General features: G+C 59.5%; 91 protein-coding genes and 1 pseudogene (2 of these 92 running past the window's edge). 41 read left to right on the top strand and 51 right to left on the bottom strand.

Annotated elements, in window-relative coordinates:
- Both V476_RS23900 and V476_RS23895 read left to right on the top strand, forming a co-directional pair.
- A protein-coding gene (locus V476_RS23900; protein WP_003420659.1) for a RimK family alpha-L-glutamate ligase crosses the window boundary here: on the top strand, nucleotides 1–776 show its end. Its footprint begins 811 nt before the window's first position; only the last 776 of its 1,587 coding nucleotides appear in the window; the start codon falls outside the window, past its left edge; its stop codon occupies nucleotides 774–776.
- A 4-nt stretch (nucleotides 777–780) separates the two neighbouring features.
- Nucleotides 781–1,710: a magnesium transporter CorA family protein gene (locus V476_RS23895; RefSeq protein WP_003317664.1), complete on the top strand. Its 930-nt coding sequence runs from the start codon at nucleotides 781–783 to the stop codon at nucleotides 1,708–1,710.
- Nucleotides 1,711–1,714: 4 nt separating this feature from the next.
- Here the strand turns inward: V476_RS23895 and V476_RS23890 are convergent, their stop codons facing one another.
- From V476_RS23890 to lexA, 5 genes are read right to left on the bottom strand one after another with little or no spacing between them, the layout of a single operon-like run.
- A complete protein-coding gene (locus V476_RS23890) occupies nucleotides 1,715–2,566 on the bottom strand; it encodes an urea carboxylase-associated family protein (RefSeq protein WP_003346705.1) in 852 nt (283 codons plus the stop codon).
- Nucleotides 2,567–2,621: 55 nt separating this feature from the next.
- Nucleotides 2,622–5,717, bottom strand: a complete 3,096-nt coding sequence (locus V476_RS23885; protein WP_024960878.1) for an error-prone DNA polymerase — start codon at nucleotides 5,715–5,717, stop codon at nucleotides 2,622–2,624.
- Entirely contained in the window at nucleotides 5,714–7,144 is a 1,431-nt protein-coding gene (locus V476_RS23880; RefSeq protein WP_024960877.1) for a Y-family DNA polymerase, read from the bottom strand. The genes V476_RS23885 and V476_RS23880 overlap by 4 nt, the downstream gene beginning before the upstream one ends.
- Nucleotides 7,145–7,151: 7 nt before the next feature.
- A complete protein-coding gene (gene imuA, locus V476_RS23875; RefSeq protein ID WP_003420666.1) occupies nucleotides 7,152–7,772 on the bottom strand; it encodes a translesion DNA synthesis-associated protein ImuA in 621 nt (206 codons plus the stop codon).
- Nucleotides 7,772–8,389, bottom strand: a complete 618-nt coding sequence (gene lexA, locus V476_RS23870; protein WP_016568107.1) for a transcriptional repressor LexA — start codon at nucleotides 8,387–8,389, stop codon at nucleotides 7,772–7,774. Before lexA ends, imuA begins: the two co-directional genes overlap by 1 nt.
- Nucleotides 8,390–8,593: 204 nt before the next feature.
- Between lexA and V476_RS23865 the strand changes: the two genes are divergently transcribed.
- A complete protein-coding gene (locus tag V476_RS23865) occupies nucleotides 8,594–9,589 on the top strand; it encodes an aldo/keto reductase (protein ID WP_024960876.1) in 996 nt (331 codons plus the stop codon).
- 19 nt (nucleotides 9,590–9,608) lie between these two features.
- On the opposite strand, the gene V476_RS23860 is transcribed toward V476_RS23865, so the two are convergent.
- The gene (locus V476_RS23860; RefSeq protein WP_024960875.1) at nucleotides 9,609–10,295 is read right to left on the bottom strand and encodes a hypothetical protein; all 687 of its coding nucleotides are present in this window, start codon (nucleotides 10,293–10,295) and stop codon (nucleotides 9,609–9,611) included.
- 476 nt (nucleotides 10,296–10,771) lie between these two features.
- Between V476_RS23860 and V476_RS23855 the strand changes: the two genes are divergently transcribed.
- The 3 genes from V476_RS23855 to V476_RS23845 are packed head-to-tail and all read left to right on the top strand — an operon-like array spanning nucleotide 10,772 to nucleotide 13,344.
- Nucleotides 10,772–11,782, top strand: a complete 1,011-nt coding sequence (locus V476_RS23855) for an aliphatic sulfonate ABC transporter substrate-binding protein (RefSeq protein WP_024960874.1) — start codon at nucleotides 10,772–10,774, stop codon at nucleotides 11,780–11,782.
- On the top strand, nucleotides 11,779–12,627 hold the full coding sequence (locus V476_RS23850) for an ABC transporter permease (protein ID WP_016568103.1): 849 nt from the start codon (nucleotides 11,779–11,781) through the stop codon (nucleotides 12,625–12,627). The genes V476_RS23855 and V476_RS23850 overlap by 4 nt, the downstream gene beginning before the upstream one ends.
- Before the next feature lie 3 nt (nucleotides 12,628–12,630).
- Nucleotides 12,631–13,344, top strand: coding sequence for an ABC transporter ATP-binding protein (locus V476_RS23845; RefSeq protein ID WP_024960873.1), 714 nt, complete (start codon nucleotides 12,631–12,633; stop codon nucleotides 13,342–13,344).
- A gap of 6 nt (nucleotides 13,345–13,350) precedes the next feature.
- On the opposite strand, the gene V476_RS23840 is transcribed toward V476_RS23845, so the two are convergent.
- Entirely contained in the window at nucleotides 13,351–14,430 is a 1,080-nt protein-coding gene (locus tag V476_RS23840; RefSeq protein ID WP_024960872.1) for a polyamine ABC transporter substrate-binding protein, read from the bottom strand.
- A gap of 390 nt (nucleotides 14,431–14,820) precedes the next feature.
- On the opposite strand from V476_RS23840, the gene V476_RS23835 reads away from it, so the two are divergent.
- A complete protein-coding gene (locus tag V476_RS23835) occupies nucleotides 14,821–15,087 on the top strand; it encodes a DUF1652 domain-containing protein (protein ID WP_003420677.1) in 267 nt (88 codons plus the stop codon).
- Nucleotides 15,088–15,097: 10 nt separating this feature from the next.
- On the opposite strand, the gene V476_RS23830 is transcribed toward V476_RS23835, so the two are convergent.
- The 15 genes from V476_RS23830 to V476_RS23760 form a co-directional block, all read right to left on the bottom strand.
- Nucleotides 15,098–17,590 carry a UvrD-helicase domain-containing protein gene (locus V476_RS23830; protein ID WP_024960871.1) on the bottom strand — a complete coding sequence of 831 codons (2,493 nt, stop codon included), beginning with the start codon at nucleotides 17,588–17,590 and terminating at the stop codon, nucleotides 15,098–15,100.
- Nucleotides 17,591–17,719: 129 nt separating this feature from the next.
- Entirely contained in the window at nucleotides 17,720–18,643 is a 924-nt protein-coding gene (gene kdgK, locus V476_RS23825; protein WP_024960870.1) for a 2-dehydro-3-deoxygluconokinase, read from the bottom strand.
- A 26-nt stretch (nucleotides 18,644–18,669) separates the two neighbouring features.
- Entirely contained in the window at nucleotides 18,670–19,872 is a 1,203-nt protein-coding gene (locus V476_RS23820; protein WP_024960869.1) for an amino acid deaminase, read from the bottom strand.
- A gap of 16 nt (nucleotides 19,873–19,888) precedes the next feature.
- Nucleotides 19,889–20,653 carry an IclR family transcriptional regulator gene (locus V476_RS23815; protein ID WP_024960868.1) on the bottom strand — a complete coding sequence of 255 codons (765 nt, stop codon included), beginning with the start codon at nucleotides 20,651–20,653 and terminating at the stop codon, nucleotides 19,889–19,891.
- Nucleotides 20,654–20,735: 82 nt separating this feature from the next.
- The gene (locus tag V476_RS23810; protein WP_003317642.1) at nucleotides 20,736–21,122 is read right to left on the bottom strand and encodes a RidA family protein; all 387 of its coding nucleotides are present in this window, start codon (nucleotides 21,120–21,122) and stop codon (nucleotides 20,736–20,738) included.
- Between the two features lie 40 nt (nucleotides 21,123–21,162).
- Nucleotides 21,163–21,948, bottom strand: a complete 786-nt coding sequence (locus V476_RS23805; RefSeq protein WP_003345505.1) for an amino acid ABC transporter ATP-binding protein — start codon at nucleotides 21,946–21,948, stop codon at nucleotides 21,163–21,165.
- On the bottom strand, nucleotides 21,945–22,607 hold the full coding sequence (locus V476_RS23800; protein ID WP_003304383.1) for an amino acid ABC transporter permease: 663 nt from the start codon (nucleotides 22,605–22,607) through the stop codon (nucleotides 21,945–21,947). Before V476_RS23800 ends, V476_RS23805 begins: the two co-directional genes overlap by 4 nt.
- 9 nt (nucleotides 22,608–22,616) lie before the next feature.
- A complete protein-coding gene (locus V476_RS23795) occupies nucleotides 22,617–23,279 on the bottom strand; it encodes an amino acid ABC transporter permease (RefSeq protein ID WP_003345502.1) in 663 nt (220 codons plus the stop codon).
- Nucleotides 23,280–23,342: 63 nt separating this feature from the next.
- Nucleotides 23,343–24,194, bottom strand: coding sequence for a transporter substrate-binding protein (locus V476_RS23790; RefSeq protein WP_003416527.1), 852 nt, complete (start codon nucleotides 24,192–24,194; stop codon nucleotides 23,343–23,345).
- A gap of 353 nt (nucleotides 24,195–24,547) precedes the next feature.
- The gene (locus V476_RS28990) at nucleotides 24,548–24,907 is read right to left on the bottom strand and encodes a hypothetical protein (protein WP_003395591.1); all 360 of its coding nucleotides are present in this window, start codon (nucleotides 24,905–24,907) and stop codon (nucleotides 24,548–24,550) included.
- Nucleotides 24,908–24,955: 48 nt separating this feature from the next.
- The gene (locus tag V476_RS23780) at nucleotides 24,956–25,399 is read right to left on the bottom strand and encodes a hemerythrin domain-containing protein (RefSeq protein WP_003369485.1); all 444 of its coding nucleotides are present in this window, start codon (nucleotides 25,397–25,399) and stop codon (nucleotides 24,956–24,958) included.
- 115 nt (nucleotides 25,400–25,514) lie between these two features.
- Nucleotides 25,515–25,940, bottom strand: coding sequence for a DUF3830 family protein (locus V476_RS23775; RefSeq protein WP_003420688.1), 426 nt, complete (start codon nucleotides 25,938–25,940; stop codon nucleotides 25,515–25,517).
- Between the two features lie 70 nt (nucleotides 25,941–26,010).
- Nucleotides 26,011–26,634, bottom strand: coding sequence for a glutathione S-transferase family protein (locus tag V476_RS23770; RefSeq protein ID WP_024662076.1), 624 nt, complete (start codon nucleotides 26,632–26,634; stop codon nucleotides 26,011–26,013).
- 30 nt (nucleotides 26,635–26,664) lie between these two features.
- Entirely contained in the window at nucleotides 26,665–27,210 is a 546-nt protein-coding gene (locus tag V476_RS23765; protein WP_024960867.1) for a GNAT family N-acetyltransferase, read from the bottom strand.
- Nucleotides 27,211–27,319: 109 nt separating this feature from the next.
- Entirely contained in the window at nucleotides 27,320–28,021 is a 702-nt protein-coding gene (locus tag V476_RS23760; RefSeq protein ID WP_024960866.1) for a DUF3053 domain-containing protein, read from the bottom strand.
- 333 nt (nucleotides 28,022–28,354) lie between these two features.
- Between V476_RS23760 and V476_RS28670 the strand changes: the two genes are divergently transcribed.
- The 3 genes from V476_RS28670 to V476_RS23740 all read left to right on the top strand — a co-directional run bounded on the left by V476_RS28670 (nucleotide 28,355) and on the right by V476_RS23740 (nucleotide 31,673).
- Nucleotides 28,355–28,492, top strand: coding sequence for a hypothetical protein (locus V476_RS28670; protein WP_003317629.1), 138 nt, complete (start codon nucleotides 28,355–28,357; stop codon nucleotides 28,490–28,492).
- Nucleotides 28,493–28,873: 381 nt separating this feature from the next.
- Nucleotides 28,874–29,710: an LPS biosynthesis protein gene (locus tag V476_RS23745; RefSeq protein ID WP_024960864.1), complete on the top strand. Its 837-nt coding sequence runs from the start codon at nucleotides 28,874–28,876 to the stop codon at nucleotides 29,708–29,710.
- Between the two features lie 373 nt (nucleotides 29,711–30,083).
- Nucleotides 30,084–31,673 carry an ABC-F family ATPase gene (locus tag V476_RS23740; protein ID WP_003395611.1) on the top strand — a complete coding sequence of 530 codons (1,590 nt, stop codon included), beginning with the start codon at nucleotides 30,084–30,086 and terminating at the stop codon, nucleotides 31,671–31,673.
- A gap of 63 nt (nucleotides 31,674–31,736) precedes the next feature.
- On the opposite strand, the gene V476_RS23735 is transcribed toward V476_RS23740, so the two are convergent.
- Complete coding sequence (locus V476_RS23735) at nucleotides 31,737–32,870, bottom strand: lactonase family protein (protein WP_024960863.1); 1,134 nt, start codon at nucleotides 32,868–32,870, stop codon at nucleotides 31,737–31,739.
- Between the two features lie 163 nt (nucleotides 32,871–33,033).
- Here V476_RS23735 and V476_RS23730 point away from each other — a divergent pair, with 163 nt between their 5' ends.
- Nucleotides 33,034–34,218, top strand: coding sequence for an MFS transporter (locus V476_RS23730; RefSeq protein WP_024960862.1), 1,185 nt, complete (start codon nucleotides 33,034–33,036; stop codon nucleotides 34,216–34,218).
- Between the two features lie 260 nt (nucleotides 34,219–34,478).
- Nucleotides 34,479–37,193 (top strand): autotransporter family protein, encoded by a 2,715-nt coding sequence (locus V476_RS23725; RefSeq protein WP_080360727.1) that lies wholly within the window; start codon nucleotides 34,479–34,481, stop codon nucleotides 37,191–37,193.
- 30 nt (nucleotides 37,194–37,223) lie between these two features.
- Here V476_RS23725 and glgB read toward each other — a convergent pair whose 3' ends face one another.
- The 3 genes from glgB to V476_RS23710 are packed head-to-tail and all read right to left on the bottom strand — an operon-like array spanning nucleotide 37,224 to nucleotide 44,810.
- Nucleotides 37,224–39,449: a 1,4-alpha-glucan branching protein GlgB gene (glgB, locus tag V476_RS23720; protein WP_024961082.1), complete on the bottom strand. Its 2,226-nt coding sequence runs from the start codon at nucleotides 39,447–39,449 to the stop codon at nucleotides 37,224–37,226.
- Nucleotides 39,446–42,772: a maltose alpha-D-glucosyltransferase gene (treS, locus tag V476_RS23715; protein ID WP_024961081.1), complete on the bottom strand. Its 3,327-nt coding sequence runs from the start codon at nucleotides 42,770–42,772 to the stop codon at nucleotides 39,446–39,448. The genes glgB and treS overlap by 4 nt, the downstream gene beginning before the upstream one ends.
- A 19-nt stretch (nucleotides 42,773–42,791) precedes the next feature.
- Nucleotides 42,792–44,810, bottom strand: coding sequence for an alpha-1,4-glucan--maltose-1-phosphate maltosyltransferase (locus V476_RS23710; protein WP_024961080.1), 2,019 nt, complete (start codon nucleotides 44,808–44,810; stop codon nucleotides 42,792–42,794).
- Between the two features lie 294 nt (nucleotides 44,811–45,104).
- Between V476_RS23710 and V476_RS28665 the strand changes: the two genes are divergently transcribed.
- Nucleotides 45,105–45,263 carry a hypothetical protein gene (locus tag V476_RS28665; RefSeq protein ID WP_003402756.1) on the top strand — a complete coding sequence of 53 codons (159 nt, stop codon included), beginning with the start codon at nucleotides 45,105–45,107 and terminating at the stop codon, nucleotides 45,261–45,263.
- Between the two features lie 44 nt (nucleotides 45,264–45,307).
- Here V476_RS28665 and V476_RS23705 read toward each other — a convergent pair whose 3' ends face one another.
- The 11 genes from V476_RS23705 to V476_RS23655 form a co-directional block, all read right to left on the bottom strand.
- Entirely contained in the window at nucleotides 45,308–46,054 is a 747-nt protein-coding gene (locus tag V476_RS23705; RefSeq protein ID WP_024961079.1) for an SDR family oxidoreductase, read from the bottom strand.
- A gap of 110 nt (nucleotides 46,055–46,164) precedes the next feature.
- Nucleotides 46,165–48,276: a putative bifunctional diguanylate cyclase/phosphodiesterase gene (locus tag V476_RS23700; protein WP_024961078.1), complete on the bottom strand. Its 2,112-nt coding sequence runs from the start codon at nucleotides 48,274–48,276 to the stop codon at nucleotides 46,165–46,167.
- Between the two features lie 168 nt (nucleotides 48,277–48,444).
- The gene (locus V476_RS23695; protein ID WP_024961077.1) at nucleotides 48,445–49,908 is read right to left on the bottom strand and encodes an efflux transporter outer membrane subunit; all 1,464 of its coding nucleotides are present in this window, start codon (nucleotides 49,906–49,908) and stop codon (nucleotides 48,445–48,447) included.
- A complete protein-coding gene (locus V476_RS23690) occupies nucleotides 49,905–53,012 on the bottom strand; it encodes an efflux RND transporter permease subunit (RefSeq protein ID WP_004417843.1) in 3,108 nt (1,035 codons plus the stop codon). Before V476_RS23690 ends, V476_RS23695 begins: the two co-directional genes overlap by 4 nt.
- Nucleotides 53,009–56,119 carry an MdtB/MuxB family multidrug efflux RND transporter permease subunit gene (locus V476_RS23685; protein ID WP_004417844.1) on the bottom strand — a complete coding sequence of 1,037 codons (3,111 nt, stop codon included), beginning with the start codon at nucleotides 56,117–56,119 and terminating at the stop codon, nucleotides 53,009–53,011. Before V476_RS23685 ends, V476_RS23690 begins: the two co-directional genes overlap by 4 nt.
- Nucleotides 56,116–57,420: an MdtA/MuxA family multidrug efflux RND transporter periplasmic adaptor subunit gene (locus tag V476_RS23680; protein ID WP_024961076.1), complete on the bottom strand. Its 1,305-nt coding sequence runs from the start codon at nucleotides 57,418–57,420 to the stop codon at nucleotides 56,116–56,118. The genes V476_RS23685 and V476_RS23680 overlap by 4 nt, the downstream gene beginning before the upstream one ends.
- A gap of 152 nt (nucleotides 57,421–57,572) precedes the next feature.
- Nucleotides 57,573–58,073 (bottom strand): thiol peroxidase, encoded by a 501-nt coding sequence (gene tpx / locus V476_RS23675; RefSeq protein ID WP_024961075.1) that lies wholly within the window; start codon nucleotides 58,071–58,073, stop codon nucleotides 57,573–57,575.
- Between the two features lie 90 nt (nucleotides 58,074–58,163).
- Nucleotides 58,164–59,081 carry a LysR family transcriptional regulator gene (locus V476_RS23670; protein WP_024961074.1) on the bottom strand — a complete coding sequence of 306 codons (918 nt, stop codon included), beginning with the start codon at nucleotides 59,079–59,081 and terminating at the stop codon, nucleotides 58,164–58,166.
- Nucleotides 59,082–59,200: 119 nt separating this feature from the next.
- Entirely contained in the window at nucleotides 59,201–62,890 is a 3,690-nt protein-coding gene (locus tag V476_RS23665) for a translocation/assembly module TamB domain-containing protein (RefSeq protein WP_024961073.1), read from the bottom strand.
- Nucleotides 62,887–64,611 (bottom strand): autotransporter assembly complex protein TamA, encoded by a 1,725-nt coding sequence (locus tag V476_RS23660; RefSeq protein WP_024961072.1) that lies wholly within the window; start codon nucleotides 64,609–64,611, stop codon nucleotides 62,887–62,889. The genes V476_RS23665 and V476_RS23660 overlap by 4 nt, the downstream gene beginning before the upstream one ends.
- A gap of 59 nt (nucleotides 64,612–64,670) precedes the next feature.
- Nucleotides 64,671–65,342: a GNAT family N-acetyltransferase gene (locus V476_RS23655; protein WP_003345438.1), complete on the bottom strand. Its 672-nt coding sequence runs from the start codon at nucleotides 65,340–65,342 to the stop codon at nucleotides 64,671–64,673.
- 192 nt (nucleotides 65,343–65,534) lie between these two features.
- Between V476_RS23655 and xthA the strand changes: the two genes are divergently transcribed.
- Nucleotides 65,535–66,347 (top strand): exodeoxyribonuclease III, encoded by an 813-nt coding sequence (gene xthA / locus V476_RS23650; RefSeq protein WP_024961071.1) that lies wholly within the window; start codon nucleotides 65,535–65,537, stop codon nucleotides 66,345–66,347.
- 146 nt (nucleotides 66,348–66,493) lie between these two features.
- Complete coding sequence (locus tag V476_RS23645) at nucleotides 66,494–67,837, top strand: substrate-binding domain-containing protein (protein ID WP_024961070.1); 1,344 nt, start codon at nucleotides 66,494–66,496, stop codon at nucleotides 67,835–67,837.
- 11 nt (nucleotides 67,838–67,848) lie between these two features.
- On the opposite strand, the gene V476_RS23640 is transcribed toward V476_RS23645, so the two are convergent.
- A complete protein-coding gene (locus V476_RS23640; protein ID WP_003410294.1) occupies nucleotides 67,849–69,078 on the bottom strand; it encodes an acyl-CoA dehydrogenase in 1,230 nt (409 codons plus the stop codon).
- 185 nt (nucleotides 69,079–69,263) lie between these two features.
- On the opposite strand from V476_RS23640, the gene V476_RS23635 reads away from it, so the two are divergent.
- The 3 genes from V476_RS23635 (at nucleotide 69,264) to V476_RS23625 (ending at nucleotide 71,681) form a co-directional block, all read left to right on the top strand.
- Nucleotides 69,264–70,193: a LysR family transcriptional regulator gene (locus V476_RS23635; RefSeq protein WP_003318520.1), complete on the top strand. Its 930-nt coding sequence runs from the start codon at nucleotides 69,264–69,266 to the stop codon at nucleotides 70,191–70,193.
- A gap of 165 nt (nucleotides 70,194–70,358) precedes the next feature.
- Nucleotides 70,359–70,751 (top strand): MerR family transcriptional regulator, encoded by a 393-nt coding sequence (locus tag V476_RS23630; RefSeq protein WP_024961069.1) that lies wholly within the window; start codon nucleotides 70,359–70,361, stop codon nucleotides 70,749–70,751.
- Nucleotides 70,752–70,781: 30 nt separating this feature from the next.
- Complete coding sequence (locus V476_RS23625) at nucleotides 70,782–71,681, top strand: hydroxymethylglutaryl-CoA lyase (RefSeq protein ID WP_024961068.1); 900 nt, start codon at nucleotides 70,782–70,784, stop codon at nucleotides 71,679–71,681.
- A gap of 283 nt (nucleotides 71,682–71,964) precedes the next feature.
- Here V476_RS23625 and V476_RS28660 read toward each other — a convergent pair whose 3' ends face one another.
- Nucleotides 71,965–72,222 (bottom strand): hypothetical protein, encoded by a 258-nt coding sequence (locus V476_RS28660; RefSeq protein WP_024961067.1) that lies wholly within the window; start codon nucleotides 72,220–72,222, stop codon nucleotides 71,965–71,967.
- A 243-nt stretch (nucleotides 72,223–72,465) separates the two neighbouring features.
- Here V476_RS28660 and V476_RS23615 point away from each other — a divergent pair, with 243 nt between their 5' ends.
- From V476_RS23615 to V476_RS23600, 4 genes are read left to right on the top strand one after another with little or no spacing between them, the layout of a single operon-like run.
- Entirely contained in the window at nucleotides 72,466–73,629 is a 1,164-nt protein-coding gene (locus V476_RS23615) for an isovaleryl-CoA dehydrogenase (protein WP_024961066.1), read from the top strand.
- A 13-nt stretch (nucleotides 73,630–73,642) separates the two neighbouring features.
- Nucleotides 73,643–75,250 carry a carboxyl transferase domain-containing protein gene (locus V476_RS23610; protein ID WP_024961065.1) on the top strand — a complete coding sequence of 536 codons (1,608 nt, stop codon included), beginning with the start codon at nucleotides 73,643–73,645 and terminating at the stop codon, nucleotides 75,248–75,250.
- A 14-nt stretch (nucleotides 75,251–75,264) separates the two neighbouring features.
- Nucleotides 75,265–76,140 (top strand): gamma-carboxygeranoyl-CoA hydratase, encoded by an 876-nt coding sequence (locus tag V476_RS23605; protein ID WP_024961064.1) that lies wholly within the window; start codon nucleotides 75,265–75,267, stop codon nucleotides 76,138–76,140.
- Nucleotides 76,137–78,086, top strand: coding sequence for an acetyl/propionyl/methylcrotonyl-CoA carboxylase subunit alpha (locus tag V476_RS23600; protein ID WP_024961063.1), 1,950 nt, complete (start codon nucleotides 76,137–76,139; stop codon nucleotides 78,084–78,086). The genes V476_RS23605 and V476_RS23600 overlap by 4 nt, the downstream gene beginning before the upstream one ends.
- An 82-nt stretch (nucleotides 78,087–78,168) precedes the next feature.
- Here the strand turns inward: V476_RS23600 and nfuA are convergent, their stop codons facing one another.
- The 3 genes and pseudogenes from nfuA to V476_RS28375 form a co-directional block, all read right to left on the bottom strand.
- Entirely contained in the window at nucleotides 78,169–78,762 is a 594-nt protein-coding gene (gene nfuA / locus V476_RS23595; RefSeq protein WP_024961062.1) for a Fe-S biogenesis protein NfuA, read from the bottom strand.
- A 70-nt stretch (nucleotides 78,763–78,832) separates the two neighbouring features.
- Nucleotides 78,833–79,855 (bottom strand): acyltransferase family protein, encoded by a 1,023-nt coding sequence (locus tag V476_RS23590; protein WP_027902983.1) that lies wholly within the window; start codon nucleotides 79,853–79,855, stop codon nucleotides 78,833–78,835.
- A gap of 180 nt (nucleotides 79,856–80,035) precedes the next feature.
- A pseudogene (locus V476_RS28375) lies at nucleotides 80,036–80,161 on the bottom strand (fatty acid cis/trans isomerase); the annotation flags it as partial.
- 261 nt (nucleotides 80,162–80,422) lie between these two features.
- On the opposite strand from V476_RS28375, the gene metH reads away from it, so the two are divergent.
- The 3 genes from metH (at nucleotide 80,423) to V476_RS23575 (ending at nucleotide 86,846) form a co-directional block, all read left to right on the top strand.
- Nucleotides 80,423–84,142 carry a methionine synthase gene (gene metH / locus V476_RS23585; RefSeq protein WP_024961061.1) on the top strand — a complete coding sequence of 1,240 codons (3,720 nt, stop codon included), beginning with the start codon at nucleotides 80,423–80,425 and terminating at the stop codon, nucleotides 84,140–84,142.
- A 567-nt stretch (nucleotides 84,143–84,709) separates the two neighbouring features.
- A complete protein-coding gene (locus tag V476_RS23580; protein WP_003410272.1) occupies nucleotides 84,710–86,368 on the top strand; it encodes a nitrite/sulfite reductase in 1,659 nt (552 codons plus the stop codon).
- Nucleotides 86,352–86,846, top strand: a complete 495-nt coding sequence (locus V476_RS23575) for a DUF934 domain-containing protein (protein WP_003306050.1) — start codon at nucleotides 86,352–86,354, stop codon at nucleotides 86,844–86,846. The genes V476_RS23580 and V476_RS23575 overlap by 17 nt, the downstream gene beginning before the upstream one ends.
- A 537-nt stretch (nucleotides 86,847–87,383) precedes the next feature.
- On the opposite strand, the gene sohB is transcribed toward V476_RS23575, so the two are convergent.
- Entirely contained in the window at nucleotides 87,384–88,406 is a 1,023-nt protein-coding gene (gene sohB / locus V476_RS23570) for a protease SohB (RefSeq protein WP_004404729.1), read from the bottom strand.
- 205 nt (nucleotides 88,407–88,611) lie between these two features.
- Here sohB and V476_RS23565 point away from each other — a divergent pair, with 205 nt between their 5' ends.
- The 6 genes from V476_RS23565 (at nucleotide 88,612) to V476_RS23540 (ending at nucleotide 93,891) form a co-directional block, all read left to right on the top strand.
- Nucleotides 88,612–89,322, top strand: coding sequence for a histidine phosphatase family protein (locus V476_RS23565; RefSeq protein WP_024959849.1), 711 nt, complete (start codon nucleotides 88,612–88,614; stop codon nucleotides 89,320–89,322).
- Between the two features lie 55 nt (nucleotides 89,323–89,377).
- Nucleotides 89,378–89,695, top strand: coding sequence for an SCP2 sterol-binding domain-containing protein (locus tag V476_RS23560; RefSeq protein ID WP_003348992.1), 318 nt, complete (start codon nucleotides 89,378–89,380; stop codon nucleotides 89,693–89,695).
- A gap of 212 nt (nucleotides 89,696–89,907) precedes the next feature.
- A complete protein-coding gene (locus tag V476_RS23555; RefSeq protein WP_024959848.1) occupies nucleotides 89,908–90,975 on the top strand; it encodes a phosphotransferase family protein in 1,068 nt (355 codons plus the stop codon).
- A gap of 27 nt (nucleotides 90,976–91,002) precedes the next feature.
- A complete protein-coding gene (locus V476_RS23550; RefSeq protein ID WP_003348996.1) occupies nucleotides 91,003–91,770 on the top strand; it encodes an SDR family oxidoreductase in 768 nt (255 codons plus the stop codon).
- Between the two features lie 100 nt (nucleotides 91,771–91,870).
- Nucleotides 91,871–93,019: a Gfo/Idh/MocA family protein gene (locus V476_RS23545; RefSeq protein WP_017278200.1), complete on the top strand. Its 1,149-nt coding sequence runs from the start codon at nucleotides 91,871–91,873 to the stop codon at nucleotides 93,017–93,019.
- A 92-nt stretch (nucleotides 93,020–93,111) separates the two neighbouring features.
- Nucleotides 93,112–93,891, top strand: a complete 780-nt coding sequence (locus V476_RS23540; RefSeq protein WP_003318068.1) for a TSUP family transporter — start codon at nucleotides 93,112–93,114, stop codon at nucleotides 93,889–93,891.
- On the opposite strand, the gene nudC is transcribed toward V476_RS23540, so the two are convergent.
- Both nudC and V476_RS23530 read right to left on the bottom strand, forming a co-directional pair.
- Nucleotides 93,859–94,695, bottom strand: a complete 837-nt coding sequence (gene nudC / locus V476_RS23535) for an NAD(+) diphosphatase (RefSeq protein WP_024959847.1) — start codon at nucleotides 94,693–94,695, stop codon at nucleotides 93,859–93,861. The genes V476_RS23540 and nudC overlap by 33 nt on opposite strands.
- Before the next feature lie 39 nt (nucleotides 94,696–94,734).
- The gene (locus V476_RS23530) at nucleotides 94,735–95,547 is read right to left on the bottom strand and encodes a crotonase/enoyl-CoA hydratase family protein (protein WP_024959846.1); all 813 of its coding nucleotides are present in this window, start codon (nucleotides 95,545–95,547) and stop codon (nucleotides 94,735–94,737) included.
- A 220-nt stretch (nucleotides 95,548–95,767) separates the two neighbouring features.
- On the opposite strand from V476_RS23530, the gene V476_RS23525 reads away from it, so the two are divergent.
- Both V476_RS23525 and V476_RS23520 read left to right on the top strand, forming a co-directional pair.
- On the top strand, nucleotides 95,768–97,252 hold the full coding sequence (locus V476_RS23525) for an ATPase domain-containing protein (RefSeq protein ID WP_004417880.1): 1,485 nt from the start codon (nucleotides 95,768–95,770) through the stop codon (nucleotides 97,250–97,252).
- Nucleotides 97,249–99,279, top strand: coding sequence for a response regulator (locus V476_RS23520; protein WP_024959845.1), 2,031 nt, complete (start codon nucleotides 97,249–97,251; stop codon nucleotides 99,277–99,279). Before V476_RS23525 ends, V476_RS23520 begins: the two co-directional genes overlap by 4 nt.
- Nucleotides 99,280–99,334: 55 nt before the next feature.
- Here V476_RS23520 and V476_RS23515 read toward each other — a convergent pair whose 3' ends face one another.
- The 5 genes from V476_RS23515 to V476_RS23495 form a co-directional block, all read right to left on the bottom strand.
- Nucleotides 99,335–99,712: a response regulator gene (locus V476_RS23515; RefSeq protein ID WP_003318062.1), complete on the bottom strand. Its 378-nt coding sequence runs from the start codon at nucleotides 99,710–99,712 to the stop codon at nucleotides 99,335–99,337.
- 101 nt (nucleotides 99,713–99,813) lie between these two features.
- Nucleotides 99,814–100,995, bottom strand: a complete 1,182-nt coding sequence (locus V476_RS23510) for a hybrid sensor histidine kinase/response regulator (protein WP_003420766.1) — start codon at nucleotides 100,993–100,995, stop codon at nucleotides 99,814–99,816.
- Nucleotides 100,989–101,603, bottom strand: a complete 615-nt coding sequence (locus V476_RS23505) for a chemotaxis protein CheB (protein WP_024959844.1) — start codon at nucleotides 101,601–101,603, stop codon at nucleotides 100,989–100,991. Before V476_RS23505 ends, V476_RS23510 begins: the two co-directional genes overlap by 7 nt.
- Nucleotides 101,600–102,421: a CheR family methyltransferase gene (locus tag V476_RS23500; protein ID WP_003347171.1), complete on the bottom strand. Its 822-nt coding sequence runs from the start codon at nucleotides 102,419–102,421 to the stop codon at nucleotides 101,600–101,602. The genes V476_RS23505 and V476_RS23500 overlap by 4 nt, the downstream gene beginning before the upstream one ends.
- Before the next feature lie 49 nt (nucleotides 102,422–102,470).
- Nucleotides 102,471–105,989 carry a response regulator gene (locus V476_RS23495; RefSeq protein WP_024959843.1) on the bottom strand — a complete coding sequence of 1,173 codons (3,519 nt, stop codon included), beginning with the start codon at nucleotides 105,987–105,989 and terminating at the stop codon, nucleotides 102,471–102,473.
- A gap of 332 nt (nucleotides 105,990–106,321) precedes the next feature.
- On the opposite strand from V476_RS23495, the gene V476_RS23490 reads away from it, so the two are divergent.
- On the top strand, nucleotides 106,322–106,693 hold the full coding sequence (locus V476_RS23490) for a response regulator (protein ID WP_024959842.1): 372 nt from the start codon (nucleotides 106,322–106,324) through the stop codon (nucleotides 106,691–106,693).
- A complete protein-coding gene (locus V476_RS23485; RefSeq protein WP_024959841.1) occupies nucleotides 106,686–108,020 on the top strand; it encodes a glycosyltransferase in 1,335 nt (444 codons plus the stop codon). The genes V476_RS23490 and V476_RS23485 overlap by 8 nt, the downstream gene beginning before the upstream one ends.
- Nucleotides 108,021–108,189: 169 nt before the next feature.
- Here V476_RS23485 and cobF read toward each other — a convergent pair whose 3' ends face one another.
- Nucleotides 108,190–108,948 carry a precorrin-6A synthase (deacetylating) gene (cobF, locus tag V476_RS23480; protein WP_024959840.1) on the bottom strand — a complete coding sequence of 253 codons (759 nt, stop codon included), beginning with the start codon at nucleotides 108,946–108,948 and terminating at the stop codon, nucleotides 108,190–108,192.
- Between the two features lie 118 nt (nucleotides 108,949–109,066).
- Here cobF and V476_RS23475 point away from each other — a divergent pair, with 118 nt between their 5' ends.
- The 6 genes from V476_RS23475 to V476_RS23450 all read left to right on the top strand — a co-directional run.
- The gene (locus V476_RS23475) at nucleotides 109,067–109,972 is read left to right on the top strand and encodes an AraC family transcriptional regulator (RefSeq protein WP_003420778.1); all 906 of its coding nucleotides are present in this window, start codon (nucleotides 109,067–109,069) and stop codon (nucleotides 109,970–109,972) included.
- Nucleotides 109,973–110,212: 240 nt separating this feature from the next.
- Nucleotides 110,213–111,535 carry an ABC transporter substrate-binding protein gene (locus V476_RS23470; RefSeq protein WP_016568059.1) on the top strand — a complete coding sequence of 441 codons (1,323 nt, stop codon included), beginning with the start codon at nucleotides 110,213–110,215 and terminating at the stop codon, nucleotides 111,533–111,535.
- Nucleotides 111,536–111,622: 87 nt separating this feature from the next.
- Nucleotides 111,623–112,555, top strand: coding sequence for a carbohydrate ABC transporter permease (locus V476_RS23465; RefSeq protein ID WP_003318051.1), 933 nt, complete (start codon nucleotides 111,623–111,625; stop codon nucleotides 112,553–112,555).
- A gap of 10 nt (nucleotides 112,556–112,565) precedes the next feature.
- Nucleotides 112,566–113,399 carry a carbohydrate ABC transporter permease gene (locus tag V476_RS23460; RefSeq protein WP_003347187.1) on the top strand — a complete coding sequence of 278 codons (834 nt, stop codon included), beginning with the start codon at nucleotides 112,566–112,568 and terminating at the stop codon, nucleotides 113,397–113,399.
- Between the two features lie 30 nt (nucleotides 113,400–113,429).
- Nucleotides 113,430–114,536: an ABC transporter ATP-binding protein gene (locus V476_RS23455; RefSeq protein WP_003420782.1), complete on the top strand. Its 1,107-nt coding sequence runs from the start codon at nucleotides 113,430–113,432 to the stop codon at nucleotides 114,534–114,536.
- Nucleotides 114,537–114,553: 17 nt separating this feature from the next.
- Nucleotides 114,554–115,343 carry the 5' portion of a mannitol dehydrogenase family protein gene (locus tag V476_RS23450; RefSeq protein WP_024959839.1) on the top strand. It continues 692 nt past the right edge of the window, so only the first 790 of its 1,482 coding nucleotides appear in the window; its start codon is at nucleotides 114,554–114,556; the stop codon falls past the right edge of the window.

The following is a 115,343-nucleotide window of genomic DNA, read 5'->3' as shown; positions in this document are numbered from 1 at the left end:
ACGCCCGGCTGGCCGAGTACGACGCGCTGCTGATTCGCGAAACCACCAGCGTCGACAACCACACCTATCGCTTTGCCAAGAAGGCCGAAAGCGAGGGGCTGGTGGTCATGGACGACTCTACCTCGATCCTGCGCTGCACCAACAAGGTGTACCTGACCGACCTGCTCAAAAGCCATGATCTGGGCATGCCGCGAACGGAAATCCTTTACAAGGACCGCCCGGAAGAACTGCAGCACGTGGCCACACGCCTGGGCTTCCCGCTGGTATTGAAGATTCCCGATGGCTGCTTTTCCAGAGGTGTTATCAAGGTCAGCACGCCCGAGGAAATGCACACAGCGACGACCCAGTTGTTCGAGCACTCGGTATTGCTGCTGGCTCAGGAGTTTTTCTACACCGAGTACGACTGGCGCATTGGCATTCTCAATCGCAAACCGATATTCGCCTGCCAATACTTCATGTCCAAGGGGCATTGGCAGATCTACAACCACAAGGCGATCGGTGCCGAGGTGATTGGCGAATGCCGCACGCTGGCGGTGCACGAAGCGCCGCGCGCCGTGGTCGAACTGGCGCTCAAGACCGCCAACCTGATTGGTGACGGCTTGTATGGCGTGGACTTGAAACAGTCAGGCGATCAAGTGGTGGTGATCGAGGTCAACGACAACCCGAACCTGGATGCCGGCATCGAAGACGCTTATCTGCAGGATGATCTGTACAGCCTGGTGCTGGAAGAGTTCGTCCGCCGTCTGGAGCTCAAGCGCCTCGGTCAGGCATGGTAAAACGATGATTCAGGGCCTGAAACTCGACAACAACCAGTTGCTGGCATGTGATCCGCAAAAGGCCCAGGTGCTGTGGTTCAGCAAACCTGATGCCGGGGAACGCAGATTATTGCTGGAGCGATTCCACCTTGATGAGCACGCCGTTGCCTCGGCACTCGACCCGGACGAAATTTCGCGCATCGAGTTTCACCCTGATGCGTTGTTCGTCATCTGGAAACGTCCCGAGAACTATTCGGGCAAGGACAGCTTCTCGTTCGACGTTTCGTCCTTTGGCGTGCTGCTGAGCCGGGACCAACTGGTGCTGATCTGTGATGACGAGCAACCCTTGAGCGCGCTGGGGGCTCACCGCCCGTTGAACCAGCCGCTGGATATCCTTCTGGAACTGCTGTTCAACAACATTCATCACTATCTGGGTCACTTGAAAGTCATCAAGATGGTCGCCCGGGAATTGCAGCAGAAATTCAACTCTTCCCTGGAAAACCGCCATCTGCTGCAGATGTTCAACCTCAGCGAAAGTCTGGTGTATTACATCAACGCCATCCACAGCAACGGTGCGGTCCTGACGCGTCTGCGCAATCATGCGCAAGGTAGGCAATACGCCGCCGACAGCCTGGCGCTGATCGACGACATGATCATCGAGAACGACCAGTGCTACAAACAGGCGGAGATCTATTCCACGGTGTTCGCCGGTCTGATGGATGCGCGCGGCAATCTGGTCAATAACAGCACCAACACCCTGCTGCGCAAACTGACCTTGATCAATGTGGTGTTTCTGCCGTTGAACCTGATTGCCGGGATCGGCGGCATGTCGGAATTCAGCATGATGACCGCCCCGCTGCACTGGTGGGTGTCTTACCCGGCACTGCTACTGGCCATGCTCGGAATGGGGGCGGTGATGGTCTGGGGGCTGCGCAGAATGGCGCGCGCGGCCTGAGCCGTTATCGCTCCCAATCGGCCTTGGCGATCTGCAGACCATGCAGGCCGTTGTAAGCCGCGCGCTCGGGAGACTGCCAGCCGTCCAGCAGCGACGCGTCGAGGTCATAGATCTCGACGCCCAGCGGTCGGCAGACGCTCAGCGGGTCCTGCGCATCAGGCCCCCACATCGGCAGTGACAGGTCGCCACCCGGACAGGTCGACAAAGCACACAGCAGGTCGATTTCCGCGAAGAACTCCAGATAGTCGCCCTTCTGCGCCGGGCAGGCTTTCATGAAATACAGGTCGTCATGGTTCAGGCCGGTGCACTGGAAGATGTTCAGCACATCGTGCACATCGAACTCGGTCAGCCCGTGCGGCAGCACTGCGCGGGTCAGGTTGGAATGGCAGTGATGGTGAAAATCTTCGCCGGTCAGCATCTTGTTGACGTAGGGATCGCAACGCGTGCCGAGCAGGTCATGCAGGCGGCCGCCGTGCTCGTCGGTTCCGTAACTGGCCAGACTGTCATCGGTGATGGTTACCATTGGCCGCAAAAACGGCAGGTTCGACCACAACCGGTCATGGGTGCTGACATGCGCACCCTGCAACTGCCGCGTGCGCGCAGCCCACAGTCGCTCGCGGGGGTCGTTGGCGTTCCAGACATTGAAATCGCCGACTTGCGGGCCCACCGGTGTGGTGACCCGAAACACCTGACCGGCCTTGACCTTCCAGGCCCGCCCGGTACGAATCGGTACTTCAAACTGTTCGACGAGGGTGCGTTGCTGCGCATTCGTGCGGATGCGCTCATAAAAGGCAGTGTCCACTTGCAGTGCCGCGCCTTTGCTGACCTGGTAAGCGGCTGGATAGTCTTTGTACATACTGGGCTTCTCGGTGGCAGGATGTGCCGATTGATACTGCAAATTACAGGCCCGATTACTGGAAATCCCGGCTGCGCACATCCAGCCCGGTGAGCAACGGCGTCAGGTCGTACAGGCGCTGGGCAATCAGGTGCCGCACCCCGCTTTTCGATTCCAGTCGCCCGAACACCTGCAGCAATTGCGAGCCCACCAATACCTTGCGCTGACGCTCGGCCAGGTCGCGCCAGACCACCACGTTGACCATGCCGAACTCATCTTCAAGGGTGACGAACGTCACGCCACTCGCAGTGCCCGGTCGTTGACGACCAATGACCAGCCCCGCCACGCTGAGGGTCCGGTCGTTTTCCAGGTGTAACAAGTCTTGTGAGCTGCGAAAGCGCTTGGCAGCCAGTTGCCGGCGCAGCAAGGCCAGCGGGTGTGGGCCCAGGGTGGTGCCCAGCGTTGTGTAGTCGGCCACCAGGTCTTCGGCCACGGTCGGCAGCGGCAAGATCACCTGGGTTTCTTCGCTGGGCAGGTCGTAGAACAGCGGACGCTGGGCCTCAACCCCGGCCACTTCCCAGCGCGCCCGGTGCCGATGGCCGATCAGGCCGCGCAAGGCACCGGAATCCGCCAGCGCTTCGGCGGCACGCGAGTCCAGCTCGGCGCGCAACGTCAGGTCCGTGGCATCGACAAACGGCCGTTTCGCGCGCGCGGCTTCGATGCGCAAGGCATCTTCTTCACGAAAGCTACGGACCATGCGCAGCCCGAGACGAATCGCCAGATTACGCGTGCGGTCAGGATGATCGAGCGGCTCCAGCGAGCAATCCCAGTCGCTGTAACGCACATCCACCGGGCGAATTTCAATGTGGTGGCGGCGTGCGTCCTGCAACAGCTGATCCGGGCTATAGAACCCCATCGGCCAGCTGTTGATCAGTGCGCAGGTGAACGCTGCCGGTTCATGGCACTTGAGCCAGCAACTGGCGTAGGTCAGCAAGGCGAAACTGGCGGCATGGGATTCGGGAAAACCATAACTGCCAAAGCCCTTGATCTGTTCGAAGATCCGGTCGGCAAAGTTCGCTTCGTAGCCGTTTTTCAGCATGCCCGTGCGCAGCCGTTCGCGATGCGGCTCGAGGCCGCCGTGACGTTTCCACGCGGCCATCGCGCGACGCAACTCGTCCGCTTCGCCCGGCGTGTAGTCGGCGGCCAGAATAGCCACTTCCATGACCTGCTCCTGGAACAGCGGCACACCCAGGGTGCGCTTGAACACCGATTCAAGCTTGGGCGGATAGGTGACCGCCTCTTCGCCATTGCGCCGCCTCAGGTACGGGTGAACCATGTCGCCCTGGATCGGCCCTGGCCGGACGATGGCGACTTCGATGACCAGGTCGTAGAATTTTTCCGGTCTGAGGCGCGGCAGCATGGCCATCTGCGCACGGGACTCGATCTGGAACACGCCAACGGTGTCGGCCCGGCTGATCATTTCGTAGGTTTTCCGGTCGTCGCCCGGAAGACTTGCCAGGGTCCATCGTTGGCCACGGTGCAAATGCACCAGATCGAATGTGCGGCGCAAGGCACTGAGCATGCCCAGTGCAAGAATGTCGACTTTCAGCAGGCCGACCAGGTCCAGGTCGTCCTTGTCCCACTGGATGATGGTACGGTCGGCCATTGCGGCGTTCTCGACCGGCACTAGCGTTTCAAGCGGGTGTTCGGAAATCACGAATCCCCCCGGGTGTTGCGACAGGTGCCGGGGAAAACCGATCAGTTCGCCGGTCAGCGCCAGCACGCGCTTGAGGATCGGCGTGTCGGCATCGAAGCCGTATTCGCGCAAGCGTTCAGGCGACGGCAATGAATCGCTCCAGCGGCTGAAGGCTTCGGCCAGGGCATTGATCTGGTCTGGCGGCAAGCCCAGCACCTTGGCCACGTCACGCATCGCGCCGGAACCGTGATAAGTGCTGGCTACGGCCGTCAGCGCTGCCCTGCCCCGGCCATAGCGCCGAAAGATGTACTGAATGACTTCTTCGCGGCGGTCATGCTCGAAATCCACGTCGATGTCCGGTGGCTCGTTGCGCTCTCTGGAGATGAAGCGCTCGAACAGCAGGTTGCTCTGTTCCGGGTTCAGTTCGGTGATCCCCAGCGCATAACACACTGCCGAGTTGGCCGCCGAGCCGCGTCCCTGGCAAAGTATGTGCTGGCTGCGGGCAAACTCGACGATGTCATGCACGGTCAGAAAGTAGCTGTCGAACTTCTTTTCCGCGATCAGCGCCAGTTCCTTCTCGACCTGCGCACGGGTGGCCGGTGTCAGGCCACCCGGCCAGCGCCTGCGAACACCGCGTTCGGTCAGTTCACGTAGCCAGGACGTGGAGGTTTGGTCCTTGGGGACCAGCTCATGCGGGTATTCGTATTTCAAATCGCCCAGGTCGAAGGTGCAGCGCCGGGCAATACGCACCGACTCAGCAAGCAGCCAGTCCGGGTAATGCTCGCTGAGCGCATCCAGTGGCCGCAAATGGCGCTCACCATTGGCAAACAGCAGATGACCTGCCTCGGCCACTGTGGTGTGGTGGCGGATGGCAGTCATGGTGTCCTGCAAGGCGCGCCGACCACGCGCGTGCATATGTACATCGCCACTGGCCACTGCCGGAATACCCAGCGATTGCGCCAGCGCCAGCAGGTCGGCCAGCCGCTGCTCGTCATCCGGGCCACGGTGCAGCCCGACACCCAGCCACAGGCGCTCGGCAAATCTCTCACGCAACCAGCGTCCGCCGGCCAGACAGGCTTGAGCATCCCCGTCGAGGTCCGGCAGCCAGAGGGCCAGCAACCCGGCCGGCGCAGGCTCGAAGTCTTCGCGCAACACGCGGTATTCGCCTTTTTTGGCCCTGCGGCGTGCGACCGTGATCAATTTGCACAGCGCCTCATAGCCTGTCTGGTTTTCCACCAGCAAGACGACTTTCGGGCCGTTTTCGATGTGCATTTCGCTGCCGACGATCAACGGCAGACCGGTGCTTTTGGACGCCTGCCAGGCGCGTACGATGCCGGCCAGGGTGCACTCGTCGGTGATTGCCAGCGCCTTGTAGCCATGGCGCACCGCCCGTTCAAACAGTTCGCGTGCGCTCGAGGCGCCCCGCTGAAAGCTGAAGTTGGACAGGCAATGCAGCTCGGCGTATTCGCTGGTCATGCGAACCAGCCATGCAGCAGCAACTCACCCGGCTCGCCAACCGCGCGATACGCCCAGGCGCGTTGGCCACTGGCGGTTTCGACCAGGTAATAGTCGCGGCGCACATCGCCGCCGTCCCACCACCCGGATTCGATTCGCTCGGGCCCGGCCACGATGCGGGTCGCCTGTACCGGCAGTGGCTGAGGCTCGCGCAGCAGCCAGCCCGGACGCGTGAAGCCTCTGGCCGGCAGGACCGGTTTGCTGCTGCTGTGCGCTTGCCAGGCACATTCGGGACGATAATCGGCCTGGGCGCGCAAGCCATTGACCGACTCGTCACCCAGACGCGCCCGCAGGCGCTCGCGCAGTTGCTCCCAGGGCAAGGTCTGCTGCACGCGCTCATCGAACAACTGACGGTGCGCCGGGACGAAATCCGGCAAGTCTCGCGCCAGCAGGCGCACGGCACGTACCGGCGACGCTACCAGCACCTGCTCCAGCCTGCCGCGGGCCAGTTCGAAGAGCATCGACGCATCGCGCTCGGCGCTCAGCAGCCCGACTGGTACGACAGTCTCCGGCACGACGGTCTCCGGCCCTGGCACATGCTCGAGGTGCAGGGAAAATCGCTGCACACCGCTGTCGCGTCCGGCCAGGAACAAGACCAGATCGGCGATCAGCCGCTTGAGCGGAAACAACAGGGCCTGATGGGACTCGACATCGAAATTCAGCTCGATGCGTACATCGAAAAAGTCCGGCGGAGTGTAGCACTCCAGCGCCACGGGGCGCTCGCCGAGCAAGGTGTCGAGGTGCTGCAGCACGCTGGCCGGAAACCGCCGTGCCAGCGTATCGCGGGGCAGCGCCAGCACCTGCCGCACACTACGCAGCCCCATGCGTGTCAGGGCGGTAGCGGTTTCGCGGCTCAGCCCGATGCGTTCCAGTGGCATCTGCTCCAGACGGCGACGTAATTCATGCGGACAGTCGATGCTCAGCCCGTCATGCATGTTGGCCAGCATTCGCGCGGCTATCGGGTTGGGCGCGACCACGATGCGATGGCGAAAACCCTGCGTGGTCAGCTCTTCACGCAAACGCGCCTCGAACACCGGCCAGGGGCCGAACAGCTTGAGGCTGGATTCGATTTCCATCAGCAGCACCCTCGGGTACTTGAGGCTGACATTGGAACTGAAACCGTAGGCCCAGGCCGCGAGCAGTTGCTGCAAACGCTCGATATCGGCCGGGTCATGCTCGATCGTGGTGAAGTTCGGCACCAGCGCCTGTGCTGCGGTCAGCGACTGCCCGGCTTTCAGGCCCAACGCACGCGCAGCCGGATTGACGCTCTGCAACACGCGACGTTGAGCGCTGCCGCTGATCAGCGCCAGCGGTTCATCGGGGTTGCCGTGACGACGCATGACGCCGTCCAGCGCCAGTTGCGGCAGCAAGACACAGGCCCAGAGCATAAGAACCTCAAGCGTCGGTCGGGAACGGAATGGGGAAAGGCGGCGCAAGTCCGCCTCGGCATTTGAGCACCCGTAACTGTGCGGGACGGGTATCGAGCGCTATGCGCAGGGCAGCAGGTGAAGGGTTGGCGGCGGCCTGCTGCGGGCGACAGGCAAAGGCCAGGGTCTGCCCGGTTTCGGCAGCCACCTGCAAGCGTCGCAGTGCACGGTCATCGACCATGCCGGGCCAGCACACGACCGCGCCACAGCTGCCGGAACGCAGGCATTGCTCGGCGGCCCACAACGCATCGCGGGGACTCGCCTCGATCACCACCAACTGACGCAGATCGACTCCGGCGGCCAGCCAGGCCTGTGGGTACGGAATATAAGGCGGTGCGACCAGCACAATGCGCTCGGCGATCGCGGAGAGCCGGGCCAGGCTCGGCCACAGCAGGCGCAGTTCGCCGCTGCCATTGGCCGGAATGAGGATTTCAGTCAGGGCCGCAGCAGGCCAGCCGCCGGTGGGCAACGCAGCGTCCAGCAACACGTGGCCACTGGGCTGCGGGCTGACCTGTGGCGCGCTCTGCTGACGCCCTTTCCAGACCCTGCGCTCATCCAGCAAGGCATCCAGGCTGACCACCGCGCCCATCATTCGCGACGCACCAGCCCGCAGAATACGCCTTCGATGGCGAAGTCCTGATCGGGCGTGACGATGATCGGTTCGTAGGCCGGGTTGCGTGGCAACAGGCGCACCTGATCGGCGCGGCGTTGCAGGCGTTTGATGGTCACCTCGCCGTCCAGACGGGCAACCACGATCTGCCCGTCACTGGCCTGCGGGTTACGGTGCACGCCCACCAGATCGCCATCGAGAATACCGTCCTCGATCATCGAGTCGCCCTGCACACGCAGCAGGTAATCCGGCACACGGGTAAAGGTGCTGCGGTCCAGGTGCAGCGTGGTGTGTATATCGAGATCAGGTCCGATCGGTACGCCCGCCGCCACGCGCCCCAGTACCGGAATTTCCAGCAATTCGGGCCGTGGCTCAGTGTTCAGCAGGCGAATACCCCGTGCCTGATGAGGGACGACTTCGATCAGCCCGGCTTCAGTGAGGGCCACAATGTGTTTGCGCGCCACGCTGCGCGAAGCAAAACCGAAAGCCGCGGAAATTTCCGCCAGGCTCGGTGATTGCCCCTGCTGCGCGATGCGATCGCGGATGAAGGTAAGGATAGCGCTGCGTCGAGGAGATAATGTGCTCATGGAGTACATTTGTACTCCATTCGGCATTGTGTGACTAGCGCGCTTTGTCGGATTCAAGAGGCGCGGTGTTGCATGCCCCACGACAGGCAATGAACACCGCTATAGGCGACATTGTTTGGATTTCAACAACAGTGAAATAAGAAACACCCGGTTTATTGAGCCCGGCAAAGAGGCGAAACTCGACCGTTCTTTCAACGATCAGGAGCACTCATTGTGATCACGCGCCAATTGGGTCAACTCGGTCCGCAGGTTTCGGCCCTCGGGCTGGGCTGCATGGGAATGTCGGACTTCTACACCACCGGCATCGACGAAAAGGAATCCATCGCCACCTTGCACCGCGCGCTGGAGCTGGGTGTCACTTTTTTCGATACGGCGGACATGTACGGCCCGTACACCAACGAAGCCTTGCTTGGCCGTGCCCTCGAGGGCAAGCGTGAAGGTATCTACCTGGCCAGCAAGTTCGGCATCGTGCGTGGCGACGACCCGCATGCACGTGGCGTCAATGGCAGCCCGGCGTACATTCGCCAGTCCATCGACGCCAGTCTGAAGCGGCTGAACACCGATTACCTTGATCTCTATTATCAGCACCGCGTCGACCCCAACGTGCCCATCGAGGACACCATTGGCGCCATGGCCGAACTGGTCAAGGCTGGCAAGGTACGCCACATAGGTATTTGCGAAGCCAGTGCAGCGACCATCGAAAAGGCACACGCGGTGCACCCGCTGGCGGCTGTGCAGAGCGAGTACTCACTCTGGTCACGCGATCCTGAACAGGATGGCGTGCTTGCCACCTGCCGTCGTCTGGGCATTGCCTTCGTGGCGTATAGCCCGCTCGGTCGGGGGTTTCTGACCGGTGAATTGCGTACCCCGGACGATTTCGCGGCCGATGACTATCGTCGCTTCACCCCACGGTTTCAGGGCGAAAACTTCAATCGCAATCTGCAATTGGTCGAGAAGGTAAAAACACTGGCTACGGCCAGGGGCATCAGCGCATCACAACTGGCGCTGGCCTGGGTGCTTGCCCAGAGCGAGGACATCATTCCGATCCCCGGCACCAAGCAGCGCAAGTACCTGGAAAGCAATGTGGCCGCAGCTTCATTGACGCTGAGTGCCGATGACCTTGTCCAGCTGGAAGCGATTTTCCCGGCCCAGGGGTCGGCATCCGGGGAGCGTTATAACGCGGCGTCGATGAAGTCGCTCAACGGCTGAAAACCGTTGCGGTTCGACATCAGGTCGCTTCAGGGCAGGTCTGGGTGCCGTTGTTGAGGCCCTGCTTTTGATTCTTGTAATCGAGCGTGGCTTTACCATCGACCCATTTCAGGGTGACGACAACCACTGAGTCGAAATCGTCGTTTGTCCAGTCATCCAGCAGATTGATGCTCTTGCCGGACGCCTCTTCAGCAACCTTGTTGATCAGCTCCGGCAGGTAGCCGTGCGACCAGGCGGTGTAGATGACTGCGTTGTGGTACTTGTCCTGCATCAGTTCATCGGCCAGGTCTGCGGTGTCATTGGCACCGAAGTCGAGGTTGACGGGCAGACCCAGTTTGATTGCGCTGGGGCCTACCGTCATCAACGGACGAACATAGCTGTAGGACTGGTCGCCCTCACCCTCTTCCACATGTCGGCTCGGATTGGCAGCAAAAATGAAATCAGCCTTGCCGAATTCCCTGGGCAGGACTTCCGACAGTTCTATCGCCCGGTTGAGCCCCTGGCAGTTTAGTTGCCCCAGCCCCATGGCCGGTTTTTCGGCGTGACGAAGAAACACCAGTGTCTGGGTACCATTCTTGGGCTCTGCATGGACGCCTTTGCCCAAGGTGAAAAAGGCCAAGGCAGAAGCCACCAGCACGGAGGGGAAGAAGCACCACGCAAGACGGCGCTGAAGTCGGGTGATGGAAGGCATTTTCGGCATTTTCATTATTTTCTGAGTCCGGTGCGCATTTGAAAGGGGACAGCCATCTGGCTGGTGCGAATACGCAGGCTTGTGCAGCTCGCCCTGGAAATTTCTGCGGATCAGTCAAAAAGGGTCACGCGCGAATCTTAGTGCGCACATGTTTCGAAATTAAGAATGTGGACGATTAAGAGTGTCAAAAAACGATTCTGTTGCAATGCCGGCAAAAAAATCGTCTGACAAACAGAGAAAATGTCAAAAAATCGTCGAAAGAGGAGTCATCAGACCTGACTGTTTGCCTGGCAACAGCCATTCAACAGACCGCTGTCAGATCAACATCACGGACATCGGAAAGCCGCGTAAAACCCTTGAATTCAAGCACTCTGGTGTTTGGCATAGAGCGTGCAATATTCCTTTTCTGAATTTCACGCCCTGCGAACTGCCTGTTTTGGAATATACCAACCGGTCGCTGCGGCTCTAGTTTTCCTGACCTGGATGCCACTATGCCACAACCCCCCGTTTCTTTTCGGTTGCTGTCTCCCCGCGCGCTGATTCGCTGGATGGCGAGCACCTGTGTATTGGCGTTGAGCCTCAACGGTGCAGTTGAGGCCGCCGAGACCGCGCCTGCCGAAATCCGTCTGGACTACGCCTACTATTCGCCGGTCAGCCTGGCGCTCAAGCATTTTGGCTGGCTGGAGAAAGCCCTGCCGGAGGCGAAAGTCACCTGGGTGTTGAGCCAGGGCAGCAACCGCTCGCTGGAGTACCTGAACAGTGGCAGCGTCGACTTCGCTTCATCGGCCAGCCTGTCTGCCGTGCTGGCCCGGGCCAACGGCAGCCCGATCAAGTCGGTGTATGTCTACAGCCGTGCAGAATGGACGGCGCTGGTGGTGCGCAAGGATTCTCCCCTGCAATCAGTTGCCGAGCTCAAAGGCAAGAAAATAGCCGCCACCAAAGGCACCGACCCTTATCTGTTCACCTTGCGCGCGCTGCAGAAGGCCGGGCTGAAAAAGGATGATGTCGAGCTGCTGCACTTGCAGCATCCCGATGGGCGCACAGCCCTTGAAAAAGGTGACGTAGATGCCTGGGCAGGGCTTGACCCGCACATGGCGGCCAGTGAAATACAGTCCGGCTCGCGCCTGCTTTACCGCAACAAGGACTTCAACAGCTATGGCGTACTGAGCGTCACGGAAACCTACGCCAAGGAACATCCACAGGCGATCAGGACAGTATTGAGCGCTTATGAACAGGCTCGAGAATGGGCAGTGAAAAACCCTGATGAGCTGGTCAGGCTGCTGGCGACCGAGTCGGGCCTGCCGCTGGAAGTCGCCAGGCTGCAATTGACCCGCACAGACCTGAGCAACCCGCAACTGAGCGCGCAAGACGTCGAGGCGTCCAAGGCCGCAGCGCCGATTCTGGTCGCGGAGGACCTGGTGCGCAAGGGCGTCAATGTCGAGCAGGTCATCGATCAACTGATCACGCCTGAATTCTCCAAAGCCGTGATCGCCACTCCATGACCAGCCGGGACGAAACGTTGCCTGCATCAGCGCAGGCAGCAGTGCCGGACAAGGCGCAACCAACGCTTTGGCAGCGCTACCGAACGCCACTCAAGGGCCTGGTGGTGCCGGCGGTGATCATCGCCCTGCTGGAAATTATCGTCCGCATCGGCTGGCTGCCTGCCTACCAGATGCCAGCGCCCAGCGAGATCGTGCTGACCCTGCGCGACCTGGCGGACGGTGCGTTGTGGAAACACATCAGTGCCAGTCTGTTGCGTGTGCTCAGCGGGTTTGCGATCGGCGCGAGCCTGGCTCTGGTGTTTGCCGCGTGGGTGGGGCTCAGTCGTGAGGCAGAGGCGTATCTGGAGCCGACATTCGCCGGCCTTCGCTCCATTCCGAGTCTGGCGTGGGTGCCGCTTCTGCTGCTATGGCTGGGCATTGGCGAGACATCGAAAATCGTGCTGATTGCCATTGGTGCGTTCTTTCCGGTCTATCTAAACGGCGTGGCCGCGATTCGAGGCATTGACCGAAAGCTGGTGGAAGTCGGCCAGATGTATGGTTTGAGCCGCTATCGCCTGACCCGGCGCATTCTTCTGCCCGCCGCCCTGCCCGGCCTGTTTACCGGTTTGCGCAGCGGCATGAGCCTGTCGTGGATGTTTCTGGTGGCCGCCGAGCTGATCGCGGCCACCAAAGGCCTGGGCTACCTGCTCAGTGACGGGCGCGAAACCTCGCGCCCGGACATCGTGCTGGCGGCCATCATCGTTCTGGCGACCCTGGGCAAACTCAGCGACGGCCTGCTGGCAAGCCTGGAAAAACGCTTCCTGGCCTGGCGCGATACATTCAACGGGCAAAGCCGTGAGGGTTGATACATGCCGGAATCACTGATGGATATACGCGTCGAGCACAAGGCGTTCGCGGGCAATACCGTGCTGCACGGCATCGATCTGTCGCTGCAGTCAGGTGAAATCGTCAGCCTGCTGGGCCCCAGCGGCTGCGGCAAAAGCACGCTGTTGAGGATTGTCGCCGGACTGGAGCAGGATTTTCGTGGTTCGGTGCCGCGCATTCAGGGCGAAGTGGCGTTCGTGTTTCAAGAGCCGCGCCTGATGCCCTGGCTGACCGTCGCACAGAATATCGGTTTCAGTGACGATGACCGCTACGACCGCCACTGGGTCGGCCAATTGATCGAAGAAGTGGGCCTTTCCGGTTTTGCCGACGCCTTGCCCAAAGCGCTGTCAGGGGGCATGGCGCAGCGCGTGGCTATCGTGCGCGGCCTGTACTCGCACCCGGCGGTGTTGCTGCTGGATGAGCCTTTCAGCGCAGTCGATGCGTTTACCCGGATGAAGCTTCAGGACCTGCTGCTGCAACTGGCCGCGCGCCACGCCATCACCCTGTTGCTGGTGACCCATGATGTCGACGAGGCGTTGTACCTGAGCGACCGCGTGCTGGTGATGGGCAGCCGTCCCGGCACAATCACCCACCAATTGCCGATCGGGCTGCAGACGCCCAGGGATCGTCGCGATCCGCTGCTGGCCCGCTTGAAAGCTCAGGCGCTGACCGAACTGCAGCAGGCCCATGTCATCTGAACAGCGTTACTTGTCGGCCCTGAATGTGTCCCAGAGCTTCTCGCGCAACGTATCGATAGTTTCGGGGACCTGAGACATCACGAACAGGCGGCTCAGCATGTCGGCGTCCGGGTACACCGTGGTATCGGTCCACAGGCCTGGGCCGATAAGCGCGTCTGCCTTTTCATTGCCATTGGCGTAATGCACGGTATTGGTGATATTGGCGATCACTTCGGGGCGCAGCAGGTAATTCAGGAACGCGTAGGCCCCCTTGGTATCGGTGACGTCAGCCGGGATGGCGGCCATATCGAACCACATGGGCGCGCCCTCCTTCGGAACGACATAATCGATGGTGAAGCCATTGCCTTCTTTCTGCGCCTGCTCCTGAGCCTGGGAAATATCCCCGGAATAGCCCACCGCGACACAAATCCTGCCCTTCGCGAGGTCGGCGATGTAATCGGCAGAACTGAAATTGCGTATGTACGGCCGCACGCTGTCCAGTACCGCCTTTGCCTGGCGGTAGTCGTCAGGCACTTCGCTGTGTGGCGGCAAGCCAAGGTAATTCAAGGTGATCGGCAGCAGAGCCGGCGCGCTGTCGAGAAATACCACACCGCATTGGGCGAGCTTTTTCATGTTTTCCGGCTTGAGCACCAGATCCCAGGAATCGAGCGGTGCATCCTTGCCGAGGATGGCCTTGACCTTGGTTGAGTCATAGCCGATGCCGGTACTGCCCCACAGATAAGGGAAGCCATGCTGGTTACCGGGGTCACTGCCCTCCAGCGCCTTGAGCAGGACCGGGTTGAGGTTTTTCCAGTTGGGCAACTGCCGTTTGTCGAGGGTCTTGAGCAGTCCGCTCTGGATTTGTCGTCCCATGAAATGAATGGACGGAAAAACCACATCATGGCCCGAGTGGCCCGCCAGCAGTTTTGCGTTCAGCGCCTCATTGGTTTCAAAGGTTTCGTAAGTGGTCTTGAAGCCGGTGGCGACTTCGAAATTCTTCAGGGTGTCCGGCGCTATATAGTCCGTCCAGTTGTAGATATTGACCGTCTCCGCCGCGTGACTGGTCGAGGCCAGCAACATCAGTGCGGCAAGGGAGTTTCTCAGCATGTGCGGTTCCTCGGGTCAATAGCGACAGCTTGCCCCAGACCCGGCACGAAAACCATCTTCGTCACGGCAAATTCATTCCATTGAAAGGACTTGCGGCAGCGGCTCGGCAAATGCATGGAGCGTGCCCATTAATACCTTCTAATGACACCGGTCATATAATTGATTTTTTTGTGCTGCGTCATAAAAAATTTTTCCAGAACGGTGCTGGCAAATGCTATTTTCAGTGTTCGTCAGACCGCTCAGCGATCCTGCTGGAAAGCAACTTGACCGACCGATGATGCGCACCGCTGGTCATCGTCTCGTCATCACGGCTTTACCGGACGCATTCTGGCTGTCTGCCTACCCATTGGAGCAAAGGAAGTGCTCGATTGATTCAGGTGGGCCATCGTCATGACTAAAGTCACATTCCCCAATGCCTGCCAACTGATGCGCTGGCACTTCCACCCCGTGGGCTTTGAAGCCTCGATGGATGCGCCAGGGAGCATGATTGCGCGACTTTTCGACCGTGCCAGCGGTGAAACCGTGGTCGCCATTGCCGGCCTGCCCTGTTCAACGGTGATGAATGCCGCAGACGTGGAGCGCATCATCGAAGCCATAGAGGACGAGCTGGAATTATTCGGTACTCAGACGCAACGACAGATCGCCGGTTTTATCTGACATGAACGCATCAGCCAGCACGAACCCTGTTACGCAGGTCTTCGAAGAAAGGCTTGTCGCGGGCAATCCGGTCTGACGCTTTGGGCATCTGAACTGCGTCTCCCGAACTGGCGCTTTCATCGATATACCAATAACAGTGCCGTGCCGAGCGAGTAATGGCGACATAGGCCAGACGCAAGACTTCATCCTTCTGTGCGGTATCGAATGGCTGAAGATCACTCGCATCACCCAGCCCTGCCAACCGGTAAACCTGATTCTTGTAGGGCGAGACGGTCAGATGCTGACAATCGCCCAGCAAAAATACGGCATCCGCCTGCAAGCCCTTGGAACTGTGGTAGGTCAGCGTTCTGATACGGCGATTCTGCGCGCCATTTGCCGAATCGGCGTCAATCAATGCCTGCAGACGCGCCGAGAAGCGCGCCTTCTCGCTGCTCTTGCGGTACAGCAGCAGGATCGAGTCGCCATCGTGGTAATGCTCGGCGACCCGCTCGGCAAGCTCGTCCTCATCGCGATCCAGTACCTTGACCGGCAGCAGTTCCTGAAGCGGGCCACTGGCCCGGGCCTTCTTGCCCGGGATAGCCGGGGCCGCACGGACGATGTGCTCGGCGGCGTCGATGATGTGCTGGTGACTGCGGAAGTTGTCACTGAGCATGACCCTGGTGGTCGCCGGGGAGGAAAACTCCTTTGCGAACTCCATGAAGTACTTCGGCGAACTGCCGCGCCAGCCGTAGATCGATTGCCAATCGTCACCAACACACAGCAGCGACGAGTGCTGAGCGATGCGGCCTGTGTGCAATGCCGGACCACGACGCCTGATTTCGCGCAGGCTGGCGCGTAGCCATGAAACGATCTGCGGCGAGACATCCTGGAACTCGTCGATCATCAAATGCGCGAGAGGTCTGAGCATCGGGTCACTGACGTGCTTGAGGTTCTCGGGAGACGTTTCGCCGAACAAGGCAAACATGCGGTTGTAGGTCATGATCGGCGGCGATTGAGCCAGCAGGTGCGTTTCGAAGGCTTTCCAGAACAGGCTGAGCGCTTCGAAGAAGAAACGGTCCGGGTCATCGCTGGCAAAACTCATCTCGGACACGGCGCTCGGCACATCCAGCTCGAGGTTCTCGATAAAGCTGGCAGCCGTGACAAAACAGTCCAGCAAGGGTGCCGCACCGAGCTCGCCCTTGACCCGGTAGTCGAATCCGGGCCCCGCGGCGGCTTCCCCTGCCAGCGATTGCAAAACCTCGCTAGCCGACTGGTAGTTATCCATCCATATCAATGGCTTACTGCAGAAAGCTTGAAACAGTGTGCGCTTTATGACGCCTTCTGCCCACACCGGCAATTTGGCGCCCGGCCGCTTGAGTTGCTGGTCCTCACTGGCGTCCAGACCCAGCACGACCCAGGCATCCAGCTCGGCGATATAGCCGTGAAACGAAAACGGAAAACCATTTATTTCAACAGCTTGGCGCATGGGCTCAATGCCCTTTATAGGCCAGGCCCCAGCGCGGATCCACAAGTCTTCAACGGTATCGCACCACTCTTCATCGCGTTTCGAGGACAGCTCGGTCACCGCGACCCGTTTCTGCACATCAGGGTGATCGCGGTCCAGTTCCTTGAGCTGCAGGGCATGGCGATATAACGGCGCCATGACTTCGCGAAAACGCTCGTTACCGGCGTACAGATCGCGATAGCAGAGATTGAGTTGCTGGCGCTGCGCATCGTTGATACGCAAGTCGAAGGGGTTGCTGTCCACCTCTTCCAGCCCGGACGACTGGCTGCTCAGGTTCTCGAACGCGCGCAGCTGCTCAAACCCCGGCAGGCTGCGCACCAGCGGCAGAATGCGCGAATGGAAGGTGCGTACCAGCTCGCGCGCCTGCTTTTGCTCCAGCACATGCCCCCACAGGGCCATGACGTCGATCAGTTTGCTGATGAAGTCCTTGCGCGACTCACGGGTGAAGGTCACCACCGTCATGGCGTTCAGTTCGAAGCCCAGGTAGTGATGCAGCAGCAGAATCCGCAGGACCAGCGACGTGGACTTGCCCGCGCCTGCCCCGGCAATCACGTAGGTAGACGGCGTATCGCTGAAAATCATCTTCCACTGGGCCGCGCTGGGCTGGGCATGTGCGGGGAGTTTTTCGGCGACGTCGGCCTTGATGCGCTTTTTCAGCTCAGGCGTAAGCGCCAGCCGCCAGTCGTCGAACAAATGATCGTCGACCTTGGGGCCACGATGCCGGGCTGGCCGGGTATCGTTGATGACCAGCACCTGGCGGCCCGACTCCTGGCCATCCAGGTAACCCTCTTCATAGCCTTCACGCACGCCTTCGATGTGGCCGTTCAGATAACCGTCGGCATGCCCCTGCGACCATGAGGGCGCGTGCTGCGAGCGCAGTCCGGTAAGACTGCGCCCCATCAGCCGCGCCAACAGGCGTCGAAAAAACGGCAATTGCCGGGGCGGTACAAGGTCGACATCCAGGTCATGAGGAAGCGCAGAAGGCAGGTCGTCAGGCACGCAGACTCCGGTGGTGGGCTCGCAGGCGAAAAGGTCGCCTATGGTGGCCGGATTTTCGCGCAGGTTCCAGCGAAATGCTTGTCTGTCAGTGTGTTAGCCGATCAACTGCATGTTCCTTGGCAAGTGCTATCAGACTGGCATGACCGACTTGGGTACCAGCGCGCCTGGATGCTGGATCACGATACTGGCCAGGCGATGCCCTGCTTCCGCCGCCTGCAGCGGGTGTTGACCCGTGAGCCGGGCCGCGAGATAACCAGCACTGAAGGAGTCACCCGCAGCCGTGGTATCGACCACACGCTCGACCTTCTGCGCTGCGATTTCGAAACGTTCGCCGCCGGCTTCAACGAGACAGCTCTGCGCGCCACGTTTGACGACGATTTCACCGATGCCGCGCCCACGATAGGCGGCCAGCAGTTGTTCGCTGTCGGCATAGCCATACAGTGCCTGCTCGTCGTCTTCGGTCAGCAAGGCCAGATCCACATGCTGCAGACACGCACGGTAGGCTTCGCGGGCCTGCTCGGCACTGGCCCACAGCCGCGGACGATAGTTGTTGTCGAAGGCGACCCTGACACCGCGCCGACGCGCGCACGCCAATGCCTCCAGCAGTTTGGCACGCCCCTGCTCGCCAAGCACTGCCAAGGTAATGCCGCTGAAATACAGCACGTCATAGCTGGCCAGCGCTGCCAGGATCGGCTCGGCCGCCGGGGTCATGAAGCAGTCCCGCACGGCAGCTTCGTTGCGCCAGTAGAGAAAGCGCCGCTCACCATTGGCGTCGGTCTGGATGCAGTAGAGTCCCGGCAAGCGTCCGGGCAGGCGCTGCACCTTGCCCAGACCGATGCCCTCGTCCGTCCAGATGCGGCACATCGCATCGCTGAAGCTGTCCTCACCCAGTGCCGTGACGTAGTCGACCTTGGCCCGCTCACCCAGCAATCGGGAAAGGTAGACCGCCGTATTGAGCGTGTCGCCGCCGAAGCTCTGGCGCAGGCTGCCATCAGCATGCTGTTGCAGTTCGATCATGCATTCGCCGATCAGGGCGACCCGTGGAAGGCTCATGTGAAGATACTCCTGCAAATACTTATCTAGAAATACGTACTGAAAGGTTCTATCACCCGCAGATCATTATCCACCAGGCAACCTGAACGCCACTTGTCGAACGTCAGACACGGGTGCGAGGTGCCGAAGGAAATGATATCGCCGACCTTCAACTCACATCCGGGTGCGACAGTCATGAATGCGTGCTGGTCCATGACGGCCGTCACCTTGCAGGTGCTCACATCGTCGCCAGCCGATTGCACGCCTGGCTTGTAACGCAGCAGCGGGTTGGGCAACCCGGCGTCGTAGGCAACATCGCGCTTTCCCATGGCAATCACTGCAAAGCCCGGTTCCGGCATGGATTGCACATGCGCCCAGACTTCCAGGGCAGGCCGCAGCGCTTCGCTCAATTCGGCGCGCCGATCCAGCACGCAGCACTGCGCGTCCTTGTAGATGCCGTGGTCATGCACCACATAGCTGCCAGGTCGCAGCACGCTGAGGAAGCGCTCGCGAACAGCCTGGGCGTCGAATGCTTCGGCGATCAGGTCATACCAGGCCGAGCCGGACGCAGTGACGATCGGGCGATCCAGAGCGAAGGCGCCCTTGTCCTGCAGGTCGACAGCCAAGCGCACCAGCGATGCGGCAAAGGCCTTGATGCCTTGGATGGCGTGATCGCCATGGATCACGCCCTCGTACCCCTCGATGCCTGTCAATGCCAGCGCCGATTGAGCCAGAACAGCGTCGGCCAGCGCCAGCACCTGCTCTTCGCTACGGCAGCCGCAGCGCCCGCCGGGTACGCCGTATTCGATCATCACGTTCAAACGCAGGCCACGCGCAGCGAAAAACTCGCCCAGCGCGGCGACATTGTCCGGATGGTCGACCATGCAGTGAAACTCGAACATGGGGTCAGCCAGCATGTCGGCAACGATTGCCATGTTCGGCGCACCGACCAACTGGTTGGCCATCAGCACCCGGCGCACGCCATGCGCATAAGCGGCCTGCGTCTGGACTGCCGTGGCGAGGGTCATGCCCCATGCGCCCGCGTCCAGTTGCCGGCGAAACAGCGCGGGCACCATGCTGGTCTTGCCGTGCGGTGCCAGCTCTGCGCCGCTGTCGCTGACAAACTGCTGCATCCAGCGAATATTGTGTTGCAGCGCGTGATTATGAATCACCAGTGCGGGCAGGCTGACATCACTGACCAGGCTGTCACCCGGCTGCGCAGTACCCTTGTCCATTACGGCGGTGCTCATCGGTAATCTCCTGCGTTTATTCATTGATACGCCGAGCCAGGCCATTGGCGCTGTCGATCAGCACCCGCCGGTAGTCGTCGTAGTGGGTCTTGGCGTCGGCACGCGGCGCGACGATGCACAGCGTGGCGATACACTGACCGTGTTCGTTATTCACGGGGGCGGCGAAGCAATGGGTGAAGGTGTCAGCCACGCTATTGAAGGAAAAGAATCCCTCCTCGCCGGCTTTGCGGATTTCCCGAAGAAAGGTCTCCAGCGGCAGACGTTCGCCACCCGGCAGAATGAAATCGTCGGGGTCGATCAGGTCGATGATTTGCTGATCGCTCAAGTGGTTGAGCAAAAGACGCCCGGACGCCGTCCATGGGATGGGCGCGTTTTCGCCGATGTCCGAAGAAATCCTGAAATGACGCTCACCCTCCTTCATCAGCGCCACGGTGTATTTCCGGCCATTGAGCAGGCACATCTGCGCAGTTTCCCGCGTCTGGCTGACGATCTCGCACAAGCAGGCTTCGGCCTCGCGAGTGAAATCGAAGTGCCGCAAGTGTGCCTGCCCCAGGAAATACAACTGACGGCCAAGATAGACATGCCCGTCCTTGCCCACTGTCTCCAGAATCCGCCGTTCCAGCAGCGATGCCACCAGCTCGTAAACCGTCGATTTGGGGCTGCCGATCCCGCTGGCAATCTCATTGGGGCGCATGGGCCTGGCCTTTTCCTTGAGAAAATCCAGGATATCGAACGCCCGGTCCAGTCCACGTGCCCGGCGCTTGATAGTGTCTTCGGTCATGAGGCTCATTCCTTGGGAAAGCGGCAAGCCAAAAGCCTCAGGTGATCGGGCTCGCGGCTTGCAACATGTAGCTGCAGCTCTGCTACTTGCGTTTGTAGGCAATACAGTCGATTTCGACCTTGCAGTCGACCATCATGCTTGCCTGAACGCAAGCGCGTGCCGGTGCATGCTCGGGGGTGAAGTACTCACCGAACACCTTGTTGAAACTCCAGAAGTCCCGTGGGTCCTCCAGCCATACGCCGACCCGGATCACATCCTTGAGCGCATAACCGGCCTCCTCAAGAATTGCGATCAGGTTGCGCATGGTCTGATGCGTCTGCTCAACGATGCCGCCGACGATGATCTCGCCATCCTGCGCAGGTACCTGGCCGGAAACGTGCAACCAGCCGTCAGCCTCGACTGCGCGAGCGAATGGGCGTGGCTGGCCGCCTCCTGCTGTGCTGCCAGCGCCATAACGGGTAATAGTCATGAGTTTTTCCTTGTCTTGAAGCATTAAACGTAATGAAGGTTTAAAAACGGATGTTCTTGAGAAACTCGCTCAAGCGCGCCGACTTCGGCTGTTCGAACAAGGCCTTGGGTGGCCCCTGCTCTTCGATGCGGCCCTGATTCATGAACACGATTTGGTCCGACACTTCGTAGGCGAAACGCATTTCGTGCGTCACCAGCAGCATGGTCATGCCCTCCTCGGCCAGGTCCTTGATGACGCTCAGCACTTCGCCCACCAGTTCCGGATCGAGTGCCGAAGTGACTTCGTCAAACAACATCAGGCTGGGGTTCATGGCAATGGCACGGGCAATCGCCACACGCTGCTGCTGGCCGCCGGACAACTGACCGGGGAAATGATTGCGCCGCTCCAGCAGGCCGACCCGGTCCAGCCACTTTTCGGCCAGCGCAACGGCCTGATCCTTGGGCATCTTCTTGACCTTGAGCAAACCCAAGGTGACGTTCTGCAAGGCGCTGAGGTGCGGAAACAGGTTGAATTGCTGGAAGGCCATGCCGGTCATTGCCCGGTGTTGCGCGATCAGACGCTCCGGATGGCGGGTGCGCTTGCCGTCTACGTTGCTGTAACCGATGTCCTGCCCTTCAAGACGGATATGCCCGCCCTGAAACTCTTCCAGCAGGTTGACGCAGCGCAGCAAGGTGGTCTTGCCCGAACCGCTGGAACCGATCAGGGTCACGACATTGCCTTTCTGCATGCGCAGATCGACACCCTTGAGCACCTCCACTGCGCCGTAGGATTTATGCAGGCCCTCGATGCTGAGCAGCGCCGGGCCGGGGTTATGAGTCTGTGTCATGGCAATGCCACCCGTTTTTCGATTTGCCGCCCAAGAAGCTCGATGGCGTAGTTGATGAGAAAGAACAGGAAACCTGCAAACAGGTAAAACTCCAGGGTCATGAACGTGCGCGCAATCACCTGTTGGGTGCTGAGCAGCAGTTCAGCCACACCGATCACCGAAAGCAGCGTTGACGCCTTGACGATCTCGGTCGAGGAGTTGACCCAGGTCGGCAGGATCTGGCGCATGGCCTGAGGCAGCAACACGTAGCGCAGCGACTGATTGAAGCGCAGACCGATGGCCTTGCCGGCTTCCAGTTGGCCACGGGGAATGGCCTGCAGGGCGCCACGCACGATTTCCGAAACGTGAGAGCCGCAAAACAGCGTCAAGCCAATTGCGCCGGCCTGAAACGCGCTGATCTGCCAACCCAGCGCCGGCACCATGTAAAAGACCGCCAGCACCAGCACGAACACCGGAGTCCCGCGAATCAGATCCACATAGAGCCGAATCGGCAAGCGGGCGAAAAAACCGCCGTAGGTCAGCACCAGACCGGCCAGCATGCCGATCAGCGTACCTGCGGCAATCGCCAGCGCCGAGCACTGGATACTGGTCAGAAAGCCTGACCAGAGTACTTCCCGCGCATTCCACAATTCCTGCAGCCAGCCAGGGGGTTGATACATGACAGCCTCCTAGCGGCGAATCGCCAGACGTTGTTCGAGAGTGCGCAAAAGCAGAGCGATCACGTAGCAGGCCACCACATAGAGTGCAGTGGTCACCAGCCAGGTTTCGATCACCCGGTAGCTTTCGACGTTGATCTTGCGCGCGTAATAGGTCAGCTCCGGCACGGCAATGGCGGCCGCCAGCGAGGTGTCCTTGAACAGCGAAATGAAGTTGTTGGAGAGTGCCGGCAATACATTGCGCAGCATGACCGGCACGATGATGTAGGCCCGCACCTGCCATTCGCCCAGACCGATCGCCAGCCCCGCTTCGCGCTGTCCCTTGTGGATGCTCAGCAGCCCGGCACGGAACACTTCGGTCAGATAGGCACCGGCGTACAGCGACAGGGTGACGATGAATGACGCCAGCTTGTCGAGTCGAATACCCAGCCCGGGCAACGCGAAATAGATCAGCAGGATCAACACCAGAATCGGAGTGTTGCGCACCACGGTCACGTAGATCGACGCGACGATACGCAACGCCTTGTAACGTGACAGCAGCGCAAATGCGTTAGCCAGCCCGATCACACAGCCAATCGCGATCGAGATCAGGGCCAGTTCCAGGCCAAGGCCCAACCCCGCCAGAAGACTGGGGAAGTCGCGCCATACAGCATCAAAATTCAATTGGTAATTCATGCTTGCCCGTACCTGGCAGGGAAAGCCCGAGGGCCCGCCCTGCCGCTGAAGGTCAGAGTGGACTTATTTGTATTCCATCGGAAAACCGATTGCAGGCACCGGCAGATCGACACCGAACCATTGCTTGAAAGACGCCGCGTAAGCCGGGAACTCGACACCCGTCATGGCTTCATGCAACGCGGTGTTGACGAAGTTCAGCCAGTCCTGGTCGCCACGCTTGACCGCGCAGGCATAGGTTTGCGGGCTCCAGGCAAAGGCAGGCGAACGGTAGCGGCCAGGGTTCTGCACCATCAGGTACTTAACCGAAGACTGATCGGTGGCCGCTGTATCGGCACGCCCGGAGTTGATCGCCTGGTACATCAGGTCGACGCTGTCGTATTGATCGACCTTGGCCTTGGGCAGTGCCTGATGCACCAGTTCCTCGGCATACACGTTTTGCAGTACGGCCACGGTCACATCGTCACCTGCTGCCTTCAGGTCATCGATTTCCTTGTACTTGCTATTGGCAGGCAACAGCAGCGCCACACCCTCGCGGTAGTACGGCAGGGTGAATGCCACCTGCTGCGCGCGGCTGGCAGTAACGGTGATGAACTGGCAGCTGATGTCGACCTTGTCGGTCAGCAGGTTGGGGATACGTGCATCCGAGGACTGCACGACAAACTCCACCTTGCTCGGGTCATTGAACAGGCCCTTGGCAATGATTCTGCCAATGTCGATATCGAAGCCCTGCAACTTGCCGTCTGCGCCCTGGAAGTGCCACGGAGCATTGGTACTGCCCGTCCCTACCACCAGATTGCCACGTTTCAATACTGCATCCAGCTTGCTGCCTTCGGCTGCCTGCACCGTATTGGCCAGCATGAATGAGGCTGAAAGAACAAAGGCACAAGCTTTCACAAAGGAAGGTCCGCGATGCATGACTTAAACTCCGCCGAAGTATTCATTATTCCGCTATAGCGGATACAGGTATGTAACAACGGAATAGACAGCAGAAAGTGTGCCATAGAGGACGTACGGAGGACACCCCATAAAAAAGTCGAAACAAATCAACAGACTGGAATTTGGGCTTGAAGCGGGACAGCGGGGACGAAGCCCGCAGGTAACGCTACCGATTGTCACATTTGAGTGGTACGGCCCCACTCTTGTGCGCATGCGCTGTTATCGGGCGTGGAGTATCAACGTAAATCAGCCAGAAGCACGGGCACAAAGAGCGTCCAGAACGGCGCTCCCACGCTGGCGTGGGAACGAGAGGTGTCGAATGGGGAAGAGACTCAAAGACAGGTAGCAATGGCCGCAGAGCGCAACGCGGCCTGAGCATCGCCTTGCGGGGCATAGAATTCAACGGCTGTGGTCGGGCCTTTGCCGCGCACGTCGGCGAAGTAGGTCGATTCAGTGGTAAACACGGTGAAGCCCCCACCGGACAGGTCATGCAGGAACACGTCAGTAGACGTGCCGAACATGGCTTCGTTCTGCCAGGTCACCTGAATGCACTGGGCAACGGCAGCATCCTGCTTGGCGCTCGACAGGACCTTGTAGGGTCCTGCGGCACGTGCAGAACTGGAAGGCGCTGCACACCCAGTCAATACGGTTGCCGCAATCACCGCCGCGCTTGTCAGAAACAGAAACTTCATGTCATGCCTTCGCTGATAAAAAGTCGATTCTAGCACTGCACCGCGCTATCAACCTTCAGCCAATTGCTCTTCGTATTCCTTCACGTATTCGCCGGCCAGACTCTGTTTCTGCTTTTCGTCGAGCAATTTGCCCGCCATCTGGAAGAACTTCTGCTCTTCTTCCTTCAGGTGGTGATGCACTTTTTCCGACAGCTTTTTCGCAGTGGCCAGCCAGGCTGGACTGGACATTTCGGTTTCATCGAGCTCTTCCATCATCTCGTCCATCTCGTGATGCTCGGAAATGGCGTGACGGCTCAGGTCCACGCCATTGTCGTGGGCCATCAGAGGGATGTAGAAAAACCGTTCTTCGGCCGTTTCGTGGGCCTGCAGTTCTTCCTTGAGCTGTTTGTAGGCCTTCTCGCGTTCGGCGCTGTCGCCGCTAGTCTGGATCAGGGCATCAGCGTAGCTGCGTTGACGATCATGGCTTTCGCGCAGGGCTTCGAAAATATTCAAGGTCATGTCTCCAGGTCGGCTTCCGGGAGCTGGAAGCATCGTGGACTAGACCCCTGGCGAAGATCAGCAGTTCCAACAAATACTGGCAAATGCCTATCGCGCAATAGCGGCAGACTCAAGCCAGTTCGAAAACCACCTCCTGAGCGCCTTCCCACAGTGTCTTCACGCCCAGTTTGCGCAGGTTTTCCTTGCCCTGGGTAATGGTCAGGAAATGGTTGCCCGCCAACTGCCCCATCTTGCTGGCGAAACAGCACGAGCCGTAGGCAAGGATAATCTCGGTTTCGCTGTAACCGCCCGGGTAGAAAAGAATGTCGCCCACCGAAGGATGGCTGGTTGCGTTCTCGAAGCCGATCAATGTGTCATCCAGCTTCAGTTGATAATCATCCAGCGGCACCCAGCAACCCTCGCCGCTCCAGCGCACATGGATGAATTTCTGCCGATAAGGCAGCAGCTTGAGAAACGCTTCCACCGTTTGCGGCGCATCCGGATGGGCTTCGGCGAGAAACTCATATCCGCCCGCGGTAATTTTGATGGTGGTCACTTCGACGACTCCTTAACAGGCAACAAGACTCACAATGGTGCCCAAGGATAAACGCGAGCCCGACAAACCGTCACGGAGTTCCGTTGCGCCCGTACAGAAGGTAGCCGGAACGGTGGCTCAGGCGTTCGTAATACGCATTGACGGCGGGCAGGTCGGGATGCTCGAGAGGCGTCTCGAACCAGCGATTGACTGAAAGACCGATGGGGATGTCCGCCAGGGTAAAACGCTCGCCGCAGACATAGGTGCCGGTCTTTTCCAGTTGCCTGTCGAGTATCTGCATGTGCCTGGTCCATTGAGCACAGGACACGGCTATGGCTGCAGGGTCCTGGTGCTCGGTCGAACGTCGTACCAGTGACATGAAGGCATAACTCCATGATCGGTTCAGATCCGAGCCTTGCCAGTCGATCCACTGATCGGTGTGCGCCCTGGCGCGTGGATCCAGCGGGTAAACAGGGTCGCCAGCATAACGGTTGGCCAGATAGCGAACGATGCTGTTGGACTCCCAAAGCACGAAGTCATCATCCACGATAACCGGCACCATGGCATTCGGGTTGAGCGCGACGAACGCCTCGGTGTCGGCAGGCTTGAAGTCTGACCCCCAGTCTTCCTGAGTGAAGGGTATCTTCAGCTCCTCACACGTCCAGAGTACTTTTCGTACGTTGATCGAGGAGGTCTTGCCCAGTATGCGCAGCATTCAGCGTCCTTGTTGCACAGCAACGTCGTGTCAGTCAGTAGTCATCAGCGGTTTGGCAAACAGGTGATTCTCATGTGTTTCGCCCTGAAACACATAGTGCGGCGTACCTTTCCATGCATAGCCTTGACGAGGGTAGAACGCCAAAGCGCGAGGATTGCCAACCCAGACCGTTGCCCATAATAGCGAGGCGTGACGGGTTGTTGCACGCTGCTCGGCAGCATCAAGTAACAGCCGCCCCGCTCCACGCCCCGTGAAACGCTCCTGCACATAGAGACGTTGCAACTCGGCGGCGTTCGACACACCGAGCATTGCGTGGTCGGTGCGCAACGCGACTTGAGCAAAGCCGATCAAATGCCCTTGCAACTCGGCAACGACGATGAACGTTGTCGGCTCGATGAGCTGTTGTGCGAAGTTCGCAGGCGAGAAAGCTTCCAGCGCCTCGCGGGCGATGGACTGTCGAATGCCCTGCGTTGCGTAGGTGTCGAGAAAAACCTGCATACCGAGCACCGCAAGGCACAACGCATCCGCAGAGGAAGCATCACGCAGGGTAATGGTCATTGAAGAGGGGTTAGTCATCAGGCGGTTGATTCCCGGCATCAGGCAGACAGATGGCCGAATCATACCTGACACAAGGACCGGCCCGGCAGCAGGGCCGGGCCGTCACCTCAGACGCAGCAGCTCGATATCAGCGGCCGGTCATCAGCGATTGCAGCTTGGACTGGGCTTGTTGAGCGTTCTTGCCCTGCTCGTTCAGCTCTTGCAGCAGTTTGTTGAGCTCGGTCTGGACCACAGGATCCTTGACGGTGATCGTCGAACCCGAGATATCGATCTGCGATTTGTGCGCGTCCACATAATCGGCAACCTTCAGGCCACTGGAAAAGGTGCCCTTTATCTGCGGCAGCACTTCGCGGAAGGTGTTGGCGGGTACGCTGACAGTTCGGTCGTAGGCCTTGTCGTAAACCACCTTGAGGTCTTCAGGCTGCTTGAGTTTCGCGCGTGCGGCGTCTGCCTTGCCCTGCTCGACGGTCAGCTTTTCGCCCACTTCATCAAGGCCCGTCTGCACAGCAGCCAGGTCAGCGCGTCGTTGAATGACATCGCTGACCGAATGAAAAGAGCCTTTCTGCATCAAGCCGGCGAGCGGCTGTACAGCAGAGTCCATGCCTGCGCCGAAGTCGGAGATGACCGCATAGTGCGAGGTGTAGTCACCAAAGGTTTTCTTCTCCTCATCCGTCAGCTTGGGCACATGTACGCCCGGCTTGTCGACAATTCGGATTTGCAGGAACTGAGTGAACGCAGTGCGCTGCTCGGGCTCCTTGTCTCCGCAGCCAGCCAGGAACAGGGGTAAAGCGACAGCCAGCAGCAAAGCTGGACGGAAAAGGGACTTCATGTCAGTAACCTCCGGGATCATAAGAATGCACGCTCACAGGCCACGCCTGCTGAACACGAGCGTGCTTATAGTCTCGTCATCGCCTCATCTAGTTCCGCGACGGCACTGAAGATACTTGTCGCAATGCCATATATTGGCAAAGCCAGCACTAAAACCCACTGGTTTGGCGCAGCAAAACCGGGCGTCTGCGCCAAACCGTGCATGGGTCCGACCGGAACAAGGCCCTGCCTGAAAACCGCTCCAAGAAAGTTCCTTAACATTTCTTCATGAGATGAAACGTTTCAGCCGCTACTCTTCAACGGACCGACAAAGTGACAACAGGAGTCAATCACTATGTTTGCACACGAAGGGCTGGGTCTGATCCTTATCTCCATCGTCTTTCTGCTTGGAGCGATTGCGATGTTCATTCACCCTTTCCACGCGCTGGGAAGCTGGTTCAGGAGGAAGAAGCAGGAAAGGAAATCCGACTAACCGTCAACACGCACCAGAAATGGCAGGCCTGGTCATCACCGGGCCTTGCAGAAAAACCTCATATGACCGCCTTCGTCCAGCTTGGCCCCGCGCAAATCTATCATCCTGACAGCTATTTGGAGCTCGTCTTTCCTCTCGCACATTGAATTGCCATCAAGTAGTGGCCAATAAGTATTAAAACAATATCACCCCTCCAACCTTACATCCGAAAACCCTCCAGTGAATAGCGCATTTCGGTAATCAGCGCCCTTGCTATGTAGCCAGTTGTTTCCAGTGTGATACTCTTTTTAGACACTTTGATATTGAATTAATGGCCACCAGCCGATAATGTCGCGCGCATAACGCCCTAACTAATTTGCCACTAGTGCTTACAAGGTTGTCATGACTAGTCAATCAATTAATTCGACGCGCTACGTACGCAATGCTGTTGACGAGCGCACGCCTGCACCGACGCGTGTGCTTGATTTCAGCCAATGCAAGGGCACTAAAAAAGGGCCGGTTTTCCTGATTGGCTCTGGGAAATCAGCAAAGGACTTCCCTATCGAAGAGTTCTCGCATATCCCCATGATTACCATGAACGGCGCGTTCTCGATGTTCGCAGGCACGAACATAAAGCCGTTGTTCTACGTCTGCTCCGACAGGGATTTTCCCAACCAGCAGCCTGAGCTGTTCGCCGCCGCCATGCGCTCCAGCGAAAATGTCGGCCTCTGGGAAGATCAGTTTCGCGGCGATATTCCCAGACCTTCCGGACGCGCTTATGCACTGAAGAAATCGCCCAGAGTGTCGAGGGTGGCGGCACTGTGCTCGCGGGAGGATGCACTGGTCAGAAAACTCTCGTTATGGAGTAGCAGAAACCGGGATATCGGTTTCAGCAAGGATCTGGAATTTGGTTTTTTCGACGCCCGAACTGTCATGTATCTGGCGCTGCAACTGTCTTATCACCTTGGTTTCGACAATGTCTTTCTGGTCGGTTTCGATATGAATCAGTCCGTGGGCCGATTCTATGAATCCTCCAGCGACAATTGCTCACCTTGCGGTCTGGACCAGCATTACGAGTCCAGAATTCTTCCATCACTTGAGCTGATGTCGAAACAGGTCGTCGGGAGCGACTTCCAGGTATTCAATGTCTCCGACAGCTCGCGTGTGCCGCACGAAGTCATTCCCAAGTTGAGCCTTGATGAAGTTCGCCATAAAGTCAGTTGCGCACTTCAACGATAGTATTCAGCCGTCACAGAGTGCTGACAGCAACGCAGCCTGCTTGTCTTGGGCGTCCGCAGTTGCACGCAGCGAAGGGCGCTGAAGCAGGCGCCAACCCTGCCCCGACCCGTTAAACTCGGCAATCCCCTGCCGCCCACCATGTCACTGCCGCCCGACCTATGCGACAATGCGCGCCAATGTCTGGCGTGAACCCCCACATTCATATCCCGGCAACGCAGTCGTGGCAGGCTGCCGTTGCTGTAGACGTATGCCCGTTGGGTCAGCTCATGCTCGGACGGAGCGGACTGAACAGCTTCGGTGGGGTCCTGAGCACCACACCCGCTGACGCCAGCGCTCCCCCGGTTATTGCCCACGTTATTGATAGGTAAAGTAATTGATCTCCACAGCTAACATCACGATGCAGTTCGGCCCCAAACCCTTGTTCGAGAATGTCTCGGTCAAGTTTGGCGCTGGTAACCGTTATGGCCTGATTGGCGCGAACGGCTGCGGCAAGTCCACGTTCATGAAAATCCTCGGTGGCGACCTCGAGCCTTCGGGTGGGCAGGTGATGCTGGAGCCGAACGTGCGTCTGGGTAAACTGCGCCAGGATCAGTTCGCCTATGAAGAGTTCACGGTGCTCGACACCGTGATCATGGGTCACGAAGAGCTGTGGAAGGTCAAGGCCGAGCGCGACCGCATCTATTCGCTGCCGGAAATGAGTGAAGACGACGGCATGGCCGTTGCCGAGCTGGAAACCGAGTTTGCCGAAATGGACGGCTACACCGCCGAATCCCGCGCCGGTGAACTGCTGTTGGGTCTGGGTATCGGCATCGAACAGCACAACGGTCCGATGAGCGAAGTTTCGCCGGGCTGGAAGCTGCGCGTTCTGCTGGCACAGGCACTGTTCTCCGATCCGGAAGTGCTGCTGCTCGACGAACCGACCAACCACCTGGACATCAACACCATTCGCTGGCTGGAAAACATCCTGACCCAGCGTAACAGCCTGATGATCATCATCTCCCACGACCGTCACTTCCTGAACAGCGTGTGCACACACATGGCCGACCTGGATTACGGCGAGTTGCGTCTGTTCCCGGGCAACTATGACGAGTACATGACCGTGGCGACCCAGTCCCGCGAGCAGTTGCTGTCCGACAACGCCAAGAAGAAAGCGCAGATTTCCGAACTGCAATCGTTCGTCAGCCGCTTCTCGGCCAACGCCTCGAAAGCCAAGCAGGCCACGTCCCGAGCCAAGGCGATCGACAAGATCCAGCTGGCCGAGGTCAAGCCCTCCAGCCGTGTCAGCCCTTTCATTCGTTTCGAGCAGACCAAGAAGCTGCACCGCCAGGCGGTCATCGTCGATCGCATGGCCAAAGGCTTCGACGGCAAGACCCTGTTCAAGGACTTCAGCTTCCAGGTCGAAGCCGGCGAGCGTGTGGCCATCATCGGCCCGAACGGCATCGGCAAGACCACTCTGCTGCGCACCCTGGTCAACGAGTTGCAACCAGACGCAGGCACGGTCAAGTGGACCGACGCAGCGGAAATCGGCTATTACGCTCAGGACCATGCTCACGATTTCGAGGATGACTCCACCCTGTTCGACTGGATGGGTCAGTGGACTCAAGGCGGCGAGCAACTGGTACGTGGCACCCTGGGCCGCATGCTGTTCTCCAACGACGAGATCCTCAAGTCGGTGAAGGTGATTTCCGGTGGTGAACAGGGCCGCATGCTGTTCGGCAAGCTGATCCTGCAAAAGCCCAACGTGCTGGTGATGGACGAACCGACCAACCACCTGGACATGGAATCCATCGAGTCGCTGAACCTGGCGCTGGAAAACTATCCAGGCACACTGATTTTCGTCAGTCACGACCGCGAGTTCGTGTCCTCGCTGGCAACCCGCATCATCGAACTCAGCCCAAGTGGCGTGGTCGATTTCAGCGGCACCTATGACGACTACCTGCGTAGCCAGGGCGTTACGTTCTAAGCCTGTCAGCCCGCAATAGTAAAAAGCCCTGTCATATGACAGGGCTTTTTAGTTTCAGAGCACTTACTCGCTTGGCTGGCTGAGCATTTCAATCCACAGCGCACCCTTGCCCGAGGGCGCTTCGCCGACCCGTTGCAAGGCACCCTTCTCGCCTATGGCGTAACTGCCCACCTTGTCGCTTTTCTCGCCACTCACCAGCAACCAGCGCCCATTGGGTGAAACAGCGATGTTGCGCGGCTGCTTTTCCTGAACGGGGTAATTGTCAACGAACGCCACCTTGCCATTGGTGGGCTCAACCTTGAACACCGACACGCTGCTGCTGGTGCGCTCACTGATGAACAGCCATTTGCCGTTCGGCGCGAGGCGAATATCCGCGGCCCAGATGCGCGGCGTCGGATCATCCTTGAGGTCGTTGTTGCGCGCATCGCGAGCCTGTCCCGGCGCCAGATTCAAGCGTTTGGGAATACCGTCTGCCTGACTGGTCTGCTTCAACGCACCGGTTTTCTGATTGATCGCGAAGGCCGTGACGGTGCCACTCATTTCACCGACGACATACAGAAACTTGCCGTCGGACGAAAAGGTCAGGTGGCGCGGGCCGGTATTCTCGGGAACGGCGACATAGCCCTCGCCGATGGGGACAAGCTTGCCGTCCTTGGGCTCCAGGCGGTATTGCAGCACACGATCGACGCCCAGGTTACCGGCGTACACAAACCGGTTGCTCGGATCGGTGCGCACCGAATGTGCGTGCATGCCGGTCTTGTAAGTCTGAATGCTGTCGCTCGGGCGGTGCTGCGCATCGATGGGCTGGACGCTGAGCAAGTCGGCGCCATATGACGCACCAAACAGAAAGCGTCCGCTACGATCGGTAGACAGGTACGCCAGACTCTCGGCCAGCGGCGCCTGGCTCAGCGGTTTGAGGTGTCCGGTGCCAGGCTCGATGCTGAAACTCAGCACTTGATACGGCTTGGCGCGCAACGCCGCAAATAACGCTTTGCCATCCGGCGTGATGGCCATCGGATTGACCTGGTCACCCGCCCTGGTTTGCTCGACCAGGCTGAGCGCCCCGCTCTTTTCATCCAGACGGTATTGAGAAATCAGCCCATCGGTGGGGCTGGAAATGTAAGCGAAGGTGGTCGCCTGGGCACTCAGGCCTAATGAACAACCGACTGCAGCGGCCAGCAACAGAATATTTTTCATGACGAGCCTTTTTATTATTGTGATGTGATCAGTCATCCTATGACCATATCCTCACAACGGCAACTGTCTGATAAGCAGCCGCATAATACCGTTAGCCTGCTTTCATTTATCCAAGACGCACGCCATGATGAGGCACTCCCACCGCCCGCCAGCGAAGAGCCCAATGCCTGCCGCACACCCCGGATCCATGACGATCACCCTGCAGATCGTCTCCATCGTTTTCTACACGTTCATCGCCTTCCTGTGCATCGGCCTGCCTATCGCGGTATTACCCGGCTATGTTCATGACCAGTTGGGTTTCAGCCCGCTGATTGCCGGTCTGGCCATCGCCTCGCAGTACCTCGCCACCCTGCTCAGCCGACCTTTCGCCGGCCGTGCCACAGATACCCTGGGCAGCAAGCGCTCTATCGTGTTCGGGCTCTGGGGCATCGTCATCAGTGGCAGCATGACCTTGCTGGCCACACTGCTGCACGACTTTGCCACGCTGAGCCTGTCGATTCTCATCGTCGCGCGGCTGTTCCTCGGTGTCTCTCAGGGGCTTATCGGGGTCGGCACCATCAGTTGGTGCATCGGCAAAATCGGCCCGGAGCATACTGCACGCTCAATCTCGTGGAATGGCATCGCCTCCTATGGGGCGATCGCCATTGGTGCACCGCTGGGCGTAGTGGTCATCGATGGCATTGGCTTCAACAGCCTGGGTATTGCCATGATGGTAATGGCCGGGCTGGCACTGAGGCTGATTCGCGACAAGCCGTCGGTGCCCATCATTGTCGGTGAGCGCCTGCCCTACTGGTCGGTGTTTGGCCGGATCGCACCCTACGGTCTGGGGCTGACCCTATCGTCGATCGGCTATGGCACGCTGACCACCTTCATCACCCTGTTCTACCTGGATCGTGGCTGGGAAGGCGCGGCCTATTGCCTGAGCATGTTCGGTGTGTGCTTTATCCTCGCCCGCCTGCTGTTCATCGGCGCGATCAATCGGCTGGGCGGCTATAACGCGGCCATCCTGTGCATGGCGGTAGAAATCTGTGGACTGCTGATGCTCTGGCTTTCTCCGAGCAGCGGCGTTGCCCTTGCAGGGGCCGGACTGACCGGCGTGGGGCTGTCGCTGGTCTACCCGGCGCTCGGCGTAGAGGCTATCAAGAGCGTGCCCACCCCTAGCCGCGGCGCCGGCCTGAGCGCCTACGCGGTATTCTTCGACCTGGCACTGGCAATCGCAGGGCCGGCAATGGGCGCAATTGCCTTGGGCCAGGGCTATGACTGGATATTTTTCTATGCAGCCCTGCTATCGGTGTGCGCGCTGGCCCTGACAATCTGGTTGTCGCGGCACGCCGCTCAAGCGCAATGATCGGCCGCAACAGTACCTTTGCGGCATAAGCTTTTCGCTTGTAGTTCCAATAGTTAGTAGATAAAGCTTAAATCCCGCCGTCGGTCGGTCAACTTCTTGACGCATTCAGCAACGACTTCTTGACTTGATAGTGCGAGCCTCGAAACAGGCTTGCAAAGTGTTCGTCGCCCACCTGGGTGAGACGCCGCTTTGCGTAGCAGTCTGGCGCCTCGATCCCTCTCGATTGCCTCCCTGCTGCCAGCCTGGACGGGAGTGCTGTCATGAAAATCCGTTGTGTCCATTTTTATCAGACCTGCAACGTGCTGCCGGTGGTGATACTGGCAATTATCCCTTCCTGGGCCGAAGGCGCCTGCAGCCTTTCCTCCTTTCCATCGGCGGGTACTCAGGTCTGTGACGGCGGTGGCAGCGGGCCGTTTAGCGCGCTCAACGGCGACCACGTGCTGATCTTCCCGCTGGGCGGAACGGGCACCGTGTCCGGCAATGTCCTGTTCGGTCCGGGAATGGATCGCGTGGACATGCAGTCGGGGCGCATTCTGGGCAACGTAATCCAAGGGGCGGGGATTGACCGCTTCACCCTCTCTGCGGGTGAGGTCAGCGGCGATCTGAACCAAGGCGATGATCCCGACGACTTTGTCATGAGCGGCGGCACGCTGGGCGCTCTGGCCCAAGGTGATGGGCGGGATACCTTCCTCATGACCGGCGGCACCCTCACCCGCGCGTTCGAGGATGGCGACGTTGCAGTGATGACCGGGGGCAGCATCGGTCGCGTGGACATGAAGCTGGACAACAATGTATTCGAGATGTCCGGTAGCACCATCATCAACAATCTGGTCACCGGCTTTGGCCGGGACACGATTACCTTGTCGGGCGGCATTGTTGGCGGCAATGTCAGCGTCAGTGGCGGTGACGACCTGGTCACCCTCAGTGGCGGCGAGATTCGTGGCGAAGTTCGCACCAGCGTTGGCAATGACAATTTCAACTGGCTGAACGGCGGTTACGCACGCAGCAACGTGTTGATGGCCGATGGCAATGATACGGCGCGCCTCTACAACCTGAGCGAATACTACCTGAGCGCCAACCCGCTGCTCGACGGCGGCCCGGGCAACGACCTGTTGACCTTCGATAACACCGTATCATCACAGCCGGGTCGCTATGCCAACTGGGAAACGGTCAACGTGAGCAACGGCTCGCAGCTGAATCTGGCCGGCACGCTGGTACTCGGCGATAGCGTGAGTGACACCGGCGTTCTGAACATCGATTCCGCCAGTACGCTGACCTCGACCTCGGGCAGCATTGCGCCGTTCAGCGCCGGTTCCCTTGCCTCACTGGAGAATGCCGGAACGCTGGACGTCAGCGATGCAGGCCGTTCGCTCACTGGCACATTGACGGTGACCGGCAATTACACCGGCCAGAACGGGCGACTGCTGTTGCTATCGGCACTGGGCGATGATGCATCCGACAGCGACCGACTGGTCGTGGCACAGGGTCGAATCAGCGGTTCTACACGCATGATCGTCAGCAACTCGGGTGGGCTGGGCGCCCTGACCCGCGGCAATGGCATCGAAGTGGTACAAGCCATCAACGGAGCAACCAGCGAAAGCAGTGCCTTTTCGTTGCAAAATCCGCTGTCTGCAGGTGCTTATCAGTATTACCTGTTCAAGGGCGGCGCGACTGCCGGCTCTGAGAACAGCTGGTTCCTGCGCTCCGCGGTGATTGCCCCGCCAACGCCAGCTCCTGCTCCTGCCGAGCCCACCCCAGAACCTGCGCAGCCAACCCCACTGCCAACACCTGTTCCTGTTCCCGAGCCTACACCTACACCTACACCTACACCTACACCGCAGCCTGAGCCTGCTCCCGAACCTGCACCCACACCACTACCTGTACCTGACCCTCCCCCAAACCCTGCACCCGAGCCCGAGCCGAACAGCCCACCCCCTGTCACGCCAGCAGTCACGCTGCCAGTCCCCGCGATAGGAACCCCGCCACTGCCTGAACCCGTTCGCGGAGCCGCGCCCATCGCGCTGTACCGGCCCGAGGTCGCCAACTACTCCGTGGTGGCTCCTGCCGCTGCGGTCCTGGCCCTGAGCTCACTGGGCACCTTTCATGAACGTCAGGGGGATCAAGCCCTGCTGACGCAAAACGGCACGACGCCAGCGGGTTGGGCGCGCGTGTTCGGCAGCGACTTCAGGCAACGCTGGTCGGGAGACGTGAGCCCTGGCCTGGACGCTTCATTCAAGGGTTATCAGATAGGCCATGCCCTGTATGTTTGGCAACAGGACAGCGGGCAGACTCAGCACGCCGGCCTGTTCGTCGCGCATAACCGTCTGGACGGCAAGGTGAAGGGTTTTGCAGAAGGTTTCAGCGACTACCGGACAGGGCATCTGAAACTGCAGGGCGAGAGCCTGGGCGCCTACTGGACGCTGACCACACCGAATGGCGGATACGTCGACGCAGTGGCGATGGGCACACGCCTGGATGGCCGCAGCCGCTCTGTCAGGGGCATCGGTGTCGACACTGAAGGCCACGTCATGAGCCTGTCTGTCGAGACAGGTTATCCGCTGCCGCTCTCACAGCGCTGGGTTGCAGAGCCCCAGTTACAGATCATCTACCAAAGCGTAGACCTGCAGGATCAGGATGACGGCATTGCCCATCTCGGGTTCGACAGTCAGGCGTACACCACAGGGCGCATCGGCGTGCGTTTCAAGGGACACTATCAAGTGAGCAGCGTACCGATAGAGCCTTATCTGCGCGCCAACCTCTGGCACACCAAAGACGGCCATGACACGCTGACCTTCGATCACGCAGAGCAGATAAGAACCGCGCATCGGTCAACGACGGGCAGTATTGGCGCAGGGATGGTAGCGATATTGAGCAGCAACGCCAGTCTGCACTTGAGCGCTGATTATCTGGGCGATCTGGGCGAGCATGGAGCGGAGGGAGTGAACACCAGCCTGGGGTTCAGGCTGGTGTGGTAGCACGACCGTCAGCGCGGGGACGCGACTTGGTCAGTCTTTCTTCGGTTTGAGGATGAGCACCGCGAGTGGTGGCAGATTCAGCACCAGCGAATCCTCCATCCCATGCGCCGGCTCGGCTTCAGTCATGACCTCGCCACCATTGCCAAAGTTGGAGCCTGCATAGGTTTCCGCGTCACTGTTCAGCAACTCCGTCCATGCACCTCGCATCGGTGCGCCAAGGCGGTAGTCCATGCGCGGCACCGGGGTCATGTTGGCGACCACCAGCAGCGGTTCACCCTCGTTGCTCCAGCGCAGGTACGCAAACACGCTGTTGGCACTGTCATCGCCGACCAGCCACTGGAAGCCGGCAGGGTCTGCATCGCGCTCGTGCAGCGCCTTTTCGTCTCGATAGAGGCGGTTCAGATCGCCGACCAGGTTCTTCACGCCCACGTGCTCGGCATATTGCATCAAGTACCAGTCCAGCTCCCTGTCGTGATTCCACTCGCGCCATTGGCCGAATTCGCAGCCCATGAACAGCAGCTTCTTGCCGGGGTGCGTCCACATGAAGGACAGATAAGCGCGCAGGTTGGCGAATTTCTGCCAGCGGTCACCCGGCATCTTGTCGATCAGCGAATGTTTGCCGTGTACCACTTCGTCGTGGGAAATAGGCAGTACAAAACGCTCGGACCACGCATACACCAGGCTGAAGGTCAGCATGCCATGGTGATGCCCACGGTTGATCGGGTCCTCTTCCATGTAATGCAGCGAGTCATGCATCCAGCCCATGTTCCACTTGTAATTGAAGCCAAGCCCACCCTGCTGGGTCGGCTCGCTGACACCCGGCCAGGCGGTCGACTCTTCTGCAATCACCATGGTCCCAGGGGCTTCCAGTGCAACCACGTCGTTCAAATGACGCAGGAAGTCGATGGCCTCGAGGTTTTCGCGGCCGCCGAAGCGATTCGTAACCCATTCGCCTGCATTACGCGAATAGTCGCGGTACAGCATCGACGCCACCGCATCCACGCGCAGACCGTCGATGTGGTAATGCTTGAGCCAGTGCAGTGCCGAGGCAAGCATGAAGCCATGAACCTCGGTGCGTCCCAGATTGTAGATCAGGGTGTTCCAGTCCTGATGGAAGCCCTCCTTGGGGTCGGCGTACTCGTACAGGCAAGTACCGTCGAACTGCGCCAGACCATGAGTATCGGTCGGGAAATGCGCCGGAACCCAGTCAAGAATGACGCCGATTTCAGCGCGGTGACAGGCGTCGACGAAGAAGGCGAAATCTTCCGGCGAACCGTAACGGGCAGTGGGCGCGAACTGGGCCAGCAGTTGATAGCCCCATGAACCACCGAACGGGTGCTCCATGATCGGCATCAGCTCGATGTGCGTGAAGCCAAGTTCCTTGACGTAAGGAATCAGTCGATCAGCCAGTTCACGCCAGTTGTACTGCCGCCATTGATTGTCGTCGACCTGCTCCATTTGCCAGGAGCCGGCGTGCAACTCGTAGATTGATAACGGTGCAGTGACTTCGTGACGGTCTGCCCTTGATTGCAGCCACTCCTGGTCACTCCACTCGAACTGCAACGGCGCAGAGATCTTCGACGCGGTATCGGGCGGTAGTGTGGTGGCCAGGGCCATCGGGTCGCTTTTCAGCGGCAGAATCCCGTGAGCACCGAGAATCTCGTACTTGTAGACCTCACCGGGCTGCAGACGCGGGACGAAAATCTCCCATACCCCGGTCGGGTGGCGCATGCGCATCGGATGGCGACGGCCATCCCAACTGTTGAAGCTGCCAACCACCGAAACACGACGCGCATTGGGCGCCCAGACCGCAAAACGCACACCGTCCACGCCATCGACGCTGGTGACCTGCGCGCCCAGACAGCTGCTCAGGTCGCGATGATTACCCTCGGCAAACAGGTAGAGGTCCATCTCGCCCAGCAGCGGGCCAAAGCTGTAGGGGTCCTCGGTGATCTGTTCACCACCGGCCCAGTTGATTTTCAGCAGGTAAGGCTGCGGATGCTCGAGGTGGCCGACGAAAAACCCCGGCACTTCGCTCATTTCCATCTCGCCCAGTTCGCGACCGTCATCCCTGGCCAGCAGGCGGACACTCAAGGCTGCGGGCAGATAGGCGCGGACGTACTGCCCGCTGCCGCCATCGCCATGCGGGCCGAGGATAGAGAACGGGTCACGGTGTTCAGCACGGATCAGCGCGTCGAGGTCCACAGCAGCGGGAATCGCGCGGTGGCGCGTGCCGGCTTTATCAGGCGCATTCATATTGACTCTCCATCAGACGATTGCAGCAGTCCACGCAAGCCTTGCAAGGGAACGGCCAGCCAGGCTGGACGGTTCTCGGCTTCGTAGATCACTTCATAAGCAGCTTTTTCAAGGGTGAACAGCTCGAGTGCAGCGTCCTCCCCTTTCGCATCTTTCCAGGCATGGGCAATGCCGGTGGTCGCCGAGCGATAACCCTCGATAAAGGTTTCCCGCGCTTGCGCCAGGTAGGTATCGGCCACACGTTTGCGCGCCTCGGCCGCCTCGGGCGACGTGTCGACGCTTTGCGCACTGCGTACAGCCATCGCCGCAGCGTAGTCGAAGGAGCGCAGGACACCGCTGACATCCTTGAACGGGCTGTGCTTGGCACGGCGCTCTTCAAGTGCGCGGGCCGGCTCACCCTCGAAATCGATCAGGTAGGCATCGCCTTTGACCACCAGCACTTGCCCCAGATGCAGATCGCCATGCACACGAATGCGCAGGCCACCGGCGGAGCGCTTGGCCAGGCCTTCGACGCGCTGACGGATCTGCTTGCGCTGCGCGAGCAAGTCCCTGACCAGTTGCTGATCGTCCTTCTCCAGCTCGCCCATGCGCTGTTCCAGCAATTGCAAGGCGCGCTCGAGCTGAGCGTTGACGCTGGCCCCGGAGGCCTTACTGTCCTGGCTGCTGGTGACCTCAACGGCAAAATCCGCATTGTCAGTGGGCGACGCGAGGATCTGATGCATCTCACCCAGGCGCTGACCAAGACTGCGCGAGAAGTCCGCGAGTTCGAGCAATGCGTTGTAATGCTGTTCCTGGCCGGAAACACCATGTGCCAGCTCGTCGCGTACCGCACGCTCGAGATTGTTCTGGGTCCACTCCCACGCATCGCCCTGATTGCTCAAATACCCTTGGGCGATCATCAGTAGATTGGGCTGACCGTCATTGCCGACGCGTACCAGAGAGCCCAGCAGCGGTGAAATGTTCTTGAAGCCGGCCTGGGTCAGGAACGCGCCCATTTCCAGCTCGGGATGTGTCCCGGCGCTGACTTTGCGAATCAGCTTGAGCACCAGGCTGCTGCCCACCACTACCGAACTGTTCGATTGCTCGGCAGACAGGTAGCGCACTTCCGACTCGGCGTTCAGGCCGAGGGGCGCCAGCTGTGAGCTTTGCTCGAAACGCAACTCGCCGTCGGCACAGGGTATGACCGTATCCGACTGCATGCCCTGAATCACGGCACGGATGAAGGTTTCCAGGGTGAATGCATCCGTGATCAACCCGACATCGCGGTTGCGACGTACTCGGGCCAGTGCCAGCTGCTGCGGCAATGCACTGCTGATATCGTCTTCGGCCAGCAAGCCGAACGGCAGTTGATAGCGATCGGTCTGCCCGCCGGCAGTGACTTCAATCTCGCTGAGCAGTACCGGATGCGCTTCATCGCCGAAGCGCACGGCGTAGGCAATGCTGACCTTCTCGATTGCCTTGTCCTTGCCCGCGAACCAGCGCCGTTTAGGCAGGTAAACCGCCAGCGAGGTGTTTTCCATGGTGCTGCGCAGTGGCTCTTCGAGCAACTCTTCCAGACGCTTCTTGAGCACCAGAGTCGGGAAGTCCGGCATGCTCTGCGCGGGTTCAACGTGCCAACTGGGCATTTGATTCTCCGAAGCCAGTAAAAACCAGTAAAAGCCGTACGGCGGCAGCGTCAGCAGGTAGCTTAACTGGCCGATAGGCGGGAATGCGCTGCCGCCGAGCATTTCCACCGGCACAGTGCCTGCATAGGCAGACAACTCAAGCTCTGCAGCCTGGGCGGCGCTGGAAACGTTGGCGACACACAACACCACTTCACTGTGTCCGTCAGGTGCTGTGTATTCGCGGGTATAAGCAAGAATGCGGCGGTTCGACGGCGAGAGCATTTTCAGCGTGCCACGCCCGAAGGCCTTCTGCTGTTTGCGCACGGCGAGCATGCGCCGGTTCCAGTTCAGCAGCGAATGCGGGTCACGTTCCTGGATTTCGACGTTGACCGACTGAAAGCCATACATCGGGTCCATGATCGGTGGCAACACCAGACTGGCCGGATCGGCACGCGAAAAACCGCCGTTGCGGTCGATGGACCACTGCATGGGCGTGCGCACACCGTCCCGGTCACCCAGGTAGATGTTATCGCCCATGCCGATCTCGTCGCCGTAATACAGCGTCGGTGTGCCGGGCATCGACAACAGCATGCTGTTGAGCAACTCGACCCTGCGACGATCGCGATCCACCAATGGCGCCAGCCGCCGACGGATGCCCAGGTTGATCCGTGCGCGGCGGTCGGCCGCATAGTAATTCCACAGATAGTCACGCTCACGATCGGTGACCATTTCCAGGGTCAGCTCATCGTGGTTGCGCAGGAAAATCGCCCATTGGCAGTTTTCCGGGATTTCCGGCGTCTGCCGCAAAATATCGGTGATCGGAAAACGATCTTCCTGGGCCAGGGCCATGTACATGCGTGGCATCAATGGAAAGTGAAAAGCCATATGACATTCATCGCCATCCGGGCCTTTGCTGTCGCCAAAATACAGCTGGGTGTCTTCCGGCCATTGATTGGCCTCGGCCAGCAGCATCCGGTCCGGGTAGTTCGCGTCGATCTCGGCACGAATGCGCTTGAGCACCTGATGGGTTTCCGGCAGGTTCTCGTTGTTGGTACCGTCCCGCTCGATGAGGTACGGGATGGCATCCAGACGCAAACCGTCGATGCCCAGATCCAGCCAGAAGCGCATGACTTCCAGAACCGCATCCAGCACGTGCGGATTGTCGAAATTCAGGTCCGGCTGGTGGGAGTAGAAACGGTGCCAGAAGTACTGGCCGGCAACCGGGTCCCAGGTCCAGTTGGACGTTTCGGTATCGAGAAAGATGATCCGCGTACCGTCGTACTTCTGATCAGTGTCCGACCACACATAGAAATCCCGCGCCTTGGAACCGGGCTTGGCATTGCGGGCTTTCTGGAACCATGGATGCTGGTCGGACGTGTGGTTGATGACCAGCTCGCTGATCACTCGCAGGCCGCGCTTGTGTGCCTGGGCGATGAAACGCTTGGCATCGGCCATGGTGCCGTAGTCGCTGTGCACGTCGCGGTATTCGGAAATGTCGTAGCCATCGTCCCGGCGCGGCGACGGATAGAACGGCAACAACCAGATGGTGTTGACGCCCAGCGCAGCAATGTAGTCGAGCTTTTCGATCAAGCCTGCGAAATCGCCGATTCCGTCGTTATTGGAATCAAAGAACGATTTCACGTGAACCTGATAAATCACCGCATCCTTGTACCAGAGCGGATCTTTGATAAATGTCGCGTCACCGGGCTTTTTGGCCATTATTGACTCCTCGGGAGTGTTATTGCGCGGCCTGGATACGCCAGATTCCAAACGGTTGAGCTGGATCGAGACGCGTGTGCTGGTACTTGCCGTACCAGGTCCAGCGGTGACCGGTCATCAGGTCTTCACCCGACGTAGCGGCGTCATCCGGCAGGCCCATTTCCCACAGCGGCAACTCGAAATCCGCTTCCTGTGCGTTGTATGGGTCAAGGTTGATGGCAACCAGAATGAAGTTGCTGCCGTCCGCCGAGCGCTTGCCGAAATACAGGATGTTGTCGTTCCACGCGTTGTACAGCTTCAGACCCAGGTGCGTTTGCAGCGCAGGGTTCTGCCGACGAATGCGGTTGAGTTGAGCGATTTCGGCAATGATGTTGCCCGGTGCCGCGTAATCGCGAACCCGAATCTCGTACTTCTCCGAGTCCAGATACTCTTCCTTGCCGGGAATCGGTGCCGCTTCGCAGAGTTCGAACCCCGAATACATACCCCACAGCCCGGACCCCATAGTGGCCAGTGCCGCCCGGATCAGAAAGCCGGGACGCCCGGACTCGTGCAGGAAGCGCGGGTTGATGTCAGGCGTGTTGACAAAGAAATTCGGACGATAACAGTCGCGCCAAGGGACTTCATTGAGCTGGGTGAAATACTCGGACAGTTCCGCCTTGGTGTTGCGCCAGGTGAAATAGGTGTAACTCTGGCTGTAACCGACCTTGCCCAGCCGCGCCATCATTGCCGGCTTGGTAAAGGCTTCGGCCAGGAACATTACCTCAGGGTGCTGACTGCGCACTTCGCCGATCATCCACTGCCAGAACGGCAGCGGTTTGGTGTGCGGGTTGTCGACGCGGAAGATTTTCACGCCTTCGTTGACCCAGCCCAGAACGATGTCGCGCAACTCCGTCCACAGGCCGGGGATGGCGTCTGGTGCGTAGAAGTCGACGTTGACGATGTCCTGATACTTTTTCGGCGGGTTTTCCGCATAACGGATCGTGCCGTCCGGACGCCACGAGAACCAGCCCGGATGCTGCTTGAGCCACGGGTGATCCTGGGAACACTGGATGGCGAAATCCAGCGCGATTTCCAGGCCATGGTCGGCTGCAGCTTTCACGAGGTTACGGAAATCTTCACGACTGCCCAGCTGTGGGTGAATGGCTTCATGGCCCCCCTCCTCACTGCCGATTGCATAAGGGCTGCCCGGATCATCAGGGCCTGCGGTCAGGGAGTTGTTCGGGCCCTTGCGGTGGGCGCGGCCGATAGGATGAATCGGCGGAAAATACAGCACGTCAAAGCCCATGTCGCGAATGGTCGGCAGACGCGAATGGACGTCGTTGAACGTACCGTGGCGCGCCGGATCGTCGGTCATCGAACGGGGAAACAGCTCGTACCAGCTGGCAAACTGTGCAAGCTCACGCTCGACGTCCAGCGGGAACTCGACGCTGCGGCTGAGGAAGGCCTGATTGTCGGCCAGCTTCATCAGGCTGGCGGTTTCGCTGTGCAACAGCAGCGCGACTTTCTCGTCTTTATCGCCCTGTTCAAGCTGGCCCAGCAGACTTTCGATCTGCTGGCGCTGCTCGTTCTGGCTGCGCTCGGCGGCGTGCACCAGATGAATGCGGCCCTCTTCCAGTTCCAGATCGACAGGAACGCCGGCGCCGAACTTCTTCTCCAGCTCATAACGATAGCTACCGAACTGATCGATCCAGGCTTCCAGGCGAAACACATGGCGGCTGACCGAGGTCGGGGTGAATTCACCAACCCAGCTGTCATTGCCCAGCTCGCGCATTGGCGCGCTGTGCCAGTGTTCTTCATCAGCAGCACGCCAGCGGATATTGACCGCCATCTTGTCGTGCCCATCGGCATAGACCTTGCTGGTCACGGTAACCGGTTGCCCGATGATCGCCTTGGCCGCGAACAAGCCACCGTCAATCACCGGCAACGTGTCTTCAATCACGATGCGGGGTAGTTGCAGCGCCTGGGTCAGTGATAGCGGAAGGGTTGCTTGCGGGACATCGGTGGCCAGGGAATCCGGACCGTATGGCTGTTCATTCATCGAGCATCACTCCTCACGCCCCAGGGACGCTCCTGTGCATTCCATGCAATGGAAAAATTGACGGTATGGCAGCGTACGATCGCACTGTGCTGGCGACTCGTCTATTTCCGCTGCCTAGGTTCCGAGCGGTCAACGAGGGTAAAGTTCAAAGGTTTTGAGGATGTTTGCTGGTCGTGCGAAGAGATGAAGCAGTCATCGAGTGGATCAACGGGACGACTGTGGCGGGAAGTAAATCAATTGAATCATCGGCCATGCCAGGCAGTCGTAAACAGGGTCGACAAGGAGGCTGCAACCATGACCTTACCCAACCCTGTAGAAGTACCCGATCCGAACATCGATGACCCCGCCCTGCCCGAGCCAGTGCCCGAGCAGGAGCCGCCGCCATCCACGCCGCCGCCCAATGAAACGCCAGTTGGCGATCCGCCAGCCAATGCGCCGCCCGTCACGGTGTGACGAGTAAGCAGGGTCTGAAGGGGTCTGCCCGAGTATGGACGCCTTCAGCGCCCTCCCGCCACATCGATGAACGTTCCCGTGGCATAAGACGCATTGTCCGACAGCAACCAGAGAATCGCTTCGGCCACTTCCTCGGCCTTACCGCCACGGCCCATGGGCAAAGCACCCTCAAGCTTGCTGACGCGAAACGGATCGCCGCTCAAGGCGTGAAAGTCGGTGAAGATGAAACCCGGACGTACGGCGTTGACGCGCACGTTTTCCGCCGCGACTTCCTTGGACAGCCCGATGGTAAAGGTGTCCAGCGCACCTTTCGATGCCGCATAGTCGACGTATTCGCCTGCCGAGCCCAGACGTGCGGCGAGCGACGATACGTTGACGATGCTGCCGCCTTGCCCTCCGTGCGTCGGCAACATGCGTAACAACGCGTGTTTGCTGCACAGCATCGGGCCAACGACGTTGTTCATCATCATCTTCAACAGGCGAAATTCCGACATGTCCTCGACTCTCGAAGCCTGCGCCAGGGTGCCCGCGTTATTGACCAAATGGGTGACACGACCGAGTTCGGAGTCGACCCTGGCAAACAGCCGCATGATCTCGTCTTCATTGCTGACGTCGGCCTGCACGGTGATCGCCTTGGCGCCCATCGCTCTCACCTGGCCTGCGGTCTTTTCGGCAGAGGTATGATCCGACAGGTAGTTGATGCAGATCCGATAACCCTGTGAGGCAGCCAGACGCGCTGTGGCAGCGCCGATCCCGCGTGAACCACCGGTGATAATGAGGACTTTTTCCATGGAGTGTCTCGTTTTTTCAAAGGCCGACATCAGGACCCAGTCAACCTTCGCAGGTTAACCAGCCGGTTCGGATCGTGACAGCCTTTACCGTCAAGCGCCATCTGCGCGCTTCAGAAAGCCGCTTGCCCGGTATCGGACGCATCCACTGCAGCTTTCGCTTCGGCGGCGCGGATTTCTTCGAGAAACTGCTGGGCCGGCAACGGATAACCCAGCAGGAAGCCTTGCAGCGAGTGACACCCCAAATGAGTCAGGAAGCGCTGCTGAACAGCGGTTTCAACGCCTTCGGCGACTATTCGCAGATTCAACGCCTGACCTACCGCGACGATGGCCGAAACGATGGCGGCGTCGTCGGTGTCATGCTCCAGGTCGCGGACAAAGCCTCGATCAATCTTGATTTCATTGGCGGGTAGTCGTTTCAGGTACATCAGACTGGAGTAACCGGTGCCAAAATCATCGATCGACAGGTCCACGCCCATCTCCGAAAGCCTTCTCAACACCGCCAGGCTGGCATCCGCATCGTGCATGGCAGTGGTCTCGGTGATTTCCAGAGTCAGACAGTTAGCCGGCAACTGATGCCGGGCCAGTGTGTCCGCCACTGCCGTGACCAGCCCGGAATGACAGAACTGCAAGGCTGAAAGGTTGACTGCAATACGCCAGTGCGAGTAACCCTGGGTGTACCACTCACGCATTTGCCGACAGGCTTCATCCAGTACCCACTCGCCGATCTGAATGATCAGGCCGGTTTTCTCCGCCATGGAAATGAACAGGTCCGGCCCCAGAACACCCTGTTCCGGGTGGTTCCAGCGCAGCAACGCTTCTGCGCCTAAGGGCAGCCCGGTCACGGCGTCGAACTTGGGCTGGTAATAGATACAGAACTGCCGATGTTTGATCGCCTTGTGCAAATCCTGCGACATCTGCAGCTGATTGCGGGCGTTGCTGTTCATCGACGCATCGAAAAAACTGTAGCCGTTCTTGCCGGCAGCCTTGGTGTGGTACATGGCCGCGTCTGCATTGATCAGAAGCTCATGCTGGGTGCTGCCGTTGCCCGGGTACATGCAGATGCCGATGCTCAGAGATATCTGCAACTGATGTTCGCCAATGTTGAACGGCGTGCCGACTTCGCTGACCTGTCGTCTTGCTACGGCCAATGCATCTTCAGCATGTTGAAGCTCCACCAGCAGGACAAACTCGTCGCCGCCGACCCGGGCCAGCGTATCGCGTCGATGCAGACTGTTGCGAAGACGCAAAGCGACCTGCCGCAACAGCAAGTCGCCGATATGGTGGCCGAACGCATCATTGACCGGCTTGAAGCCATCGAGGTCCATGAACATCAGCGCAAAGCAACCACCCGTCTCAACTGCCCTTTTCATGGCCCGATCGATGCGTTCCGTCAACAGCGCCCGGTTTGGCAAGCCAGTCAGGTTGTCGTGCAGGGCCAGGTGGGTCAGTTCCAGATTGGCCTCCGTCAGGGAATCGGCCAGCACGGCGGTACGTGTTTCCAGATGGGAGTCGAGAATACAGCTGAACAGTGCAATTCCCAGAATCGACAGGCTGGCGACCAGTACGATTCGGTCCAGCCCGTTACTGCTCAGCCCTTGCGGCAGCGCATCGCAAAAGCTGCCATCGGCAAAATTCGCAGCGGCCATGCCGGTGTAATGCATGCCGATGACAGCCAGCCCCAGCAACAGCGCCGCCGAGGCGCGTAGCAGGTAGACCCTGGGGCGCTGCTGGCGAAGATGGAAGGCTATGCGCAATGCTGCCGCAGACGCAGCGATAGCAATGACCACAGAAAGCACGAACAGCCACGGCGTATATTGAATGCCAGGCTGCATGCGCATTGCAGCCATGCCGGTGTAGTGCATGGCACTGATGCCAAGCCCCAGCAACACCGCACCCAGGCTCAGTTGCAGCGCGGGCAATCTTGGCTGGGTGGCGAGCCACAGGGCGAACCCTGAAAAGCCGATGGCGATCAACAGCGAAAGCAGCACCAGTGGCACGTCGTAGCCCAGGTCGATGGGCAATACGAACGCCAGCATACCGATGAAATGTGTCGACCAGGTGCCAACGCCCATCGCGATAGCGCCGCCCGCAGTCCATAGGTTTACAGCACGGCCCCTGGCCGAAACGATGCGGCCCACCAGATCGAGGGCCGTATACGCGGCAAGAATAGCGACGAGAATCGAGATAACGACGAGTGAAGGGATGTAGCTGCCAATCAACATAAACGCACCTGGAAACCAATGAGCGCGTCCATGCCGATCTTGTGCGGGTGATTGTACGCATTAGCGGCCAAATGTCGCGGCAGCCGGTCGAAAAGATGGCGAGTAGCTATTATTTTTTCGATTAATGCGAACAGTTCACTGGAAAACTGCTTTTTGAACCCGAAATACTCATTCCTGGAGCGTCAAACCTGACTCGGCATTCCAGCCTCCGCCCAGTGCGGCGATCAATTGAACGCTGGCAATCAACCTGCTTTGCAGCACGCTGAGCACACTGCGCTCGTTGCTCAATGCGGTGGCCTGAACATTGACGACGTCCAGGTAACCAATCAGCCCGGCCTTGTATTGATTGTTGGTCAGGCGCAGCGAATCACGAGCCGAGACCAGCGCTTCCTGGCGTACCGCAGCTTCCTGCTCGTATACCTTGAGCTGAACCAGATAGTTCTCGACCTCCTGAAAACCGTTCAGCACGGTCTGCCGGTACTGGGCGACAGTCTGGTCATACACGGCTTCGGTACGATCGACTTCGGCCGAGCGCCTGCCACCGTCGAACAGGGTCAGCGCCAGTTGCGGGCCCACCGACCAGAAGCGGTTAGGCAGGCTGATCCAGTTGGCAAAGGTACTGCTGCTGTAACCGCCGCTCATGCTCAACGTGAAATCCGGATAGTAAGCGGCCTTGGCCACGCCAATGTTGGCATTGGCACCCATCACCGAGCGCTCGGCGGCGGCAATGTCAGGGCGGCGTTCAAGCAACTGCGAAGGCAGGCCTGGCGGAATCTGCGGCAACTGCGGAATCGAGGTGCTGGCGGGCAGATTGAAGTCTGCCGGCGCCATCCCCATCAGTACGGCGATGGCATTCTCATACTGCGCACGCTGCCAGGCCAGATCGATCAGGTCGGCCTGGGTGCTTTTCAACTGCGTCTGCGCCTGCGCGACAGCGTCACTTCCGGAAATACCGGCGCGGTACTGGTTCTGCGTCAGGGTCAGGGAGCGCTGGTAGGCATCCACCGTGGATTCCAGCAGGCGTTTCTGTTCATCGATCACGCGCAATTGCAGGTAATTCTGTACCAGCTCCGATTGCAGACTCAGGCGCATCGCGGCCAGGTCGGCAAGACTTGCCTGAGCATTGGCGGTGTCCGCCTCCAGCCCGCGACGCAGCTTGCCCCAGACATCGGCCTCCCAACTGACGCCCAGTTGCGCGTTGTAACTGTTGCGAATCCCGGAGGCACTCGTGCCGCTATTCGACGTGCCTGTGCCCTGCCCCGAGCGGGTTTTGCCGGTTGTCAGGTCAAGCGTAGGCAGGAAGGCAGCCCTGGAGCTGCGCACCAGTGTCTGTGCCTGTCGATACTGCGCATCGTACTGGGCGACGGTCTGGTTGGACGTGTTGAGGCGCTCGACCAGCGCGTTCAGTTGCGGGTCCTTGTACACCTCCCACCACGCACCTTTGGCCATCCCGTCACTCGGCGTCGCCGTACGCCAGCCCTGCGCAGCCTTGAACTGCGCGGGTGCTGCCATGGACGGCTTCTGGTAATCCGGACCCACAGCGCAGGCGCTGAGCAGCACCACACAAAGCCCCAGCGCGAATGGACGAATCAGCCCTGTCGGGCGGGAGGTGAATACCAGGCGTTCGGTCATAGCGGAGTTTCCAGAGCAGCATCGGTACGCACGCCACGCCATTTGTTGTAACGATGGCGCAGACGGTCGAGATAAAGGTAAACCACCGGGGTGGTATAGAGGGTCAGGACCTGGCTGAAGATCAGGCCGCCGATGATGGTCAAGCCCAGCGGCTTGCGCATTTCCGCGCCTTCGGCGGTGCTCAGCAGCAATGGCAAGGCGCCCAGGATGGCCGCCATCGTAGTCATCAGAATGGGCCGCAGGCGCTGCAGACAGGCGCTACGGATTGACTCTTGCGGCGTCATTCCCTGTTCGCGCTCCAGGTGCAGGGCAAGGTCGATCATCATGATCGCGTTTTTCTTGACCACGCCAATCAGCAGGAACAGGCCCAACAGGGAGATCAGACTGAACTCGCTGCCCAGCACGTAGATCGTCAGCAATGCGCCAACCCCTGCGGACGGAAGCGTCGAGAGGATCGTCAGCGGATGAATGTAGCTTTCATAGAGGATTCCCAGCACCAGATACACCGCCAGCAACGCACCGAGGATCATCCACGGCTGACTCTTTTGCGTGGAGGCGAAGGCGTTGGCGGTCCCGGCCATCTTGGAAATGATGTCGGACGGCAGCCCGATGGCGGCAATCGCCCGCTCTATCGCCACAGTGGCTTTGTCGAGGCTGGCGCCTTCGGCCAGATCGAAGGAAATGTTTTCGGCCGCGAACTGACCGTCATGCGATACCCGGTCGTTGGCCAGACTGCGCTCGTAATGGGCGATGCTCGACAGCGGTACACGCTGCCCGTCTGCGGTAATGACCTGGACCTGCTCAAGCGTCACCGGGTCCTGGGCGTATTTTGGATTGACCTCCATCACCACCTTGTACTGGTTGAGGCTGTCATAGATGGTCGATACCTGGCGCTGGCTGTAAGCGTTGTTGAGCACTGCCGTGACCATGTTCATATCGATACCCAGCCGCTTGGCCGTGTCACGGTTGACCACCAGGGTCACCTGCTGTGCTCCGCGCCCTTCCCGTGCGTCGATGGCGGTCAGCTCGGGTACCGACTTGAGCGCTGCGACGATTTTCGGGTACCACAGACGCAGGCTGCCCAGGTCAGCGCTCTGCACGATGTATTGATACTGCGAACTGGTCTGCTCGCGACCGCCGCCCAGTTGCAGGTCCTGATCCGGGGCCAGGAACAGCCTGCCGCCCGGCACATGCGGCATGTTCTTGCGCAGGCGCTCGACCACTTTCTCGGCAGACAGCTTGCGCTCGGAAATCGGCTTGAGGCGCACGATCATGAAGGCGTTATTGGTGCCACCGCTGCCACCGATAAAACCGGCAACGCTTTCCACCGCAGGGTCAGCGAGAATGGACAGGCGGAAAGTCTCCATTTTCGGCTGCATGACCGAAAACGAAAGGCCGTCGTCACCGCGTACGAAACCCATCAGTTGCCCGGTGTCCTGTTGCGGCAGAAAGGTCTTGGGCACCACCACATACAGCGCGATATTGACCACCACCGTGACCAGCAGACTGAGCAGCGTCAGCCGTCGATGCCGCATCACCCAGCCCAGCGAGCGGTCGTAGCCTGCCACCATTCGATCGTTGACCCGCTCGCTCCAGCGCTGAAAGGCGTTTTCCCCATGGGCTTCGCGCGGCTTCAACCAGCGCGCGCACAACATCGGCGTCAGGGTCAGGGACACGATCAGCGAGACGATGATCGCCACCGACAAGGTAATGGAAAACTCGCGAAACAGACTTTCGACCAGACCGCCCATGAACAGGATGGAAATGAACACCGCGACCAGCGAGACGTTCATCGACAGCAAGGTGAACCCCACCTCCTTGGCACCCAGAAAAGCCGCTTTCATGGGGTCTAGGCCGTTGTGAATATGCCGGGATATGTTTTCCAACACGACGATGGCGTCGTCTACCACCAGACCGGTGGCGAGGATCAACGCCATCAGTGACAGGTTGTTCAGCGAGAAGCCGAACAGGTGCATGATCGCAAAGGTGCCGACCAGCGATACCGGAACCGCCAGGGTGGGGATCAGCGAGGCGCGAAAACTGCCGAGAAAGAGGAACACCACCATCACCACCAGCACGACGGCAATCAGCAGGGTCATTTCGGCTTCGTGCAGCGTCGCCTTGATCACCGGCGAACGGTCCATCGCGATATTGAGGCTGACACTGGCCGGCAGCACCGCTCGCAGCGCGGGCAACTGCGCCTTGATCTGCGCCACGGTTTCAATGATGTTGGCCCCCGCCTGGCGGTTGACGACCAGCAGCACCGCACGGTCATTGTTGTAGAACCCGCTGTTGTAACGGTCTTCCACGGCGTCGCTGACTTTCGCCACGTCCTTCAGGCGCAACGTCGCTCCATCCTTGTAGCGAATGATCAGCGGCGCATAATCCTCGGCGGTTTCCAGCTGGTCGTTGGCCTGCACTTGCCAGTTATGCTGGTCATCCTCTACAAACCCCTTCGGCCGCCTTACGTTGGTGCTGGTGATCGCCGTGCGCACGTCGTCGAGCGATACACCGTACTGGGAGAGCATCTGCGGCTCCAGTTCGATACGCACAGCAGGCAGCGAGCTGCCGCCGATCTGCACTTCGCCGACCCCGGAAACCTGCGACAGGCTCTGCGACAGGATGGTGGACGCCAGGTCGTAAAGCTGGCCCTTTTCCAGCACTGTCGAGGTCATCGACAAGACCATGATCGGCGCCTGGGACGGGTTGACCTTCTTGTAGGTCGGCATGCTGCGCATCCCGCTGGGCAGCAGGTTGCGTGAGGCATTGATCGCCGCCTGCACTTCCCGGGCAGCGCCGTTGATGTCGCGATCAAGGTCGAACTGCAGAATGATCCGTGTCGTACCCTGGCTTGAATTGCTGGTCATGGTGTTGATGCCGGCAATGCTGCCCAGCGACCGCTCCAGCGGCGTTGCCACCGTGGACGCCATCACCTCAGGGCTGGCACCGGCGAGACTGGCCGAGACCACGATCACCGGGAAATCCATGTTTGGCAACGGTGCCACCGGCAACAAGCGAAAGCTCACCGCGCCGAGCAGCATGATCGCCAGGCTCAGCAGAACGGTCGCGACGGGACGGCTGATGAATGGCGCTGAGAGATTCATGCGTCAGCCCGTTCCAGTCGGTCCGGATCGGCAGGCTTGCGACTCCAGCGACGGCCAAGGCGGTCGAAATACAGGTAGATGACCGGCGTGGTGAACAGTGTCAGGACTTGGCTGAGCAACAGCCCGCCGACCATCACCAGCCCAAGTGGTTGCCGCAATTCGGCGCCGGAACCACTGGCGAGCATCAGCGGGATGGCGCCGAACAACGCTGCCAGGGTGGTCATGAGAATCGGCCGGAAGCGCAACAGCGCCGCGTCGTAGATCGCCTGCTCGGGCGCAACACCGCGGTTGCGCTCAGCGTCGAGCGCGAAGTCGATCATCATGATCGCGTTCTTCTTGACGATACCGATCAATAGAATGATGCCGATGATCGCAATCATCCCCAGATCGTTGCCGCTGATCAGCAGAGCCAGCAAGGCCCCCACCGCTGCCGACGGCAGGGTCGAGAGGATGGTGATCGGGTGAATGTAGCTCTCATAGAGCACGCCCAGCACGATATACATGGTGACCACCGCCGCCAGAATCAGCAGCAGCGTGCTGGACAATGACGCCTGAAACGCTTCGGCTGCGCCCTGAAACTGGGTCTGCACGCCAATCGGCATGCCGATCTCCTGCTCGACCTCCTCGATCACCTTCACCGCCTTGCCCAGGGCGATGTCGGGCGCCAGGTTGAACGACATCATCACCGCCGGAAACTGCCCAAGGTGCGCGATGGCCAACTGAGCCTGGCGCTGCTCGACACGCGCCAGGCTGGACAGCTTCACCTGTGCACCATCGGTGGTCTTGACGTGGATCTGCTCCAGCGCCGCCGGACCGAGCTCGCTGCCCGATGCAGCCTGCAGCACCACGCGGTACTGGCTGGCCTGCGTATAGATGGTGGATATCTGGCGCTGACCGAAGGCGTCGTACAGCGCATCGGTGATGTTCGCAACCGTGACCCCGACCCGGCTGGCCGCATCACGATCGATGTTCAGGTACACCTGCAAACCTTTGTCCTGCAGGTCGCTGGCCACATCCCTCAGTTCGGGCCGCTTGCCGAGCGCGTCTACCAGCTTTTCGCTCCACAGCGTCAGCAGTTCGGCGTCGGGCGACGACATGCTGAATTGATACTGGGTGCGACTGACCCGGTCTTCGATGGTCAGGTCCTGCACCGGCTGCATGAACAGACGGATATCCGACAGTTTGTCGACCTCGGGCTGCAGGCGCTGGATCACCTCGGACGCGGTCAGGTCCCGTGCTCCGTGGGGCTTGAGGTTGATCAGCAGACGCCCGCTGTTCAGCGTGGCGTTGTCACCGTCGACACCGATGTAGGACGACAGACTGACCACCGCCGGGTCCTTGAGAATGATGTCGGCAAGTGCCTGCTGACGCTGGCTCATCGCTGCGAACGAGACCGACTGTGGCGCTTCCGAAATGCCCTGGATCACGCCGGTGTCCTGCACCGGGAAGAAGCCTTTGGGTACGACGATGTAAAGCAGCACCGTCAGTGCCAGGGTGGCCAAGGCAACCAGCAGGGTCAGTGGCTGATGCTTGAGCACCCAGCGCAGCCTGCCCGCGTAGATGTCGATCAGCCAGTCGATCCAGGCACCGCTGGCCCGGTAAAAGCGGCTCTGCTCTTCTTCCTTGGGCTCGCGCTTTAGCAAGCGCGCGCACATCATCGGCGTCAGGGTCAGCGAGACCACCAGCGATATCAATATCGCGACCGCCAGGGTTATCGCGAACTCGCGGAACAGCCGCCCTACCACGTCGGCCATGAACAACAGCGGGATCAATACCGCAATCAGTGACAGTGTCAGGGAAATGAGGGTGAAACCGATCTGCTTCGCGCCCTTGAGGGCGGCCTGCAAGGGCGTTTCGCCCTCTTCGATATGCCGGGAGATGTTTTCCAGCATGACGATGGCGTCATCGACAACGAAACCGGTCGCGATGGTCATGGCCATCAGCGTCAGGTTGTTGACCGAAAAGCCTGCCAGGTACATCACGCCGAACGTGCCTACCAGTGACAGTGGAACGGCAATCGAGGGAATGATCGTCGCGCTGAAACGACGCAGGAACAGGAACGTGACCAGCACCACCAGGATGATCGCGATCAGCAATTCATGCTGAACATCGGTCACCGACGCGCGGATCGTCTGCGTGCGGTCCGTCAGGACCACGACGTCGAGGCCGGCCGGAAGGTTTTCGGTGATCGACGGCAACAACGCCTTGATCCGGTCGACCACCTCGATGACGTTGGCACCCGGCTGACGCTGAATGTTCAGTAGTACTGCCTGACTCCGATTGGCCCAGGCCGCGAGCCGCTCGTTTTCGGCACCATCGACGATTTCGGCGACATCCTTCAGGCGCAAAGGTGCGCCATCCTTGTAGGCCAGAATCAGGTTGGCGTACTCCTCCGGAGACTTCAGCTGATCGTTGGCATCCAGCATCGACACCCGGGTCGGCCCGTCGAAGTTGCCCTTCGGCTGGTTGACGTTGGAGGCGCTGATCAGGGTACGCACATCGGACAGGTTGAGGCTGTTGGCGGCCAGCGCCTCCGGGTTGACCTTGATCCGGACCGCCTGCCGCTGCCCGCCGGCAATGCTGACCATGCCCACGCCGCTGATCTGCGAGATCTTCTGCGCCATGCGCGTATCGACCAGATCGTTGAGCTTGGGCAACAACATGGTTTTCGAGGTGATCGCCAAGGTCAGAACCGGTGTGTCGGCCGGGTTGACCTTGTTGTAGACCGGAGGCGCTGGCAGGTCGGTTGGCAGCAGGTTGGTGGCCGCGTTGATCGCCGCCTGCACCTGCTGCTCGGCCACATCCATATTGATTTCAAGGCTGAAGCGCAACGTAATGACTGACGCACCGCCCGAACTGGTCGAGGCCATCTGGGTCAGGCCGGGCATCTGTCCGAATTGACGTTCCAGAGGCGCAGTCACGGAGCTGGTCATCACCTGCGGGCTGGCGCCTGGGTACAGGGTCATCACCCGAATGGTCGGATAGTCGACCTGGGGCAACGCCGAAACCGGTAGCAAGGTATAGGCGATCAGACCCGCCAGGACGATTGCCAACATACTCAGTGTGGTGGCAACCGGACGCAGGATGAACAGGCGCGACATGTTCATACGTTTGGTTTTTCCACCTTGCCGAGCGCCGCCGACTTGTCGGTCTTGCTGTCAGGCTTGCCTTGCAGCTTCTGAGCCGGGCCAGCCGGCACTTCCTTGCTGTCGTTGACGACTTCGACTTCGGCACCGTCGCGCAGACGGTCGGTGCCTTCAAGCACCACCCGCTCGCCGGCCGCCAGGCCTTCGGTGATCACCGTGGAAGTCTCGTCGCTCGGGCCGGTCTTGAGCAGCTTGAGCTTGACCTTCTTGTCACCGTCCAGCACATAGACAAAGGTCCCGTCGGTGCCGAACTGCACGGCCGCGGTCGGCACGAGCGTGACTTTTTTCAGCGTGTCGGCGCGCAGCCGCACGTTGACAAACTGATTGGGAAACAGGACCTCGTCGCTGTTATCGAAACGCGCCTTGAACTTCAGTGTGCCGGTGGCCACGTCGATCTGGTTGTCGAGACTGGCCAGTACGCCGGTAGCCTGCATCTTCGTATCGCCACGGTCCCAGGCTTCAACGGGTAGCTTGTCGCCGGTGCGGTAGCGGGAAATGACTTTCGACAGGTCTTTTTCAGGCAGCGTGAACGCCACGGAAACAGGCTGAGTCTGGGTAATCACCACCAGTGCTGTCGTGTCATTTGCGGCAACCAGATTGCCCACGTCGAGCTGTTTGAGGCCGACACGCCCGGCAATCGGGGCACGGATACGACTGAAGTCCAGGCTGAGTTTTGCGTCAGCCACGGCAGCCTGATTGGTCTTGATGGTGCCCTTGTATTGATTGACCAGCGACTCGGCAGTGTCGAGGGTCTGCTTGGCGATGCTGTCCTCGGCAAACAAGCCTCGGTAACGCTGCACGTCGAGCTTAGCGTTCTTGAGCAGCGCCTGGTTGGTGGCCAGCGTACCTTCGGCCTGCTGCAACGCCACCTGATAGCTGCGCGGATCGATTTCAGCCAGCAGATCACCCGCCTTGACCATCTGCCCTTCCTGGAAATAAATCTTCACCAGCTCCCCTGCCACGCGGCTGCGCACATTGATGGTGTTCATCGCCGTCACGGTGCCAAGCGCTTTGTAGTAGATCGGAAAATCACCTTCGGTAGCCGGGGCCACACGCACCGGAACCGCGACAGCCGATCCGCCAAAGCCAGGACGTGCCATCCCGCTCGTTGCAGGCTTCTTGTTGCTATCGGCCCCCTTGCCGGAAGTGGACGCAGGCCAGAACCACCAGCACAAGGCGACAATGACCAACAGGACCAACAAACTGATCAACCAGCGACGGGATTTACGGGAGCCAGACGATTGCATGAATAAATCAACCATTACAGGTGGGGGTTTGTTCAGAAGGCTGAACAATAAGCACAGTTACGTTACAAGCAAAGCGCCTTTACCAAGCGCTTACTTTGGATAAACGTATGAAGCACAAACAAAAAAACGGCCTGAGCGGATTCAGGCCGTCGACAGGTTGCGGAAAGTTACTTCAGCACAGCCAATGCAGCGTCATAGTTGGGCTCGCTACCGATCTCGGCAACCAGTTCGCTGTGCAGCACTTTGTCGTTCTCGTCCAGCACTACCACGGCGCGCGCAGTCAGACCCGCGAGCGGGCCGTCTGCAACGGCAACACCATAATTCCGAGCAAAATCAGCACTGCGGAACGAGGACAGGTTCTGGACATTCTCCAGCCCTTCGGAGCCGCAGAACCGGGCCTGGGCGAACGGCAGGTCAGCCGAGATGCACAGAACCACGGCGTTGCTCAGGTCATTGGCCTGGGTGTTGAATTTACGTACCGAAGTGGCACAGGTCGGCGTATCGACGCTAGGGAAGATGTTCAATACCTTGCGCTTGCCGGCGAAGGAAGCCAGGGTTTTACCCGCAAGACCTGCGCCAACCAGCGTGAAATCGTGTGCCTTGCTACCGACTTCAGGCAGGTTGCCACTGACCTGAACGGGGCTGCCTTTGAGGGTCACTTGAGCCATGAAACACGTTCCTTTTCAAAATGGATGAAAGAGCCGGAAGTTAAACACGAAAGTGTGCCGCGGCCTATATGGGATAATTCTGAATTTTTTTCAGGAAACCAGTCTGTCCCTAATATCTGTGTGGGCACACAATTCCACCAGCCAATCAACGAATACCCTGACCCGTCGTGATAACTGTCGATGCGGGGGGTAAAGCGCCGTCAGTGGCAGCGGCGGCGGACGATGCAATCGCAATACTTCCACCAGTACACCGCTGCGCAATTGCGCGGCGACATGGTAGCGCGGCACCTGAATCAGGCCGAACCCGGCTTCGCACGCCGCGACATAGCCATCGGCACTGTTGACAGCGATCGAGCAGGCCGATGCATGTTCAACGCCCATGCCATCGGCCATGAACTCCAGCCCATAACGCTTGCCAGTGCTGGTCGAAAAATATTCGATTACTTGATGTTGCACGAGCTCCTGCAAGTTCAGTGGCGTGCCGTGCTGCTCCAGATACTCACGACTGGCGCAGGTAATCTGGGTCAGACTGCCCAGTGGCCTGGCCACCAGTGTTTCATCCAGTGCCGCGCCGGCACGCAACACGCAGTCCACACCTTCGCGGATCAGATCGACCGGCCTGTCACTCATGCCGATTTCCAGGCGGATCTGCGGGTAGCGCCGGCTGAACTCAGGCAACGCCGGGATGATCATCATGCGCCCCAGATTGACCGGCAGATCGACACGCAGCAACCCCTTGGGCTCGGCCCCCGTCGCCGAAAACGATGCTTCAGCATCATCCAAATCGGCCAGCAGGCTGACGCAGCGCTGGTAATAGGCCTTGCCGTCCGGGGTGGCGCTGACCTGACGTGTCGTCCGTTGCAAAAGCTGTACGCCCAGGTGCGCTTCCAACTGCTTGATCAGTACCGTCACCGAGGCACGCGGCATGTGCAGACTCTCGGCCGCTCTGGCGAAACCGCCCAGCTCGACGATACGGGTGAATACGCGCATGGCGTTGAATCGATCCATGATGACCGGCAACCTGAAGGTAGATGAGGTGTGAAGGGACTTGCAGGTGCAAGAGGGACGTCCGGGAAAGACCAGGCGGCTGGACGCCAGACCATGCCATTAGCGCCGCCGGCCCTCGCCTAGAAGTCCCTTTTATAGAAAATATCCAGGGAGCTGGCAACACCGCTCGCGGCCTCAAGGTACACGCGCTTGCTGAGCAGATAGCGCAAGGCGATGGTGTTGGCCGGTTCAAACACGCCTACGCCATAGCGCAGGCTGAGCTTGTCGGTGATCTTGCCGCTGGCAACCACGTTGGTCTTGTCGCCGGTTCCCGAGGTGTCCAGCTCGAAGTCCTTGATACCCAGATTATCCGCGAGCTTGCCGGTGGTCGACGAGCTGCCTGCTACACCCAGCGCCAGCGCGGCCTGAGCAACCATGTTGTTGTCTTCGCCGGAAGTACTGAGCGGTCTGCCCATGACCAGATAGGAGAGCGCCTGCTCCTGGCTCATCGCAGGTTCGGAGAACACCTCGGTGGTAGGCTGCTCGGCACTGCCGGTCAGACGGATACCGGCAATCACGTCGTCGGTCTGCCGAATCGCCTCGATGTCCAGATAAGGCTGGTCGACCGGGCCGGCAAACAGCAAGCGCGCCTTGCGAATGGTCAGCCGCTGCCCGTAGGCACGATAACGACCATCGTTCAGGTTCAGTTCGCCACGGGTGTCCAGGTTGTCACCGATGTGCACATGCCCGACCAGATTGGCGGTGAGCCCGAACCCGCTGAAGCTGAGCTTTTCCTGGCCGACGTCCACATCGATGTCCATCGCCACAGCCAGCGGCGGAGCGCCCTGCTCGGTCTGCTGTCCAACGATCACCGTGTCGCCGGAGAGCTTCACAGTAGAAGGCGGCAACTCGCGTATCGTAATCGCGCCCTTGGGCACCAGCACCTTGCCGGAGATGGCCAGTCGCTCTCCCTGCATGGAGATTTTCAGGTCAGGCGCAGCCTCTACCGCCGCATAGGGTTCGACATTGATCGGCAGGCGCGAGCCCTTGAGGCTCACATCGACGTTCAGGCTCTGCCCCCAAGCCACCTGACCGCCCAGGCTGCCCTGCCCGGTGCTGCCACTTTTCCAACCGCCGTTGAGCTGTACGCTTTCTCCGGCAATCAACGCCTGGACCTTGAGGTCGTGCAGCTCCATGGGCAGCTCTGCGCCCGCCACTTCACCGCCTTCCAGCGTCACGTTGCCGTTGACCAGTGGCGCCAGCAACGTGCCTGACAACCGGCCATTGCCATTCAGACGTCCTTTGAGTTTCTGCACCATCGGCGCGAAAGGACGTGCCACCGAGATATCCAGCCCCGAGAGGTTGAAGTCACCTGCCAGGGTTTTGTCCTTCGCCAGTGGGTCGATCTGCGCGTTGAGCAGCAGCCTTCCCAGCTTGCCGCCGTCGAAGTCCAGACGCGTGTCGATGCGCTTGGGCGCCAGCGTGGTGGCCAGTTTCAGCGTCTGATAAGGGAAGTCCAGCCACTGATTGTTGTTGCGGACCCGCAGCGTCCCACCTCCGGCGTCGATCGTGACCTTGCCGCTGGGGCCGGCTGCCGGGATGTCGAGCTGCACATCTGCATTCAGCGCGCCCTTCCAGGCAAAATCCTTGGGCATCCATTGCGCCAGGCTGTCCAGCGGGAAATTCTTGAGCTGATAACGCAGATGGGGTTCCGGCATCAGGCGCTGATCACCGCCACACAGGCTGGCGGCCCCGGACAACCAACAATGCGCACCGAAGTTGAGGCGGCCATCGGCCAGACGCTCGATCTTCGCCGGCTGCTGCAAACGCCAGTTCTGCCCGCCGCTTTGCAACGTACCGCTGGCCAGTCGGCCTCGCCAATCACCCTTGTCCAGACCACCGTCAAGGCCGATGGCCAGCTTGAGCAATGGTCCTTGCAGGTCCAGTTTCAGTTGCTGGTTTTTGAGCGTACCCTGACCGTCCACCAGCAAGGTGCCCAACTGGGTATCGCCAGCCTGAATACCGGCACCTTTGAGGCTGATGTCCGCGCGCTGCGCCTGATCCAGTCTGGCGTTGAGCGTCAGGGTTTGCAGACGATTGTCTTGCAAGGCGAGCTGGCTGCCCTGCAAGGCCAATTGCCCCTGAGGCGCCTGCAGCGTTCCGGCCAGATCCAGCCGGCCTTTGACTTGCCCCTGCAAGCGTGGCCATAGCTGGGCCAGACGCGGCAGATCCAGGTCCAACTGACCCTTGAGACGCTCCTGCAGACTACCCGTACCTTGAATACGGTTGTCCCCGAGGCGGATGCTCAGGCTGCTGACATTCCATTGCTGATCACGGCCGTCAGCCTTGGCTTGCAGCAGCGCCGGCTGACCACGCAGACGCCCTTTCAAATCGAGGTCGGCGCTGAGGTCAAGCTGCTCATTGCGCATCTGACCTTTACTGCGCAACGGGCCTGCCAGTGTGCCGGGCAGTTCGGCAACCCAGAATGAAGGGTCCAGCGCACTCAGGTCCAGAGCCGTATCCCAGCCGATGCCGTCAGCGAATTGCAGGTTCAGGAAACCGCTGGCCTTGCCCTGCCCGGCGACCAGTTCCAGTTGCGGCAGATGGATCTCCTGCAGGTTGCCGCTGAACGGGCTGACCAGGGTGAATGCACCGGCAGGCCCTTTGAGGCTGGCGTTGAAATTGCCGAGGTAATTGCCATCGGTATAGGAAATATCACCCTTGAAGGCATGCAATGCCACCTGAGGCTCTGCCGCCAGTGGATACAGGCGTTGCCAGGGGAAATCCAGCCAGTCGATGCTTGCATCCGCAGAAAAACCGCTCTGCCAGTTCATCTTGCCGTTGATGGCCAGACGCTGCTGATCATCGGCGGCCAGATCGAGTGCGGCGATGGTTGCGCCGTTGGCATCCACATTTCCTTTCAATGACAACGCAACCGGGCCTTTTTCTGCGGGCAGGCTGGCGCTGCCATCTATCAGATAGCCCGAGTCAAGATTGCCCTCGGCCGTCAGCAGCAACTGGTCCAGCTGCACCGTATCAGGCAATGCAGCGCTGGGTTTGAAGTGCTCGGCAGTCAGCTTGATGCGTGCCGGAAGGTGCTCGGCCAGGGGCTGCAACTCGCCGGTCAGCAAACCCGGCAGATAACCGCTGCTGTCCGCCTTAAGCTGCAGCGTCTTCAGCAGGTCGCCCTGAACATCCAGCGCCAGCGTCCAGGGCTGGCCATCCTGTGGCGGAAGTTGCAGTTGACCTTGAACGCTGAGTGGCCAGTCGCCCTCGGGTTTCAGCAGGCCATTGAGGTCCAGCACCAGCGCATCCCGTTGCAGGTGCGCACTGTCGATCTTCAAGCCTTCTGCGGTCCAGTGCGCTGCCAGCTTGAGATCGCGCAACTGTTCGACGCCATCCAGTTGCACACCGCCCAGCTGTATATCACCCAGTTGCAGCGCCAGCGGTAACCTGAGCGTCGGTAACTGGATCGGGCCGTCGCTGGCGGGCGTATCGCTCGGCGGGAAATGCATCAGCACCTGCTGCGCATGCAGACGGTCGATGCATAGCGTCATCTTCAACAGGCAGGCAGGCGTCCAGGCGAAATCGATGGATTGAACCTCGACGCGATCTGCGCCCTGCTGCCACACGAGGCGCTCGGCGCTCCACTGGCCGCCCAGTCGTCCCTGGAAGTTTTCCAGCTGAACACCTGGCACCCGAGCCAAGGCCCACTGACTGCCCGTATGAGTGCCCAGCAGCAGCGCGACACTGATGACTACCAGCAGCAGTAATGCAACAAGTCCCAGCCCGACGATCTTGGCGCCGCGGGTGATGTTCGCCTTGTTCAAAGCTCCGGCCCCATCGAAAAGTGCAGACGGATTCCGCCTTCATCGTCCAGCGCGTGGGCCAGATCGAGACGCAGAGGGCCCACTGGAGATACCCAGCGCACGCCGAAACCAACCCCGGTTTTCAGGTCTGGCTTGTCCAGGCTGTTGAACGAGTTGCCCTGATCGATGAAGGTCGCCAGGCGCCATTTATCAGCAATGGAATATTGGTATTCGACGCTGCCGGCAAACATGTATCGCCCACCGATGCGGTCGCCGTCGGAATTGGTCGGTGACAGCTTCTGATAGTCATAGCCGCGCACGCTTTGATCACCGCCGGCAAAAAAGCGCAGCGATGGTGGTATCGAGGTGTAACCGTCGGTGAGGTTGCCGCCAAACTGCACACGACCGAGAAAGCGGTGATTTTGCGCGACGGTCGTCAGCCCTTTGAGCAGCACATTGGCATGCACCAGGTTGGCGTCAGACAACATGCCCTCCTTGGCCACCTGCGTGTCGAATTGCAAGCGGTAACCCTGGTGCGGGTCGATACGGTTGTCACTGCGCAGGTACGAGTAACTGATACCCGGCATCAGCAACGTGCTGAGGCCGGCGTCGTCGCCCAGGCGGTATTCTTCACGCTGCCACTTCAGGGATATGACCCGCTCCCAACCGCTGGGCAGCTTGCTGTGCCATTCGGGGCCGGCAGTCAGCAACTTGCTGAGGCTGTCGGTTCCGGCGATCTCTTCATACTGATACCCGCCGGCGTAGCGCAATTTGTCGGTCAGCGGCGGGTCGAGGGGCACGTCGTACCACAGGCCGACATTTTGCCGTGGCGCGGAGATCTCGGATTCGAAGCCATAGCTGTGGCCCTGCGGGCTGGCCCAGTGCCGGGTCCAGTTGGCTTTGCCTCGCGGGCCGACGTCGGTCGAATAGCCCAGCCCCAACCCCATGGTGCGAGGTTTGCGGGTTTCGAGCTGGACGGTCACCGGAATGACCTGGTTTTGCGCTGCGGTGGGCGCCGCATCGACCCGTACGCCCTCGAAATAGCCGCTGCCCTGCATAGCCTGGGTCAGTTCGGCAATCAGTTGGGAGTCGTAAGGCGTGTTTTCCTTGAACGGCACCATGCGTTTGAGCAGATCGTCATCAAATGGCGCGTCGCCACTGAACATGACCTTGCCGAGCGTGTAGCGCGGTCCGCTTTCATAAACCAGTTCGATATCGGCCACACCGGCCCGCGGATCGATGGCCAGACGCTGGCTGGTGAAGTGTCCACTGAAAAATCCGTAGCGCGAGGCCTGATTCTGGATCAGACGCTTGGCGTCTTCATAATTGCCGTGATTCAACACCGCGCCGGTTTTCAGGGCGTCGCTGCTGGGCACACGAAAGGCCTTCATCGCTGCCGCCGGCCCTTCGACCCGAATCACCACGTTGCGCAGATGAATGGGTTCGCCCGGCTGGATATTGATCACCAGGCTGGGCTGCTCTCCATCCTTGATTTCACTGTCGATCTGCGCCTGGTAATAACCCAGCGCCTGAGCGGCTTTTTCCGCCTGCTGCTCGGCGCCAAGGCTGAAGTTGCGCAATGCCTGGGCATCACGCTCGCCCAGATCACCGACATACCCTTCGACGTTGGCCTTGAGTTGCGGATTGGCAGGCTTGATCCTGACATCGAGGCGGGCCTGGGCAAGCGCGGCCGCACTCATGGTCATCAGGAACACGCTGCTGAATAGTCTGAAGAGCTTCATGGGCGTAGATGCTACCACGATCGACAGGCTGCACTGGAAGCCCACGAATTGTCGGATATTCAGGCCATTACGTCAGGGACCGGCAGTGATACCTGAGGGTTGGGATGAAAAAATACATGCTCTCGGACAGGCCCTACAGCAATTTCACCGATCTCTTCGTAGCCCTGTCGCTTATAGAACTCCAGATAACGCGGATTGCCGGTGTCTACCACGATTCCCTGGGAGTGTTCATCCACTGCGCACCAGTCGTGCAACGCCGCCAGCAGTTGCTCGCTCAGGTCCTGACCGAGCTTCTGCCCCTGAAACTCCGGATCAAGGCCGATCAACGGCAGCACATGCACGGTTTCCGACGGTACGCAGGCAAGAACTGCGTTGTAATACGCCAGATAACGCTGGGTGCAACCCAGACCTGTGTCCATCACCATGCGCAAGCGCCACGCCCAGCTTTCGGTGACACCCAGACGACGCTGCGGCGGCGCGATCAGCGCTACGCCGACCAGGCGGTCCTGCAGGAACAGGCCCAGCGCGGGCTGGTTTTGCAGAAAGTGTTGTTTGACCAATTGGCGAATGGTCGCCAACACGCGTTGCTCATAGCCCTCACGCTCGGCGTTGAACAGATAGGCAAATGTCGGATCGTGGCGGTAGGCCCTGAACAGCAAGGAGCGGGTTTCACGGGAATAACCACTGTCGAGTTGGCGAATTTCACCCGTGATGGCAGCAGGTAGGGACATAAAGGGCCTCGTGTTAACGGAACTGCGTCTGGCGCAGCGGTTTTGGCAAGCAGGCTTTCGAGTGATGGCCATTGATAACAGTTCCAACGATTTATCCAGACACGCCATGGCCTGCGCTTCCGACGCGGCACTGGTCCTGAAACCACAGGTCGGCTAGCATCGCTGTTTGTTTTTGCTCAGGACCGCTGTTTTATGAAAATCGTCTCGTTCAACATCAATGGTCTGCGCGCTCGACCGCATCAGTTGGCGGCGCTGATCGACAAACATCAGCCTGACGTGATCGGTCTTCAGGAAACCAAGGTTTCGGACGAGCAATTCCCCCAGGCGGAAGTCGAAGCGCTGGGCTACCACGTTCACTTCCACGGCCAGAAAGGCCATTACGGTGTCGCGCTGCTGTCGCGCAATGCGCCGCTGGCCCTGCACAAGGGCTTCGAGGGGGACGACGAGGAATCCCAGAAGCGTTTCATCTGGGGCACTTACGCCGACAGCAATGGCCTGCCGGTGACCATCATGAATGGCTACTTTCCACAGGGCGAGAGCCGTGATCACCCGACCAAATTCCCCGCCAAACAGCGCTTTTACGAAAACCTGCAAACGCTGCTCGAGGGACAATTTCGCAACGACCAGCCGCTGATCGTCATGGGCGACGTGAATATTTCTCCGCAGGACTGCGATATCGGCATCGGCGCCGATAACGCCAAACGCTGGCTGAAAACCGGCAAGTGCAGCTTTCTGCCTGAAGAGCGGGAGTGGATGGAGCGCTTGAAAAACTGGGGCCTGGTGGACAGCTTTCGTCACCTGTACCCGGAGGTCGTTGACCGCTTCAGCTGGTTCGACTATCGCAGCCGTGGCTTTGAAGACGAGCCCAAACGCGGCCTGCGCATCGATCTGATCATGACCTCTACCGGTTTGCAGCCACGCATCAAGGAAGCGGGTGTGGATTACGATTTGCGCGCAATGGAAAAGCCGTCCGACCACGCGCCGATCTGGCTGGAACTGAGCTGATTGCCCCCTACTGGCCCCTCTTGCGCGATCCTTCTTTAATAAGGATTGGGTCGCGCTGAAACACGCACAGCCCCTGAAACTGTCATATTCCGGCAATCTCTCTGACTTATTCTCCCGGCACCCTCCCGTGATTCATGGTGACGCCGATGCTGCGCGCTTTGCTTACGGCGTTCATTCTGTCGAGCGCCACCCTGTCCGCTTTCGCGCAAGCCGCGCTGCCGTTGCCCGCTGGCGATATACCGGCCTTGCGCATTCAAGGCTCCAACACCATCAATGCGCAACTGGGGCCTGCGCTGGCCGAAGGATTGATGCGCCAGCAAGGTCTGCAGTCGGTACAGATCCTTCCCGGCAACACTATTAATGAACAGCGCGTCGTTGGGACTACGGCCACCGGACAACCTGTCAGTGTCGAAATCGCTGCGCATGGTTCAGGCACCGGTTTTACCGCGCTAAAAGCAGGTAACGCAGATATCGCGGCCTCCTCTCGACCGATCAAGGATCAAGAGGCCAAAGACCTGACCAGTCTGGGGGACCTGAAAAGCGCGGCCAGCGAGCAAACCATTGCCATCGACGGCGTTGCGGTGATCGTGCATCCCGGCAATCCGCTGAGACAGCTGGATACCCTCCAACTGGCACGCATTTTCAGTGGCGAAGTCAGAAACTGGAGTGAGGTCGGTGGCAATCCAGGCACCATCCATCTCTATGTGCGCGATGAAAAGTCCGGCACCTACGAGACGTTCAAGGACCTGGTACTGACCAAATACGGCAAAACCCTGCTCGGCAGCGCTGCGCGATTCGAGTCCAGCGAACAGCTCTCTGACGAAGTCAGCAAGGACATAAATGGCATCGGCTTCACTGGCTTGCCTTCCATACGCCGCGCCAAGGCGGTGGCCATCGCCGACGGCGATTCCAGGCCCATGCTGCCGACCGTCAACCTGATTGCCACCGAAGACTATCCGTTGTCGCGACGGCTGTACTTTTATGTGCCCACGTCCACCCCTCAGCGTTGGGCGCAAGCATTGGTCCGCTTCGCGCAGAGTGCCGAGGGCCAGGCTATCGTCGCGCAAAGCGGCTTTGTCGCACAGACGGTGCAGGTGCTCAAGGTGCAGCCTACCGCGCAGATGCCCGCCGATTACCAGGCACTGGCACGCAAGGCCGAGCGCCTGTCAGTCAACTTCCGCTTTGCCCGAGGCAGCGCGCGCCTGGACAACAAGGCGCAGCAGGACCTCAAGCGGGTCGCGGATTATCTGAAAACCAGCGGCAAACTGGATCAGCACGTAACGCTGGTCGGCTTCGGCGACGCCAAGAGCGACCCGGAGCGTGCTGCCCTGCTCTCCAGGCTGCGTGCCATGGCCGTGCGCCGGGAACTGCTGAAAAGTGGCGTGACGTTCCGCGATATCGTTGGCCTGGGTGACGAAATGCCGGTGGCCACCAATGAAATCGACGACGGCCGGATCAAGAACCGTCGAGTTGAAGTGTGGGTACAGTGATCGACCGGTAGCTAGGAGCTGCTGCGCGTGGTACCTGCCGGCATATATTTGCCTAACTCATACTTGCCGACGGCAGCGCGATGCACTTCATCCGGGCCGTCAGCCAGACGCAACGTACGCTGCATGGCGTACATGTAAGCCAGCGGAAAATCACTGGAAATTCCGGCGGCGCCGTGCATCTGGATCGCCCGATCAATGACCTTCAGCGCCACATTGGGCGCGACCACCTTGATCTGCGCGATTTCGCTTCTGGCGACCTTGTTGCCCACGGTATCCATCATGTAGGCCGCCTTCAGGGTCAGCAGGCGTGCCATGTCGATTTCCATGCGGGAGTCGGCGATCAGGTCGATATTGCCGCCCAGCCTGGCCAACGGCTTGCCGAACGCGACGCGGTCAATGGAACGTCTGCACATCAGCTCCAGCGCCCGCTCCGCCATGCCGATCGAGCGCATGCAGTGGTGAATGCGTCCCGGCCCGAGCCTTCCCTGTGCGATTTCAAACCCCCGCCCCTCACCGAGCAGCACGTTTTCGAACGGGACCCTGACGTTTTCGAACAGCACTTCGGCGTGACCATGGGGCGCATCGTCATAGCCGAACACCGGCAGTGGCCGCACGATCTTCACGCCGGGCGTATCGACCGGTACCAGAATCATCGAATGCTGCTGATGGCGCGGCCCCTCAGGACTGCTCAGGCCCATGAATATAAGGATTTTGCAGCGCGGGTCGCAGGCACCGGAGGTCCACCACTTGCGACCGTTGATGACCCACTGGTCACCGTCACGCTCGGCGCGCGCGGCCATATTGGTGGCGTCCGACGAGGCTACGTCGGGCTCGGTCATGGCAAAGGCAGAGCGAATCTCACCACGCAGCAGCGGTTCGAGCCAGCGGGCTTTCTGTTCCTCGCTGGCATAGCGGACCAGTACCTCCATGTTGCCAGTGTCAGGCGCCGAGCAATTGAAGGGCTCCGGACCGAGCAATGAGCGACCCATGATTTCCGCCAGCGGCGCATATTCCAGATTGCTCAGGCCGGCGCCCAGTCCGGAGTCGGGCAGAAACAGATTCCACAATCCTTCGGACTTGGCCCGGGCCTTGAGCTCTTCCACGATTGCCGTGGGCTGCCAGCGATCCCCTTCGGCCACTTGCCGCTCGAAAACCGGCTCGGCCGGATAAACGTAGGCATCCATGAACGCCGTGACGCGTTCACGCAGGGCCTGCACCTTCGGGGAGTACGCAAAATCCATGGGGTCGCCACCGTGTCGATCAGGTTGTCGAAGTCATGAACGCGATGCTAGAGAAACGCTGCACATTTATCTAATCTATTCCCAGCGTGTATAAACATTCATAACCGATATATGATCCGTCACCCTTGCGGCATTACCACCCCTCTAAACAATCAATCACAATAACGGCACGAGGCGCCCCATCAATGAACCTGAACAAGGTCGATCTCAACCTTTTCATTGTCTTCGACGCCATCTACACCGAAGCCAACCTGACCCGCGCCGGACAGATTGTCGGCATTACCCAGCCTGCGGTCTCCAACGCACTGGCGCGGCTGCGCGAGACCTTCAACGACCCGCTGTTCGTGCGCACGGCACAGGGCATGGTGCCGACACCGATGGCGCAAAACATCATCGGCCCGGTGCGCAACGCGCTTTCGTTGCTTAGGGTATCGGTGCAGGAAAGTCGCATCTTCAACCCGCTGCAGGCCAACAAGAATTACCGCATCAGCATGACCGACCTGACCGAGGCAGTGATTCTGCCGGCGCTGTTCCAGCGTCTGCGGCGTCTGGCACCTGCAGTGACCATCGAAAGCTTTCTGTCCAAGCGCCGGGAAACCACCAAGGAACTGGCCGCAGGACGCCTCGACTTCGCTGTGGACGCACCGCTCAACACTGACCCGCAGGTGCGCCACGTGAAGCTGATGGAGGACCGCTATGTGTGTGGCATGCGCAAGGGGCATCCATTGGCGAACAAGGCCACGCTGACCCTCGACGATTACCTGAGCCAGTCACATATCCATATCTCCAGCCGCCGCAGCGGGTTGGGCCATGTGGATCTGGCGCTCGGCAAGATGGGCATCCAGCGCAGGATCGCGTTGCGCTCGCAACACTATATGATGGCAACCCAGGTGCTGCAGCAGACCGACATGGTCATGACCGTGCCCGAACGCTTCGCCCGTCGTAATGACTTGCACTATGTCTACCTGCCAGTCAGCGACGTTCCGTCGGTCGAGACCCACCTGTACTGGCATGAAAGCACCGACCAGGACCCGGCCAACCGCTGGATGCGTGAACAGATCATCGAGCTTTCACAGCGGGTTGTGGCGCAGGAACAAAACCTCGAAAATGCATGAAATATTTAACTCAAATTATTGATTATTAATAATTTAAGTTATTAACTTAATGTTGTTTCGAAGCACAGGTTGGCGACCGCTCAAGCGCTGGCATCGCCACCACTGCTTGACGTAAACGTAAAGCAGCCCTTAGCTTTGCGGCTGCAACCCTCGCCGAGCCACGCCATGAGCAGTCACACCTACAGCATTTCCGAACTCGCCCGCGAGCTGGACATCACCACCCGCGCCATACGCTTTTACGAAGAGCAAGGCATGCTCAGCCCTGAACGCAAGGGCCTGGAACGTATCTATACGGCGCGTGACAAGGTCACCCTGAAACTGATCCTGCGAGGCAAACGCATCGGTTTTTCCCTGGCCGAGTGCAAGGAACTGATCTCGTTGTATGACCCTACCGGCGGCAATCAGAAGCAGTTGCAGACCATGCTGGGCAAGATCGCCGAACGCCGTGATCAATTGGAACAGCAGTTGCTGGACATACGCCAGATGCAGCTGGAGCTGGACACCGCCGAAGAGCGCTGCCGAGCCGCACTCGATAAGACCGCTGCTGCCCCACTCTGACCCATTCGCACTCACCACAAAGGCGCCGCCATGTCCCTCCCGCAAAAGGTGAATCTCGTCGAAGTCGGCCCGCGTGACGGCCTGCAGAATGAAGCACAACCCATCAGTGTCGACGCCAAGGTGCGCCTGGTGGATGACCTGACGGCAGCCGGGCTGAGCCACATCGAAGTCGGCAGCTTTGTCTCGGCCAAATGGGTGCCGCAGATGGCGGGCTCCGCGCAGGTGTTCGAACGGATCCAGCGCCGTGAAGGCGTTATCTATTCGGCTCTGGCGCCGAATCTGCGCGGCTTCGAAGACGCATTGGCTGCCGGGGTCAGAGAAGTCGCGGTGTTCGCAGCGGCGACCGAAGGGTTCTCGCACCGCAACCTCAACTGCTCGATCGGCGAAAGCCTGGAACGCTTCGCGCCTGTCATTGAAGCAGCACGAATGCATGGCGTGAGGGTTCGAGGGTATGTGTCGTGCGTGTTGGGCTGCCCTTACGAGGGCAGCGTTTCGCCCGAACAGGTCGCCACGGTCGCCAACCAACTGCACGCGATGGGCTGCTATGAAATTTCCTTGGGTGACACCATCGGAACCGGTACGCCGGGCGCCACACGGGCATTGATCAACGCCGTGGCTGCGCAGATACCGCGCGGCAAGCTGGCCGGCCACTTCCACGACACCTATGGCCAGGCGCTGGTAAACATCTATGCAAGCCTGGAGGAAGGCATCCAGGTGTTCGACAGCTCCGTGGCCGGCCTCGGTGGCTGCCCTTACGCCAAGGGGGCCAGCGGCAATGTTGCCACTGAAGACGTGCTGTACATGTTGCAGGGGCTGGGTATCGAAACCGGGGTCGATCTGGACCAGGTCATCGCGGCGGGCCAGCGCATCTGCGACGTGCTGCAACGCAGCAATGGCTCTCGCGTGGCCAAGGCCAGACTGTCTGCGTAGCACTGTCACCTGTCGGTAACAGGGTGCGACAACTTGCCACAGAGTGTTACTGTGCCCCGCGTCGAGCAGAGACAAACGGGTAACACGGAAACACTCGGCCGCAGAATCAAACGGCCCGATGCCGGAAAAAACAAGGTCATCCCCCGGTATTACAGGGGTTTTGAAAACCTGGCACGGGTCCTGCTATATCCCTTGTACAACAAAAATAAAAACACGCAGCAACCCAATAAAAACAACACGTACCGGCTCTGACATAACAAGAACAACACGGACAGAGGCGTAGCTAACAGATTTTTTTGAAGTGGATAGCTTTTCTGAATCGCTTGCTTCGCAAGTTGTTCGCAGCCAGACAGAGAACAACAAAACTGCCCTGAGGCAGCTGCCGAACTGGTTGGATCACTACGATGAAAGTGTCATCAGCGATCAAAAAAATACGTTTGCTCTTGGTCCAGCATGTGGACCGCTCAAAAAAGATGTGACGGGTCAGGTCGCCAAAAACAATAACAGGCCTCCCGAACAACAAAAAAGAGCGTAGCAACATACCTTGAAGGGGAGCCCAGGCTCCCCTTCGTGCTTTCCGGCTTTCCGGCGTTCCGCCCTCTTTCCTCTGCACTGAAAAATACAGCTTGATCAGCCGTCGTTCGCATAGGCATCGGCGTTGACAGCAAAACCCTACAGGTTTACGTTAACGTAAAGGTCATAGCAGATAGGTGCTATAGCCGCTTCCAGAAAGACGCGCCGTCCATGAACAAAGCGCCACTCAAGAACAAAAAAGGAATGCCCCATGAGTTACCCCAGCCTGAACTTCGCCCTGGGCGAAACCATTGACATGCTGCGCGATCAGTTGCAGTCCTTCGTCGCCGCAGAGCTTGCCCCGCGCGCAGCGCAGATCGACAAGGGCAACCTGTTCCCCGCCGACATGTGGCGCAAGTTCGGTGAAATGGGCGTATTGGGGATCACTGTCAGCGAAGAATACGGTGGCGCGGGTCTGGGTTATCTGGCGCACGTCGTGGCCATGGAAGAAATAAGCCGTGGATCGGCATCGGTGGCGCTGTCCTATGGTGCGCATTCCAACCTCTGCGTTAACCAGATCAACCGCAATGGCAGCCCGGCACAAAAGGCCCGTTACCTGCCCAAGCTGATCAGCGGCGAACACGTTGGCGCGCTGGCCATGAGCGAACCCAATGCAGGCTCGGACGTGGTGTCGATGAAACTGCGCGCCGACAAGCGCGGTGATCATTATGTGCTCAACGGCAGCAAGACATGGATCACCAACGGGCCGGATGCCGACACCTACGTGATCTACGCCAAGACCGATCTGGAAAAGGCAGCCCACGGCATCAGTGCGTTTATCGTCGAACGCGACTGGAAAGGCTTCTCGCGGGGCAGCAAGTTCGACAAGCTGGGCATGCGCGGCTCCAACACCTGCGAACTGTTTTTCGATGATGTCGAGGTGCCCGAGGAGAACCTGCTGGGCGTGCTTGATGGCGGGGTCAGAGTGCTGATGAGCGGCCTCGATTACGAGCGCGTCGTGCTCTCTGGCGGACCGACCGGGATCATGCAGGCGTGCATGGACGTGGTGGTGCCCTACATTCACGACCGCAAGCAGTTCGGCCAGAGCATCGGCGAGTTTCAGCTGATTCAGGGCAAGGTCGCAGACATGTACACCCAGCTCAATGCCAGCCGGGCCTACCTGTACGCGGTCGCCCAGGCCTGTGACCGGGGCGAGACCACTCGCAAGGATGCTGCGGGGGTAATCCTGTACAGCGCGGAGCGCGCCACGCAGATGGCGCTGGAGACCATCCAGATTCTGGGCGGCAATGGCTACATCAACGAGTTCCCGGCGGGCCGACTATTGCGCGACGCCAAACTCTACGAGATCGGCGCAGGCACCAGTGAAATTCGGCGCATGCTCATCGGTCGCGAACTGTTCAACGAAACCCGTTGATTGGGGAGCCACCATGACCATCCTGCAAACCCGAATCAACACCCGCTCGCCTGAATTCACCCTCAATCGCGACGCCCTGCTCAAGCAGGTCGAAGCACTGCGCACGCTGTTGAGCAACGTCCAGCAAGGTGGCGGCCCCAAAGCCCAGGAGCGCCACACCTCACGCGGCAAGTTGCTGCCGCGCGAGCGTATCAACCGTTTGCTAGACACCGGTTCACCATTTCTGGAAATCGGCCAACTGGCTGCGCATGAGGTATACGGCGAAGAGGTACCTGCCGCTGGCGTGATCGCCGGAATCGGCCGGGTCGAGGGCGTCGAATGCATGATCATCGCCAACGATGCCACGGTCAAAGGTGGTTCCTATTACCCGCTGACCGTAAAGAAGCATTTGCGCGCCCAGACGATCGCCCAGCAAAACCGTCTGCCGTGCATTTATCTGGTGGATTCCGGCGGCGCCAACCTGCCGCGTCAGGATGAAGTGTTTCCGGACCGCGAACATTTCGGGCGGATCTTCTTCAACCAGGCCAACATGAGCGCGCAAGGAATCGCCCAGATCGCGGTGGTCATGGGCTCCTGTACCGCAGGTGGCGCATACGTACCTGCCATGGCCGACGAGGCGATCATGGTGCGCCAGCAGGCCACGATCTTTCTGGCCGGCCCGCCGCTGGTCAAGGCAGCAACCGGCGAAGTGGTCAGCGCCGAAGAACTGGGCGGTGCCGATGTGCACTGTCGCACGTCCGGCGTGGCCGATCACTACGCAGACAATGACGATCACGCGCTCGCACTGGCGCGCCGCAGCATCGCCAATCTTAACTGGCGCAAGCAGGCCCAACTGAACACCGTCGCGCCCATTGCACCGCTGTACCCCGGCGATGACCTGTACGGCATCATCCCCGCCGATACGAAACAGCCATTCGACGTGAGGGAAGTCATCGCGCGGCTGGTGGATGGCTCGGTACTCGACGAATTCAAGGCCCTGTTCGGCACCACGCTGGTCTGTGGCTTCGCGCGTCTGCATGGCTACCCGATCGCGATCCTCGCTAACAACGGCATCCTGTTCGCCGAAGCGGCACAGAAAGGCGCGCATTTCATTGAGCTGGCCTGCCAGAGAGGCATCCCCCTGCTGTTCCTGCAGAACATCACCGGCTTCATGGTCGGCCAGAAGTATGAAGCGGGCGGCATCGCCAAGCATGGTGCCAAGCTGGTGACCGCCGTGGCCTGCGCCAGGGTGCCAAAATTCACGGTGATCATCGGCGGCAGTTTTGGCGCGGGGAATTACGGCATGTGTGGCCGCGCTTACGATCCGCGCTTTCTATGGATGTGGCCCAACGCGCGGATTGGCGTGATGGGCGGCGAGCAGGCGGCCGGCGTGCTGGTGCAGGTCAAATGCGAGCAGGCCGAACGGGCCGGCCAGGCGTTCAGCGCCGAACAGCAGGCAGAGCTGAAACAGCCGATTCTCGATCAGTACGAGCATCAGGGCCATCCTTACTACTCCAGCGCGCGCCTGTGGGACGACGGGGTCATCGACCCGGCACAAACCCGCGACATTCTCGCGCTTGCCCTCTCCGCCTCGCTCAACGCGCCCATCGAACCTACCACCTTCGGCCTGTTCCGAATGTGAGCCGGGAAATGATCATGACTTCGACCTCATTCGCAACCATAGAGCTGATCAACGACCCACGTGGCTTTGCCACGCTGTGGCTGAATCGACCGGACAAGAACAACGCCTTCAACGCGCAGATGATCCGCGAGCTGATTATCGCGCTGGACCAGGTACAAGGCGATGCCAGCCTGCGCTTTCTGCTGTTGCGCGGCCGTGGCCGGCATTTCAGTGCCGGTGCCGACCTTGCGTGGATGCAGCAGGCAGCAGACCTGGATTACAACACCAATCTGGACGACGCCCGCGAACTGGCGGAGCTGATGTACAACCTCGCCAAGCTAAAAATCCCGACGCTCGCCGTGGTCCAGGGCGCAGCATTCGGCGGCGCGTTGGGCCTGATCAGTTGCTGTGACATGGCCATTGCAGCGGCGGATGCGCAGTTCTGCCTGTCAGAAGTGCGCATCGGCCTGGCGCCAGCGGTCATCAGCCCATTCGTGGTAAAGGCCATCGGCGAACGCGCCACGCGACGCTACACCCTGACGGCCGAGCGCTTCGATGGCCAGCGGGCGCAGCAGATCGGTCTGGTCGCCGAGTGCTACCCCGCTGCAGAGCTGCAAGACCAAACGCAGCACTGGGTCGACAACCTGCTGCTCAACAGCCCGCAAGCCATGCGCGTCAGCAAGGAGCTGTTGCGCGAGGTTGGCAACGGCGAGCTGACCCCTTCGCTACGCCGCTACTGCGAAAGCGCCATCGCGCGCATCCGTACCAGTGCCGAAGGGCAGGAAGGCCTGCGCGCCTTTCTGCAGAAACGCACGCCCGGCTGGCAGCCCGTCAAGGATCAGCCGCCTGGCGATCCCGTTACAACAGTCTCGGCAGCCCGGCACGAACCGCAGAAGGACTCGCAATCATGAGCACGCCCGAGCTGACCACGCTGTTGATTGCCAACCGCGGCGAGATTGCCTGCCGCATCATGCGCACGGCGAAAAACATGGGCCTTACCACGGTCGCCGTGCACAGCGCCATCGACCGTGACGCACGCCATAGCCGCGAGGCCGATCTCTGTGTGGACCTTGGCGGCAGCAAGGCCGCAGACAGTTATCTGGCGATCGACAGGCTTATCGAAGCCGCCAGGGCGAGTGGCGCGCACGCGATCCATCCCGGCTACGGATTTCTGTCTGAAAATGCCGATTTTGCGCGTGCCATCGAAAACGCCGGGCTGATTTTCCTCGGTCCTCCCGCCTCGGCCATCGATGCCATGGGCAGCAAATCCGCCGCCAAGGCCTTGATGGAGCAGGCAGGCGTGCCTTTGGTGCCTGGCTATCACGGTGAAGCACAGGACATCGAGACGTTCCGTGCCGCGGCCGAGCGCATCGGCTACCCGGTGCTGTTGAAAGCCACCGCGGGCGGCGGCGGCAAAGGCATGAAAGTGGTCGAGCACACGGGCGAACTGGCCGAAGCGCTAGCTTCAGCGCAACGCGAGGCGCTGTCCTCGTTCGGCGATGCGAGAATGCTGGTGGAGAAATACGTGCTCGCCCCGCGCCACGTCGAAATCCAGGTGTTTGCCGACCGGCATGGCCACTGCCTGTACCTCAATGAGCGCGATTGCTCCATTCAGCGCCGACACCAGAAGGTCGTCGAGGAAGCACCGGCGCCCGGCCTGACGGCTTCATTGCGTAAAGCCATGGGCGAAGCTGCGGTGAAAGCCGCACAAGCCATCGGCTACGTGGGTGCGGGTACGGTGGAGTTCCTGCTGGACGCACGCGGCGAGTTTTTCTTCATGGAAATGAATACCCGTCTGCAGGTAGAGCACCCGGTCACCGAGTACATCACCGGGCTGGACCTGGTGGAATGGCAGATCCGTGTCGCCAGAGGCGAATCGCTGCCCATCACCCAGGATCAGGTGCCCCTGACCGGCCATGCCATCGAAGTCCGTCTGTATGCCGAAGACCCGGCCAACGACTTTCTCCCGGCCACCGGCACGCTGGAGCTCTACAGAGAGCCTGCGCCCGGCCCCGGCAGGCGGGTGGACAGCGGCGTTGCCGAAGGCGACAGCATCTCGCCCTTCTACGACCCGATGCTCGGCAAGCTGATTGCCTGGGGCGAAGACCGCGAGCAGGCCCGTCTGCGCCTGCTGGCCATGCTCGATGAATTTGCAGTGGGCGGAGTCAGGACCAACCTGGCCTTCCTGCGTCGAATCATCGCGCATCCAGCGTTCGCCGCGGCGCAGCTTGATACCGGCTTCATTCCCCGCCATCAGACGCAACTGCTGCCGCAAACCGACGAGCCGGACGAGACATTCTGGCAGGCCGCCGCCGAGGCCTTCAGCCAGAGCGAACCGGCACGCATCGATCAAGCCGATCCATATTCGCCCTGGGTAGTCAGCAGCGGCTTTCGCGCCGGGCTGCCCGCGCAGACGGATGTGCGACTGAGCTGCAGCGGTCAGACCCGAAACATCTGCCTGCGCCACAGCAGCCCGTCGTTATTCACTCTGAGTGGTGAGCATCTACAGGTCGAGCACAACGGTGTCCGTCAGCGGCACATGGCGATACGACGCGGCAACACGCTGTATCTCGAATGGCAAGGCGAGGTGCATACCGTCACCCGGCTTGACGCCATCGCTCAGGCAGACGTCGGTGAGGGTCAACATGGTGGGCTGACAGCACCGATGAATGGCAGCATCGTACGGGTATTGGTTGAAGTGGGTCAGGCTGTCGAACCTGGCGCTCAACTGGTGGTGCTGGAAGCCATGAAGATGGAACACAGCATCCGCGCCGCCAGCTTCGGGGTGATTACCGCGCTTTACTGCCATGAGGGCGAGATGGTCAACGAAGGCGCGATACTGGTGGAGCTGGACTGACGCTCGTCAACCGCCGCACATGAAAACGCCCTGAACAGTCAGGGCGTTTTCGTGCAGCAATTTCTGTGCAGCGCAGAGACGCTTAGTAGTAGGCGTTTTCTTTCTGCGTATGGTCGGTAACATCGCGAACGCCCGACAACTCGGGAATACGCTCAAGCAGCGTGCGCTCGATACCTTCCTTCAGCGTGACATCTGCCTGACCACAGCCCTGGCAACCGCCACCGAACTGCAGGACGGCGATGTTCTTCGCCTCTTCCTCGACCACATCGATCAGCGTGACCTGACCGCCATGGCTAGCGAGGCCAGGATTGATCTCGGTTTGCAGGTAGTAATTGATGCGCTCGTTGATCGGGCTGTCGGCATTGACCATCGGCACTTTGGCGTTCGGTGCCTTGATGGTCAGCTGGCCGCCCATCCGGTCGGTGGCGTAGTCGACCACTGCATCGTCCAGAAAGGCCTCGCTGAAGCCGTCGATCCAGGCCGTGAAGCTCTTCAGGCCGATGGCCTTGTCTTCCGGTTTCTCTTCACCCGGCTTGCAGTAGGCAATGCAGGTTTCGGCATACTGAGTGCCGGGCTGGGTGATAAATACGCGGATGCCTATGCCCGGGGCATTCTGCTTTTCCAGCAGATCGGCCAGATAATCGTGGGCGGCATCGGTAATAGTGATAGCGGTCATGAAAATTCCTCGCAGACGTGCGTGCAGTTTACGCCAATCGGCCGCTTCACACAAAGTCCCAGTATTTTTGTCAGGTTAACGCTTGCGCCTGACTGACCGCCCTGCGCGCATCCAGCCAGGCTTTCATCCGGCGGTAGAGGCCCTTCTCGACCCACTCATAACTGACCCAGGCACCGATGGCGATGATCGGCACGCAGAAGGCGAAGACCACATAGGGATTGAGACCAAAGCGCTGCGCCATCAGCAAGCCACCGTACAGCACCAGAACGTGCAGCAGGTACACCGAATACGAGCAGTCACCCAGCACCTTGAGCAGACGATTGCCCTGAAAATACGGTTCCAGCGAGATACAGGACAGCACGATCAAGGCACTCGGCAGGCCCCAGTTGAGCAGACGCTGCTCGTTGGTCAGGTTATTGATTGCATACAGCCCCACCGCAATGCCTGCCAGCGGCAGCCATAGCGCCTGTTTGATCAAGCCCCTGCGGTAGAGGATGCCGATACCGATCCCCAGCAGGAATTCGTAAATGATGTCGTTGCCGTAGAAGCGGCTGATCAGCCCGGCGCGAGCCAGAACCTCACTGACCGCAAACAGCGCTGCGGCAATGATCAACGGCCGGTGGCGCTGCTTGAAGAGAAATACCATCGAAAACAGCAGGTAGAAGAACATCTCATAGTTGAGCGTCCAGCCAACGTTGAGCGTCGGGTAGAGACCGTAACCACCGGGGTTTTCGGAAGGAATGAACACCAGTGACAAGAGAAAATTCTGCCAGCCGATGACTTGGTGCGGGAGCATCGGCGCTGCAATCAGCAGCAACAACGCCATGGCGGCGGTGTATAGCCAGTAGGCCGGAACGATGCGAATCAGGCGATGCAGAATGAAGCGCCGTGCCGGCATGTCGCTGTTCTGCGTAGACAAAAAGATCACCAGACCGCTGATGACGAAGAAGATATCAACGCCGACCGCGCCCTTTGACACAAAGAACTGCCCCACCGGGCCACTGGCTTTGAAGTCGAAAAAAATCTGCATGAAGTGATGACACACCACGACCCACGCTGCGAACGCCCGTAGGGCCTGAACTGAAATCAACATCACGAAAAACCTCTACTTCCTGACTTTCAATCATGGGCCGCTGAATAAACCGGCCTATGACGCGCACCATTTCGGACCACCTTTTTGAAAAAAAGATCGCGCAAGATACATTTCGTTCAGGAAGTAAAGATGGCCGCAGGCCATGTTGCACAAGGGCCTGCGGCGTGAAGCCCCCGTTTTTCAGAGGTTCTCGTAGCGATTCATGTCCAGCACACCCGCTTCGCGGGGTTTAGTTTCCTGAACGTAGCGATTCAGATCGTGGAAGTAGCTCCAGAACAGCGGATGAGTACGACGGATGCCTGCTCTGCCTGAGCAAAGCTGCCGTCGAGACGGGGGGGGTATAGGGGTCTGAGCCTCAGCAGCACAGCAGATAAAAAGCAAGGCGACGCTTGCCAACAAACGGTGCTGCATATGCCGTGGGCTCTGATATTAAAATGGCACATCCTGTAAGAGCACCCTCGCCTCCAACATGAATGATTTTCATGCAAAAGGCGCAACAACACTAAAACCGCTCCGGTTTGCTATCATCCCGTTCTTTAAAGAATCGACCTTCTCAAGGTAGCCCCCATGTCTGACCGCAGCGCCCGCCATCAAGCTTTTCTCACTGCTCTGAAACAGAGGATCCTGATCCTTGATGGCGGCATGGGCACCATGATCCAGAGCTACAGGCTCGAGGAACAGGATTATCGCGGCAAGCGTTTCGCCGACTGGCCCAGTGATGTCAAAGGCAACAACGACCTGTTGATCCTGACCCGCCCTGACGTGATCGGCGCCATTGAGAAGGCTTATCTGGATGCCGGCGCGGACATCCTTGAAACCAACACATTCAACGCCACGCAGGTATCCCAGGCCGACTACGGCATGGAATCGATCGTCTACGAGCTGAACGTCGAAGGCGCACGCCTGGCGCGCAAGGTCGCAGACGCCAAGACACTGGAAACCCCGGACAAGCCGCGCTTCGTGGCCGGCGTGCTGGGCCCTACCAGCCGCACCTGCTCGCTGTCGCCGGACGTCAACAACCCCGGCTATCGCAACGTGACGTTCGACGAACTGGTCGAGAACTACACCGAAGCGACCAAAGGGCTGATCGAAGGCGGTGCCGACCTGATCCTCATCGAGACCATTTTCGACACACTCAACGCCAAGGCGGCAATCTTCGCCGTACAGGGTGTGTTCGAAGAAGTGGGCTTCGAGTTGCCGATCATGATCTCCGGGACCATCACCGATGCCTCGGGGCGCACCCTGTCCGGCCAGACCACCGAAGCGTTCTGGAACTCGATCAGTCATGCCAAGCCGATCTCGGTCGGCCTGAACTGCGCACTGGGCGCCAGCGAGCTGCGCCCTTACCTGCAAGAGCTGGCCAATAAAGCCAACACCCATGTGTCCGCGCACCCCAACGCAGGCCTGCCGAATGCGTTTGGCGAATACGACGAACTGCCGAGCCAGACGGCGAAGATCATCGAAGAATTCGCCCAGAGCGGCTTCCTGAATATCGTCGGCGGCTGCTGCGGTACCACCCCGGCGCACATCAAGGCGATTGCCGAGGCTGTTTCGGGTTACGCGCCGAGGGAAATTCCGGACATCCCCAAGGCCTGCCGCCTCTCAGGCCTCGAACCGTTCACCATCGATCGCCAGTCGCTGTTCGTCAACGTCGGCGAGCGTACCAACATCACCGGCTCCGCCCGCTTTGCCCGCCTGATCCGTGAAGACAATTACACCGAGGCCCTCGAAGTCGCCCTGCAACAGGTCGAAGCCGGCGCTCAGGTGATCGATATCAACATGGACGAAGGGATGCTCGACTCGAAGAAGGCCATGGTGACCTTCCTCAACCTGATCGCAGGCGAGCCGGACATCTCCCGCGTACCGATCATGATCGACTCCTCGAAATGGGAAGTGATCGAGGCCGGCCTCAAGTGCATCCAGGGCAAGGGCATCGTCAACTCCATCAGCATGAAGGAAGGCGTCGAGCAGTTCATTCATCACGCTCGGCTGTGCAAGCGATACGGCGCGGCGGTGGTAGTCATGGCCTTCGACGAACAGGGTCAGGCCGATACCGAGGCGCGCAAGAAGGAAATCTGCAAGCGCTCCTACGACATTCTGGTCAACGAAGTGGGCTTCCCGCCGGAAGACATCATCTTCGACCCGAACATCTTCGCCATCGCCACCGGCATCGAAGAGCACAACAACTACGCCGTGGACTTCATCAACGCCTGCGCCTACATCCGAGACGAGCTGCCGTATGCGCTGACCTCGGGTGGTGTGTCCAACGTGTCCTTCTCGTTCCGCGGCAACAACCCGGTGCGTGAGGCGATCCACTCGGTGTTCCTGCTGCATGCGATCCGCAATGGCCTGAGCATGGGCATCGTCAACGCCGGGCAGCTGGAAATCTACGACCAGATTCCCGCTGAACTGCGTGACTGTGTCGAAGACGTTGTGCTCAACCGCAATCCAGAGGGTACCGATGCGTTGCTGGCGATTGCCGACAAGTTCAAGGGTGATGGCAGCGTCAAGGAAGCCGAAACCGAAGAATGGCGCAGCTGGCCGGTCAATCAGCGTCTGGAACACGCGCTGGTCAAAGGCATCACCACGCACATCGTCCAGGACACCGAGGAGTCGCGTCTTGGATTCGCACGGCCTATCGAAGTGATCGAGGGCCCGCTGATGGCGGGCATGAACGTGGTCGGCGACCTGTTTGGCGCAGGCAAGATGTTCCTGCCCCAGGTGGTCAAGTCCGCGCGCGTGATGAAGCAGGCAGTAGCGCACCTGATTCCGTTCATCGAGCTGGAAAAGGGCGACAAGCCCGAAGCCAAGGGCAAGATCCTGATGGCGACGGTCAAGGGCGACGTGCATGACATCGGCAAGAACATCGTTGGCGTGGTACTGGGCTGTAACGGCTACGACATCGTCGATCTGGGCGTGATGGTGCCTGCCGAGAAAATCCTGCAAGTGGCCCGCGACGAGAAATGCGACATCATCGGCCTGTCCGGCCTGATCACGCCGTCCCTGGACGAAATGGTGCATGTTGCACGGGAAATGCAGCGCCAGGACTTCCACCTGCCGCTGATGATCGGCGGCGCGACCACGTCCAAGGCGCATACGGCGGTGAAGATCGAGCCCAAATACAGCAATGACGCAGTGATCTACGTCACCGATGCTTCCCGAGCAGTCGGCGTCGCGACCCAGTTGCTGTCTAAAGAGCTGAAGCCGGCCTTCATTGAAAAAACCCGACTCGAATACATCGAAGTGCGTGAACGTACCTCGGCACGCAGCGCGCGCACCGAGCGCCTGAGCTACGGTGCTGCAGTGGCTAAAAAGCCGCAGTTCGACTGGGAAAACTACACCCCTGCCCAACCGACGTTCACTGGCACCCGGGTCCTGCAGGATATCGACCTGAACGTGCTGGCCGAGTACATCGACTGGACGCCGTTCTTCATTTCCTGGGACCTGGCTGGCAAATACCCGCGCATCCTCACCGACGAAGTGGTCGGTGAAGCGGCCACCGCGCTGTACGCCGACGCCACGCAGATGCTGCGCAAGCTGATCGACGAGAAGCTGATCAGCGCTCGCGCGGTATTCGGCTTCTGGCCGGCCAATCAGGTCAATGACGATGATCTGGAAGTCTATGGCGACGACGGCAAGCCGTTGGCCAGGCTGCATCACCTGCGCCAGCAGACCATCAAGCCCGACGGCAAGCCGAACTTCTCGCTTGCCGACTTCGTTGCACCCAAGGACAGTGGCCTGACCGACTACATCGGCGGGTTCATCACCACTGCCGGCATCGGCGCCGAGGAAGTCGCCAAGGCGTATCAGGATAAGGGCGACGACTACAACTCGATCATGGTCAAGGCGCTTGCCGACCGTCTCGCCGAAGCCTGCGCCGAATGGCTGCACCAGCGAGTGCGCAAGGAATACTGGGGTTATGCGAAGGACGAAGCGCTGGACAACGAGGCGCTGATCAAGGAGCAATACATGGGCATCCGCCCGGCACCCGGCTACCCGGCGTGTCCCGACCACACGGAAAAAGGCACCCTGTTCGCCCTGCTCGATCCGCTGCCGGAGGGCAGCGCAGAACACACCGCAGGCAAGAGCGGTGTGTTCCTGACCGAGCACTACGCGATGTTCCCGGCTGCAGCAGTCAGCGGCTGGTATTTCGCCCATCCTCAGGCGCAGTACTTCGCCGTGGGTAAGGTCGACAAGGATCAGGTCGAAAGCTACACCGCCCGCAAGGGACAGGACCTGAGCGTCACCGAACGCTGGTTGGCTCCGAACCTGGGCTACGACGAGTAACGTCTGACCAGTTATCTGCCGCCTGAGTGATCAGGCGGCAACATAGTTTTCAATGAAAATGGCGATGCTTCGCCAGAAGCCATGTTGAGCTTCGGCAGATCCTTTATCGACCCGTCATCGGCTGCTGGCCCAGAACATCGCGGCACCTACCGCCAGAATGACAATGAATAAAATGGCCCAGGTATCCACGGATCTGCCTGGCTTGGTTACTTTCGGGTGCTTGCTCATCGCATCGCCTCTTGTCGGTCTTGTTGGTGATTGCACATGACTGGAAGTATTCCGACACCTGTCTGGCATCGGTCAACGTTCAGTTAAGTCGAGTCTTGCCCACACGGCAAGCAGGGATATGAACAAGGGTCGTTTTGCTTATCGCTTTTAGTGATTTGCATATATATAAACATCACTTTTATCGATAACTGCAAACTGCTATCGTCGCCTTCGCTCCCCGGGGAGTGCGCGGCCGTGCGCGCAGAATTGACCAGATGAAGCAGGATACAACGAGCAGCGGGCTTTTCCAGACTGACGCCACTGCCCTGCTTCATGACGAAGCCTGAGAACAGGACCTATATGTACGTATACGACGATTACGATCAGAAGATCATCGAGGACCGCGTCAAGCAGTTCCGGGATCAGACCCGACGCTACCTGGCCGGGGAACTGAGCGAAGAAGAGTTTCGACCGTTGCGCCTGCAAAACGGTCTTTATGTTCAGCGCTTCGCGCCAATGTTGCGCGTCGCGGTGCCCTACGGTCAGCTGACCTCGCGCCAGGCGCGCATGATGGCGAAAATTGCGCGCGACTACGATAAAGGCTATGCGCACATCAGCACCCGCCAGAACGTACAGTTCAACTGGCCCGCGCTTGAAGATGTTCCCGATATTCTCGCTGAACTGGCGACCGTGCAGATGCACGCTATCCAGACCAGCGGAAACTGCCTGCGCAACGTCACCACCGACCAGTTTGCCGGTGTGGCCGCAGACGAACTGGTAGACCCGCGCCCATGGTGCGAGATCGTCCGCCAGTGGACTACGTTCCACCCTGAATTCGCTTACCTGCCGCGCAAGTTCAAGATTGCGATCAATGGTTCGACCAGTGACCGCGCAGCCATCGAAGTGCATGACATCGGCCTCGAGCCATTGCGCAACGAAGCGGGCGAGCTGGGCTTTCGCGTTCTGGTGGGCGGCGGCCTTGGCCGTACACCGGTCGTCGGTGCCTTCATCAATGAGTTCCTGCCGTGGCAGGACCTGCTGAGCTACCTCGACGCCATCCTGCGGGTCTACAACCGCTATGGCCGTCGCGACAACAAGTACAAGGCGCGAATCAAGATTCTGGTCAAGGCGCTGACCCCCGAAGTGTTCGCCGCCAAGGTCGACGCTGAAATGGCTCACCTGCGTGGCGGTCAGACCACCCTGACCGAAGCCGAAGTGCAGCGCGTTTCCCGGCACTTCGTCGACCCACAATACAAGGCACTCAGCGATCAGCACGCCGAACTGGCAGCGCTGGATGCTCAACATCCCGGCTTCGCTCGCTGGCGTCAACGCAATGTGCTGGCGCACAAGAAGCCTGGCTACATTGCCGTGACCCTGTCGCTCAAGCCAACTGGCGTCGCTCCTGGCGATGTGACCGACAAGCAACTGGACGCCATCGCCGACCTGGCCGATCGCTACAGCTTCGGTCAACTGCGCACCTCTCACGAGCAGAACATCATCCTTGCCGATGTCGAGCAGAGTGAGCTGTTCACCCTGTGGAACGAGCTGCGCGACAATGGTTTTGCCACACCGAACATTGGCCTTCTGACCGACATCATCTGCTGCCCGGGCGGTGATTTCTGCTCGCTGGCCAATGCCAAGTCGATCCCGATCGCCGAATCCATCCAGCGTCGTTTCGACGATCTGGACTACCTGTTCGATATCGGCGAGCTGGACCTGAATATCTCCGGCTGCATGAACGCCTGCGGCCACCACCATGTCGGCCATATCGGCGTGCTGGGCGTGGACAAGAAAGGTGAAGAGTTCTATCAGGTCTCGCTTGGCGGCAGCGCCAGCCGTGACGCGAGCCTGGGCAAGATTCTCGGCCCTTCCTTTGCTCAGGAGGCGATGCCTGACGTGATCGAGAAGCTGATCGACGTCTACGTTGAAAAACGGACCGAAGACGAGCGTTTCATCGACACCTACCAACGTATTGGCATTGACCCTTTCAAGGAGCGCGTCTATGCAGCGAATCATTAAGAACAACGAAGTCATCGATGAAACCTGGCATCTATTGCCCAAGGACACGACCTTTGACAGCCTGTCGAACTGCGACGACCTGATCGTGCCGCTGGCGCTGTGGCGCGAACACGCGCATGCGCTGAAGGCACGCGATGGCGGTCTGGGTGTGTGGCTGGACAGTGATGAAGAGGCCGAGGAAATCGGCGAGGATGTCGACCATTTTCAGGTCATCGCCTTGAATTTTCCGGCCTTCACAGATGGTCGCAGCTTCTCGAATGCGCGCCTGTTGCGTGATCGTTATGGTTACAAGGGTGAGCTGCGTGCCATTGGCGACGTGTTGCGCGATCAGTTGTTCTATATGCGCCGCTGTGGCTTCGATGCGTTTGCAGTGCGTGCCGACAAGGACCCGTACGAGGCGCTGGAAGGTCTGAAGGACTTCTCGGTCACCTATCAGGCTGCGACCGACGAGCCGCTGCCGCTGTTCAGGCGCCGTTGACTCAGGCGCCTTGGCGGGTGCTCACCTAAGATGACTATCGTCCCCACGCTCCACGTGGGAATGCAGTTCGTGACGCTCTGCGTCACACGGCGATTCTGCGATGTCAGTTGGACTGGGGGTCGGCTCAAGTCACCTTTTCGCCCCTCGGCGACTCACTTTGAGGGACCAAAGTGAGCAAAGTCCCAGCTCCGTTTCCGGCCTGACTTCGTCGGGTTCCTTCGCCCTGTCACTGATCCGGGGGTCGCCGCAACGGGCATTCCATGGCCCGGTGCGGCTAGCCTGGCGTCCTGCCAGGCTACCCCCGGATCAGCGCCAGGACTCAGCCGTCACTTACGTCGCAATTTGCGTCGTCAGGGCCATCGCGGTTGAAAAGCACTTTAGAGCAATTTGGATTTGGCTAAAGGCACGGCTCTGAAACTGATGACTATCGTTCCCATGCTCCGCTTGGGAGTGCAGTTCGTGACGCTCCGCGTCACACAGCGGTTCTGGGATGTCAGGTTGATTGGCGTTCGGTTCAAGTCAGTTTTTCACTCACACCTACCAGAACCGCTGCTGGGTCAAACGTCCCCACCACTTGGTGGCCAGTTGATCCGCTGAGGTGGCTGCCGCCATGCCCATGCGCTCTTGCAGGCTCTTGCGTTGCACGTAGTGCAGGTGGAACACGTCTGCATCCTTGGCCCGCTCAGCCAGGTACTCGTCACTAGTCTTGAGTTCATCGACCAGCAGCTTGTCGACCGCAGCCATGCCCAGCCATACCTCGCCGGTCGCCACTTCGTCGATGGATAATTGCGGGCGGTAGCTGGCAACGAAGTTCTTGAACAGATCGTGGGTGATGTCCAGGTCCTGCTGGAATTTCTCGCGGCCCTTTTCGGTGTTTTCGCCAAACACGGTCAGGGTGCGCTTGTATTCACCTGCGGTCAGCACTTCGAAATCGATGTCGTGCTTTTTCAGCAAGCGATTGACGTTGGGCAGCTGTGCCACCACGCCAATGGACCCGAGGATGGCGAACGGTGCGCTGATGATCTTGTTGCCTATGCACGCCATCATATAGCCACCGCTCGCAGCGACCTTGTCGATGCATACGGTCAGCGGGATGCCCGCCTGACGGATGCGCGCCAGTTGCGAGGACGCCAGGCCGTAGCTGTGGACCATACCGCCGCCGCTTTCCAGGCGCAGCACCACTTCGTCCCTGTCGGTGGCCAGGGTCAGCAGCGCGGTGATTTCATGACGCATGCTTTCAGTGGCCGAGGCCTTGATGTCACCGTCGAAATCCAGCACGTAGACACGGGCCTTGGGCTCGGCCTGCTTTTTCTCTTTCTTCAGCGCCTTGCCTTGCTCCTTGCGCAGCGTCTTCAGGCGCTCTTTATCCAGCAATGACTGCTCAAGGCGTTCGCGCAGGCCTTTATAGAAGTCATTGAGCCGGGTGACCTGCAATTGTCCGGACGACTTGCGTCGGCCCTTGCCACGCATGGACGCAATGGCAACCAGCACCACAACGATGGCGATCACCAGCGTCACGGTCTTGGCCAGAAAACTTGCGTAATCGACAACGAAATCCACGAATATCCCTCATTAGTGTCAGGCCCTTACCAATCAAGGCCTGTGATGAATGCAGCATACCGACGCCCTGTGCGGCGCACCAGCCAATGACCCGTTACAAACCATTAAAACGATGATTTCAAACGAGCGTATGTTTTTTCATTGACAGTCCCCAGGCATCCCTCATAACCTCGCAGGACCTTCGGCGTACCGAGAAGAAACGGACGTGGGCAGCATCTACCTGATACGACATGGCCAGGCCTCATTTGGTGCAGAGAATTACGACGTGCTGTCGCCCATGGGGATTCGTCAGTCTCAAGTGCTGGGCGCCTACCTTGCCGAGCAGGGCCTGAGCTTCGATCGCTGTGTGTCCGGCGAGCTCATGCGCCAGAAAGACACCGCCCAGCATGTGCTGGGCCAGTACACCGAGGCAGGCCTCGATACGCCTGATGTGCAGCTGGACAGCGCGTTCGATGAATTTGATGCCGAAGGTGTGATCAGGGCGTTGATACCGGCGATGCTCGAAGATGAACCACAAGCGCTGGATATTCTGCGCGATGCCGCCGCAAACCCTGCAGGGTTCCAGCGCCTGTTCAACCTGATTACCAGGCGCTGGCTGAGTGGCAACCACGACACACCGGGGCTGCAAAGCTGGCAGGCGTTTGTGACGCGCGTTGAAGCAGGCCTGAAGCGGATTCTCCAGGCTGCCGGTTCGCATGAGCGTATCGCGGTATTCACCTCCGGCGGCACCATTACCGCCCTGCTGCATCTTATTACCGGAATGCCTGCATCAAAGGCGCTGGAGCTTCACTGGCACATCGTCAACACGTCGTTGCACCAGCTTAAATTCAAAGGCAACGACGTGACCCTGGCTTCCTTCAACGGTTACACACATTTGCAACTGCTGAAGGCGCCGGAGCTCATCACCTATCGCTGAGCCCGGCCAATAGCGTCCTGTCGGACGCTGGCACTCACTCTAAAAGGATCACCCCATGACCTCAGTAGCAGACGCTGTACAGACCATGAAAAACAAGTTCAACCCAGCTGCTGCTGCCGGTCTGGACCTGGTCTTCGGCTTCAACATCACCGACGAAGACAAGCATTACGCCCTGATCGTCAAGGACAGCACCTGCGAACTGCAGGAAGGCGAAAACCCGGACGCCAACGTGACCCTGGTCATGGACAGCCAGACCCTCAAGGGCATCGTCAGCGGCGAGACCGACGGCATGCAGGCGTTCATGGGTGGCAAGCTGCGTGCCGAAGGCGACATGATGCTGGCCATGAAGCTCAGCGAACTGTTCCCGGTATAAACCTGCAGCGCAGCAGACTGTACCACCTGAAAACCGAAGCCCTGCCGGCTTCGGTTTTTTATGCGCGCACCTTTCTGTAAAAAAGCAATCAGAGCCACTGATTGCCCGGCAACACGCTAGCCTATAAAGCGGTCATATGCTTGATCGTGGATTGGACGATCATTAGATTAGTCAATAGTTTGCGCTGACCAAAATAAACACAAGGGATACGTATGGCACTGACTGACCAGTCCACCGAGATTCGCAACGGCGAAGAACTGGACGCCTCCCTGATCGATGCGTACCTGAAGGCGCACGTGCCGGATCTTCACGGCACACCGACGATCAGTCAGTTTCCGGGCGGCGCATCGAACCTGACCTATCTGCTTCAGTACCCTGAGCGGGAACTGGTACTGCGTCGTCCACCTTTCGGACACAAGGCGCGCTCAGCCCATGACATGGGTCGCGAATACCGCATTCTCAATCAGCTCAAGGAAGCCTTTCCCTACTGTCCCGAGGCGTATCTGTACTGCACGGACGAGTCACTGATCGGCTCGGAGTTCTACGTCATGCAGCGCGTCAAGGGGATCATCCTGCGCTCTGACCTGCCGTCGGAACTGGCGCTGGATGCAACACAGACCGAACAGCTGTGCAAAAACTTCATCGACAAGATGGTGGACTTGCATCGCGTCGATTATCAGGCCTGTGGCCTGGGTGACCTCGGCAAGCCGCAAGGCTATGTACAACGGCAGATCTCCGGCTGGTCCGAACGCTATGAAAAAGCACTGACCCCGGACGCTCCAGCGTGGGAGCAGGTCAAGCGCTGGCTGGTAGACAAAATGCCTGCCGACTCGCCCACCTCGAGCATCGTGCACAACGACTACCGTTTCGACAATGTGATCCTCGACCCGGCCAACCCGATGCAGATCATCGGCGTGCTGGACTGGGAGTTGACTACGCTCGGCGATCCGCTCATGGACCTGGGCAACACCCTCGCCTACTGGGTACAGGCCGACGATCCAGCCCCGGTTCAATTGATGCGCCGCCAGCCGAGCAATGCGCCGGGGATGCTGACCCGCCAGGCATTTGTCGACTATTACGCCGAGCGCGCTGGCGTGCGCATAGACAATTTCGATTTTTACTACACCTATGGCCTGTTCCGTCTGGCCGGTATCGTGCAACAGATCTACTACCGGTTTTTCCATGGCCAGACCCAGGACAAACGCTTTGCCCAATTCATTCACATGAACAGGCTGCTGGAGCAGATGAGCCTGAGCGTGATCGAAAAATCCAGCCTCTGACCGCCAGCGCCAAGACAAGGAAATGACATGTCCAGAACCCAGCTCTTCGACCTTGATGGCAAGGTTGCATTCGTTTCAGGTGCCAGCCGAGGAATCGGTGAAGCCATTGCTCGGCTGCTGGCCCAGCAAGGCGCGCACGTTATCGTCTCAAGTCGCAGGCTCGAGGGTTGCCAGGCAGTGGCGGACGCCATCGTCAGCGAGGGCGGCAAGGCAACAGCCATCGCCTGCCACATCGGTGAGCTGGAACAGATAAGCAGTGCATTCGCGCAGATTCGCCAACAGTTCGGGCGCCTGGATGTATTGGTCAACAACGCCGCCACCAACCCACAGTTCTGCAACGTGCTGGACACCGATCCCGGCGCCTTCCAGAAGACAGTCGACGTCAACATTCGCGGCTACTTTTTCATGTCCGTCGAAGCCGGCAAGCTGATGCGCGAAAACGGCGGCGGCAGCATCATCAACGTGGCGTCCATCAACGCGGTATCGCCGGGCGCCTATCAAGGCGTCTATTCGATGACCAAGGCAGCCGTGGTCAACATGACCAAGGTGTTTGCCAAGGAGTGCGCCGAGTTCGGTATTCGTTGCAACGCCCTGCTTCCCGGTTTGACCGACACCAAGTTCGCATCGGCACTGGTCAAGAACGACGCGATCCTCAACATGGCGCTGTCGCAAATTCCACTGAAACGCGTTGCCGCTCCGAGCGAGATGGCCGGCGCGGTGCTTTACCTTGCCAGCGAGGCCTCCAGCTATACCACCGGCGTGGCGCTGAACGTCGACGGCGGCTTCTTATCCTGAAGGTTCACGCGACTGGCAAAAAGAAATTGAATTAATTTTCCATTATTAAAATTTATGGAATATATTTTCCTCATAACAACAATCCGTTCTGGAGAATGTCATGCGGGAATCCCTTTCCACATCACCTGCGCAATTGGGTATCGGACTGATCGGCACCGGCTTCATGGGCCGCGCCCATGCGTTGGCGTTCGGCAACGCCAACGCCGCGCTTGATCTGCCTGCACGTATACGGCTCTCCGCGCTGGCGGACGCCGACAGTGCGCGCGCTGAGCAATGCGCAAGCGCCTGGGGGTTCGACCGCAGCCACGCTGACTGGCAGCAGTTGATCGATGACCCGTACGTGCAGATCGTGGCGATTACCACCCCCAATCACCTGCACTTTCCCATGGCCATGGCCGCCATCGCTGCAGGCAAGGCCGTGTATTGCGAAAAGCCGCTGGCCGTGAGCCTCGCCCAGGCCGATGAAATGCGCCGTAGCGCCAAGGCTGCGGGGGTCGTCACCCAGGTCGGCTACAACTACCAGCACAACCCGATGATCGGCCTTGCCAGAGAAATGATCGAAGCCGGCGAGCTGGGCGAGATCGTCAGCTTTCAGGGCGAGTTCAGCGAGGATTTCATGGGTAATCCGGCCTCACCCTGGTCGTGGCGCTGTGAAGCGGCGCATGCGGGCGGTGCGCTGGCCGATCTGGGCAGCCACTTGCTGGCGATGGCTCGTCATTTGCTGGGCGACGTCGAAGCAGTCTGCGCTGACTCCAGCACCGTACACCGTGAACGCCCGGCGAGCCTCGGCAGCCAGCAGATCCGCGCCATTGCAGTGGACGACCAGACCCACGCGCTTCTGCGCTTTGCCAACGGTGCGCGCGGAACCTTCAGCAGCAGTTGGCTCAAACACGGCTACAAAAACCATCTGAGTTTCGAGATCAGCGGCACCAAGGGCACGCTGGCGTTCGATCAGGAGCGGCTCAACGAGCTGCGTCTCTACCGTACAGGCGCAGCCGGACGCGATGGTTTTCAGCGTCTGCTGGCAGGCCCTGCACAACCGGGTTATGCCGCATTCTGCCCGGCTCCCGGCCACCAGTTGGGCTACAACGAGCTCAAGGCGCTCGAAGTACAAGCGCTCATCCAGGCCGTATGCGGTCAGCGCAGCCGTGGCCCGGACTTCGAGGAAGCGTGGCAAATCGAGCGCCTGGCGACGGCCATTCGCGTGGCCGCTGCCGAGCAACGCTGGGTCGCGCTCACCGACATCTGACTTCCTGCAAACGTTGTACAAGGGGTAGAATGCGCCACGTTCGGGCAGCCATTCTGCCCCCTTGCCGTCCTCGCCATAAGCCCTCTGCCACCATGCCTTTTGAACTCAGCGTCGACCTGACCACCCTCGCCATTCTTGCCGTGGTCGCTTTCATAGCGGGATTCATAGATGCCATCGCCGGTGGCGGCGGACTGCTGACCACCCCTGCGCTGATGACAGCCGGCCTGCCGCCGCATCTGGTGCTGGGCACCAACAAGCTCAGCTCGACCTTTGGTTCAGCGACGGCCAGTTTCACCTTCTACCGTCGCAAGCTGTTTGACCCAAGACAATGGCTGCATGCAGTGCTCGGCACTGCCGTCGGTGCTGCGCTGGGCGCGGTGATCGCCCATTACCTGCCAGCCGAATGGCTGAACCAGATGTTGCCGGTGATTGTGTTCGGTTGCGGGCTGTACTTGTTGTTTGGTGGCACGCCCAAGGCGCCCCTGGACAGCAATGCGCCGATCAAGAAGAAATGGCAGCTGCCGCAAGGACTGGGACTGGGTTTCTACGACGGTGTTGCCGGGCCGGGTACCGGTGCCTTCTGGACAGTCAGTACCCTGCTGCTCTACCCGGTGGATCTGGTCAAGGCCAGCGGCGTGGCGCGCAGCATGAACTTCGTCAGCAATGCCGTGGCATTGTCGGTGTTCATCTTTTCTGGCCAGGTGGATTACATCATCGGCCTGAGCATGGGCCTTGCGGTGATGCTCGGTGCCTACTTCGGTGCAGGCACCGCGATCAAGGGTGGTGCCAAATTCATCCGACCGGTGTTCATCACCGTGGTACTGGGCCTGACCGTGCGCCTAGCCTGGCAGCACTGGTTCGGGGGCGCCTGAACGCTCGGCCAGGTACGCCTCGATAAGGTAACGGGCAATTGACCGATTGGCTGGTAACGGCGGCAGGTCATCGACATGAAACCAGCGTGCGTCTTCGATTTCTTCTGCCTGTGGCACGATTTCGCCGCTTTCGTATTCGGCATGGAACCCGAGCATCATCGAGTGCGGGAACGGCCAGCACTGACTGCCCCGGTACTTGAGGTTCTTGATGCGCACCTGCACCTCTTCCATCACCTCGCGGTGTACGCAGTCCTCGGCAGATTCACCCGGCTCCACGAACCCGGCCAGTGCGCTGTACATACCGGTGACGAAACGCGGTGAGCGGGCCAGCAGGATTTCATCACCCCGGGTAACCAGCACGATCATGCTCGGCGAAATACGCGGGTACAGCCGCAGGTTATCGTGCTCGCAGAACATCGCCCGCTCTCCGCGAATCTGCACGGTGGGACGACCGCAGGCACCGCAGAAACGGTGTTCTCTGGCCCATGTGCTGACTTGCGCGGCGTAGCCGAGCATCTGGAAAACAGCGAAATCGCCTTCCAGCATGAACTGACGCAAGCCCTGCCAGGCGCAACCCTCGACGCTAACCGAGCGTTCCAGCACCAGCAGGTAGACAGGCTCACCGTCGAAATAGCCGATGCCGTGCTCGCTCTGCACCGGCAGGTCCTGCGCAGCCACCCAGTTTCTGGGGAACAGCACCCCATTGGCATCCAGCAAAAAACCCTGATCCCCCTGAACCACAGCCAAACCGCCAGGGGCCTCGACATCCAGAACTGCAGTTGTCCAACGCTCCGGGCGCGACATGGGAAACTCCTTAGCTCAGACTCGAGCCTTTGTCATGTATCAATTATCGAAGACCGGCTTCTGCTTGCTCATCTGCGCAGCCATCGCCAATTTCAGGTCAGGTGATTGCAGCATGGCTGCGTTCCAGATGGCAACGTGTTCCAGACCGTCCTCCACTCTGTGATCACGCATGTAGCTGATCATTTGCTTGGTGCCCTCGATGGCGAGGGGCGATTTGCCGGCTATTTCCCGAGCCACCGCCAGGACACCCTGCAACAGACCGTCCGGGTCATCGAAGGTGCGATTGACCAGCCCGATCCGTTGCGCCTCTTCAGCGCCGACGGTACGCCCGGTGTAGGCCAGTTCGCGCAATACACCATCACCGATGATCCTTGGCAGCCTTTGCAGCGTGCCGACATCGGCGGCCATGCCCATGTCGATCTCGCGAATGGCGAACTGCGCGTCGGCCGCCGCATAACGCATGTCACACGCGGAAATCAGGTCGATGGCGCCGCCCAGGCAATAGCCTTGAATGGCGGCGAGAACCGGTTTTCGGCAATTGTCCACGGCAGTGAACGAGGCCTGCATGTCGCGGATCTTGCGCCGCAACAGACGGGCATTACGCCCGGCATCCTTGCCCATCTGGCTGGCGACCGAGGCCAGCAGTGCCAGATCGATACCTGACGAAAAGTGTTTGCCCGCACCGCTGAGTACCACGACGCGTACCTCGTCAGTGCGCTCTATCCAGTCGAAAATGTCGATTATCTCCGTCCAGAACGACTCGTTCATTGCGTTGAGTTTTTCAGGCCGGTTGATTTGTACGTGAGCAATGCTGTCGGCCAGCTCGACCCGGAAACTTTGATAATCGGTCACGACGTGATCCTCAGGCAGATTGGGGTGTTCAGGTGCAGGACTATAACAACAGCACCCGATACATCGTAACCGGGCTGAACTGACATTCGCCGGACCCGCAAACCACCCGCACAGCTATATTGGATATGGCCGCCCCCCTCAAATAGAGGGAACGGCCGCATCACCTTAAGGTCCAGTAATGAATAGCAACAAAACCTGTGCGGTTATCAGAGGGCGATACTTGAATACGTCAAAAGCGGCAACCGGCATTGAAGGCCTGGACGACATCCTTGCAGGAGGTCTTTCACGCAGTCATGTGTTTCTTCTTGAGGGAGAGCCCGGAACCGGCAAGACAACCGTGGCCCTGCAATTTCTGCAGGCCGGAGCGGCAGCGGGCGAAATATCCCTGTACATCACCCTGTCCGAGACTGAAAGCGAGTTGCGCTCGGGTGCAGCCTCGCACGGCTGGGAGCTCGACGAACATATCAATATCTTCGAACTGACGCCGCCTGAAAGCCTGCTCGACGCCGATCACCACCAGAGCCTGCTCTACTCCTCCGACCTGGAACTGGGTGAGGCGACGCGGCAGATATTCGAGGTGGTCGAGCGCGTCAAACCCACCCGTGTGGTGATCGACAGCCTCTCGGAAATCCGTCTTCTGGCGCAGAGCTCGTTGCGCTACAGGCGCCAGATTCTGGCCATAAAGCATTATTTCACTCGCTATAACGCGACGGTCCTGCTGCTGGATGATCTGACCACCGAGGCGCTGGACAAGACTGTGCACAGCGTTGCCCACGGCGTGATTCGTCTGGAATCACTGACACCTACTTACGGTGCCGAGCGCAGACGCCTGAAAATCGTCAAGTACCGTGGCCAGAAATACCGTGGTGGTTTTCATGACTTCAACATTGCCGAGAACGGCATTCAAGTCTTCCCGCGTCTGGTGGCTGCCGAGCACCGCTCCAACTACGCGCGCACTCAGTTGAGCAGCGGCATCAAGGAACTGGACGATCTGCTGGGCGGCGGCATCGAGGGCGGCTCCAGCACCCTGATTCTCGGCCCGGCCGGTACCGGGAAATCGCTCATCTCGCTGGTTTTTGCCGCACAGGCGGTGGCGCGCGGCGAGCGTGTCGGCCTGTTCATATTCGATGAGGAAATGGGCCTGCTGTTCGAGCGCATGCTCAAACTGGGGATCGACCTGCGTGCGCTGCAGGAAACCGGCAATCTGGTGGTCGAACAGATCGACGCGGCAGAGCTGTCTCCAGGCGAATTCGCACACCGGGTGCGGCGCGCAGTCGATAAAAAGCAGATAAAGACCGTCGTCATCGACAGTATCAACGGCTATCAGGCGGCAATGCCGGAAGAAAGCGCGCTGGTTCTGCATATGCACGAGCTGCTGCTCTACCTCAACCGCCAGGGCGCCTCGACCTTCATGACCGTAGCGCAACATGGGCTGGTGGGCGACATGCGCTCGCCGGTGGACATTACCTACCTTGCCGACAGCGTGATTCTATTGCGCTATTTCGAAGCGCTGGGTCAGGTACGCCGTGCGATATCGATCATCAAGAAACGTACCGGCACTCACGAGTCCACTATCCGAGAGTATCGCATCAGCTCCAGCGGGTTGAAAATTGGCGAACCACTGGCGGCCTTTCAAGGCGTACTGCGCGGTGTGCCGTCGTACATGGGCGACAAGAAACCGCTGCTGGAGGATGACGACCTGTGAGTATTCCAGGTCTGTTGTCAGAGCGCGCGATCATTCTCGCCCCACGCGGGCGGGACAGTCAGATTGCCACGCGCATTCTCGACGAAGCGGGCTACCCGGCAACGGTAGCCCGTGATGTGCCCGAGCTGGTCAGAGAGCTGAGCGCGGGCGCCGGCCTGGCGATCATCGCCGACGAGGCACTGCGTAACGCCGACATGACCCCGTTGCTCGAACTCCTCGGCCGTCAGCCACCCTGGTCGGACCTGCCGATTGTTTTGCTGACCCATCACGGCGGACCGGATCACAACCCGTCGGCACGCATGGGCAACCTGCTGGGCAACGTGACCTTTCTCGAACGTCCTTTTCATCCGGTGACGCTGGTCAGTCTGGTCATGACAGCGGTGCGCGGTCGAAGACGACAGTATGAGGCCCGGGCGCGCATGGAGGACCTTCACGAAAGTGAAGACCGCCTGCAGAATGCTCTGAAGGCCGGCAGGCTGGGCTCATGGGTACTGGAAGCGGAACACCTCAAGCTGACCTGTTCGGACATCACCAAAAGTCACTACGGCCGCGACGAGCAGAACACGCTTGATTACGAAGAGTGGCTGGCCGCCGTTTACTTTGAAGACCAACCGAGGATGCAATCGGCACTACAGCGCAGCCTGGACACCGGTGTCGACTTGATCATCGAATACCGCAATGTCTGGCCGGACGGTTCACTCAATTGGGTGGATGTACGCGCCCGGGCCACTCGCAGCAAGAACGGCCTGGTCGGCTCACTGGCCGGTGTGACCTCTGACATCACCGAGCGCAAACAGGCCGAGTCGCAACTGCGCCGCCTCAACGAAACCCTCGAACAACAGGTGGAAGAGCGGACCTCGCAGCTACGTCACAAAGAGGAGATTCTGCGCCAGTCACAGAAAATGGAAGCGGTCGGCCAGTTGACCGGCGGGATTGCCCATGACTTCAACAACATGCTGACCGGCATTATCGGCAGCCTGGAGTTGATAAGACGCCGGCTGGCGCGTGGCCGCATCGAAGACCTGAATGGCTTGATCGATCTGGGGGTCACATCGGCCAACCGCGCGGCCGCCCTGACCCATCGGCTGCTGGCCTTCTCACGGCGTCAGTCGCTGGACTCCAAGCCGGTCGAAATGAACCATCTGGTCAATGCCATGGACGAACTGCTGCAGCGCAGCGTCAACGAGAGCATTCACCTGCAACTGCGTCTTGCGCACGATCTGTGGACCGCAGAAGCCGACCCCAACCAGTTGGAGAGCGCCCTGCTCAACCTGGTACTCAATGCCCGCGATGCCATGCCTGATGGCGGTACGCTGGTGGTCGAGACCTCCAATCAGCGGCTGGACAGATCGTTCACCAACGCCTACGAGAACCTGCTGCCAGGTGACTATGTCGTTCTGAGCGTCAGTGACAATGGCTGTGGCATGCCTGAAACCGTCATCAGTCGGGCGTTCGACCCCTTCTTCACCACCAAAGCCATCGGCCAGGGCACCGGCCTGGGGCTTTCGATGATCTACGGCTTCAGCAAGCAATCGCACGGCCACGTCCTGATCAAGAGCGAGGTCGGCGTCGGCACTACCGTACAACTGTTTCTGCCGCGCTTTAAGGGGCTTGCGTCTGAGGCAGAGCAGAGTTTCCAGAGCAATGCGGTTTATGCCGAGAATGGCGAGACCGTGTTGATCGTCGAAGACGATCCGGCAGTGCGCGCGCTGGTCAGTGAGGTGCTCGGTGAACTGGGCTATATCTTCATCGAGGCCGGAGAAGCGGCGGACGCCGTGCCGATACTCGAATCGGGACGGCGCATCGATCTGTTGATCAGCGATGTCGGGCTGCCAGGCATGAACGGCAGACAGCTGGCGGAAATTGCCCGGCAACTGCGGCCGGAGCTCAAGGTGCTGTTCATCACCGGCTACGCAGAACATGCGGCGGTGCGCGGAGGTTTTCTGGACACAGGGATGCAATTGATCACCAAACCCTTTGCGTTCGATCACCTGACTTCAAAAGTACGGGAAATGATAGAAGCCTGAGCAATGCTCAGGCTTCAGGTAGCGCAGATTTGTCCAGTTGCCCGCCCACTCGTCATCAAGCCAGCAGTTTCTGAATCTGGGTATGCAAGGTGTCCATGGTGAAGGGCTTGGCGAGAATGGGTGCCTTCAACGCAATCGGGCTGCCCGAATCGAGTATCTCCGCCGGGTAACCGCTGATGAAAATCACCTTCAACTCAGGCCGCAGCATGATCGCAGGCTCGGCAATCTGGACGCCCGAAACGCCGCCCGGCAGCCGATAATCGGTGATCATCAGGTCGAGATGGGGTTTGGTCGCCAGAATCTCGAAAGCCTGCTCGCCGTTCTCGGCTTTCAGGACACGATAACCCTCACCCGACAGATAATCGGCCAGAAGCATCAGGATCAGGGGCTCGTCTTCGACGATTAGTACGACGTTTTCTGCATCAGCGCTCATTGAACTGCCTTTGATCTTATAAATAGCTGCCATTACGACCACGGCACGCGTGGGAGGTTGCGCCAACCTGTGATTAAACTTGACTGCCAGTGGCGGCGACCTTACAGAGGCAGACAGATTCGAAACACCGAGCCCTTGCCCTCTTCACTCTCCACTTCGATACGACCGCCGTGCGCCATGACGATCTGATCGGAAATGAACAGCCCAAGACCTAATCCGGCAACAGCGTGATTGCTCGACACCCGCTCGAACTGCTGAAAGATGCGCTTCTGGTTTTCGGCCGTAATGCCAATACCTTGATCCCTGACTTCGATGAACGCCTCGCTGTCCTTGCTGTACACATGCACTTCAATCGGCTTTCGCGCACCGTAACGCAGCGCGTTGGTGAGCAGATTGGCAACCACCTGCTCGATACGGAATTCGTCCCAGACGCCGATTACCGGCTGTTCGGCAAACCGGGTGACGCTGGAATCGGCGGCAGCGATCTGTGCGGCAAAGCTTTCCAGCAGCTGCGTGACCAGTTCGCTGAGGTCGAACGGGCTCGGTCTGATCGACAGCTTGCCGGTGCGGATCCTCGATACATCGAGCATGTCTTCGATGAGGCGGATAAGACTCTGAATCTGTCGCTCATCGCGATCGACCATCGCGTGCAGCTTCTCCATGGTAAACGCTGCGGCGTTGTCCTTGGCCAGGTGCAGCTTGCGCAGCTGGGTCTCCAGAATAAGGCCGTTGAGCGGCGTGCGCACCTCGTGGGAGACGATAGACATGAAGTCATCCCGCATGCGAATCGCGTGTTCCAGCTCGCCCTGAGTCGACTGCAGACGCTTGAGCAAGGCTTCCTGCTCCTGGCGACTGCGCTCAAGCTCCTCGACCTGTATTTTCATGGCCTTGCGCTGTCGGTAGAGATCGACGAACACATTGACCTTGCTCTTTACCGCGTGAATATCCAGCGGCTTGTGCAGGAAGTCCACGGCACCGCTTTCATAGCCCTTGAAGGCGTAATTCAGCTCGCGCCCGGCAGCACTGACGAAGACGATTGGAATGCTTTTGGTCTTTTCCGTGCTGCGCATCAGCTCGGCCAGCTCGAAGCCGTTCATCCCGGGCATCTGAACGTCGAGGATGGCCATGGCGAATTCGTGCTGCAGTAGCAGTGACAGTGCTTCGTCCGCAGACAGCGCCTTGTAGACGATTCGATCGCCGCGCTTGATCAGCGCTTCGAGCGCCAGCAGGTTTTCCGGCAAATCATCGACGATGAGCAGTTTTGCCTGAATTTCACTTAACATGCGGTTCGTTCCAGCTCGACCAGCAAGCGGCCAATATCGTTCAGGGAAAGGAGGTAATCGGGCGAGTGCAGCGCCAGGCCCGCTTCAGGCATGGTAGACGCCTGGGCCTGCGCGGGGTCCTGAATCACCGTGAAACCACCGTACTTCTTGATCTGCAGCAACCCGTTCGCGCCGTCATTATTGGCACCGGTCAACAGCACGCCAGCCAGTCGCGGCGCATAGGCATCAGCGGCCGAACCGAACAGAATGTCGATACTGGGCCTTGAATAAAACACCTTGTCCTCCTGACTCAGTGACAGGGAAAAGTCGGACTCCACCGAGACGTGATAGCCCGCTGGCGCAACATACAACGTGCCGGGCACTATGCTCTCCTTGTCGTCGGCTTCCTTGACCGGAATTGCCAGACGGTTCTGAAACACATTGGCCAACTGGCTATGCCGATCATCGGGCAGATGCAGGACCATCAGGATAGGCAATGAAAACCCTTTGCGCAGGCCGCTGAATATCTTCAGCAGTGCTTCCACGCCGCCCGCCGACGCACCGACCACAATGGCATCCACTACCGGCAAAGAGTGGCTGGGCGCTTCATCGCCAAACGTGGTTCTCATGATTTCCGGTAAATCCGCTCGGGTTTCACCAGCGCCTCGAAAGCGCCACCGTAGGCGGAGAATTCCAGCGTTTCCTTGCTGCCCAGCGCCAGAAAGCCACGATGACACAACGAATCATGAAACAACCCGAATGCTCGATCCTGAAGCTTTTTGTTGAAATAAATCAGTACGTTACGGCAAGAAATAAATTGCGTTTCGGAGAATACACTATCTGTGGCCAGACTGTGATCGGCAAACGTGACGTTCTCGCACAGCGTCTTGTCGAAGATCGCATAGTCATAGGCAGACGTGTAGTACTCGGCAAAATCGCGCTGCCCTCCCGCCTTTCGATAGTTCTCGGCATAGGCCCGCACGTTGTCCATGGAGAAGATGCCCTGCTTGGCCTTTTCCAGCGAGCTGGGGTTGATATCGGTCGCATAGATGATGGTCCGCTCCAGCAACCCCTCCTCGCGCAACAGAATAGCCGTGGAATAGACCTCTTCGCCCGTGCTGCAACCGGCGATCCATACCTTGAGTGACGGGTAAGTGCGCAGCACCGGCACAACTTCGTTGCGGATCGCCAGAAAGTGCGACGGGTCACGAAACATCTCACTGACCGGAATCGTGAGAATCTGCAGCAGTTGCATGAACGCTGCAGGATCGTGGAGCACACGCTCCTGCAAGGCGGAGATGGTTGCACAATCGAACTGACGCAACGCATGGATCACGCGGCGCTTCACAGAAGCGCCGGAGTAGTCACGAAAGTCGTAGCTGTACTGAAGATAAATCGCTTCGATCAGCAGGCGCAGTTCGATGTCCATGCTTCGATCAATGGGCATGGTACCGCCCGGGGCTGGCATCGCAGACGCCCCTCCATTCAAGCATCATTCAGATACGCTCCATCTTCGGCAGCCAGACGCGGATCAGCGAAAACAGTCGGTCCAGATCGATGGGCTTGGCCAGGTAATCGTTGGAACCCGCCTGCAGGCAGCGCTCCTGATCATCCTTCATGGCCTTGGCCGTGACGGCAATGATCGGCAACTTGCGCCAGCGCGGGTCCTTGCGAATCTCGATGGTCGCTTCAAAACCGTCCATTTCAGGCATCATCACGTCCATCAGGACCAGATCGATGTCTTCCACTTCATTGAGCTTGGCAATCGCCTCCAGACCGTTGCGGGCGATTTCCACCACCGCGCCTTTATGTTCAAGGGCACTGGTCAGGGCGAAAATGTTACGCACATCGTCGTCGACCACGAGGATCTTGCGCGCCTCGAAGACCTTGTCACGGCTACGCGCGGTCTTGAGCATCTTTTGCCGCTCGTTGGACAGTTGCGATTCGACCTTGTGCAGGAACAGCGTGACTTCATCGAGCAGCCGCTCAGGCGAACGCGCACCCTTGATGATGATCGAGCGCGAATACTTCATCAGCTCGGCTTCTTCATCGCGGGTCATATTGCGGCCGGTATAGACGATCACCGGCGGGAAGGCACAGATGTCTTCCATCGACATGCGTTTGAGCAACTCATTGCCGAGCATGTCCGGCAGCTTCAGGTCGATGATCATGCAGTCGTAGACATGATCGCGCAGCAGGTCCAGCGCCTCCTGGGCGAAGCCTACCGCGGTGATTTCAATATCATCGTCACCGATCAGGCGCGCGATGCTGTCACGCTGCAGCGCGTCATCCTCGACCAGCAGGATACGTTTGACCTTCTGCGTCAGCTTGGCTTCCAGCTTGGCGAACACGTCCTTGAGCTCTTCACGCGTGGTCGGCTTGACCGCGTAGCCAATCGCGCCCATATGCAAGGCGGCTTCCTGGCGATCTTCGACCGAGATCACGTGCACCGGAATGTGCCGGGTGGGCGCCAGCTCCTTGAGACGCTGCAGCACGGTCAGGCCCGAATGGTCCGGCAGGCGCATGTCCAGCAGGATCGCATCCGGCGTATAGCGTGATGCCAGATTGAAGCCATCGTCGGCAGCATGCGCCACCAGACAGTCGTAGCCCAGTTCGTGGGCGAGATCGTAGAGAATCTGGGCGAATCGCACCTCGTCTTCGATCACCAAAATGCAGCGTCGCTGGAAAGGTGCCTTGTCGCGGTCGTCGGCAAATACCGGCACCGGCGTATCCATCGGCACGGGTGCCGGAACAGGCTGCGCAATGACCGGAAGCACAGGAGCATAAGGCTGCAGCGCAGCAGGCGCTGGCACGATTGGCAGATCGCTGCCCGGCTCGCGATCGTCTTGCTCGACGTAATGCTCCGGCAGCACCAGGCTGAAAATACTGCCCTGCCCCGGTGCGCTGGTCACACTGATCGACCCGCCCAGCAATGCCGCCAGATCTCGTGAAATCGACAGCCCCAGTCCGGTACCGCCGTAACGCCGGTTGGTGGTGCCATCTGCCTGACGGAACGCTTCGAAGATACCCTGCTGGTGCTCCTCGGCGATGCCGATGCCCGAATCACGCACGATGAAGGCGATACCTGCGCCCGGCTGACGCGAAACGACCATGCTGACCGAGCCGGCCTCGGTGAACTTGATCGCGTTGGACAGCAGGTTCTTGAGGATCTGCTCAAGACGCTGGCGATCGGTGAACAGCATGGTGGGCGCGCCGGTCTGGATGTCGACGGTAAACGCCAGCTTCTTCTCGGCGGCCAGCGGTTGGAAGAGCGTCCGCAGACCTTCGACCAGTCGGGGAACGCTGCTGTTTTCCGGGCGCACTTCCAGCTTGCCGGCCTCGACCTTGGAAATATCCAGAATGTCGTTGATCAGATTCAGCAGGTCATTACCCGCCGAATAAATCGACTCGGCAAACTTGACCTGTTCGGCGGTGAGATTTTCGCCCGGGTTCTCGGCCAGTAGTTTGGCGAGGATCAGCGAGCTGTTGAGCGGCGTGCGCAGCTCGTGGGACATGTTGGCGAGGAACTCGGACTTGTACTTGCTGGCACGCTGCAGCTCGTCCGCCCGCGCCTGCAACTCGGCCTGGGCGATATTCAGTTCTTCGTTGTTGCGATCCAGCGCATCGCGCTGCTCGGCCAGCGCTTGACTCTGGTCGGCCAACTGCTCGTTGGTCTGCTCAAGTTCGGCCTGCTGGGTCTCCAGATGAGCCTGGGATTCCTTGAGGATGCGCGATTGCTCCTCCAGCTCTTCGTTGGCGGTGCGCAGTTCTTCCTGCTGCACCTGCAGCTCTTCGTTGAGCTGCTGGGTCTCGGCCAGCACCTCCTGCAGACGCTGGCGATAACGGGCGGCTTCGATGGACGTGCCGACGTTGTCCGCCACCAGCTCAAGGAACTCGATGTCCCGCTCGGTCAGGGCGCGCAAAAAGCCCAGTTCGATCACGCCGTTGACCTGATCGTCATTGCTGGTTGGCACCACCACCACGCTGCGCGGTGAACCGTCGCCCAGGCCGGAAGCAACCTTGAAGTAATTATCCGGCAGTTCATCCAGCGTAATGATGCGGTCCTGCTGGGCGGCCTGCCCGACAATGCCTTCATCACTGTGAATGGTCTGATCTTGCTGCTCCTGTTCGCGGGAGAAGCCATACGAGGCTGCGCGCGTCAGGCCGCCGTGGTCTTGGCGAATGTAAACCGCCGCCACCGACGCGCCCAGGTATTGGGTCAGGAACTGGAGGATATTGCGGCCCAGCATGCTCAGCGTCAGTTGCCCCAGAACCTGCTCAGCCAGCTCGCTCTGGCCATTGCGCAGCCAGGCCACTTTCTGCAGACGCTCGGAATTGATTTCCTGCAGCCTGAGGTTTTCGCTGTAAGTATTCGACAGCGACAACAGATCCCTGCGGCCGATATAGGCAAGAATTGCGCTGACGATCACCACGAATATCAGATAAAGAGTGACGGAAAGAATGGTACTGCGCGTGACTTCAGCATTGCGGTTCAGTCGAAGTTGTTGCTCCATCTCCACGGCCTGATCATATTCGGTACGGATCTGGTCGGTGATGCGTTTGCCACGTCCGGCCAGCACCGGCGTCTGATAATCGCCGTTGGTGCGCCGTAACGTGATCATCTCCTGGGCGAACGCATTCCACTCCTGCTGCAGCGTGGACAGACGTCTGAACCGATCCAGCTGCGTAGGGTTGTCGTCTACCAGTTTCTCCAGCCCCTGCAGCTCGGCGAGCAACAGCGGCTTGGCGACCTCATAGGGGTCGAGAAAATGCTGATCACCCGTCAGCAGAAAACCGCGCATGCCGGTTTCCATGTCTATCGACAGTTTCATTGAGCGGTTGGTGTTGTTGATCACCCGGTCAGTGTGTTCGACCCACTGTATTGCAGTGAGCAGATAACTGATCAGCAGAATGAAGAAAACTGCGCTCAGTACACCGACACCCAATGGCAAGCCAACGTTACGACCCAGCAATTTTCGAAAGCGTTGTTCATCGACAACAGACGTCCGATTCATGAAATATCCCTGACGAGTGGATCAAAACCGTAGAGTTTGCCGTAAACCTACGAAAAACACTCTTATTTCCGACATAGAGGATTGAAATTTCACACATAAATGGGCGATAAGCTCACGCCTGTATTCATTAATGACGCCAACCCGTGATTCGCCCTCGCGATTTACGGTATTTGTGCCTCAATTGAACTTCCACCCGGTTTTTATTTACTGATACAGGGACTGTATCAACAGCCGACAGGCCCTCGCTCGGTTACCCTGAGTCGACGGGAAAGGATGCGCAAAATTCCGCACTTTCTGCGCTATCACCATTATTCAGGTTTAAGGAGTCAACCATGCCCGACACAGCCCGCACCATTCTCGTGGTCGAAGACGACGCCATTGTGCGCATGCTGATTGTCGACGTGCTCGAAGAGCTGGAATACAGGGTACTGGAAGCCGAGGACGCTAAGTCGGCACTGACCTTTGTTGCAGACGATTCCATTCACATCGACCTGCTGATGACTGACCAGGGACTGCCTGGCATGAAAGGCACCGCACTGGCCAATAAGGTCATCGAACTTCGCCCGCAATTGCCGGTGCTGTTCGCCAGCGGTTACTCGGAAAATATCGACGTGCCGCCAGGCATGCACTTGATCGGCAAGCCGTTCTCCATCGACCAGTTGCGTGACAAGGTAAAAAGCATTCTTGGAAACAGCCTTGACTGACATCGACGCTGCCCTCAACAGCACTGAAAAGCCTTCCAGTACCCGCTTATTGATCATTGGCTACGTATGGCCAGAGCCGCGTTCCTCGGCTGCCAGCGGGCACATGATGCAATTGATTCAATGCTTTCTGGAGCAGGACTGGCAGATCACCTTTGCCAGCCCTGCCACCGAAGGCGAGCACCGCGCCGATCTGCTCGGTCTGGGCATCCGCGAAGTGCATATCGCGCTCAACGACAGCAGTTTTGACGTATTTGTCAGCGGATTGCAGCCTGACGTCGTGCTCTTCGATCAGTTCATGATCGAGGAACAGTTCGGCTGGCGCGTCGAGCAGCAGTGTCCCGACGCACTACGCATTCTGGAAACGTCGGATTTCCAGAGCCTGCGCCACGCACGCCATCAGTTGTTGAAGGATTCGCTGAATAGCGATTGCGCCGAGGCCGGACCGTGCAGCGCCGACGTTTCAGCGCCGCAGCTTTTCCGGCAGATCGCATCCAGTGATCTGGCGCAGCGCGAAATTGCTTCGTTGTATCGCTGCGACCTCAACCTGATGACGTCCGATGTCGAAATCGCTCTGTTGAGCGGCTCTTTCGGCCTGCCCGCCGCGCTGCTGCACTGGTGTCCGCTGATGATCGACGCCATGCCCGACAGCTTCCGGCCTTTTGCAGAGCGTGCGCACTTCCTCAGCATCGGCAACTTCCGCCATGCGCCCAACTGGGATGCGGTGCTGTGGATGAAAACCGCTATCTGGCCGCTGATTCGTCAGCAACTGCCTGACGCTCAGTTGCACATCTACGGTGCCTATACGCCACCCAAGGCATCGGCGCTGCACAATGCCTCGCAGGGCTTTCATGTGAAGCACTGGGCCGAGGATGCGCTGGAGGTCATGTCCAATGCGCGGGTGTGCCTCGCGCCATTGCGCTTCGGCGCCGGCATCAAGGGCAAGCTGATGGACGCGATGCTCTGCGGAACGCCGTCAGTCACGACGCCGGTGGGTGCGGAGGCCATGAGCGGCGGGCTGCCGTGGCCCGGCATCATTGCCGATAACCCTGCCGACATCGCTGACGCTGCGGTGAGGCTGTATCAGGACCAGAACCTTTGGCTTGACGCGCAACAAGCAGGTCAGGCGTTGCTGCAGGCACGCTTCCAGCATCGGCAGCACTGCGCGAGCCTGATCGAACGCATCGAAACCCTTCGCAACGAACTCGCGGAGCATCGCCTGGCGAACTTCACCGGCGCCATGCTGCGGCACCATCACCACAAGAGCACCAAATACATGGCGCAGTGGATCGAAGCGAAGAATCGCAACAAGGATGAAAAGCCGGCTTAAGCTCAATGAGAAAAGTCGGCGAGCGAAGGTCAGGCAAGGCAAAAACAGGCGAGGAACGGCCGGGGTCGCGTTCGACTCTACGGTTTGTAAATGAGCATTCCGATCGGACTCGCGCACGAGCCTGTTTTTAACGCAGCATCACCGAGCGCAGCCACTTTTCCCGCAGAGCCTATGCCGGTTTGCGCAGCAAATAGGTATCCATGATCCACCCCTTGCGCTCGCGTGCCTCGCTGCGCAGCCGCTTGATCTGCTCGCAGACATCATCGAGCCGGCCGGCCATCAGTATCTCGTCCGGCGTGCCCAGGTACGCGCCCCAATAGATGTCCAGCCCCTGCCCCACATAACGCTCGAATGTGCAGTGCGCGTCGAGCATCACCACGACGTTGCCGGGCTGCTGCAGCGGAGCTGTCGCCATGCGTCGGCCGGTGGTGACAAGAATCGACTCGCCGATGCGATTGAGCGGGATCCGGTGTCGCGCGACCAGGCTCTGGACGCTGGTGATACCGGGAATCACCTGATATTCGAATACCTCCTTACCCCGCGCCAGAACCTGATCAAGGATGCGCATCGTGCTGTCATAAAGCGACGGGTCGCCCCAGACCAGAAACGCGCCGACCTGATCCACGCCAAGCTCATCAGTCAACAACCGCTCGAAGAGTATCGCGCGCTGTTCGTGCCACCCTTCGATGCCGCGCTCGTAGGCCTGCGGATCATCTTCACGCCGAGGATCCTGAACTTGCACCAGACGGTAGCGTTCATGAGTGATAAAGCGCTGACAGAGCTCTTTGCGCAGCCTCAGCAACTGATCGTCGACATAGCCCTTGTCGAGGATGAAGATCACCTCTGCACGGTTCAGGGCCGCAACGGCCTGCAGGGTGATCTGCTCGGGATCCCCGGCCCCCATGCCGATCAGCAGGATCTGTTTCATCGGTCAACGCCTCCACTGGCAGAGGCCCGATCGTAGGCGATTTTTGCCAATGACCGGGCATTGAACTGAAAAATCAGGCACATTACTCTTCTGGCAACGGATGAACATGACATCGCCAATGAATAAAACAACAAGAATTGCCGACCCTTCCTACGAATTGATGGACGACCACAACGGTCTGTCGATCATCTACCGCGAGCATGGTTTCCCCTGCCCGCTGGTGCGCTGGCATTTCCACAAGGAATATGAACTGCACCTGATCGTCGCCAGCTCCGGCAAGGTATTTGTCGGTGATTACATCGGCAACTTCAATCCTGCCAGCCTGTTTCTCACCGGCCCCAACCTGCCGCATAACTGGATCAGCCAGATCGACGACGGTGAAGTGGTGCCCAAGCGCGACATGCTGGTCAACTTTACCGATGAGCTGCTGGAAAGCGGCAATCAGGTGTTTGCCGAACTCAAGACCCTGACGCCGTTACTGGAGCGCGCCCGCTACGGCATCGAATTTCGCTGCAAACGCACGATTCGTCAGGCGATGAAGCAAATGCAGAAAATCGCCGACTCGCGAGGCATTACTCGCCTGGGCCACTTCTTCATCCTGCTCGAACTGCTGGCCGCCAGTGAAGATTACCAGTTGCTGTCGGGCACAGCGGTTGCCCATACGGCGGACGAGCACAGCGTGGATCGCACCAACCGGGCGGTGGATTATATCTTCGCCCACTATGGCCGCGAGCTACCGCTGGAGGAAGTCGCCGAGTATCTGGGCATGAAGCCGACCTATTTTTCCAGGGTGTTCAAACAGGCTACGGGACGCTGCTTCGTGGAGTTCGTCAATCGGCTGCGCATCAGCAAATCATGCGAACTGCTCGCCGACGGCGACAAACCGGTCACCGATGTGTGCTTCGAGTCCGGATTCAACAATATTTCCAACTTCAATCGGCGCTTCCAGCAACTCAAGGGCATGACCCCGTCGCACTACCGCCGCCTCGCCGTTCAGCGTCTGACCGAACAAAACCTGTACTGATTTGCCCCGCCCTCGCCCTCATCGTCTACGCTCGAGTTGCGCCGAAGCCGCCCTATGGGCGATTCGACGCTGTTGCCTTTTCACATCCGAGTGCAAAAAAGTATCAGTCAGAGTGCGGCGCAGGATTTGTCTTTCAGACCGAACGCCGGTGTAATCAGTCCACATCTTCCTCACCTCCGGAAGAGAAAAAAACAATAACCATCCTTCTACAGTCCTTTGGGCGTGGAAGAGGAGTGATCAATGAAGAACTCAGCAAAACTTCTGCTCGCCAGTTCCGTCCTCAGCACCTGTTTCGTGTTCAGTGGCAGTGCCACAGCGGGGACCGTGACCATCGCCACGGTCAACAACAGCGACATGATTCGCATGCAACGCCTCTCCAAAACCTTCGAAGAACAGCACCCCGATATCAAGCTCAACTGGGTCGTGCTGGAAGAGAACGTCCTGCGTCAACGCCTGACCACCGACATCGCCACCAAGGGCGGCCAGTTCGACGTGCTGACCATCGGCATGTACGAAGCCTCACTCTGGGGTCAGAAAGGCTGGTTGCAGGAAATGAAAGACCTGCCTGCCAGTTACGCGCTGGACGATGTGTTCCCTTCCGTGCGCGACGGCCTGTCGGTAGACGGCAAACTGTTCGCCCTGCCGTTCTATGCTGAAGCCTCGATCACCTACTACCGCACCGACCTGTTCAAGGCCGCGGGCCTGACCATGCCCGAGCGCCCTACCTGGACCCAGATTGCCGAATTCGCCGGCAAACTGACCGACAAGTCCAAGGAGCAGTACGGCCTCTGCCTGCGCGGCAAGGCTGGCTGGGGCGAGAACATGGCGCTGATCACGACGCTGGCCAACGCCTATGGCGGACGCTGGTTCGACGAGCAGTGGACGCCACAGTTCGATCAGCCAGAGTGGAAGAACGCGCTGAACTTCTACGTCAACACCATGAAGCAGTCCGGCCCGCCGGGCGCCTCCAGCAATGGTTTCAACGAGAACCTTGCGCTGTTCAACAGCGGCAAGTGCGCTATCTGGGTCGACGCCAGCGTGGCCGGTTCGTTCGTGACCGACAAGAAGCAGAGCAAAGTGGCCGACAGCGTCGGCTTCACCTACGCCCCTCACGAAGTGACCGACAAGGGCTCGTCGTGGCTGTACTCGTGGTCGCTGGCGATCCCGACCAGCGCCAAGAACACCAAGGACGCTGCCGAGTTCACCCAGTGGGCCACCTCGAAAGAGTACGCCAAACTGGTTGCCGATACCGACGGCGTGTCCAACGTACCGCCGGGCACCCGCGCCTCGACCTACACCGACGAGTACAAAAAGGCTGCACCGTTTGCCAACATCACGCTTGAATCGTTGAAGAAGGCTGATCCCAAGTCGCCAACCCTCAAACCCGTGCCTTATGTCGGCATTCAACTGGTCACCATTCCCGAGTTCCAGGCCATCGGCACCAGCGTCGGTCAGCAGTTTTCCGCAGCACTCATAGGTCAGTCCACTGTGGATCAGGCCTTGCAGAATGCGCAAACCGCTACCGCGCGCGACATGAAACGAGCGGGTTACCCGAAAAAGTAACCGTCACGCACCAGGGCGAAAGCCGATGCTTTCGCCCTGCCGCTCAACTGCGCAACAACTCTGGTGCAATCCGGTTCGGAGCTCCCCATGAATACCTCAGCCTCCCCTGAACGCACGGACCTGTCCGGCGAACAGCAACCGCTCAAAAGCCGTCGATTCAAGCCGGGCTGGTTTCTGGTCAGTCCTTCCGTGGCGCTTCTGCTGGTGTGGATGATCGTGCCGCTGGGCATGACCATTTACTTCTCGCTGATCCGCTACAACCTGCTCTCCCCCGGCGAAAACGAATTCGTCGGCCTGGAGAACTTCCAGTATTTCGTGACCGACAGCGGCTTCTTGCCGGGTGCCGGCAATACATTACTGCTGGTCGGCAGTGTGCTGGCGATCAGTGTGATCCTCGGCGTGCTGATTTCGGCACTGCTGGAGGCCAGTGAGTTTTTCGGTCGCGGCATCGTCCGTGTGCTGTTGATCTCGCCGTTCTTCATCATGCCCACGGTCAGCGCGCTGATCTGGAAAAACCTGATCTTTCATCCGGTGTCCGGCGTACTTGCGGCGGTCTGGAAGTTCTTCGGCGCCGAACCGATTGACTGGTTCGCCCATTACCCGATGCTGTCGATCATCATCATCGTGTCGTGGCAATGGCTGCCCTTCGCCATTCTGATCCTGATGACCGCCATGCAGTCACTCGACCAGGAGCAGAAGGAAGCAGCGCGGCTGGACGGCGCAGGTCCCTTGGCGATCTTCTGGCACCTGACCCTGCCGCATCTGGCGCGTCCGATCGCCGTGGTGGTGATGATCGAAACGATCTTCCTGCTTTCGGTATTTGCCGAAATCTTCACCACGACCAACGGCGGGCCGGGCTTTGCCTCGACCAACCTGGCTTACCTGATCTACATCCAGGCGCTGCTGCAGTTCGACGTCGGCATGGCCTCGGCGGGCGGGCTGATTGCCGTGGTCATAGCCAACATCGCGGCGATCATCCTGATCCGGATGATCGGCAAAAACCTCACCGACAAGTCATGAGGACCTTGCCATGATGACCCTCAAACAATCACGCCGTCTGCAAAGCCTGCTGCTCGGGGCCCTGTCCTGGATCATCGCTGCGCTGGTGTTCTTTCCGATCTTCTGGATGGTCCTGACCAGCTTCAAGACCGAGATCGATGCATTCGCGACACCGCCACAGCTGTTCTTCACCCCGACGCTGGAAAACTACCTGCATATTCAGGAGCGCAGCGATTACTTCCATTTTGCCTGGAACTCGGTGCTGATTTCCTTCAGCGCCACGGTGCTGGCCATGCTGATCGCGATTCCTGCGGCGTACTCCATGGCGTTTTTCGAGACCAAGCGCACCAAGAGCACACTGCTGTGGATGCTCTCGACCAAGATGCTGCCGCCGGTGGGCGTGCTGATGCCGATCTATCTGCTGGCCAAGACCTTTGGCCTGCTCGATTCGCGGCTGGCGCTGATCATCATCTATACGCTGATCAACCTGCCGATCGTGGTCTGGATGATTTACACCTACTTCAAGGATATCCCCGGCGAGATCCTTGAGGCCTCGCGGCTGGACGGGGCCAGCACCCGCCAGGAGATCTTTCGCGTGCTGATGCCGATCTGCAAGGGCGGCCTGGCTTCCACCGCGTTGCTGTCGCTGATCCTGTGCTGGAACGAAGCATTCTGGTCGCTGAACCTCACCTCGTCCGCCGCAGCGCCGTTGACTGCCTTGATCGCTTCCTACTCCAGCCCTGAAGGGTTGTTCTGGGCCAAGCTGTCAGCGGTCTCGACCCTGGCGTGTGCGCCCATTCTGATTTTCGGCTGGATCAGTCAGAAACAACTGGTTCGCGGCCTGTCGTTCGGCGCTGTCAAATAGCCCGGCCCAAAGAACAAGAAGGAATCCAACATGGCTAACCTGAGCATCCGCAATCTGCAAAAAGGCTTTGACGGTCACCAGATCATCAAGGGTATCGACCTGGATGTGAAAGACCGCGAGTTCGTGGTCTTCGTCGGGCCTTCGGGCTGCGGCAAATCCACCCTGCTGCGGCTGATCGCCGGGCTTGAAGAAGTGACGTCGGGAACCATCGAACTCGATGGCCGGGACATCACGCAGGTCACCCCGGCCAAGCGCGACCTGGCCATGGTGTTCCAGACCTATGCGCTGTATCCACACATGACCGTCGGCAAGAACCTGTCGTTTGCACTGGATCTGGCGGGCGGTGACAAGGCCGAGATCAAGAAGAAGGTTGATGAAGCCGCACGCATTCTGGAGCTCGGGCCGCTGTTGGAGCGCAAGCCAAAGCAGCTGTCCGGCGGGCAGCGCCAGCGTGTCGCGATTGGCCGGGCCATCGTGCGCAACCCGAAGATTTTCCTGTTCGACGAGCCGCTGTCCAACCTCGACGCCGCGCTGCGCGTGCAGACCCGCCTGGAATTGTCGCGCCTGCATAAAGAACTGCAGGCCACCATGATCTACGTGACGCACGATCAGGTGGAAGCCATGACCCTGGCCGACAAGGTAGTCGTCCTCAACGGCGGCAAGGTCGAGCAAGTCGGCTCGCCGCTCGAGTTGTACCATCACCCGGCCAACCTGTTCGTTGCCGGCTTTCTCGGCACGCCGAAAATGGGCTTCCTCAAGGGCAGAATCAGCCGGGCGGACAACACCAGCTGCGAAGTCGAGCTGGATGCCGGCACGCGTATCAGCCTGCCGGTCAATGGCGCAGGACAAAGCATCGGCGCTGCGGTAACGCTGGGCATCCGCCCGGAACACCTGAACCTTGCCCAGGGCGACGATTGCCAGTTGCAGGTGATTGCCGACGTCAGCGAACGTCTTGGCAGTGACACCTACTGTCACGTGCGCACCCATTCGGGCGAGGCGCTGACCATGCGTATTCGTGGTGACCTGGCCAGCCAGTACGGCGAGACGCTGAACCTGCATCTCGACAGTGCCCAATGCCACCTGTTCGACGCTCAAGGTCTGGTGATTGCCAAAACCTTGCAGACCGCCGCAGCCTGAGTTCCGGAGAGCCCTTCATGAAACTGAACAAAAACAATCTGTCCCAACTGGACGCCGATATCGCCCTGCCCGCCTACACCGTCGACAATACTCGCCAGGGCATTGCCCACATCGGCGTCGGCGGCTTTCACCGGGCGCATCAGGCGTTTTACACCGATGCGCTGATGAACAGCGGCGAAGGCTTTGAATGGAGCATCTGCGGTGTGGGCTTGCGTCCTGAAGACAAGGCCGTGCGCGATGCACTGGCGCAACAGGACTACCTGTACACGCTCTATGAACTGGGCGACACGCCCGACACCCAAACCCGTATCATCGCCTCGATCAGCGGCATGCTGCTGGCCGACGACAACCCGCAGGCGCTGATCGACAAACTGGCCAGCCCGGACATCCGCATCGTCTCGCTGACCATCACCGAAGGCGGTTATTGCATCGACGACAGCAACGGTCAGTTCATGGCCCATCTGCCGCAGATCCAGCACGACCTGGCGAACCCCGATCAGCCAAAAACGGTATTCGGCTTTCTTTGCGCCGCACTGGCTCGACGCCGCGCGCAAGGCACACCGGCCTTCACCCTGATGTCCTGCGATAACCTGCCACACAACGGCGCAGTGACACGCAAGGCATTGCTGGCATTCGCCACATTGCGCGATGCCGATCTGCATGACTGGATCAAGGAAAACGTCAGCTTTCCCAACGCGATGGTGGATCGCATCACGCCAATGACCAGCGCAGCCCACCGGCTGCAACTGGCGGATGACAAACACATCGACGACGCCTGGCCGGTGGTCTGCGAACCATTCGTGCAGT

Source organism: Pseudomonas syringae KCTC 12500 (assembly GCF_000507185.2).
GTDB lineage: Bacteria > Pseudomonadota > Gammaproteobacteria > Pseudomonadales > Pseudomonadaceae > Aquipseudomonas > Aquipseudomonas syringae.
Note: the sequence above shows the minus strand (reverse complement) of the source record. Positions and strands in the feature narration are given on the sequence as shown.

What these genes read in the sequence shown, in the direction of transcription:
- V476_RS23895 (WP_003317664.1), top strand. Translation starts at nt 781, where the DNA reads ATGATTCAGGGCCTGAAACTCGACAACAACCAGTTGCTGGCATGTGAT.
- V476_RS23890 (WP_003346705.1), bottom strand. Translation starts at nt 2,566, where the DNA reads ATGTACAAAGACTATCCAGCCGCTTACCAGGTCAGCAAAGGCGCGGCA.
- V476_RS23885 (WP_024960878.1), bottom strand. Translation starts at nt 5,717, where the DNA reads ATGACCAGCGAATACGCCGAGCTGCATTGCCTGTCCAACTTCAGCTTT.
- V476_RS23880 (WP_024960877.1), bottom strand. Translation starts at nt 7,144, where the DNA reads ATGCTCTGGGCCTGTGTCTTGCTGCCGCAACTGGCGCTGGACGGCGTC.
- imuA (WP_003420666.1), bottom strand. Translation starts at nt 7,772, where the DNA reads ATGGGCGCGGTGGTCAGCCTGGATGCCTTGCTGGATGAGCGCAGGGTC.
- lexA (WP_016568107.1), bottom strand. Translation starts at nt 8,389, where the DNA reads ATGTACTCCATGAGCACATTATCTCCTCGACGCAGCGCTATCCTTACC.
- V476_RS23860 (WP_024960875.1), bottom strand. Translation starts at nt 10,295, where the DNA reads ATGAAAATGCCGAAAATGCCTTCCATCACCCGACTTCAGCGCCGTCTT.
- V476_RS23855 (WP_024960874.1), top strand. Translation starts at nt 10,772, where the DNA reads ATGCCACAACCCCCCGTTTCTTTTCGGTTGCTGTCTCCCCGCGCGCTG.
- V476_RS23850 (WP_016568103.1), top strand. Translation starts at nt 11,779, where the DNA reads ATGACCAGCCGGGACGAAACGTTGCCTGCATCAGCGCAGGCAGCAGTG.
- V476_RS23845 (WP_024960873.1), top strand. Translation starts at nt 12,631, where the DNA reads ATGCCGGAATCACTGATGGATATACGCGTCGAGCACAAGGCGTTCGCG.
- V476_RS23840 (WP_024960872.1), bottom strand. Translation starts at nt 14,430, where the DNA reads ATGCTGAGAAACTCCCTTGCCGCACTGATGTTGCTGGCCTCGACCAGT.
- V476_RS23835 (WP_003420677.1), top strand. Translation starts at nt 14,821, where the DNA reads ATGACTAAAGTCACATTCCCCAATGCCTGCCAACTGATGCGCTGGCAC.
- kdgK (WP_024960870.1), bottom strand. Translation starts at nt 18,643, where the DNA reads ATGAGCCTTCCACGGGTCGCCCTGATCGGCGAATGCATGATCGAACTG.
- V476_RS23820 (WP_024960869.1), bottom strand. Translation starts at nt 19,872, where the DNA reads ATGAGCACCGCCGTAATGGACAAGGGTACTGCGCAGCCGGGTGACAGC.
- V476_RS23815 (WP_024960868.1), bottom strand. Translation starts at nt 20,653, where the DNA reads ATGACCGAAGACACTATCAAGCGCCGGGCACGTGGACTGGACCGGGCG.
- V476_RS23810 (WP_003317642.1), bottom strand. Translation starts at nt 21,122, where the DNA reads ATGACTATTACCCGTTATGGCGCTGGCAGCACAGCAGGAGGCGGCCAG.
- V476_RS23805 (WP_003345505.1), bottom strand. Translation starts at nt 21,948, where the DNA reads ATGACACAGACTCATAACCCCGGCCCGGCGCTGCTCAGCATCGAGGGC.
- V476_RS23800 (WP_003304383.1), bottom strand. Translation starts at nt 22,607, where the DNA reads ATGTATCAACCCCCTGGCTGGCTGCAGGAATTGTGGAATGCGCGGGAA.
- V476_RS23795 (WP_003345502.1), bottom strand. Translation starts at nt 23,279, where the DNA reads ATGAATTACCAATTGAATTTTGATGCTGTATGGCGCGACTTCCCCAGT.
- V476_RS23790 (WP_003416527.1), bottom strand. Translation starts at nt 24,194, where the DNA reads ATGCATCGCGGACCTTCCTTTGTGAAAGCTTGTGCCTTTGTTCTTTCA.
- V476_RS28990 (WP_003395591.1), bottom strand. Translation starts at nt 24,907, where the DNA reads ATGAAGTTTCTGTTTCTGACAAGCGCGGCGGTGATTGCGGCAACCGTA.
- V476_RS23770 (WP_024662076.1), bottom strand. Translation starts at nt 26,634, where the DNA reads ATGCTGCGCATACTGGGCAAGACCTCCTCGATCAACGTACGAAAAGTA.
- V476_RS23765 (WP_024960867.1), bottom strand. Translation starts at nt 27,210, where the DNA reads ATGACTAACCCCTCTTCAATGACCATTACCCTGCGTGATGCTTCCTCT.
- V476_RS23760 (WP_024960866.1), bottom strand. Translation starts at nt 28,021, where the DNA reads ATGAAGTCCCTTTTCCGTCCAGCTTTGCTGCTGGCTGTCGCTTTACCC.
- V476_RS28670 (WP_003317629.1), top strand. Translation starts at nt 28,355, where the DNA reads ATGTTTGCACACGAAGGGCTGGGTCTGATCCTTATCTCCATCGTCTTT.
- V476_RS23745 (WP_024960864.1), top strand. Translation starts at nt 28,874, where the DNA reads ATGACTAGTCAATCAATTAATTCGACGCGCTACGTACGCAATGCTGTT.
- V476_RS23735 (WP_024960863.1), bottom strand. Translation starts at nt 32,870, where the DNA reads ATGAAAAATATTCTGTTGCTGGCCGCTGCAGTCGGTTGTTCATTAGGC.
- V476_RS23730 (WP_024960862.1), top strand. Translation starts at nt 33,034, where the DNA reads ATGCCTGCCGCACACCCCGGATCCATGACGATCACCCTGCAGATCGTC.
- V476_RS23725 (WP_080360727.1), top strand. Translation starts at nt 34,479, where the DNA reads ATGAAAATCCGTTGTGTCCATTTTTATCAGACCTGCAACGTGCTGCCG.
- glgB (WP_024961082.1), bottom strand. Translation starts at nt 39,449, where the DNA reads ATGAATGCGCCTGATAAAGCCGGCACGCGCCACCGCGCGATTCCCGCT.
- treS (WP_024961081.1), bottom strand. Translation starts at nt 42,772, where the DNA reads ATGGCCAAAAAGCCCGGTGACGCGACATTTATCAAAGATCCGCTCTGG.
- V476_RS23710 (WP_024961080.1), bottom strand. Translation starts at nt 44,810, where the DNA reads ATGAATGAACAGCCATACGGTCCGGATTCCCTGGCCACCGATGTCCCG.
- V476_RS28665 (WP_003402756.1), top strand. Translation starts at nt 45,105, where the DNA reads ATGACCTTACCCAACCCTGTAGAAGTACCCGATCCGAACATCGATGAC.
- V476_RS23705 (WP_024961079.1), bottom strand. Translation starts at nt 46,054, where the DNA reads ATGGAAAAAGTCCTCATTATCACCGGTGGTTCACGCGGGATCGGCGCT.
- V476_RS23700 (WP_024961078.1), bottom strand. Translation starts at nt 48,276, where the DNA reads ATGTTGATTGGCAGCTACATCCCTTCACTCGTCGTTATCTCGATTCTC.
- V476_RS23695 (WP_024961077.1), bottom strand. Translation starts at nt 49,908, where the DNA reads ATGACCGAACGCCTGGTATTCACCTCCCGCCCGACAGGGCTGATTCGT.
- V476_RS23690 (WP_004417843.1), bottom strand. Translation starts at nt 53,012, where the DNA reads ATGAATCTCTCAGCGCCATTCATCAGCCGTCCCGTCGCGACCGTTCTG.
- V476_RS23685 (WP_004417844.1), bottom strand. Translation starts at nt 56,119, where the DNA reads ATGAACATGTCGCGCCTGTTCATCCTGCGTCCGGTTGCCACCACACTG.
- V476_RS23680 (WP_024961076.1), bottom strand. Translation starts at nt 57,420, where the DNA reads ATGGTTGATTTATTCATGCAATCGTCTGGCTCCCGTAAATCCCGTCGC.
- tpx (WP_024961075.1), bottom strand. Translation starts at nt 58,073, where the DNA reads ATGGCTCAAGTGACCCTCAAAGGCAGCCCCGTTCAGGTCAGTGGCAAC.
- V476_RS23670 (WP_024961074.1), bottom strand. Translation starts at nt 59,081, where the DNA reads ATGGATCGATTCAACGCCATGCGCGTATTCACCCGTATCGTCGAGCTG.
- V476_RS23660 (WP_024961072.1), bottom strand. Translation starts at nt 64,611, where the DNA reads ATGAAGCTCTTCAGACTATTCAGCAGCGTGTTCCTGATGACCATGAGT.
- V476_RS23655 (WP_003345438.1), bottom strand. Translation starts at nt 65,342, where the DNA reads ATGTCCCTACCTGCTGCCATCACGGGTGAAATTCGCCAACTCGACAGT.
- xthA (WP_024961071.1), top strand. Translation starts at nt 65,535, where the DNA reads ATGAAAATCGTCTCGTTCAACATCAATGGTCTGCGCGCTCGACCGCAT.
- V476_RS23645 (WP_024961070.1), top strand. Translation starts at nt 66,494, where the DNA reads ATGCTGCGCGCTTTGCTTACGGCGTTCATTCTGTCGAGCGCCACCCTG.
- V476_RS23640 (WP_003410294.1), bottom strand. Translation starts at nt 69,078, where the DNA reads ATGGATTTTGCGTACTCCCCGAAGGTGCAGGCCCTGCGTGAACGCGTC.
- V476_RS23635 (WP_003318520.1), top strand. Translation starts at nt 69,264, where the DNA reads ATGAACCTGAACAAGGTCGATCTCAACCTTTTCATTGTCTTCGACGCC.
- V476_RS23630 (WP_024961069.1), top strand. Translation starts at nt 70,359, where the DNA reads ATGAGCAGTCACACCTACAGCATTTCCGAACTCGCCCGCGAGCTGGAC.
- V476_RS23625 (WP_024961068.1), top strand. Translation starts at nt 70,782, where the DNA reads ATGTCCCTCCCGCAAAAGGTGAATCTCGTCGAAGTCGGCCCGCGTGAC.
- V476_RS28660 (WP_024961067.1), bottom strand. Translation starts at nt 72,222, where the DNA reads ATGTTGCTACGCTCTTTTTTGTTGTTCGGGAGGCCTGTTATTGTTTTT.
- V476_RS23615 (WP_024961066.1), top strand. Translation starts at nt 72,466, where the DNA reads ATGAGTTACCCCAGCCTGAACTTCGCCCTGGGCGAAACCATTGACATG.
- V476_RS23610 (WP_024961065.1), top strand. Translation starts at nt 73,643, where the DNA reads ATGACCATCCTGCAAACCCGAATCAACACCCGCTCGCCTGAATTCACC.
- V476_RS23605 (WP_024961064.1), top strand. Translation starts at nt 75,265, where the DNA reads ATGACTTCGACCTCATTCGCAACCATAGAGCTGATCAACGACCCACGT.
- V476_RS23600 (WP_024961063.1), top strand. Translation starts at nt 76,137, where the DNA reads ATGAGCACGCCCGAGCTGACCACGCTGTTGATTGCCAACCGCGGCGAG.
- nfuA (WP_024961062.1), bottom strand. Translation starts at nt 78,762, where the DNA reads ATGACCGCTATCACTATTACCGATGCCGCCCACGATTATCTGGCCGAT.
- V476_RS23590 (WP_027902983.1), bottom strand. Translation starts at nt 79,855, where the DNA reads ATGTTGATTTCAGTTCAGGCCCTACGGGCGTTCGCAGCGTGGGTCGTG.
- metH (WP_024961061.1), top strand. Translation starts at nt 80,423, where the DNA reads ATGTCTGACCGCAGCGCCCGCCATCAAGCTTTTCTCACTGCTCTGAAA.
- V476_RS23580 (WP_003410272.1), top strand. Translation starts at nt 84,710, where the DNA reads ATGTACGTATACGACGATTACGATCAGAAGATCATCGAGGACCGCGTC.
- V476_RS23575 (WP_003306050.1), top strand. Translation starts at nt 86,352, where the DNA reads ATGCAGCGAATCATTAAGAACAACGAAGTCATCGATGAAACCTGGCAT.
- V476_RS23560 (WP_003348992.1), top strand. Translation starts at nt 89,378, where the DNA reads ATGACCTCAGTAGCAGACGCTGTACAGACCATGAAAAACAAGTTCAAC.
- V476_RS23555 (WP_024959848.1), top strand. Translation starts at nt 89,908, where the DNA reads ATGGCACTGACTGACCAGTCCACCGAGATTCGCAACGGCGAAGAACTG.
- V476_RS23550 (WP_003348996.1), top strand. Translation starts at nt 91,003, where the DNA reads ATGTCCAGAACCCAGCTCTTCGACCTTGATGGCAAGGTTGCATTCGTT.
- V476_RS23545 (WP_017278200.1), top strand. Translation starts at nt 91,871, where the DNA reads ATGCGGGAATCCCTTTCCACATCACCTGCGCAATTGGGTATCGGACTG.
- V476_RS23540 (WP_003318068.1), top strand. Translation starts at nt 93,112, where the DNA reads ATGCCTTTTGAACTCAGCGTCGACCTGACCACCCTCGCCATTCTTGCC.
- nudC (WP_024959847.1), bottom strand. Translation starts at nt 94,695, where the DNA reads ATGTCGCGCCCGGAGCGTTGGACAACTGCAGTTCTGGATGTCGAGGCC.
- V476_RS23515 (WP_003318062.1), bottom strand. Translation starts at nt 99,712, where the DNA reads ATGAGCGCTGATGCAGAAAACGTCGTACTAATCGTCGAAGACGAGCCC.
- V476_RS23510 (WP_003420766.1), bottom strand. Translation starts at nt 100,995, where the DNA reads ATGTTAAGTGAAATTCAGGCAAAACTGCTCATCGTCGATGATTTGCCG.
- V476_RS23505 (WP_024959844.1), bottom strand. Translation starts at nt 101,603, where the DNA reads ATGAGAACCACGTTTGGCGATGAAGCGCCCAGCCACTCTTTGCCGGTA.
- V476_RS23500 (WP_003347171.1), bottom strand. Translation starts at nt 102,421, where the DNA reads ATGCCCATTGATCGAAGCATGGACATCGAACTGCGCCTGCTGATCGAA.
- V476_RS23495 (WP_024959843.1), bottom strand. Translation starts at nt 105,989, where the DNA reads ATGAATCGGACGTCTGTTGTCGATGAACAACGCTTTCGAAAATTGCTG.
- V476_RS23490 (WP_024959842.1), top strand. Translation starts at nt 106,322, where the DNA reads ATGCCCGACACAGCCCGCACCATTCTCGTGGTCGAAGACGACGCCATT.
- cobF (WP_024959840.1), bottom strand. Translation starts at nt 108,948, where the DNA reads ATGAAACAGATCCTGCTGATCGGCATGGGGGCCGGGGATCCCGAGCAG.
- V476_RS23475 (WP_003420778.1), top strand. Translation starts at nt 109,067, where the DNA reads ATGAATAAAACAACAAGAATTGCCGACCCTTCCTACGAATTGATGGAC.
- V476_RS23470 (WP_016568059.1), top strand. Translation starts at nt 110,213, where the DNA reads ATGAAGAACTCAGCAAAACTTCTGCTCGCCAGTTCCGTCCTCAGCACC.
- V476_RS23465 (WP_003318051.1), top strand. Translation starts at nt 111,623, where the DNA reads ATGAATACCTCAGCCTCCCCTGAACGCACGGACCTGTCCGGCGAACAG.
- V476_RS23460 (WP_003347187.1), top strand. Translation starts at nt 112,566, where the DNA reads ATGATGACCCTCAAACAATCACGCCGTCTGCAAAGCCTGCTGCTCGGG.
- V476_RS23455 (WP_003420782.1), top strand. Translation starts at nt 113,430, where the DNA reads ATGGCTAACCTGAGCATCCGCAATCTGCAAAAAGGCTTTGACGGTCAC.